Here is a 112203-nt window from a genome sequence, read left to right as displayed (position 1 = left end):
TAGCGGGCGTTGTGTTGGGCGGTGGCATTCAGTAAATAGGAATCCCCCGAATGCTCGCCACGGAGGTCCCAGCCGCTACCTTCACCGAGCGGGATGGTGTTGCGGGCCTCGATAACCTGACTGCTTCTTCCGTTTTCGTGCTGCACCGAGCTTGTGAAGGAATAGCCCTTATCGAAATACCAGGAAAGGTTAAGGGCCGCTTCGTAGGAAGTACGGGGATCGCGGACCTGACGCATGGAGGCGAGGACATAAACATTGCGCCACAACAACCGCGACCAGGAAAAGTTAGTCACCTGTTGGTCAGTGCCGTTGAAAACCGTTGCACGGGAAAAATCGACGCCGAAGGAGCCGAATTGTTGCGTCGAATAGACGATGCCCGCCCGCAGATTCAACTCGCGCCGGGATCCGCTTTCGGTGTCATCGAGCGTCCTGTAGCCCCCGGAAAACTTTTGCAGGGACAAATGGATTCGAACCCGCGGGCTTTGGTACTCGTAGCTGATCAGTCCTGCGCTGCCCGAATTCCCCTCACCCGTGCTTCCGGCGACTTCAAAATGCAAAAGCCCAAACCCACCCACAGTCAGGGCCGATTCGCCCCCCAGGTTCAACAGGCCGTTCTTTGCTTCGCCACGCAGCCCCAGACTGAGACGGTCCGTCACGCCGTAGCGGTGAAAACCGCTGAAAACCAAATCCGCGTAGTGGTTGCTCACCTGCCCGAATTCCTGACGCATGAAGCCCAGGTTGTAGCTGTATTCATTCAGGCCACGACGCAGCAGTTGGCTGGTGAAATAGAAAGGAGCGGCGATTCGCTGCTCGCGTCCCAACGCGTCGCGGATCACCACCTCCACATTCTGTGCTCCGCCGATCCCTTGAAAATTGCGCAGTTCGAATGCCCCGGGCGCGAAGTTCTCGGAGTGGACCCGGATGCCATTCACGTAGAGGTCGACGGTCGAGGGGAGTGACACCAGGCCGCTGAAATCGAACAGCGGATAGAGGATGAAGTATGGATCGATACTGTATTGCTTGGAGATGCTCAGGCCACCCAGCTGCACCCTGCTGCCGAGGTTCCCGGAGGTTGCGTAGAAGTCGCCGCCCACCATCCGCCGCAACGTGGCGTGGTCGTCCCAGGTCAGGTTGGTATTGAGTCGGACGAAGTTGGAATTGTCGGGGGTTTCGGAGTACTGGGAGTCGTTGATCAGCAGCAGGTCGTTGTAACGCACGCCAAGTTCGTTGCTAACGGACATCCCGCTGAAGGCCAGGTTGTTGCCGCCAGCCGAATAATCGAGGCCATAGTTGAGAAAGATACTGTTGTCGTGGGGATAAAGAATGTCAGTGCGCCGGGCGGGGCTGAGGTCGATTGCCGTCCTGGGTAAAAGTTCTGGTGGGGCAGTGACTCCGAGCGTAAGGGTGGCTTGATCGAAATGATATGTCACTTCCGCCAGGGATTTCAGGGAAACGTAGGTGTCCCCATCCACCAACAGTTTTACCCCCGGGAGACTGCGGAATCCGGCGTCGTGAAGATCGGCAGCCCTGACAAGGAAGTCCCCGTCATCCCGAAAAATGACGAAAATATCACCCTTGATCTGTTGATTCAGGGTCAGCGAAACAATGATGGTCTGGTCGGCGAGCGAGGAGGAGGGAAAAAACAGACCGAGCGTGAGGCTGGCCAGCAGGGTCAGGGCGATGCAGGGGAGCCAGTGGCGCCCATTATTCTTAATTCGCGGTACACATGGCTGAATCGACATCGATCCTGTCGGTGAGTTGGAACTTGTCGGTTGTCAAGAGGATGTCGAGATTCCGGAGCCGTTCACAGTCCTGCTTGGGAATTGGGGCCGCGTAGCTGTGGGAGGTTCCGGGCAAAAGATACCAGCCGGGAAGATCCTTGGAAAATAATTCGTCACCAGAAACGTCTTTGCCGGAGAGCGCTACATCCGTGACACGAAAATGAACGTTCCCGGTATTTTTCAGTAAGATCGTGGCCAGGCCATTAACGATCCCTTTGTCGACGATCTTCCCTTCGGCAATGGTTTTCGCCGGTGCAGAGAAGATGGGCACCGCGAATTGAATTGCGATAGCGACGGTTGACCCTTTGGCATCTTGGGGTGCCGCCTGCTCGCGGATGAAGAGACGATATGTCTTCTCCTGGAGGATGGCGGGCGCTTTGATGCCGACCCGGATGACCCGCTCTTCATGGGCGCCGATGGTGAGGAGCTTGGGGAAGAAAATCACCTCATCGGTAGCCGCGTACTGGTCCTTACCTTCGGCGTCCTGAGTCCAGGCCAGGGCACTGATATCGAAGCTGATTTTCTGCTCGCCGTCGTTCGTGACGGTGATTACGCCGCTGCGGGTTCTCTGGTCGAAATCGAGGCGGATGGGAATGACCCGCCACTCCCCACAGAAGGCCTGCGAGGCAAACAACAGGACCATCCCCAGGATGATGCAGAGTTGGGGCTTGCCGGAGCGGACATGGTCGAGGAAGCTTGGTTTCATGCTGGCGAATCTACCCCATCCGGCCTGCTTTTGCAATTGTTTCGTGGGTTTTTAATTGCTGAGTTTCACCACATCGCTACGGGGTGATGGTCAGGGTTACCTGGTCCGAATAGCTCCCGGCAATAGCGGTCTGGTAGTCTGTTCCCAAAATGGTGCCGGTGACGGTCAGTGTCTGGGTAGTGTTTTTGGCGACACTGCCGGTTGCCGGGCTCAGGGACAGGCTATAGGGCAAAAAGGCAGTCAGGGCGGTGGCGTGCCGCATCCGGTTGCCGTTAGGCCCGAGTTCGTAGAGACCGTCGTCGTCGCTGATAAGAAAAGTCGCCACGGGCGCACTGCCGCGGCAGGTGTAAGTGACGGGAGGGATGGCGTTGACCGTTTTGTTCACCGGGTTGGTGGGGTCAAGGGTGCCGAAGTTCAGGGCGGCGTTGGTCGTTTGGAACTGGCAGTTGCTTTTGGAGAGGATGGTAGCGGAGATGGCGACGGTGACGGGGGCAGCCCAGGCAAGGCTGCCGGGAGCAAACAGCAGCGCTGTCGCGAGGCCAAAGAGCAGCAGTTTTTTGAGTCGCAGCGTCACCATTTGTGAAAATCTCATATCAATTTGCAGTTGCCTGTCCTTCGATCCGCCTTTCGTCGAAGACGGGAGGTTTTCCTAAGCCCGGCGACTGTTGCGACAGCCGCCGGGCCTGGAAGAGCCATGATCAATAGGTAATGGTAAGGGTAACGGTGTCGGTGTAGGCGCCGGCCGGCGCCGAAGCGTAATCGGTAGCGGCAACCGAACCCGTGATGGCAAGGGCCTGGGCAGTACCGGTGCCGGTGCCGCTAGCCGGGAAGGTCATGCTGTAGGAGAAGCTGTTGGTGCCGTCGGTGAGCAGGTAGGTGTCGCTGTTGTCGCCCACGGTGAAGGAGGCGCCACTGGTGCAGGTGATCGAAGGGCTGGTGGCCGTGGCGCTCTTGGTGCCAGTGTCGTTGACCGGATCGAGGGTGCCGAAATCCAGAGCGCCGCCGCTGTTGACCTTGCAGGTTGCCAAAACCGTCGCGCTAACGTCAACGGTAGCGTTCTGGCTTGCCGCCATTGCATTCCCCGCCGCGAAAATCCCGGTGAGGGCCAGAGCCAATGCTGCCAGTTTCATCGTTTTCATGTGTTCCTCCATTCTGTGGTTTGTGGGATGATCCCTGTTTGAGCCTGTCGATTCAGGCGTATATGGGCTAAACAAAAAGCGCCCGTCTTCAGCTGTTGCCGAAGACGGGCGCGCAGAAGTAACGGGAACTTGCGTCACCCGTCTCTTCGGCAACCCGGCGATCCGTGCCATCTTTCGATGACCGAGGACCCGTGGCTTTGCGTCACCGGATTTCTCCGGCTTTGCCAGTATCGGAGACTAAATTGGTTATAATTAGCGGAGCATCGCATAGTGTCAGGAGAAAGTCAATACCCAAAAATTCAATCCGCCAAGCTAAAGGCCTGTTTTTGCGATTTAATTTTTTACGGCCTTTAGTTGCCTGTGCATTGGTATATAGCATACAGCGTGCCAGCATTGCTATGACCTGATTCCAGGTGGTTGGAGGGTTCAGGGGGGGGGAGTAAAAAGTGTATAGGTATCCATTTTGGATACTCAAAATAGATACCTGGGGGGCTCGTTCACTTCCGGCTGACTTTTCAGCCCATTTTCAGGGCACCCTGAAGGAGGTCGAGCAGGAAGGTGATTGTGTTAAACGCGTTCGCTATCCTCTGGCATTCGCTGCACGCAATGACTTGTCGTCAAGTCTCCACGATTGAAATCCCGCACCCCCCAACGGATTCAGGTTTACCGCAACCCTTTTTTGTTCATCTTGGCCAGCAGGGTCGTCCGGTTCAACCGGAGCAACCGCGCCGCCTCTTTCTTGTTGCCATTGCTGAGCTGGAGGGCGTGCAGGATAAGGCGGTCCTCGAAGTCCTGGACCAAGGCGTCAAAATCGACTCCCTCGGGACCGAAGGGGTGGGCCAGAACCGCTGTCGTTGTCTGCGTATTGGGCGGGGAGTCTGATTGCCGGGACGGGGAGTACTTGTCGGGAAGCTCGGCAACGCCGATAGATCGCCCTCCATGCAGCACGACCAGGCGCTGAACCAGATTTTCCAACTCGCGGACATTTCCCGGCCAGGGATATTCGACCAGCGCCGCGAGGGCCGCAGGTTTGATTTCTTGCAAGCGGTTCGGACGATTCCGATTAAATATCTGGACGAATTTTTCCACCAGCAGGGGAATGTCCTCCCGGCGTTCGCGCAAGGGCGGGAGCGAAAGGGGGACGACGCTCAGTCGGTAGAAGAGATCCTCGCGAAAGTCTCCATCCGCGACCATTGCTTCCAGGTCGCGATGGGTGGCTGCGATGATGCGTACATCGACCGGCACCTGTTCCAGACCGCCGATTGGGACGAACGATTTCTCCTGCACCACCCGCAGCAACTTGGCCTGCAGGGAGGGGGACATGTCGCCAATTTCGTCGAGAAAGAGAGTGCCTCCTTCTGCATACTGGATTCGCCCGATTTTCGATTGAATCGCGCCGGTAAAGGCTCCTTTGTGGTGGCCGAAGAGCTCGCTCTCCAAAAGATCCTCGGGGATGGCGGCGCAATTGACAGGGACAAAATTTTTCAATCGGCGCCGGCTATGAGCGTGGATCGCTCGTGCCACCAACTCCTTGCCGGTGCCGCTTTCCCCCTGGATCAGGACAGTGCTGAGCCCGTCCTCGGCAACCTTTTCGATCAGTTGGTAGACAACGTGCATTTTTGGCGAGTCTCCGATCATACCGTAGAAGCCGTCGGTTTTACGGATTTTTGGGCCGCGCTTTTCCTGGTGAATCAGCAGATCGTAGAAGTAGAGGGCCCTGGCGACGGCAATGACCCCCTCGGTGAAGTGGTAAGGATGATTTAGGTAGGTAAAGCAGCCAACCTTGAGCGCCGCGACGATGGCCTCCTGGTTTCCCAGGGGAACCACCGGAATGACAAGCACTTGGGAATACTGCCTGAGCACGGTTTTCAGGAGGTTCGTCTCATCCTGGTCCGGGGGGAGAATGCCGATGACAAGGACGCAGACGGTTTCATTGGCGAGAATGTTAAGCGCCTCGGCCGAATTGTCCGCTTCGTAGACGACGCAGTCGATCTCCTTGCGGATCATGCCGGCAAGTTCTTCGCGGTCCTGCTGGTTACTTTCGGCCAGCAGCACACTGCGTAGCGCTTCGAGCATGCGGAACTCACGGTAAGGGAAGGGGGAAGGTGGTGGAAAGTATGGCACCCCAGGTAGGGGGTGTCAATGAAAGGTGAGAGAGCCCGTGCCGGCTGTTGCGTGTACTTTCGTCCAAGTCGCCAAAATTACATGAAATTCACCCATGCATTGTGCTGGTGTCGCGCAGAAATCGTTTGGAATTATCAGGACAGCATTAGATGCGGCGAGAGCTGGAAATAGCAGGCCCCCTTCTGCGGTATCGCCCGGGAAAGCCGTTCCAGGGAACAATCAATTTCCTCTTTTTGCAAAAGGCTGAACGAAAACTCTATAGGGTTAGTTTCTGGCCCTGGGGTCCATGGATACCCGAACAGATCAACTTTCAGCTTCCTCATCAATGCCGTAACGTGCCAGGCGACGCCGGAAGGTGTAGTAATTCATGTCCAGAAGTTGCGCGGCCACCATCTTTTTCCCATTGGCCGCCGCCAGGGCCCGCTTCAGCGCCCACTTTTCCACTTCCGCCATCTTAAGTGGGAGTCCTTCGGGGAAGGCGTCGAGGCCTTTCTCCTGCACCGCAGCCGGCTTGACGCCCGGATCGGGCTTGGTCGAAATCCCCTGCAAGATGGCGCAGGAGATCAGGTCGTCCGCCATGACAGCAGCATTCTTGATGACGTTGCGCAGCTCCCGGATATTCCCCGGCCAGGGATGTTCGCGCAAGGCGGTCATGGCATCGTCGGAAAACTCCGGCGGGGTTCTGCCGATTTCGTGACATGCCTCAATCAGGAACTTTGATGCCAGCACGGGGATATCCTCAGGAATGGCGCGCAAGGGGGGCATCTCGATCATGAAGGTCGCAAGGCGGTAATAAAGATCCTGGCGGAAAGTCCCGGCCGCGGCTGCGGCTGCCAGGTCCTTGTTGCTGGCAACAATGATGCGGATGTCGGCGTGGGCTTTGTGGGCGCTGCCGAGGGGGTGATAGCTTTTTTCCTCAACCAGCTGAAGCAGCATGGCTTGTATCGCCGGCGGGGCCGCATCGATATCATCGAGAAAGAGCGTCCCCCCTTGGGCGGCGTTGATGCGGCCCTCGCGTTTTTTCTCAGCGCCGGTGAAGGCACCCTTTTCATGGCCGAAAAGTTCAGCAGCGACCAGGGACTCGGGAATGGCCCCCAATTGTACGGTAACGAAGGGTTTGTCGGAACGCGAGCTGAGATTGTGAATCATCGAGGCCAGTAGCGATTTCCCGGTTCCGGTTTCCCCCTGGATGAGGACGGCGTAATGGCTGCGGGCGATGCGGCGGACCTGCGCGGCGATGGCTTTCAGCTTTGACCCTTTGCCGAGCATCTGTTCTAGCGACAGCTGCAAATCTTCTTTGAGTTCGGACAGCTGCCGTTTCTGCAGTATTGGCAGGGCTGCTTTTTGAAGGGTGGTCAGCAGCTTTTCGTCATCGCAGGGTTTGGGTACAAAGCCTGCCACGCCCAGTTCGATCCCGCGCAGCAGATTAGGAACATCGGAGAAGGCGCTGTAGAAAATGACGGGGGTTTCAGGACTGAGTTGGCTGAGTTCTTCGGTCAGCGTGATGCCATCCATTTCCGGCATGATGATGTCGGTCAGCACCAGGTCCGGGTTTTCCCGCTGAAAAATCTCCAGGGCCTCGCGGCCGTTAGCCGCCAGAAGCAGCTTGCCGAAATGGGGCGCCAGAAGGTCTGCCAGGGCATGGCGCAGCAAATTCTGGTCTTCAACAAACAGCAATGTCAAATGCTTTAAGGCGTTCATTCTCATCTAATGTAGGTGGCGGGTGGATGGCGGTCGTGAAGCTGTTTCGGATGCAGGGTCGCGGCGGGTGAGTGATCGTGGAAGCAAGAACAGAATTGGGGTGCCCTAGCAAAAAAAACACTGCTCCGGCCGTTTGAATGTGCGCCCCACCTCCATGGGCCTGCCCGCGTCCTTCCTGGCTGGGGCATCTCCTCTCTTGTGCAGTCCCCTCCGGTTGGGTCGTTGTGGGGTGCCTGACCTCCGGGTTCCCTTGGGTTGGCTCTGCTCAGCGTGAACAACACCACGCCGTTACAAGTGGCTATTTAAGGACGAAAGCGGATTGGAGTCAAGGAGAAACCCGGTCCGCTCTGATTTGAAATCCAGACAAAATACCCCCCGGTTTCCCGGGGGGTATTTTGTCTGGATGATGAAGTGGTGCAGTCGAACTATTCGCAGAGATCGACTTTGACGTCCCAGTTTTTCAGCTTCATGGTGCCGTTGCGCTCGAGATTGAGGTGCATCTTGAAGGCGCGGTCCCACAGCTGCGGCTCGTGGCCGACGCCACGGGAGAGGCAATCCTTGCTGGCAATCGCCAGGTACTCGTTGAGCTGGTCCTTGTAGTCCGGGTGCGCGCACTTCTCGATGATCAGCTTGGCGCGATCCTTCGGTGCCAGACCGCGGCAATCGGCGAGACCCTGCTCTGTGACGACGCAGTCGAGGTCATGCTCGGTATGGTCGATGTGCGAGCAGTGCGGCACGACGCAGGAGATGCCGGTCGGGTCGGTTTTGCTCGGACGGCTCGACGGGGTGTGCATGATCTTCAGGAAGCCGTTGCGCAAAAAGTCGCCCGAACCGCCGAGGCCGTTGATCATGCGGGTGCCGCCGACCAGGGTCGAGTTGGCGTGGGCGTACATGTCGATCTCGACCGGGGTGTTCATGGCGATACACCCGAGACGGCGGATCGGCTCCGGCGCGTTGGAGATCGACAGGGGGCGCAGGGTGATCTTGCTGAAGTACTTGTCCCAGTTCTCGAAGAAGCGCGGAAAGCCCGGGTTCTCGGAGAGGGAGAGGGAGCAGGAGGAAGCGCTGTCGAGACGACCGGAGTCGAAGAGGTCGAGCATGGTGTCCTGCAGCACCTCGGTGTAGACGCTGAGGTTGTAGAAGGGACCCTTGGCGAGGCCGCCGACGACGGCGTTGGCGATGGAGCCGACGCCCGACTGCAGCGGCAGCAGGTTTTTCGGCAGGCGCCCGGCCTTCACTTCGTTGGAGAAGAAGTCGATGATGTTGGCGGCGATCGCTTCCGAGGTCGCATCCATGTCGGTGAAGGCGCGCCCCTTGTCGCGCAGCTTCGATTCGACGACGGCGATGATCTTGCTCGGGTCGCAGGGGATCGAGGTGGAGCCGATGCGCTCGCCGGCCTTGGTGATGCCGAGGATCTGGCGATTCGGCGGGTTGTTGCAGGAAACCAGGTCATGGATCCCTTCGAAGGAGGGCTGTCCGGTGTTGACCTCGACGATGACCTTGTCGCAGACCATCAGGATTTCCGGAATGACGCCGCAGGAGCTGGTCGGCACCAGGCCGCCGTCTTCGGTGATCGCCGAGACTTCGATGATGGCGAGGTCGAGCTTTCCGGTAGGGGAGTCCTTGGTGTAGAAGCCGTAGCCGAGATCCTGGGCAAAGAGGGAGAGGTGCTTGTCACCCATGCGGATGCGCCCCTCGTTGATCCCCTTGGCGATGTTCTTGCCGGTCTGGTAGGGCCAGCGGCGGTCGATCATGTCGAGGGTTGCCCAGCGGTCTTCGGTCTCGGCGCCAACCGAGGCGCCGATGAAGAGATTGAACTTCATCTTCCCCTGCAGGTTGTTCTTCTCGACGTGGTCGGCCAGGGCGATGGGCACCACCTTGGGGTACCCGGCGGGGGTGAAGCCGGACCAGCCGAGGTTCATGCCGGACTTGAAGAAGGGGACCGTCTCCTCGGGGGTCATCACCTTGTTGAGCAGGGACTTGCAGCGAACGCGATCTTTCAGGGTACCGTAATCGGCCATCTCTCTCCTCCTACTGTAATATGTCGGTGGCGCACGAAATGGGTGCGTCCCGAAACGGGGGGTAAAAAAGTAAAACAAGGTCAAGCACTTTTCAGCTGAACCTTGTTTTGCTGTAAGTCACTTTAATTCAATGGAAAGTTTTGCCCTCTGTGGATTGTGGCAAACGAGAACGGGTGGGGAAAGGGAAGTCCTCGTCTGGTTGAATAGAATTCCGTTATAACAGTGACGACTTTTATATAATGCCGTAAACATCAAGTCAAGCAAAAAAGGGTGCCGGGCAGGGTGGCCCACAAGAGTAGCAAATATTTGAAAACAAAAGAAAAATTTCGGAAATTTGGGTTCCATTCAGGGGCCGCCGCAAGCTCCTGGTTGGAAGTTTCTCAGAATTTCTTTTCCACGTATTTCTGCGCCTGAAGGATATATTCGCTCTCCGGAAAATCGCGGTAAAGGGTATTGAATGCGATGACCGCCTGGTCCCGCTTGCCAGTCTCCAGGTAGGCCTTGCCGAGAAAAAACCAGGCCGAGTCGCGGCCGATGAAGTTGGGGTAATCCTTGAGCAGGGCTTGCAGTCTGCCGATGGTCGCCTCCGGATGACCGGTGCGCAGGTAAAACCGCCCGACGTAGAGCTCGTGTTCGGCGAGGCGGTCACGGCAGCGGCTGGCAAAGACGGCGACCTCCTCGCTGCGGTTCGATTTGGGGAAGCGCTTGAGGAAGGTTTCGAAGGTCACCAGGGCATTACGGGTTGCCGTCTGATCGCGATCGGCGGAGAGAATCTGGTGATAGTAGGACATGCCGAGCCGGTAGATGGCTTCCTCGGTCCGTTCATGGTCCGGGTGCTGCTTGAGAAAATCCTCGTAGGCGGTCGCCGCCTCGACGTAGCGTTCGCCGAGGTAGTAGGCCTCGGCGATTTTCATCTCGGCCAGCACATTGAGTTCCGGGGAATAGTAGCTGTCACGGACTTTTTCCCAGGCCGTAACCGCTTCGTCATAGAGTCCCTTGTCGAAGTAGTTCTCCCCCTCCTGGAAATAGGTGGCGGCAGACTTGGGTGGCGGAACGATGGTCGAACTGCAGGCGGCGAGAAAGAGGAGCAACAGCAGGAGCGAAAGGCGTGGCAACGACATCAGCGCATGACCTCTTGGGTGGGAATTTCACGGTTTCGAACCTGTTGAAGGTAAGGGAACCCCCGGCGTTTGTCAATGTCATTTGCGAGCGCCCGGCGCAGAAGGGAGCGCAACCTAAGGCGCCGTGCCTTGTCGCCGCACGGGGTTGGTGCAAAGCGCTCCTCGTCCTCGGCCCTGCGCCAGGCTTCCCACAGCGCGACCGTTGCCGGAGCCGCGCCGCGGGCGGCCAGCTCCTGCCGGATCCTTGCGCTGGTCAGTCCTTGCGGTGAGCGACCGAGGAGCTGGCGCAACAGGGTCGCGAGGCTGCGGCGGCGGCGCAGCTGGTGACGGGCCAGGCCGAAGAGGATCAGGAGGCTGAGGGCGACAGGAATAACGGGGAAGCTCCTTCCGCTATTTTGGCGGCCGGCGTGCAGTTGCCGGTATTGGCTGTGGCCGGGGTCGAAAATGGTCAGGTCGACCGAGGGCAGGGCCCGGGGATCGGCGCCCGGATCGTAAAGGTAGCGGAAGGTGCGGCTCCGCGGTCCCCCCGGGACCCCGGCCATTTCCTCGCCGAGGGGGATCAACCGTCCGCCCCGGGGCGGAGTGGCGGTCGGCACCGCGAACCCCTGCAGCCAGGCGTTCCCCCGCAGCGAGATGCTGATTTCGCGCAGCCCGGCGCCGGCCGCTTCGAGGGTAAGGTCGATCGCACCGGGGGGGCTTCGGAAGCCGGGTGGGCGACCGGCGCCGGGGAGGGGGCGGACCCGCAAGGGGAGGTCCGGGGCGGCCAGCAGGCGGCCATCCGCCAGACGTACCCCGCCCCCTTGCAGCAGCACCGGTCCCGCAGCCAGGGGACGCAGCAGCAGGCGCTGGCTTTCGATGATTTCGGCGGCTTCTCCCGCCACCGCGACCCGTCGCGGCCGGCTAGGCGGGAGCTCTTCGATGGCAAAGCGGTCGAGGAGTGGCCAGACCAGCGTGAGGTTTCCCGGGGGGCGCTGCTGGTACGCAAACTCCAGGGTCAGGATCAGCTCCTCACCGAGATAGGGGAGCGGATTGGAGGCGAGCAAGCGGACCCGGGGGGATTCGGTGCTCGCACTCCCGGGAACCGGAGCCGCACCAAGGACCAGGAGCAACAGGCAAAAGAGCAGGCGCGCCATCACCAGTCCTTTTCCGGGCGGCGTTCGAAGACCCTGCCGGTGGCGGTCGGCGGCGCCCCGGGGGCGGGGCGGACCGCTTCCAGCAGTTGCAGGGCCTGCTCGGCAGAAAAACCGTCAGCGCCATGGTCGGGGCGGGATGGCATTTCCTCGCCGACCCCGGCGCCGGCCTGGTCGCCGGCCTCCCGCAGCGCCAGGGCGAAGTTGCGACGGACCTCGGCGTCGCCGGGGAGGAGGAGCAGCGCCTCCTCCAGGAGCGGGAGCGCCGCCGGCGCCTGACCGCCCTGCAGCAGTGCACTGCCGCTGTTATAGAGAGCGATTCCCCGCTCCTCTCCCTCCAGGCTCGCTGCAGCGGCGGCAAAGGCTGCAGCCGCCCCCGGATAGTCCCTGGCGGCGGCCGCGCTCACGCCGCGGGAAAAATCGTCGCGACCCGGTGGTTCTTCCTGGGCCGGGGAGCAGGCGGCGAAAACCAGCAGGGCGAGGAGGCCGGCGGCAGCTTGCGGTCGCCAGCCCGGGAGACCGGGAAGCTGGCGGGCCAGCAGCAACGCCAGGGCGAGAACCAGCCAGGGGACCGGGGGGGCGGAGCCCGGGGATGACCCCAATGGTCGCAGGCGGGCGGCCAGACCCTCCGCGGCCAGGCCGGTCCCGGGCAACTCGACAATGCTGGCGGCGCAATCCCGGGCAAATTCGACCAGACCCGGTCGATCGAGGCGACTGGTGGCCGGTTTTCCGCGCAAGCTGTGCCCGGGAACGGTGGCGCCGGTCGTCGTCGCGAGGGGGACCAGGTAGACAGGGAGGTCCCGGGGCAGGGGAGGGGGCGGCTCGGGGTGAGTGCGCTCGAAGTCGCTGAAGAGAACGATCGCCCGAACGCCGCCGGCATCGGCCAGGGCCTGGCGGGCTGCTAGCAGAGCTTCCTGGGGCGCCGATCCGGGAGCGCTGACGGTGCTGCTGTCCAGCCCCGAAAGGAAGAAGCCGAGGGCGCGGGTATCGCTGGTCAGTGGCACCTGCAGGACCGCTTCGCCGGCAAAGGGGAGCAGGGCGAAGCGTGCGCCGGGAAGGGCCGTCAGCAGGGCCGCGATCTCGGCCCGGGCCCGGTCGAGGCGCGAGGGGAGGAGATCGGTGGCGGTCATGCTGGCCGAGACATCGACCGCGATGGCGATCGCCAGATCGGCAGTTCTTGTTTCCCCCTGCGGAACCTTGCTGCTGCTGAACAGGAGCAGACCGAGAGCGACCAGGGCGCAGGCATCCCCGGCCAGCCGTGGCAGGGTACGGGGTTGCAACCGGCAATAGCGCAGCAGCCGGCGACTGCGTCGTTCCGCCAACAGCAGCAGGGCCGCAATCAGAAGGAGCAGCAGCCCTGTCATGGCACCCTCCGCAGCCAGCAGCGCCAGAGGAGGAGTTCGAGCCCCAGCAGCAGGGCGGCGGCAAGGGCCAGCGCCGGCGCCAGGGGGGTGGCGCGCCGTTCTACCCTGGTCTCCAGCGGGCTGGTCTCGAGGGCGTCGATCTGGCGGTAGACTTCCCGCAGCGTCGACGCGTCGCTCGCCGGGAAATAACGGCCGCCGGTAAGGCGGGCAATCTCGCGCAGCGGTTCGGGATGAAGGCTCTCCCGCAACAGCGGGGCCGGACTGGCGAGGGGGACGGGGGCGCCGCTGCTGGTTCCGTAGCCGATGCTGTAGATGCGGATGCCGAGGGCCGCCGCGGCCCGGGCCGCCGCCACGGGGGTCAGGTGGCCGCGGTTGTTGCTGCCGTCGGTCAGCAGGATCACGGCGCGGCTGGCCGCATCCGAGCCGGCCAGCCGTGCCGCCGCAGCGGCGAGGGCGTCGCCAACGGCGGTGCCGCTCCCCTGGCGATCGGGCTCGATGGCGGCGAGACGAGCCAACAGCGGCGCCCGCTCCAGGGTCGGCGGTGCCAGCAGGTAGGGGATGCCGGCGAAGAGGACGACGCCGACCCGGTCGTTGCTTCTGCCGGCGATGAATTCGGCGGCGGCAGCGCGGGCGACGCTGAGCCGGTCCGGCGGGATGTCGGCGGCCCCCATGCTCGCCGAAATGTCGAGGACGAGCATCAGGTCGATGCCGCGGCGGATCACCCGCTGGTTCTCCGTGAACGCAACCGGCCCGGCAAGGGCGAGGATGAGCAGCAGCAGAGTTGCCAGCGCCACCACCGGTTCCAGCGCCGCCAGCCGGGTCCGCCAGCTGCGGCCGGCGGCGGCCAGGTGATCCAGCGTGGAGATCGGCACGGTCCGCACCCGGCGCGGCAGGAGCGGCAGCAGGGCGAGGGGGAGGGCCCAGAGCAAGGCCGGTTGTTCGAAAGCGAAATTCATGGCGCTGCCCCCCCGGTCTGCAGCGCTATTTTTTCGGCGAGGTGCGCGACCGCTTGCGGCGGACGGGGACCTGGGGCAAAACGCAACCGTAGCAGTTCCTCGTGCAATTGCCGCCAGGCCGGGTCCTCCTCGCCGGGCGCAGCCTCGAGTTGCCGCTGCAGCCGGGTGAGAAGCAGCTCCTCGGCATCGCCGGGGGGCCCGGTTTGCGGGCGCCGCAACCGCCGGCGCAGGAGCGGCAGCGCCAGGCTACCGGCGAGGAGGAGCAGGAAGCACAGGGGCCACCAGCGACTTGCCGGGGCTGGCGGCGGGGAGGGCAAGGATTTGAAAGGCGCGATCGCGCTGTCGCTGGCCAGGCCGCTGGCGACCTGGAGTTCGACGGCTGCTGTCTCGACCCGGGTGCCGGTTTGACTTTCGAGCAGCAGCGTGGGAATTCGCACCGGGCCGGGTCGCATCGCCACCAGGTAGAGGCGCAGTTCGCCATCCTTGGTGTGGGGCGGGGCGAGGAGTTCGAGGGGGGGGAGCGCCGGTAGCCCCGTCAGCCTCAGACCCGGTTCCGGGAGAGGGTAGCTGGCGACGAAGGGCTCACCGAGCCGGGGCCGGGGTGGATTGAGTTGCGGAGTAGGTCCTGCCGCGGTGAGGAGGAGCCAGCCAAGACCGAGGAGGCAGAACCGCTTCATGTTCGCCTCCGGCGCTGGAAGAGCTCGCGCAGGGCCGCCAATGGGGGGGTGCCGCTCTGCAGAAAAACATGGTCGATGGCACGCTGGCTGAATCGGGCCGCCAGGGTGCGGTCGCATTCCTGCCAGGCAGTGACGATGCCCCGGCGCTGGCGACTGTGCAGGTCGAGCAGCCCGTGCCGGCCCGCTTCGGCGTCACCGACCCGGAGTATGCCACCCGCCGGCCAGTCGCGCTCGCGGGGGTCGCGCAGGACCAGGGCCAAAAGGTCGTGACGGAGGTGGCAACGGTCGATGGCCGTGGCTGGCCAGGGGGCGTGGAAGTCGGAGAGAACGAAACAGAGGCTGCTACGCCGTTGCAGCCGGGCGGCGGTGGCAAAGGGGAGGGCGAGGTCGGTGCCGCTCCCGGCTGGTCGGCAGGCGAGCAGCTCAGCGAGCAGCCGGCGCAGGTGCGGCCAGCCGCCGCTAGCTGGAACCAGCAGTTCGATGCGGTCGGAGAAGGCGATCAAACCGACCCGGTCCCGGTGGTTGACGGCGACCGCTCCGAGCAGGGCCACGGTTTCGGTCAACAGCTCCCGTTTGGCGGGAGTACAGGATTGGGAGAGGTCGGCCAGCAGCACAATTTCCCGTGCCCGCTCTTCCTGCTGCAGGCGGACGTGCAAACGACCGCTGCGGGCCGAGGCGAAGGGGTCGATGGCGCGCGGGTCGTCGCCGGCCTCGTAGGGGCGCAGAGCGGCGAATTCCATCCCGCGGCCGCGCATCCGGCTGCGATAATCACCGGCCAGCGGCGTGTCGAGCAGGCGGCGGGAGTGCAGCTCCAGGCGCCGGACCAGGGCGCGCAGATCGGCGGGAGTGGTCATCGAACCTCAGGGCGGCGGGATGTGGCAGGCGACCCGTTCCAGCAGCTGGTCGGCATCGACCCCTTCGGCGACGGCCTGGAAGGAGAGCACCAGGCGATGGCGGAAGACCAGCGGCAGGACCTTCAGGATATCGTCGGGAACGACATAGGAACGGTGCGCGAGAAAAGCGTGAGCGCGGGCCGCGCGGGCGAGGAAAATGGCGCCGCGGGGAGAGACGCCATGCTCGAGGAACGGCGCCAGTTCGGCGAGGCCGCTGGTGGCCGGGTTCCGGGTCGCGGCGACCAGGTCGAGAATGTAACCTCGCAGCGAAGGCGCCAGGAAGATCTCACGTACTGCCGCACGGGCCGCCGCCAGCTCGGCCGCGGCGAGGACCGGCAGCACCGGGCGGCAGGACGCCTCCTCGATGGTGGCGAGGATCTCTTCCTCTTCGCGGCGGCTCGGGTAGCCGACCAGGGCCTTGAGCATGAAGCGGTCGAGCTGCGCCTCGGGGAGGGGGTAGGTTCCTTCGTGGTCGAGAGGGTTCTGGGTCGCGAGAACCAGGAACGGCTCGGGGAGGGGGAGCGATTCGTCGCCGATAGTCACCTGCTGCTCTTCCATCGCCTCCAGCAGCGCCGACTGGACCTTGGCCGGGGCACGGTTGATTTCGTCGGCGAGGAGGAGGTGGGTGAAAATCGGACCGCGGCGCACGCTGAAAGCGCCACTGCCGGGATGGTAAACGGGCGCCCCGAGCAGGTCCGACGGGAGGAGATCGGGAGTGAACTGGATGCGCCCGGAATCGAGGGCGAGGGCGCTGGCCAGGGTCTTTACGGTGCGGGTCTTGGCGAGGCCGGGAAGACCCTCGATGAGAACATGGCCGGAGCTGAGCAGGCCGATCAGCAAGGCCTCGACCAGCTCGCGCTGGCCGACGATCTGCTTGCCCATTTCATGGAAGAGCGGTTCGACAAAGGCGCTCAGGCGCGTGATGTCGCGCTCCTTGTCGGTCACTTGCTGGCTCGGGGTGGGGATCGGCACGGTTCCTCCCGGGATGAAAGCGCGGCCGGCGGCCGGTTATCCGAGTATAGACAGCTGCTCTCGGCAGTTCAAGAAGGAAGAAGTCGCACCGGAACTTGCCGGTGGTGCCGGATTCGATTGACAACTACCCCCGCCCGCCACTACTGTTGCCGGGTAAAAATATCACCTCAGAGCCCAAGGTGCCGCCATGTCAGGATCGACGGACCCGCTGCCGGAAAAGATGGATGTCGCCGTAATCGGCGCCGGTGTCGGTGGATTGACGGCCGCGGCCCTGCTCGCCCGCAGCGGTCTGCGGGTGGTCGTTTTCGAAGCAGAGTCCCAGGTCGGCGGCTACCTCGCCGGCTTTGACCGCCGCGGCTTCCGTTTCAGCAGTTCCATCGAATGGCTCAACCAGTGCGGTCCCAACGGCTTTGTCCGCACCATCTTCGGTCATCTCGGCGCATCCCCCCCCGAGTGTCCCCCTCTGCACCGTATCCAGCGCTTCAAGAGCGACCACTTCGACTATCTTCTGACCAGCGATCCGCGCCAGCTCTGCGGCGAGCTGGTGCGCGATTTTCCCGGCGCGGAGCGTGGTATCCGTGCCCTGTTCCGGGATGGCGAACGCCTCGGCCGCCGTCTGGAACGGCTCGACACCCGCACCGTCGGCGGCGCCACCCTGAGCGGCGTCGACCGGGCGCTGCGGGGGCTGCAGATGCTCGGCTGGTCTCTCCCCATCCTGCGCTACCTGCGCACCCCGGTCGAAAAGGGGCTGCAGCGTTACTTCGGAGCCAGCGGCGGCGCCGACCTGTTCGCCGGCCATGATTCGCTCATGGCGGTGATGGTTTCGATTGGCTGGGCTTTTTCCGGCAACTTCCAGGGCTGTCCGCCGGGAGGGAGCCAGGCGATTGCCACCTGGCTGTGCGAGCGGATCGAGGGGGCGGGATCGGAAGTGCTGCTCAATCGCAGGGTGGAGAAGGTTCTGCTCGATGACCAGGGTGCAGCGGCGGGGGTGCGTCTTGCCGATGGCATGGCAGTGAAAGCCCGTTACGTCATCGCCGCCTGCGACAGCCTCCATCTTTACCAGCGGATGCTGCCGGAAGGGACGATTCCCCAACGGTTGCAGCAGGCGTTGCAGCAGGCCGACCTCTACCCCTCCAGCTTCAGCATTTTTCTTGGCCTCGATTGCCCTCCGGCGGCACTCGGTTTCGGCGAAGAGGCCCTGCATCTGATGCGCAGCGATGCGACGCGGGCCGAGCATAACAGCGGCGACCCGCAGCGCTGCAGCCTCGTCGTCCTTGCCCCCTCCCATCGCGACCCCTCCCTGGCGCCGCCGGGGAAAGGGACCCTGACCATTCACTGCAGTGCCGATTTTGGTTACGAGAATTTCTGGCGAACGGAACCAGGGCTGGTCCGTGGCCCGGCCTACCGGGCACTCAAGCAGGAATTTGCCGCCACCTTGCTTGAACGGGTCGAAGCCGCCTTCGCCCCGGGTTTGCGGCAACATATCGAGGTGATGGAGCTGGCCACGCCGATCACCTACTGGCGCTACACCGGCAACGCCCGCGGCAGTTTTTCCGGTGTCAAACCGACCGGCCGCAACATCCGCGCCGGGGTCGCCCATCACCAGACGCCGGTTAAGCGCCTGCTGCTCGGCGGCCACTGCGGCGAATACGGCGGCGGCGTGCCGATGGCGGTCAAAGCGGCGGCCAACGCCAGCCTGATTGTCCTGCACGAGATGAACCGGCCCGGTTATGAGGCCCTGAAGAGCTTCCTCGATGATCCCCCGCTCACCCCTCCGCCAACACTTCCCTGAGCTTGCCCGGGATGGGGGCGGGGAAACACGCAAGCTTCCGTGGGCAGTTGGGTCAAAGCCTTGAAGGTGAACTTCCTGATGATCTTCAAATCTTCAAGGTACGACCCAATTGACCTCCGCATCCAGGACAAGCCGTTCCTGCGATCAAAGGTAGGGCAGTCGGGTCTTTGAATATTAGAAAAATACGAGGACTTTCCAACTTTCCAAGCCAGAAAAATTTTTATCCTATTGACCGGCGCCTTTAAATGGGGCACCCGATAGCCACTGGTCTATTCCATGATCAGGGCGTTGTCGTCGTCGTAGCCCGAGGGGATTTTCTCCAGGGCCCAGGCGACGTTGGCCAGGTCGGGGGCGAGGTGGCCGGTCAGCACCATGCCAAGCAGAATCGGCATGGCCCGGTAGCAGAGGTAGAGGTTGCAGGCGGGACAGTAGGGTTGGGAGCGGTTCTTTAACCGCTCGCCGCAGTATCGGCAGTGCAGGTGGAGGATTTGCGCCATGGGGTGTGACCTTTCTCCCTCCGCGGCGAAATCGTGCATCTGAGTATGAAAAAAGCCCCGGCACCGGCGACGAGTGCCAGGGCATGATTCAACTATAACCAAAATTGTCGGAAATTTAAGCAGATAATTCCAAAGAATGGGGAAATAGGGTCAGGGGGGCAGTAGGGCCTGGAAGGTTTTAAACTCAGCAGAATTTTCCAACTTTCCAAGCCCTACAGACATGTCCTTATACCATCTCGCAAACCCCTGTGACACATCAGGAACGTCCCGCTGGGGGTTCTTTACGCGGCATACAGAACCTCCCCTTTGCCGGCGAAATCGACGATCATGGAATCACCCGCCTGCCACTCCTTCGGCGTCATGGCGACCGCTTCGATCGGTGCATAGACCGCATAGATGGCATCGGTCAGGATTTCGATTCGCTCCCAGTAACTCTTCCCGGCAAAGCTCTCCGATACGACCACCACATCGATATCGCTGGCCTCGGTTGCCGTGCCGGCAGCTTGGGAGCCGTAGAGAATCACCTGCTGCGGCTGGATGCCGCGTGCCTGCAGTTCACGGGTGAACTGCTCAACTATGGTGACAACTGCTTTTTTATCCATACGACTACCTCCCTGCTGCGATCCAGGAGCTCTCGAACCACGTCGGCTGAATAATCCCGCTGCACTTTGGCAAGATCATCAGGATACCGGGTTGGTATGCTTGCTTCGCTGAGCTTGACGATCACTTTGCCCAGATATTCGGGAGGCCGTTCCTCCAGCTTCGTCATCAGCAGCACCAAGCTGTGGCTCTTCGGCGGAATCTCGCGGAGTCGATCGTAGAGGAGGCCCTTGAGGGCTTTTTCGATGGCCAGATGGCACATGAAGACGGCATAGATCTGCCGCCCGCTTTGGTACATGATTTCGGCGGTCTCAAGATCATAATCCGACTGGCGGAGCCATTCCTCGGTGCGCGTCTCCATGGAAATTGACTATATCAGCCAACCACCTGAAATGCCAGCGGGAAACTTCATTCCTGGGGAGGGTGATCTTTCTGTCTTTCGCGCGGGCGAGCAGATGAGTAGATTCTCCGGCTTTGACGAAGTGGTGGTGACGAGGTTGGTGTATTCAACGCGGAGGGACCAGAGGTCGCTGTCATCACAGCCGGTCATTTACCCGTGAGCGCAGCCGTCGAAATTAAGTGAGGCTTCCCCCGAACTCAGAAGGGGTTTGTGCGGGACGGCGCTATGGAAGCGGTCGATTTTAAGGCGGAAGAGCTTGGGAAGGAGGTTCGGCATGAGACCTTGATTCTGTGTGACAAAATATGGTTGCAACTATCTGTTACGGAAGAGGAGTTCCGGGCCTGTCCCCGCGAAATTCCGATCAATGCGCACCTCAATTAGAAAAATAAAAAGGGACGTCCCCTCTGCCCCCCCCGGCTTTGACGAAGTGGTGGTGACGAGGTTGGTGTATTCAACGCGGAGGGACCAGAGGCCGCTGTCATCACAGCCGGTCATTTACCAGGGAGCGCAACCGTCGTAATTAAGTGAGGTATCCCCCGGACTCAGAAGGGGTTTGTGCGGGACGGCGCTATGGAAGCGGTCGATTTTAAGGCGGAAGAGCTTGGGAAGGAGGTTCGGCATGAGACCTTGATTCTGTGTGACAAAATATGGTTGCAACTATCTGTTACGGAAGAGGAGTTCCGGGCCTGTCCCCGCGAAATTCCGATCAATGCGCACCTCAATTAGAAAAATAAAAAGGGACGTCCCCTCTGCCCCCCCCCATACAAGCGTCGGGGGCCCCTGGATAGAAATGGATTGTTCAAACATATTCGACATAGAACGACTTCTCATCAGCAGTGTCCGGTTAAGAAGTTGCACAAGCGCTTAATCCCCAATCAATGAAGCCGGGAGACGTTAAGCCGTCAGCCACCGCATCTTCGGCGGCTTCGTTTCGGATTTTGTTGCGGAACTCGCGCACCCGCCGGATGCTGACCCTCTCACCATGCTCCTCATGGCAATACATGGCCAGCAGCAGATAGGTAATCAATCCAGAGAGAATCTGCATCAGCAAGCCGTAGGGGCTGCGCGCGATGAGGTGGTAAACCTTGAGGTGGCGCTTCCACCACCCGAAAAAGGACTCGATCGTCCAGCGCAGCTTGTAAATCAGGGCGATCTGCTCGGCGCTCAAGTCAAAGCGGTCAGTGGCCACCCAGTAGGTTTTGCCGTCGGCCCTGTAACCGACCACGCGGACTTCCCGCGCGGTCTGGTTGATGTCCTTGGTGCCGAGCAACACCACGGCATCGTAAAAGACGTGACTGTCGGGACCGACAGGATTCTCTCGCAGCACTGTCTTGCGGGAAGAGGCCTTGATGCGACAGACGAAATGGCGCTTTTGCTCCTGCCAGTCGTCAAAGTTCTTGTAGCACTGATAGCCGCGATCGTAGACCCCCGTCTGGCCAGGAGCAACAAGACGCTCAGCCTGTTGCCGTTCATCGGCTTTGCCATCGGTCAGGACCATTTTGTGCGGAATGCTCTGGCCAATATTGAAGCCCAGGTGCACCTTGGCTTTTTTGACTTCGTCTCGGTAGTCGGCCCAGATCATGGAGAGTGTGGCATCAATCAGGGAACCGTCGACCGCGATCAGCTCCCCCAGGCCGTCGATCTCCTTGGCTATAGGGAGTTTGGCCGTGGCCTGTCTTTGAAGGTGCTCATAGACATGGGCCGCCTGTTCCAAACCCCGCGAGTTGATGGCCTCGAAGAAGGCGCTTTTCTGGATGCCGTGGGGTGGCGCGATGTGTGTTGCGGCGAAATCCTGCTGGGCAAGAACCTGCAGCAGATGCCGCCCCGAAGTGTGTTCTTCGAGGTGATAGTAGATCAGGATTTTTATCTGATCCTCGAACGTCATCTGCAAGGGTCTGTTTCCTCGGGCCTCAAGAGCGGGAGCATCGTCGACAGAGGCCGTAAGCGGCGTCAACATTCTGGTCAGGGACCGGGCATTGAGCCGGGCACGGTGAACGCGGGCAAGCAATGGCATTTTCGTAAATCCTTTAAAAGCAGGTATTTACGAAAAATCCGCGCGACCTCCCAACGGTTTGTCAACTGAAAAATCGCATAACTACTCGATTTTTCAGTTATTTCTACCCAATCAGTCGGATTGCATAAACCTAACCGGACACTGCTGTGTTTTGGGCATTAAAATCGCCCTCCTCTGATAGTCCCCGACGCCTGCACTATGCGCCACAGGAAGGCTGAATAGAAGGGAATCGTTGCATTCCAGGTCCCGGCAGGGCAGGATTTCTCAGTACCAGATCAAGTCCCCCGAGGAGACCAGCCATGAATACCATCCCTGCCCAGGAACTCAAGCGTCGTGGGCTTGCCGCGGGTGACGAGGTTATTGCCAAGGGGGATGTCCACGTCATCCGCAACAACCAGCCGCACTACGTGGTCCTCTCGGAGGAGCGCTACCAGCAACTGGTAGCGGAGGCGCAGGAAGCCTACCTGGCCCGGGTGCAAAAGTTCGTTACCGCCGACGACCTGCTGAAAGCGCTCGGGGACGACGAGCCTGCCTGATGTTCACCGAGAGGGAGATTGTTCTCCTCGACATCGGCAGTCACGACGACGTGTATCGGAGACCGGGCTCCCGGGGGAGGCCAAGGGTTGGGCCTGACATTTAAGCATTCGTCGAGGCATAAGAAAATCTTCGCCAGGCTGGCCTCGTCCCCTGTCGCATCCCCGCCTCGCGCCACCTTGCCCCCCTCCTTTCCTGACTTGATTTGGCAGCCGTCGAATTGTACAACTGAGGATAGCTCTGCCCGGTTGCCTGAGGCTGCCCCGGTCAGCCATTGCGGGATCACCCCTTGGCTGGCTCACTTTGTCGAATCACCTCACCCAAGAGGCAATAATCCCATGGAAAAGGTCGGCCGAAACGATCCCTGCCCCTGCGGCAGCGGGCAAAAATTCAAGAAATGCTGCCTTGGCAAAGAGGAATCCTTCCCCTCCCGCGCAGCGGCAGGGGGCTTTGCCGACGAACTGAAGGAGATGGTGGACGGCCGCTCCTTCCGCTCGCTGAAAGAGGCGGAAGCCTATATCGGCTGGCAGATGGCCCGGAAGAACCGACAGGGGCGGGCCGAATTCGAGGGCCTTTCCTCGGAGCAGATGGGCAAGATCCTCTATGCGCCCTTCGATTCCCCGCAGCTGGCCATCTTCCCCCGCGAGCTGGCGCTGGAGCCTGAGGCTCCTGTCATGCAGCTTCTCGACCTGCTACTGGACGCCATCGGCGACGAGGGGCTCAAGCCGACTGCCACGGGGAATTTGCCGCGCAATCTCTGCCGGGACATCGCGCTGTCCTTTCATGGCGAGGAGGGCTATCGGGAGGTCACCCAATATTCGGGAATCAATACCGAACCGGATTTCCCCGAACTTCACGTGACGCGCCTGGTGGCGGAAATGGCAGGGCTCGTCCGAAAATACCGCGGCCGGTTCATCTTGGGGAAGACCTGTCGCACCCTCAGGGCCACCATGGGGAACCGGGCGCTCTACCCGGTGCTATTCGAGGCCTTTGTCCGGCGCTATGAATGGGGGTACCAGGATCGCTGCCCGGATTTTCCCTTCCTGCAGTCCTCGTTTCTCTTTTCGCTCCTTCTGCTGTCCCGCCATGGGGATCAGCAACGTGCCGACTCCTTCTACTGCGAGCGCTTTCTGGCCGCTTTCCCGATGCTGCTGGAGGGAATCCCCGCCAACGAATACTTCACGCCGCAAAAGCTGGTCGGCGGCTGTTACTCACTTCGGGTGCTGGAGCGCTTTGCCGAATTTTTCGGTTTGGTGGAGATTGAACGGGTCGGCAACCGGATCCTGCCCGATCTGATCCGGATCAGAAAGCGCCCGCTCCTCGACGAAGTCGTAAAGTTTCGCTGTTGATCGGCGGGGAGCGGAGTGCAGCGCCCGCGGGGTAGATTTTTGGTCGGTTCGATTCTTCCTGAGACGATGATATCAACCAATCAACTTCGCCGGTTCCGGCCGGCCGCCGGGTGGCTTTCTTTGCCGGCCCAAAGAAAGTCACCAAAGAAAGGGCCGCCACTCGGCGTGGGGCCATGCGGTGATTGACCTGGGTACGGGTCAATGTAGCGCAGTACGGTTCCAGCTGTTTACCGACCCGCACCCCAAGGCGCCGGGACCCATCCGTCTGGGGTCCCGGGTGCGTGGCGAAGGGTGATCCGATTGACAAAGAGAGTCTGCTGCTCGCTCTGGAGTTAATGGCCAAAAGCAGGTGCCTTTGACCTTAAACAACACGAGCAGTTTACAGCCACAGTACGGAAGAGACAGCTTTCCGCGACTCTGTTGGTTCGAAGACGCGGTCCCACGAAGCGTGGCGAGTCACTATCTGCACCGCCGGCGTTTGGAACCGGGACCGGCCGTGGCGGCATGCCCCCCGCGAGGGGAAGGCCATTTTTTGCTTACTTTTTGTCAGTAGTGTCCGGTTAGCAAATTGCATTCACCCAAAGTTGCAGATAATTGTAAATATTTTCACAAGTTAGCGTATTTTTTGCTTGACAAATCGTCGTGAAGTCGGCGCGGCGATTTTCGTAAATACCTATTTTATATGAGGATTTACGAAAATGTCATTACTTGTTCGCTGCCACCGTACCCGGCTTAGCAGGCGCTCCATTGTCCGACTTTTTACCCCGTTCAAGGGCGCTCTCGAACATGCCCCGGTTCTTGAGGCCCGAGGCAACAGGCCACTTCAGATGACGTTTGAAGATCAGTTGAAAATCCTGACCTACTATCACCTCGAAGAGCATTCTTCGGGGCGTCATCTGCTTCAGGTTCTGACGCAGGAAGATTTTGCCGCGACTCATATTGCACCGCCCGGCGGTATCCGGAAAAGCGCCTTCTTTGAGGCGATCAATACCCGAGGGCTGGAGCAGATGATTCATGTTTACGAAGACCTGCAGAAACAGGTCTCACAAAAGATTCCTGTCGCCAAAGACATCTCCGATCTCGGCGATCTGATCGCCGTCGATGGTTCGCTGATTGACGCTACGCTGTCCATGCTCTGGGCGGACTATCGAGACGGAGCCAAAAAGGCCAAGGTTCACCTGGGGTTCGATATCGGTCGTGGTGTCCCCCAGAAAGTCACATTAACCGACGGCAAGGGCGACGAGCGTCCTCAGGCGGAACGGCTCGTGGCTCCCGGTCAGACAGGTGTCTATGACCGCTATTACCAGTGTTACAAAAACTTTGACGACTGGCAGGATCAGGGACGCCACTTTGTCTGCCGCATCAAAGCCAGTTCTCGTAAGACGGAGTTGAGCGCCAATCCTGTTGTCCCCGGCAGTCATGTTTTCTATGACGCCAGGGTGTTGCTCGGCACCAAAGATGTCAACCAGACCGAACGAGAAGTGCGTGTGGTCGGCTACAAGGTTGACCAAAAATCCTATTGGGTCGCCACCGACCGCTTCGATCTGACCGCCGAGCAGATTGCCTTGATCTACAAGCTACGCTGGACGATCGAGTCCTTCTTCGCCTGGTGGAAGCGCCACCTCAAGGTGTATCACCTGATTGCCCGCAGTCCCTACGGCCTGCTGGTGCAGATCCTCGCAGGGTTGATTACTTATTTGCTGCTGGCCATCTACTGCCACGAAGAGCATGGCGAACGTGTCAGCATCAACAGGGTGCGTGAGCTTCGCAACAATATTCGCAACGAGGCCGCCGAGGATGCGGCCGCAGGCTTAGGGCCTCCCGATATCATTGACTTGGACTTCGGAGCCTATGCAACTTCTTAACCGGACACTACTGACTTTTTGTTGGCCTGGACAAAAAGAAAGGCGCCTGGCGGGGCGCGTCCCGCCGGTTTTGTTCTTTTCGGTATTGTTCAATATCAGGATCAAGGTCGCCGGTCCCGGCCGGCAGCCGGGAGACTTTCTTTGCTGGCCCAAAGAAAGTCACCAAAGAAAGGGCCGCCACTCGGCGTGGGGCCATGCGGTGGCTGACCGGTGTGCTGGTCAAGATGGCACGGTGGTGTTCCTGCTGTATACCGATCCGCACCCCAAGGCGCCGGGACCCATCCGTCTGGGGTCCCGGGTGCGTGGCGAAGGGTGATCCGATTGACAAAGAGAGTCTGCTGCTCGCTCTGGTGTTAATGGCCAAAAGCAGGTGCCTTTGACCTTAAACAACACGAGCAGTTTACGGCCACAGTGTGGAAGAGGCAGCTTTCCGCGACTCTGTTGGTTCGAAGACGCGGTCCCATGAAGCGCCGCTGGTCACTATCTGCACCGCCGGCGTTTGGAACCGGGACCGGCCGTGGCGGCATGCCCCCCGCGAGGGGAAGGCCATTTTTTGCTTACTTTTTGTTGGCCTGGACAAAAAGTAAGGCGCCTGGCGGGGCGCGTCCCGCCGGTTTTGTTCTTTTCGGTACTGTTCCAAATTAGGACCAAGGTTTCCGGTTCCGCCCGGCAGCCGGGTGGCTTTCTTTGCCGGCCCAAAGAAAGTCACCAAAGAAAGGGCCGCCACTCGGCGTGGGGCCATGCGTTGATGGACCATGCTGTTGATCAATAAAGGCTGTGCGGCTCAACCTGCGCAGCGGTCCTGCACCCCAAGACGCCGGTGCCCATCCGCCTGGGGCACCGGTTGGGCGCGGGGCGCATTCCATCGCCGGCGCCGTTGTGGTTGACCGCAGTTTCCGAGGGGCGCGGCGGGGCAGCTTTCACACCGGAGATGGGGATGATGGTGGCCCGCTAGAAAGTGATGTCCAGCGTCCGGTTTGACGTTTTGGCAATCCGGGAATGCCGGCGATCTGAATGATTGAACGCCGATTCAAATCTCCCCCCTGCAGTCTTCTCTCTCCTGGATCCCCCCATGACCCCGGCCGCTGGAAAGAATCCTGCGCGCCTCCGTTTTCTGCTATCCTGATCACGAGCCAAGCCGGATGGACGTTCCAGGAATCCCCCACCAACCCGGATTCCATCTCCATGAAGTCCCCCAAGACCCTGATCCTCAACCTGATCGCCCTCTTCGAGCGCCACGCCGGGCTGATGGCGGTGCTCGCCTTCGCCTCCGGCGTCGCCAGTTTCCTGCTGGTCGAGCGGCGCGAAACCTACGCCCAGGCGATCGCGCTGCTGATGCTGGCGAGCTGGGGCTGGCTGCTGCTGGAGAACTGGCTGCGGGTCGGGCTGCTGCGGCGCTTCGGGATCGAGCTGCCGCCGTTTGTGATGCGCTTCGCCACCCAGATGGTGCAGCAGGAGAGTTTCTTCTTCGTCCTCCCTTTTTTCGTCGTCGCCACCACCTGGAGCACCGGCCAGGCCGCCTTTACCCTGCTGCTGATCCTCTGCGCGCTCCTCTCGCTGATCGACCCCCTCTACTACAAGCAGCTGGCGCCGCGCCGCGCCCTCTTCATCGTCTTCCATGCCTTCTCCCTCTTTGCCCTGCTGCTGGTGGTGCTGCCGCTGCTCCTCCACCTGACGACCGGGGAGAGCCTCGTCCTGGCGCTGGTGCTGGCGTTCCTCTTCAGCCTGCCGAGCCTCGGTCGCCTCCTCCCCTTCGACCGCTGGTGGCGGCTGCCGCTCCTCGCCCTGCTTCTGGTCGTCCTCGCGGCCGGGCTCTGGCAGGCGCGGGTCTGGATCCCGCCGGCAACCCTGCGCCTGGTGGCGATCGAGCTGACCCGGCAGGTCGACCCGCAGCAGCGCTCCCCCGGCAGCAATCTGCGCGCCATCGACGAGGCGACCCTGCAGCGGGAAGGGCTCTATGCCTGGACCGCGGTGCGCGCGCCGCGCGGCTTGCAGGAGCAGATCCGCCATCTCTGGCTGCACAACGGCGCCCTCGTCGACCGCATCACCCTCGACATTCGCGGCGGCCGCGCCGAGGGGTACCGCGCCTGGACCCACAAGCGCAACTTTCCGGCCGCTGCCGTCGGCCGCTGGCAGCTGCGGGTGGTGACCGACTCGGGCCAGCTGATCGGCCTTGCCGACTTTACCGTTACTGTGGCAGAAGATTCGGGGGCGGTGAATTGACAGCATCGGGTCCAGGGCTTGCGTCTGCCCAGGGGCGTTTGCAGTTGGCGGTCTCCCCGGAGCATGCTATAAAGAAAGCCGGTATATACCTTCCCGGAGCGAACTGGCATGACCGAATTCGAAGAAATCAATCTTGCCCTGCGAACCCACCTGGAGGAACTGCGGCGTGATTACGCCGTTGCCGAAATCGGTATTTTCGGTTCCTTCGCCCGTGGGGAACAGGGTGAAGGGAGTGATATCGACCTGCTGGTCGATTTCACGCGACCGGTCGGGTTTGTTGCCTTTCTGCAACTTGAGGATCGCCTGCGCAAAATCCTTGGCCGGGAGGTCGACCTGGTGACGCGGAAGGCGCTTAAGCCGCATATCGGCCGGCATATCCTTGACGAAGTCCGCTATGTCCATTAAGCGGGAAGTGCGGGACTACCTCGAAGACATCCTGCAGTCGGTCCAGGATATCCGCGAATTTGTTGCGGGTATGGATTTCCCGCAATTCCACTCCGATCGCAAAACGTTCCACGCCGTGGTTCGCAGTCTCGAAATCATCGGCGAGGCGGCCAAGAAAATCCCGGACGAAATGCGCGACCGCCATCCCGGGCTCCCCTGGCGGGAGATGGGGGCTATGCGCAACAAACTGATTCATGAGTATTTTGGAGTGGATCCGGAAATCGTCTGGGAGACAATTCAACAGGACCTGAACCTTTTGGAAGGTGCGGTCAGGGATCTTCTCGATCAAATTTCGGTTTGAATCAAGGCCTGGTCCTTCATCTCTTGAACCCGATCGGGGTGCAGGAGTGCTGGGGTCTGATCGGAATTAAACCGTCTCCCCCAGTTCGATCGCCAGAAACTCCTCCTTCGCCATCAGCTCCCACCTCATCCCCTCATCCAGCACCTCCGACGAGATAAAGCAGGAATCACCGGCTGCAGCCTTGTAGAGGGAGTAGTAGTCCGGCTCCCTGGCGTAATCGCGATAGGCAAAAAGCTTCGCCCCGTCGCTGAAGAGGCAGTTCAGCGCCGAAAAACGGTGCTGCTGCCGGATCGTCGCCACCGAAGCGAGGAACTGCGCGCCGAGGTCCTCCCCCGGGCGGCTCAGCACGTGGTGGAAGAAGACCTCGGTATCGCGGGCATCGTCCGGCGGGCCGGGAGGGGCGATCTGCGCCCGCAGTTGCTGGTAGTCGTAGACGACGCCGTTGTGAAAGAAGACGGTGTTGCCGAGGAAGAAGGGGTGGGCGTGGCGGGTGCTGGAGGTGCCGCTCCAGGCCGACTTGCGCAGGTGGAGGATCAGCGCCGGGGAGGTCGGCGCCCCGTCGAGGAGGGCGAAGAGGCGCTCACGCTCGTCGAGGATGCTGGCACCGCTCTTGTGCACGACCAGCCGTCCCTCCCGGTAAAAGGCGAGCCCCCAGCCGTCAAGGTGCCCGGGCGGGTCTTCGGCCATGACGACGCCGGTGCGGGCGAGCTGACAGAAACGTTCGATGATGGTCCGGTGTCTGGACCAGTCGAAATGGGTTATTCCAATGACTCGGCACATCTGAAAACCTCGTAAACTACCCTGAAAACTCGGAGTCTGAAAAACGTTTCGCGCGGATAACTTTGGATCTAATGGTTTTTCGAAACGGTTAGAGCAGAATCAAGTTCGCCGGTTCCGGCCGGCAGCCGGGTGGCTTTCTTTGCTGGCCCAAAGAAAGTCACCAAAGAAAGGGCCGCCACTCGGCGTGGGGCCATGCGGTGGTTGACCTGGGTACGGGTCAATGTAGCGCAGTACGGTTCCAGCTGTTTACCGACCCGCACCCCAAGGCGCCGGGACCCATCCGTCTGGGGTCCCGGGTGCGTTGCGAAGGGTGATCCGATTGACGAGGACAATCTGCTGCTCGCTCTGGCGTTAATGGCCAAAAGCAGGTGCCTTTGACCTTAAACAACACGAGCTGTTTACAGCCACAGCACGGAGTTGGCAGCTTTCCGCGATGCACCCTCAATCGAAGACGCGGTCCCACGAAGCGCCGCTGGTCACTATCTGCACCGCCGGCGATTGGAACCGGGACCGTCCGTGGCGGCATGCCCCCCGCGAGGGGAGGGCCATTTTTTGCTTACTTTTTGTTGGCCGGGACAAAAAGTAAGCCGCCTGGCGGGGCGCGTCCCGCCGACCTTGTTCTTTTCGGTACTGTTCAAAATCAGGATCAGGACCGCCGGTTCCGGCCGGCAGCCGGGTGGCTTTCTTTGCTGGCCCAAAGAAAGTCACCAAAGAAAGGGCCGCCACTCGGCGTGGGGCCATGCGGTTGTTGACCTGGTTACGGGTCAATGTAGCGCGGTGCGGCCTCTCCTGTATACCGATCCGCATCCAAAGGCGCCGGGACCCATCCGTCTGGGGTCCCGGGTGCGGTGCGAAGGGTAGTACTCCTGGCGGTGCGTAGTTGCTGATCGTCCTTTTGGTATTTGCCTTTAACACCACAAGCAGTTTACAGCCACAGCACGGAGTTGGCAGCTTTCCGCGACTATGTTGGTTCGAAGACGCGGTCCCACGAAGCGTGGCGGGTCACTATCTGCACCGCCGGCGTTTGGAACCGGGACCGGCCGTGGCGGCATGCCCCCCGCGAGGGGAAGGCCACTTTTTGCTTACTTTTTGTTGGCCAGGACAAAAAGTAAGGCGCCTGGCGGGGCGCGTCCCGCCGACTTTGGTTATCTGTGATTAAGTTCTAGATTCAACCTTAAGTCGTGGGCCTGATCCGCGTGAAACCCGTCGTTCGTCTTTCGTCCTCAGAAAAACCACCGCGTCACCACCACCGCCACGCCAATGCCGATGGCGTCCGCCACCAGGCAGACCGGCACCAGGAAGCGGGTCTTCTTGATGCCGACGGCGCCGAGGTAGACGGCGAGGACGTAGAAGGTCGTCTCGGCGCTCCCCATGATCACCGCCGACAGCTGGGTGGCGCGGGACTCGGGGCCGGTACTCTGGACGATGTCGGCAAACAGGGCGGTGGCGGCGCTCCCCGACAGGGGCTTGATCAGCGCCATCGAGACCGCCTCGAGCGGGATGCCGAGAAAGGCGAAGAGGTGGTAGAAGCCGTCGCGGAGCAGGTCGAAGGCGCCCGAGGCCTGGAATCCCTTGATGGCGACAAAGATCGTCAGCAGGTAGGGGAAGATCCTGAGGATGATCGCCGGCCCCTCCTTGGCGCCGGTGACGAAGGAGTCGTAGACCCGCACCTTCTTGAGGGCGCCGTAGAGGACCGCGAAGAGGATGAAGAGCGGGATGATCAGCAGCGAGACGTATTCGATCGACTCGATCATCGGCAGAGCCTCCGGAACAGGCCCAGCACCAGCAGCGCCGTCATCGTCGAGATCAGGGTGGCGAGGAGCACCGGGAAGACGAAGACGGCCGGATTGGGGTGGCCGTAACTGGCGAGGATGCCGATCACCGAGAAGGGGATCAGCTGGAGGCTGGCGGTGTTGAGGACGATGAAGGTCATCATCTCGGGGGTGATGGCTCCCGGCTCCGGGTTGAGGGTCTCAAGCTCCTGCATCGCCTGGATCCCGAGGGGAGTGGCGGCGTTGCCGAGGCCGAAGAGGTTGGCGAGGACATTGAGGGTGATGGCGGTGATCGAGGGATGATCGCCGGGAATCGTTTTGAAGAGGCGGCAGATCAGCGGTCGGAAGAGGTGGGCGATGCGCTGGATCAGCCCGGCATCTTCGAGGATCCTGGTGATGCCGAGCCAGAGTGAGACGATGCCGAGGAGGTAGAGGGAGACCTCCACCGCCGCCTTGGCGCCGTCGAAGAGCGCCTTGGTGAAGGCATCGAGGTGACCGGTGACGATGGCGAAGACGATACTGATGCAGATCATCAGCAGCCAGAGGAGATTCATCGCTTCCCCCCGGGGACGGGGAAGTTCAGCGCCCGGATCAGCAGCTGTTTGCGCCCGGTATCGAATTCGACCGTGGCGCCGACCGGCAGGGTAATCTTGTTGGCGACATGGCCGATGTACGGGCAGTGCAGCACCGGGAAGTCGAGCTCGAGCTGGGAGGCGAGGATCTCGTAGACCTGGCGGCTTTTGATGCCGCGGAAGTCGCCGAGGATCAGCCCGCGGACCCCGCGGAACTTGCCGGCGAGAATCCACTGGGTCAGGTAGCGGTCGACCTGGTGCAGCTGCTCGTCGACATCCTCGAGGAAGAGAATCGCCCCCAGGGTGTCGATCTCCCAGTCGGTCCTGAGCAGCGCCGTCAGGGTAATCAGGTTCCCCCCCTTGAGCACGCCGCTGGCGGAACCGGGACGATAGACCTTGACCGGCGCGCCGCGCAGCAGGTTCGTTTGCGGGTAGCCGGCGAGGGCGTTGCGCAGCGAGCGCAGGGTGAAATCGGTCGGCGCGTCGAGGTTGATCACCATCGGCGCGTGCAGGGTGACCAGTCCGGTGCGCTCGAAGATCGGGTTGAGCAGGGCGGAGAGGTCGCTGAAGCCGGCAAGAAGCTTGGGGTGGCGCTCGATCAGCTCGAAGTCGAGGAAGGGGAGGCTCTTCATCGCGCTGTAGCCGCCGCGCAGGGCGAGGATCAGGTCGACCTGGGGGTCGGCAAAGGCGCGGTGGAGCTGCTCCGCCTTCTCGCGCGGGCTCGGCAGGACCCTCGGAAACTCGGGGTTGAGGACCTGCAGGCCGAGGGCGGCGAGCTGCCGGAGGCCGGCGGTGAAGTCGCGCTGCTGCTTGATCAGGTAGCTGGGGGTGACGAGAAAGACGTTCTTCACGGCGACCTCTGCCCATGGGCGAAAGTGGAGTTCGCGCCAATTTAGCGCCAATCGGGTCCGAATACAACCCGATTGGAGCGCATCTCCCTTGCCAGGCGCGGCGCCGCACCGTATAAAGGCAGCATGCAGCGGATTGCCTTCAGCCTTGTCATTCTCCTCCTGTTTGGCCTCGGCGCCTGCGCCCGGCAGCAGATCGCCGCGCCGCGGATCGATTACGGGCGCTGGAGCGAGCCTGAGCTGGCGCAGCTGATCGCCGCAGTACGCCCGCTGCCGCCCGGCGCCCGTATCGTCGCCCTCTCCGCGGCGTTGCTCGGCACCCCCTATGCCAGCGGCACTCTGGTCGGCGGCCCGGAGCGGCCGGAGCAACTCATCATCGACCTCGCCGGGGTCGACTGCTTTACCTTCCTCGACCAGGTCGAGGCGCTGCGCCGTGCCGCCAGCCTCGACGACTTTCCCCAGCAGCTGCGCCAGGTCCGCTACCGCGGCGGCGTGGTGAGCTATGTTACCCGCCGCCACTTTTTCAGCGACTGGGTGGCGGACGGCGCTGGCCGGATCGAGGACGTCACCGCTGCCGTCGGGCAGGGGCGGGCCGAGGTGGTCGTCAAGGAGCTCAACCGCCGGGAGGACGGCAGCCCCTGGCTGCCGGGACTGGCGGTGACGCGGCGGGCGGTGAGCTACATTCCCACTCCCCGCATCGACCGAGAGGTGCTGGCGGCGTTGCAGGAGGGGGACTATGTCGGCATCTACGCGCCCCACGCCGGCGAGGAGGTGAGCCATACCGGTCTGGTCGTCCGCACGGGCGACCAGCTGTTGCTGCGCCATGCCTCCTCCGCCAGCGGCCTGCGCCGGGTGGTCGACGTCGATCTGCTGCAGTACCTGCAGGGAAAGCCGGGGCTGGTCGTCTACCGCGCCCGCTAGCCGGCAACAGGACCCGCCCCCTCGCCCCGCTATCCCGTATACTGACAGCAGCTACTCTTCCACCCCGGCGAGGTGCCCCGTGTCCGTCAAGGTCGGCCTGATCAGTGATCCCCATGCCTGCGTCGCCCCGCTGCGGGAGGCCCTGGAGATCTTCCGGCGCAAAGGGGTGGCGACGATCCTCTGCGCCGGGGATATCGCCGGCTACGGAGTGGAACTGGTGGCGACGGTGGAGCTGCTGCGCGCCAGCGGTTGTCGGGCGGTGCGCGGCAATCACGACCTCTGGCACCTCGAGCGCCTGGCTCCAGAGGAGGGGGGCGCGGCGGAAGCCTACCTGCGCACCCTGCCGCTGCGGCTGGAACTGACCCTGGCCGGCGCCGCGCTGATCCTGGTCCACGCCAGCCCTCCCGCCTCCCTCCTCGATGGCATCCGCCTGCGCGACGAGACCGGGGCCCTGATTCCGGAAGCGGTCGGCGCCTGGCGCGAGCGCCTGGCCGGCCTGGGCGACGCGGTGCTGGTGGTCGGCCACACCCACCAGGTCTTTGCCGAGCCTCTCGGCAGGGTGCTGGCCGTCAACCCCGGCAGCACCCGTTTCAACCACAGCTGCGCGATCCTGCACCTCCCCGAGCGCCGGGTCCAATTTTTCGGTCTCGGGGGGGAGACGCCGCTGCTGGCCTGGAACTGGGGGCTGGAAAGAAAGGGGCAGGATGGTGCCCCTGGTTGAGGTCTTTGCGGAGATGCCCGGCTGAAAGCAAGATAGGCTGGTGGTCCTTGCGGCGTGCCCGGCTCAGACCAGGCGTCGCCACCAGTTGCGGCGCCGGGCGGCGGCGATGGCGCGGTGCAGTTCCGGCAGGCGCCGCTCGAGTTCTTCCTCGCCGCGGGCCGCCGCTTTCTCGGCGGTGGAGAAGTCGGCCCAGTGGCTGACGCCATTGCTCGGGGCGAGGATGAAATCGGCGGATTGGAGCTGGCTCTTGGCGAGCGCGTAACGCACCAGGGCATCGGCACGGCTGATGACGTCAAGGGCGTTGCGCGGCGGGGCCGGCCCGGCGGAGGGATCGCCCGCCTCGACGGCGATGACGAAGTCGGCACCAAGCTGGCGCGCGGCGAGGACCGGGACCGCCTCGGCCCAGCCGCCGTCGACCAGCAAACGGCCGTCGAGTTCCACCGGGTTGAGGACCCCGGGCATGGCGCAGGAGGCGGCTATGATATCGCGCAGCCGGCCGCGGTCGAGCACCACCCGTTCGCCGCTGCGCAGGTCGAGGGCGACGCTGGCAAAGGGGATGCGGGTCCGGGCGACATCGAGGTCGTCGACCAGGTAGGCATAGTTGCGCTGGGCGACCTCGTCACTGACCAGGGCCGAACGGGTCACGACCAGGGTGTTGAAGACGCCGCGGCGCACCATGCGGCGCATGCGAAAGAGGACCCCTTCCCCCTGGGCATCGAGTTCGCGGAAGAAGTCGAAACCGGAGTTGGCGAACTCCTCGCTGCCCAGGTAGCCGGCGAGGCGCTTCCGGAGTGCCGCGATATCGGGCTCGGTGGCATACATGGCACCGAGAATCGCTCCCATGCTGGTGCCGGTGACGAGGTCGATCTTGATGTTGTGGTGTTCCAGGCCGGCAAGGACGCCGACGTGGGAGAAGGCGCGGGCGGCGCCGCCGCCGAGGGCGAGGCCGATTTTCAGGGGGCGTGCCATCATACGCTTTCCTGTCGCGGCTGCGGTCAGCGGCCTGAAGGGAAGAAGGGAATCCTGCCTCGGCATTTTGCCCGCGGGGCGGGTGGATTGCAAGGGGATTGCTGCCACCACCGGTGAGGAGGATAGGAATCATGGCCAAGCAGCGGCAGAGACCAGTCAGGCAGGAGAGCGTCTTCCGGGAGGCGTGGCAGACCATGAACCGCGACCTCAACCGGGTGCTCCCCGAAAAAATGCGATCGCGCCCGGGCAAGCAACGGTTTGTCCTCTGGGCCTTCCTCCTTGAGCTGCTGGCGCTCGGTCTGCTCGGCGGCGGGCTCTGGCACTGGTGGAGCGGGTAGGGGGTGATAAAGACGGTGACTCCCCCCCCTGAATGTGGTATCCAAAGAGAGACCTTTGCCGCCCCTGCCGTTTTGGCAGCAGCATCCAACCCCCAAGCGAACGGCAACTTGCATGGAATTTCTCATCATCCCCGTCGTCTTCGGCTTTGCCGCCGCCTCTGTCGCCAGGGGGAAGAACCGCAATCCCTACCTCTGGTTCGCGCTCGGCCTGGTGACCGGCCCCTTCGCCCTGGTCGCACTGGTTGTCATGAAGGCCGGCCCCGGGGAAGACCAGGGTTATGAATGAGGTGGCGGTCCGGCGCCAGCAGCGGCAGAACCCCTCTCCAGCCCCGGCCTGAATCCGGGCGCCTCGTCGAAAGCACCTCCCATGGCCCTGTTTGACATCTTCTCCAAGCGTCGCACCTTCCTGCCGCTTTACGAGCAGGCCTGGGCAGCGATCCGGCCGCACATCATGCCCGAACCGGCGGGGGAGGACGAGGCGGCGGCACGGCTTGCCCTCTTCTATCTCGCCAGTATCCTCTACAGCACCGTTTACCAGGCCTGCGTGGCGGCCGGCATGACGACCAGCTCGGCCTACTCGATGGCCCGCGGTCACCTGGCCAAGTCTCCCTTCGCCGAGGAGTTGCGGCTGGCGGTCGATGCGATCTTTCTTGCCGAGGAGGGGAGCCGTGAGCGGCGCTATGCCGACGTCCTGCAAGCAACTATCGCCCGGATCGTCAGCGCGCTCGCCGCCGGCCATCCCCTCGCGGTCGCTGCAATCGAGGCGGAACTGGCGGAGCTGCGTCGGGTTTTTGCCGCCAGTGATTGCGGTCGCGACGGCCTCTCCCCGCACCCCCCGGCCTAGGCCCTCCCGGCAGGAAAGGGGCCCGAGGAATGAGGTATGAGCCAGCAGCGGAAGAACTACATGACCCCGGCCTGTGCCGAACGGCTGCGTATTGAGCTGAAGGAGCTCCTCTACCAGGCGCGGCCGGCGATGGTCGAGACGGTCGCCTGGGCGGCGTCCAACGGCGACCGGTCGGAAAACGCCGATTACCATTACGGCAAGAAGCGCCTGCGGGAGATCGATCGCCGTATCCGTTTTCTCAGCGGCCAACTCGACGCCGCGATCATCGTCGATCCTGTGGCACAGGGGCCGCTGGCCGGCGACCGGATTCTCTTCGGGGCGACGGTGACGGTGGTGAACAGTGCCGGCGAGGAGCGGGTGCTGAGCATCGTCGGCGCCGACGAGATCGACACCGCCCGCGGCCGCATCAGCTGGCACTCGCCGGTCGGCCGGGCGCTGCTCGGCGCCCGGGAAGGGGACGAGGTTGTCGTGACGACCCCGGGGGGGCGGGAGGAACTGGAGATCATCAAGGTGGAGTACCGGGCGCTCGATTGAGGGGCGGTGGTTTTGGGTTTTGAATTTTGAGTTGACGGGAGGGGGAGATGGTGCGACGGATCTGTGCGGTCCTGCTCTTCTGGGGCGGCCTGCTGGCGCCGCTTGCTGCCGATGCTTTCGAGCCGCTGCTGCCGCAGGTCTACGACGAGAGCCGCGAGGTTTCGGGCTGGCTGATGAGCGAGAAGCTCGACGGGGTGCGTGGTTACTGGGACGGTGCCCGGCTCTGGTCGAAGCAGGGGCACCTGCTGCAGCCGCCGGCACTATTTACATCCGGCTGGCCGACCTTCCCCCTCGAAGGGGAACTCTGGGGCGGGCGCGGCACCTTTGCCGCGACGGCGGCGACGCTGCAGCGGGCGCCGGGGGACAGCGGCTGGCTGCAGCTGCAGTTCGCAATCTTCGATGCCCCGGTCGTTCCCGGTTCTTTCCGCAGTCGCCTTGCCGCCATTGAGGCGTGGTTCGCCGCTCATCCGGCGCCCCACGCCTTTGTCATTCCGCAACGGCCGGTCGCCGGTCGCGCCGAACTCCTCGCCGAGCTCAAGCGTATCGAGGCCGATGGTGGCGAGGGGCTGATCGTGCGCGACCCGGCCGCTTCTTACGCCGGCGGTCGCCGCCCGGAGATCCTCAAGGTGAAATCGGCCCTCGATGGGGAGGCGCTGGTGGTTGGCCACCTGCCCGGCAGCGGGAGACTGGCCGGGATGCTCGGGGCGCTGCTGGTCGAACTCGCCGACGGCACCCGTTTCAAGATCGGCACCGGGTTCTCTGACGCCGAGCGCCGACACCCGCCACCGCCCGGCGCGACCATCACCTTTCGTTACTACGGCCATTATCCGTCGGGGATTCCCAAGTTCCCGGTCTTTGTGCGGATCCGGGCCGACCAGGGACTGTGAGGGGCGGGTGGTTCGCTGCTCTCTTTTCCCGCGGGTCCAGCCGGGTCCCCCTGAATGCTCTCTCGTCTGGACCGCAGTGGCAACTTTCCGCTATACTTGTCAGCCACTTGCTCTCAAATAAACGGCCACCCCCCACCCGAAGAGGATGCCCATGCCCCGTTTCGTCCCCTTGCTGCTTGTTCTCCTGCTGATTGCTGCCGGTTGCGCCTGGCGTGCCGGTGAGACCGCCGAGGTCCGCCGCGGTCGCGAACTGATCCTCAAGGCCGGCTGCAACGACTGCCACACGGAGGGTTACCTCGCCGCCGGCGGCGTCGTGCCGGAAGATCAGTGGCTGGCCGGGTCCCGCCTCGGTTTCCGCGGTCCCTGGGGGGTTCAGTACCCGAGCAACCTGCGCCTGCTGCTGAGCCGCCTCGAGGAGGGAGAGTGGCTGGCGGTGGCGGCGAAGATGCGGACCAATTCGCCGATGGCCTGGTCGCTGCTGCCGACCCTGGAGCGGGACGACCTGCGCGACATGTACGCTTTTATCCGCTGGCTCGGCCCGGTCGGAGAGCCGGCCCCGGCCGCCCTGGCCCCGGGAGTAACGCCGACCACCGAGGTGATCGACTTTCCCCGCGCGCACTGAGGGCAGGGGCTCAGATCTCCTCGAAGCAATTGGCGGCGACGTTCTTGCGGACCTTGCCGGCCGGGAAGATGCGCCCGTTCATGGCGATCCAGACACCGGGCGGGAGGAGCTGGACGGCGGTGAGGGCGCTGGCGAGGTTGTAGAGGGCATCGGTGGCGCGGAAGCGTGCCGGTTGCATGGAGCCGGTGAAGACAATGGTCTTGCCGGGGATGTCGGCGAGGGCGGTGGCTGTCGTCGTCATGGTGTCGGTGCCGTGGGTGACGACGACGCGGGGTGTGCTGCTTTGAGCGACGGCTGTGCGAATCTGTTCGCGGTCGGCGGCGGTCAGTTCGAGGCTGTCCTTGCGCAGCAGGGGAGTGACGTGGAGGTCGAGGCTGAGATTGGCCTCGCGCAACAGTTCGCCAACCTGGGGCTCGCCGACTTCGAAGCGGCTCTTGGCATCGAAATAGACCTTGTCGATGGTGCCGCCGGTGGTGAAAATCTCGATCTGCATGGGGACTCCGCTGCGAGGGTTCCCTCTCCCTTTACTAGAGCGACAGGCTGCTGTCAATGTCAAGGTCTGCCTTGCGCGGGTGCGCCTGGCAATTAGACTTGTATCCGGCAACCGGCACTGATGCCGGATCCTTAGCGGAGGAGCCCTGCATGGACCAGCGCTTTATCATGACCGCCTTTGGCCAGGACCGGCCCGGCATCGTTGCCGATGTTACCCGCCTCCTCTTCGAGAATGGCTGCAACCTCGAAGAGACGACCATGACCCTGCTCGCCGACGAGTTCACCCTGATCCTCCTCTTTACCAGCCGTGATCCCCAGGTTGAGGAACTCCTCGCCCGGGAATGCCGGCGCCTGGAACGGGACGGCGGAATATCGGCTTTTGTGCGGCCGTTGCAAGCCCGGCGAACGGCTCCGGGCGCTCCGCCAAGCGGATGGGTGCTGCATGTGGAGGGGGAGGACCAGGCGGGGATTGTCTACCAGGTGAGCCGCTACCTCGCCGAGCAGGGGGTGAACATCATCGATCTGAAGTCTGTGGTGCGTCCCGCCCCGGGGAGTGGCAGCCCATTCTATGTGATGGATATCCATATCCAGGTGCCGGCAACGGTTACCGGCGCGGTTCTGGAGAGCGGGCTGGCGGAAGTGGCTGACGCGCTGAATGTCGATGTCAGTATCCGGCGCTGAGCGGATCGACCCTGTTTTTTTCTTTCCTTGAAAGGGTAGGGGCAGATATCAGGATCTAGGTCGCCGGTTCCGGCCGGCAGCCGGGTGCTGGTCAAGATAGGGTGGTGCGGCTCCTGCTGTTTTCTGGTCTTCACCCCAAGGCGCCGGGACCCATCCGTCTGGGGTCCCGGGTGCGGTGCGAGGTGTAGCCCAGTTGGCGGGACCACTCTGGTGATCGGCTCTTTGGTTTTGCCTTTAAACAACACGAGCCGTTGACTCCCGCAGCACGGAAGAGGCAGCATTCCGCGACCCTGTTGGTTCGAAGACGCGGTCCCACGAAGCCTGGCGAGTCACTATCTGCTGGGTCGGAGTTTGAAACCGGGACCGCCCGTGGCGGCATGCCCCCCGCGAGGGGAAGGCCATTTTTTGCTTACTTTTTGTTGGCCGGGACAAAAAGTAAGGCGCCTGGCGGGGCGCGTCCCGCCGGTTTTGTTCTTTTCGGTATTGTTCAATATCAGGATCAAGGTCGCCGGTCCCGGCCGGCAGCCGGGTGACTTTCTTTGCTGGCCCAAAGAAAGTCACCAAAGAAAGGGCCGCCACTCGGCGTGGGGCCATGCGGTGGCGCGGTGGAGTGCTGGTCAAGGTAGCGCGGTGGTGTTCCTGCAGTTTTCTGGTTCGCACCCCAAGACGCCGGGACCCATCCGTCTGGGGTCCCGGGTGCGGTGCGAGGTGTAGCTCAGTTGGCGGGACCACTCTGGTGATCGGCTCTTTGGTTTTGCCTTTAACCAACACGAGCTGTTTACGGCCACAGTGTGGAAGAGGCAGTTTTCCGCGACTCTGTTGGTTCGAAGACGCGGTGCCACGAAGTGCTGTCGGTCACTATCTGCTGGGCCGGAGTTTGAAACCGGGACCGCCCATGGCGGCATGCCCCCCGCGAGGGGAAGGCCATTTTTTGCTTACTTTTTGTTGGCCGGGACAAAAAGTAAGGCGCCTGGCGGGGCGCGTCCCGCCGGTTTTGTTCATTTCGATTCTGTTCCAAATCGGTATTAGGAGCAAGGTCGCCGGTTCCGGCCGACATTGCTCGTTCTGGTTGGTATACTTATGACACTATGAATCGTCGGTCCCTGCTTCCGGGGGACGCTCCGATTACCGTTTAATCCGCGATTGCAAGAGGGAGGACCGCTCATGAGCGAAAATCAGGAACAGAAAGAACAACCGAACGTTGACCAGGAACAACCCGAGGTCGGATTTTACGAAAAACTCGCCGGCCGTACCGCCGAACTGCTGGAGAGTGGCCGCAGGAGCCTCGACGAGGCGCTGAAAAAGGCCGGTGACGAGTTGACCGCTGCCGGCGAATTTTCCCGTGAGCAGGCTGAAAAGATCGGTGGCTATGTCCGTCGCGACCTTGCCAGTCTTGCCGGCCAGGCCGAAAAGGCGCGCGACGCCGTCAAGAAGGCGGCTGACCCGGGGCGGGTCGCGGCCGGTGCCCAGAGCGTCCTGGCGCGCATCCTGAAAGGGGCCGCCGAAACCCTGGGCGAGCTTGCAGCCAAAACCGAAAAGCAGCTTGAACACCGCACCGGGGAGGTGACCAGCCCCGGCACCCTCACCTGCACTTCCTGCGGCGCGGAAATGCGCTTTACCGCCACCGTCCGCATCCCCCCCTGTCCCAAGTGCCACCAGACCCTGTTTCGCAAATCCTACTGAGTTCCACAGCAAAGAGCGAGGCACCGTGTTGTGCCTCGCTCTTTGCTGCCAGTCTGAACGCGGCCGTCGTTCAGTGACCTGGGTCCGGAAGGTCTATTCGCTCTGTATTCGCGCCGGGGTGCAGCGCAGGCCGGCGAAGAGAATAGCGTGTGTGGTTCTTTTTTATGGTCTCCTCTTTGTTGGGTAGCGGGGGGGGGATCCCTCGCTTTCTGGTCCTTAGCAGGGGCTCCGGGGTCGGCGGATTGCCGGAAAGTGAAATTAATCCAACAATCGCGCAGCGCCGGTCGGGTCTGGTACAATAAATCCGGATGAGCCCCATTTCTTTCAGGGAGGCCGACCATGCTCCGATTCTCTCTGTTTCTTCTGGTTCTGCTGTCAGGGGGCGCTCCCGCCCTTGCCGCCGGCAGTGCTGACCTCGCCCCGGCCGAGCGCCAGGCGATGAACGATACCCTGCAGCATGCCCTGGAGAACAACCCTTCCGATCAGGCTGCCGACTGGATCAATCCTGACACCGGCCGCGCCGGCGCTGTAGTGCCGACCCGGACCTTTAGCGGCGCCGCCGGGCAGCCGTGCCGGGAGTTTGTCACCACCATCACCATCGGGGGCGAGGAACAGCAGGGGTATGGCACCGCCTGCCGACAGCCCGATGGCAGCTGGCAGCTGGTCGACGACCGGCCGACCGGCAGCCTTCCGCCACCGGCGGCGCTGAGTACGCCACCCGAGCGCTATTACGCCTACCCCGAGACGCTCTACGCACCATATAACATCTACTTCAGCTTCGGTACCCTCTATCGCTACGGTCATTTTTACCGCGGACGGACTTATCTCGACGGTCCGCTGGTCTGGACCCGTTACCCGCTCCTCTTTGGCCATCGCCATTCCCCGCGTCCCTGGTATGACGACCGCTACCATCGAAGCGTCCACCGTGAACGGGACCGCGCCCATGGCCGCGACCGGAGCCGGGAATGGGACCGCGACCGGGAACGGGACCGGCGCCATGAGCGGGATCGCCACCACGAAGGTCGGGACCGTTAATCCCGGACCGGCAGGTTTTGCTTGAGGCACTGTTGTTTTTTTTTTTTCCTATGCTCCCAAAAGGCATTTCAGCCCCGCCTCTTGCCCAGATTTGGCGACCTTGGCAGTCTGGTCCTTCACAGCGCAGGAGATGACCCATGACCGCAGCAGAAGGTGAACTGTTCAAACTTGTCTTTCGTGGCGAACTTGTCGCGAGCATGACCCGGGAGGAGGTGGCGAAAAACCTCATGGAACGCCTCCGTTTCAGTGAGGCAGCCTGTCAGCGGTTCTTCGCCGGAACGCCAGTGGTTCTGAAAAGCGGCATCGATCGCGCGACCGCCGAACGCTACTCCAAGGCGCTCTGGCAGGCGGGGGCCCGCTGCGCCCTTGAATCGCTCACGGCACCGCCACCGATCGAGGCGGTAAAACGGCCAGCCCGGCCGGAATCAGCGGTTGCCGGCATGGAGTGTCCCAAGTGCGGCCAGAGCCAGCCGGTGGCCGAGGTCTGTGCTGCCTGCGGTGTGGTCATCGCCAAGGTTTTGCAGCGCCAGCAGGAAGCGGCCGAGGCCGAAATCCTTTCCTCCTCCTCAGGGCCACGGCGCCGTCCTGGTTGACACCCCCGGCAGGTTGCCGGGCGGGATGGTTCTCCATGGGAAATGTGACCCCTGTGCCGTCGCGGCGCGCCGGATTTCTTGACCCTCCACCTCCTTCCGTGCTAGGGTTGCCCACCTAAAATCCGGTCAATTCCGCTGGTTGCCGTCCCCGAGAGTCTCCATGTATTGTCCCAGCCTCGACGAATTCCGTGCCCATGCTGCTACGGGGAACCTGGTCCCGCTTTACCGGGAAATCCTCGCCGACATGGAAACCCCGGTTTCGGCCTTTCGCAAGATCGATGATGGACGCACCGCTTTTCTCCTCGAGAGTATCGAGGGGGGGGAAAAGTGGGGTCGCTACTCTTTCCTCGGCAGCGGCCCGGTCAAGCTCTTTCGTAGCAAGGGGCGCTATTTCGAGATCCTGGACGGGGAAGAGCTGCTGCAGAGCGGCGAGTGTGACGACCCGCTGGTCGAACTGCAGGCTTTTCTCGCCCCCTACCGCCCGGTCCAGCTCCCCGGTCTGCCCCGTTTTTTCGGCGGGGCGGTCGGTTATCTCGGATACGACATGGTGCGTTACGTCGAGGAGCTCCCCGACGCCAACCCGCGCCAGATCGATACCTGGGACGCCTGCTTTCTCCTTACCGGGCAGCTGCTGATCTTCGACAGCATGGCGCAGAAGATCAAGGTGGTCTGCAATGTCCACCTCCAGGAAGGCGAGGACCCTGAGCTCGCCTACCGCCGCGGCCAGGTCGCCATCGACGCCCTCCTCGCCCGCCTGCGCCGGCCGCTCCCGGCTGACCCGCCAATCGCCGGCAAAGGGCAGGGCCGGCCCTTGCAGCCCAACTTCAGCCGCGCGGGCTTCATGGACGCCGTCGAGCGCTGCAAGGAGTACGTCCGCGCCGGCGACATCATCCAGGTCGTCCTCTCCCAGCGCTTCTCCGGCCAGCTCGCCGCCGAGCCCTTCGATGTCTACCGGGCGCTGCGCACCATCAACCCTTCGCCCTACATGTTCTTCCTCCGCTTCGGTGCCACCCTGGTGGTCGGCGCCTCTCCCGAGGTGCTGGTGCGCAAGGAGGGGGAGCGGGTCGAGGTGCGTCCCATTGCGGGCACCCGGCCCCGTGGTGCCACCCCGGAGGAGGACCGGAGCCTGGAGCGGGAGCTGCTCGCCGATCCCAAGGAGTGTGCCGAGCACATCATGCTGGTCGACCTCGGGCGCAACGACCTCGGCCGGGTCTGCCGCACCGGCAGCGTCCAGGTCAGCGAACTGAAGGTGATCGAGCGCTACTCCCACGTCATGCACATCGTCTCCAACGTGCGCGGTACGCTGGAAGAGGGGCGGGATGCCTTCGACCTCTTCCGCGCCACCTTCCCGGCCGGGACTCTCTCCGGGGCGCCGAAAATCCGCGCCATGGAGATCATCGACGAGCTTGAGCCGTGCCGGCGGGAGATCTACGGCGGCGCCGTCGGCTACATCTCCTACACCGGCAACATGGACCTGGCCATTGCCATTCGCACCCTGGTAGTGCAGGGGGAGACGGTTCACGTCCAGGCCGGGGCCGGCATCGTCGCCGATTCCGACCCTGCTGCCGAGTACCAGGAGACCCTCAACAAGGCGCGCGGCGTGATCAGCGCCATCGAACTGGCGCGCAACGGGTTGGAGTAACGGCCGGGACGCGGGACGCGAAGTGCGGCGCGCGAAGGGGCCAGGGCAGAATCGATATTCATAACGGGTGCCGGGTTGGTGAACAGTTCGTTCCCGTCCCCCGGCTCCCGTCCCGAGGCCTCTTATGCTCTTGATGATCGACAACTACGACTCCTTTACCTACAACATCGTCCAGTACTTCCGGGAACTGGGCGCCGAGGTGGAGGTGCACCGCAACGACAAGATCACCGTCGAGGAGATCGCCCGCAGAAAGCCGCGGCGGCTGGTCGTCTCCCCCGGCCCCTGCTCCCCCTCGGAAGCGGGGATCTCGGTGGCGGCGATCCAGGCCTTCGCCGGCAAGTTGCCGATCCTCGGCGTCTGTCTCGGCCACCAGTCGATCGGCCAGGCCTTCGGCGGGCGGATCATCCGTGCCAGAAGCCTGATGCACGGCAAGACCAGCGCCATCTACCATGAACAGGAGGGGATCTTCCGGGGACTCTCCAACCCCTTCGAGGCGACCCGCTACCACTCCCTGGTGGTCGAACGGGAGAGCCTGCCGGCCTGCCTCAAGGTAACCGCCTGGACCAGGTATACCGAGATCATGGGCCTGGAACACCGCGAACTGCCGCTCTGGGGGGTGCAATTCCATCCCGAGTCGATCCTCACGGTGGAGGGGAAGCGGCTGCTGAAGAATTTTCTCGATTTGAGCTAGCACGGACCGGGACGGGAGTGCGTGGGACGTGGGAGTTGAGGGGCGCCAACGGGCCTTTCCCATCCCCTTCTCCTCCATTTATCAGCCTGGCTGAGGGAGTGCGTCATGATCAAGGCGGCGATTGCCAAGGTGGTTGAACGACAGGATTTGAGCGAAGCCGAGATGATCGGGGTCATGGACCAGGTCATGGGCGGCGCGGCGACGCCGGCGCAGATCGGCGCCTTCATCACTGCCCTGCGCATGAAGGGGGAGACAGTGGCCGAGATCACCGGCGCCGCCCGGGTGATGCGCGACCGGGCGACGCCGATCCGGGTCGGCCGCAATGTCCTCGACCTCGACCGTGACGAAATCAACATCGACCAGGAGACGATCCTCGATGTCGTCGGCACCGGCGGCGACGGCACCAACACCTTCAACATCTCGACCAGCGTCTCCTTCGTCGTCTCTGCCTGCGGGGTCAAGGTCGCCAAGCACGGCAACCGCTCGGTCTCGTCGAGTTGCGGTAGCGCCGATGTCCTTGAAGCGCTGGGGGTCAACCTCGACGTCTCCCCGGCGGTGGTCGAGGCCTGTATCGACAAGATCGGTCTCGGTTTCCTCTTCGCCCCGGCCCTGCACGGGGCGATGAAGTACGCCATCGGCCCGCGCAAGGAGATCGGTATCCGCACCATCTTCAACATTCTCGGCCCGCTGACCAACCCGGCCAAGGCCGACTGCCAGGTGATGGGGGTCTACCGCGAAGAGCTGGTGCAGCCGCTGGCGCAGGTGCTGCACAATCTCGGCTGCCGGCGCGGCTTCGTCGTCCACGGTCTCGATGGCATGGACGAGATCACCCTGACCGCCCCGACGGCGATCGCCACCGTTACCGCCGAGGGGGTCAGCCTCGGCAGGATCGAGCCGGAGACCTTCGGTTTCAAGCGCTGTTCGATGAACGACCTGCGCGGTGGTGACGCAAAAGGGAACGCCCTGATCGTGCGCGGCGTTCTCGCCGGCGAAGGGGGGCCGAAGCGCGACGTGGTGCTGCTCAACGCCGCCTTTGCCCTGGTCGCCGCCGGCAAGGTCGCGACGCCGGCGGAAGGCCTGAAACTGGCGGCCGAGGCGATCGATTCCGGTCGGGCGCTGGCGCAGGTCGAAAAATTGGCAGCACTGACCAATGAGGTCTGAACGGCATTTCTCACGGGACGGCGCAGCGTCGCCTGAGGCTGGTTTTGACCCTCTCTTCCCACGGATAATTGATGACCGCCAGTACCCCTGACATCCTGCAGCAGATCGTCGCCCACAAGCGCGAAGAGGTCGCCGCCGCCAAGGCGAAGTTTCCCATCGAGCGGTTGCGCCAGCGGCTCGAACTGGTCGAGGATACCCCCCGCGGTTTCGCCCGGGCGCTGCGGACGATGGCCGAATCGGGGGGGACGGCGCTGATCGCCGAAGTCAAGAAGGGCTCCCCCTCGAAGGGGGTGATCCGTGCCGACTTCGATCCGCTGGAAATCGCCGAGACCTACCAGGCCCACGGCGCCACCTGCCTCTCGGTCCTCACCGACGAGAAGTTCTTCCTCGGCCATCTGAACTATCTCGGGCTGATCCGCGAGGCGGTCGGCCTGCCGCTGCTGCGCAAGGACTTCATCTGCGACCCCTACCAGATCGTTGAGGCGCGCGCCTACGGCGCCGACGCGGTGCTGCTGATCGCAGCGCTGCTCGATCTGCAGCAGCTGCGTGATTTCGCCGCCCTGGCCGCCGAGCTGAAGCTCGATGTGCTGCTCGAGGTTCACGACGAGGCGGAGTTGGAGCGGGCGCTGCAGACCGACTGCGAGCTGATCGGCATCAACAACCGCTCGCTGCGCAGCTTCGTCACCGACCTCGCCACCACCGAGCGTCTGGCGCAACGGGTGCCGCCGGAGCGGCTGATCGTCGCCGAGAGCGGCATCCACAGTCGTGCCGATGTCGAGCGCCTGCTGGCGGCCGGCGCCGGCGCCTTCCTGGTCGGCGAAAGCCTGATGCGGGAAGCGGATATCGGCAGCAAATTGGACGAACTGCTGGGAGGATAGACCTCAATTTTGAATTTTGAATTTTGAATTTTGAATGAAAAAACATCAGAAAAATTCAAAATTTATAATTCGCAATTCAAAATTCCTGACGGAAAGGAAGAGATTATGCGCACCAAGATCCTGCTCCCCGAAGACCGCATTCCGAAGCAGTGGTACAACATCATCCCCGACATGCCGGGTCCGCTGGCGCCAGTCATCCACCCCGGGACGATGCAACCGGTCTCACCCGATGACCTGCTGCCGCTCTTCCCGATGGGGCTGATCGAGCAGGAGGTCTCCCAGCAGCGCTGGATCGAGATCCCCGAGGAGGTGCGGGAGATCTATCGCCTCTGGCGGCCGTCCCCCCTCTTTCGCGCCCATCGCCTGGAGAAGGCCCTCGGCACCCCGGCGAAAATCTACTACAAGTACGAAGGGGTCTCTCCGGCTGGCAGTCACAAGCCGAACACGGCGATTCCGCAGGCCTACTACAATAAAATCGGCGGCACCAAGCGGATTGCCAGCGAGACCGGCGCCGGCCAGTGGGGGTCGTCGATTGCCCTCGCCTGCCAGATGTTCGGCCTCGAGTGTACCGTCTACATGGTCAAGGTCTCCTACAACCAGAAGCCGTACCGCAAGAGCATGATGCAGCTCTGGGGCGCCAACGTCATCCCTTCGCCGTCGAACCAGACGGGCGCCGGCCGCTCGATCCTGGCCGAGCATCCCGACAGCAACGGCTCCCTCGGGATTGCCATCAGCGAGGCGGTGGAGGATGCCGCCACCCGTGACGACACCCGCTACGCGCTGGGGAGCGTCCTCAACCATGTCTGCCTGCACCAGACGGTGATCGGCATTGAGGCGAAGGAGCAGCTCGCCCTGGTCGGCGATTACCCGGACGTCGTCATCGGCTGCCATGGCGGCGGTTCCAACTTCGCCGGTATCGGCTTCCCCTTCGTCGCCGACAAGGCGAACGGCAAGCAGGTGCGCGTCGTCGCTCTCGAGCCGGCGAGCTGCCCGACCCTGTCGCGCGGCGTCTACGCCTTCGACTTCGGCGACACGGCGAAGATGGCGCCGGTGGCGAAGATGTACACCCTTGGCCACGACTTCATGCCGCCGGGGATCCACGCCGGCGGCCTGCGCTACCACGGCGCTTCGCCCCTCGTCTCGCAGCTGGTGCACGCCGGCGTCGTCGAGGCGAAGGCGGTGCATCAGCTCGCCTGTTTCGAGGCGGCAGTCCTCTTCTCGCGCAGCGAGGGGATCATCCCCGCTCCCGAATCGAGCCACGCCATCCGCGGTGCCGTCGACGAGGCACTGCAGGCCAAGGAAGAGGGGAAGGAGCGGACCATCCTTTTCAACCTCTCCGGGCACGGCCACGTCGATATGGCCGCCTATGATGACTTTTTTGCCGGCAAGCTCACCGATTACGAGTACCCGGAAGAAGCGATCAAGGAATCGTTGGCCCACCTGCCCAAGGTGGAAGCTTAGGGGGATGGGGAACGCGGGACGCGGGACGGGGAAGACCTTGGCCTTGCCCGTTCGCGTCCCCCGCTCCACGTCCCAGGTTTTTTATGATTAAAGTCAAAATCTGCGGCATCACCAGCCTGGAAGACGCCCTGCATGCCTGTGCCTGCGGGGTTGATGCGCTCGGTTTCGTCTTTTACGAGGAGAGCCCGCGCTGCATCGACCCGGGAAGCGCCGCGAAAATCATCCGGCAGCTGCCGCCCTTTGTCACCACGGTCGGCCTCTTCGTCAATGCCGACCCGGAACAGGTCGAAGAGGTTGCCGATTTTTGCGGTCTCGATGTGATCCAGCTGCATGGCGACGAGGGGCCGGACGATTGTGATTTTACCCCCCGTCGAACGATCAAGGCGCTGCGGGTCAAGGATGCGGCGAGCCTCGCCCGACATGACGACTACGCGGTTGCGGCGCTGATGCTCGATTCCTGGGTCAAGGGAAGCTACGGCGGGACCGGTCACCTCTTCAACTGGGAGCTGGCGGCCGCGGTCGCCCGCCAGCGGCCGGTGATCCTCGCCGGCGGACTCACCCCGGAGAACGTCGCCGATGCGATCCGCGCCGTGCGCCCCTATGCGGTCGATGTCTCGAGCGGCGTCGAGGCGGCGCCGGGGCGCAAGGACCCGGCGAAGGTCGCGGCCTTTATCGATGCGGCACGTAGGTTGGGTTGAATACTATGAAACCCAACATGCCGGTGGTATAAAGGAAATTTTGTTGGGTTTCGCTTTGCTCTACCCAACCTGCACTCTACCCCTTCGAGGTTGTCTAGGATGTACAACTTTCCCGATGATAAAGGCCATTTCGGCGAGTTCGGTGGCCGCTACGTCGCCGAGACGCTGATGCCGGCGCTGCTCGAACTCGAAGCGGCCTACCGCGAGGCGCAGGCCGATCCGGCCTTCCACGAGGAACTGGCCTACTGGCTGAAGGATTTCGTCGGCCGGCCGAGCCCCCTCTATTTCGCCCGGCGCCTCACCGAGCACTGCGGCGGGGCGAAGATCTACCTCAAGCGCGAGGACCTCAACCATACCGGCGCCCACAAGGTCAACAACACCGTCGGCCAGATTCTGCTGGCGCGGCGCATGGGGAAGAAGAAGGTGATCGCCGAGACCGGCGCCGGCCAGCATGGCGTGGCGACCGCGACCGTGGCGGCGCTCTTCGGCATGGAGTGCCAGGTTTTCATGGGGACCGAGGATATCCGGCGCCAGTCCCTCAACGTCTTTCGCATGAAGCTGCTCGGGGCGAAGGTCCACGGCGTCACCAGTGGCACGGCGACCCTCAAGGACGCCATGAACGACGCCCTGCGCCACTGGGTGACCCATGTCCGCGATACCTTCTACGTCATCGGCACCGTCGCCGGTCCGCATCCCTACCCGGAGCTGGTGCGTGACTTCCAGGCGGTGATCGGCAAGGAGACCAGGGAACAGATTCTGGAGCAGGAAGGACGCCTCCCCGACGCGGCGGTGGCCTGCATCGGCGGCGGCAGCAACGCCATGGGGCTCTTCTATCCCTTTGTCGGCGACAGCTCGGTGCGCCTGATCGGCGTCGAGGCCGCCGGCCTCGGCATCGATTCGGGCAAACATGCCGCCTCGATCGGCGCCGGCTCGGTGGGGGTGCTGCACGGCAACAAGACCTTCCTGCTGCAGAATGACGACGGCCAGATCGAGCACGCCCATTCGATCTCCGCCGGGCTCGATTACCCCGGGGTCGGTCCCGAGCACGCCCATCTCAAGAGCCTGGGGCGGGCCGAATATGTTTCGATCACCGATCAGGAGGCCCTCAATGGGTTCCAGCTGCTGACGCGGCTGGAGGGGATTATCCCCGCCCTGGAGAGTGCCCATGCCATTGCCCATCTCCTCAAGCTCGCACCGACCATGAGCCGGGAGCAGTCGATCGTCGTCTGTCTCTCCGGGCGCGGCGACAAGGATATTCATACCGTGGCCGAAGCCATGGGCGTCGAATTGTAAATTCCGGGACGAGGAACGCCGGACGAGGAACGCGGACAACCCGCCTGTTCCCGTCCCGCATCCCCGCGTCCCGCATTCCTGGAGTATTCATGAAATTCACCGAACTGAATCTGCCCGCCGAGGTCCTGAAGGGAGTCGCGGCGGTCGGCTTCACCGAGCTTACCCCGGTCCAGGAGGAGTCGATCCCCCTCGCTCTCGCCGGCAAGGATGTCGCCGCCCAGGCGCAGACGGGGACCGGCAAGACCGCGGCCTTTTTGATCTCCCTCTTTACCCGCCTGCTGCGCAGTGACCGGGGTAGCGGCCGCGACCCCCGGGCGCTGGTGCTCGCCCCGACCCGGGAACTGGTGATGCAGATCTGCGAGGACGCCAAGGGGCTCGGGGTCGGCTGCCCCTTCCGCGTCGAGGCGATCTTTGGCGGGGTCGATTACGACAAGCAGCGCCAGGCGCTCAAGGACGGCGTCGACATCATCGTCGCGACCCCGGGCCGGCTGATCGACTACGCCAAGCAGCGGGTCTTCTCCTTCAACAGCATCGAGGCGGTGGTCATCGACGAGGCCGACCGCATGTTCGACATGGGGTTCATCAAGGACCTGCGTTATATCCTGCGCAAGCTCCCCCCTTTTGAAGAGCGGCAGACGATGCTCTTTTCGGCGACCCTCTCGCCGCGGGTGATGGAGCTCGCCTACGAGTTCATGGACCTGGCCGAGAAGGTGCGGATCGAGCCGGAGAAGATCACCGCCGACCGGGTCGAACAGGTTCTCTACCACGTTGGCCGGCGCGAGAAGTTCCCGCTCCTGCTCGGCCTGCTCCGCAAAGAGCCGCAACCGCAGCGAATCCTCCTCTTCGTCAACACCAAGCGCGAGGGGGAGCATCTCGCCGAGCGCCTCAAGGCGAACGATTTCAAGGCCGCGGTGATTTCCGGCGACATCCCGCAGCGCAAGCGGATGCGCATCCTCGAGGATTTCAAGGAGAGCCGGCTCAACTTCCTCGTTGCCACCGATGTCGCTTCCCGGGGGATTCATGTCGATGACGTGACCCATGTCGTCAATTATGACCTGCCCCAGGATGCCGACGACTACGTCCACCGTATCGGCCGTACCGCCCGGGCCGGTGCCGCTGGCAAGGCGATCAGCTTTGCCGACGAGGATCTCGTCTTCCACCTCCCCGACATCGAGGAGTATATCGGCCGCAAGATCCCGAGCACCTTTCCGGAGGAGGAGGACTTCGTCCGGGATTACAAGCGGAGCGCGCCGACCCATCGCAAGGCGCCGGTGCCGGAAAAGCAGGCCGGTCATGGTCACGGCGACAAGCGCCCGCGCCGGCGCGGACCGAAACGCCGTGGCGGCAAGGGCCCGAATTGAGGTTGACCGGAGGAGTTATCCGATGTTGAAAAAACTGACAGTCGTCCTGGTTTTGCTCGCCCTCGCCGGCGGCGGGTTCCTGGTCTTTTCCCGGGACAGCCGTCTCGATGTGACGAGCAGTCGCGAGGTTGCCTTCCCGCCCGCCAAGGTCTGGCGGGAAGTGGCCGAGGTCTGGGCCTGGCCGCGCTGGTGGCCGGGCCTGGAAACGGCCGAAGTGAACGCCCAGCTACTCCCCGGCACCGAAATTCGACTGGGCCTGAAGGGGGATCCGGAGCGCTCCCTGGCACAGGTTGTCACCGTCCTCCCGGCGCGGGAACTCGCCTGGAGCCGGCCCGGGGTTCTCGGCAGCCGCACCGTGACGCGCTTCGAACTGCGGCCGACTGCTGCGGGGACCACCGTGGTTGTGACCAGTTCCATCCTCGGGCCGCAGGCGATCCTGGCCCGGGCGACCGGTCGGGAGGCCTTCAGCAGCTACCAGCAGCGCCTCCTCGACGCCCTGGCCGCCCAGCTGGAAAGTCGCGCCAATGCGGCTGGCGCGGCCGCGCCGCGGAGCTGATGCTCGGCGCCGACCTGCCGGGGCTGGCCACCTGTACCCGCTGCCCGCGGCTGGTCCAGTGCATGGCTCAACTCCCCCCGCGCAAGGGCCTCGACCGCGACGCCTACTGGAATCGCCCGGTCCCCGGCTTCGGCGATCCCGAGGCCCGCTTCTGCCTGGTCGGCCTTGCCCCGGGGGCCCACGGCGCTAATCGCACCGGCCGACCCTTCACCGGTGATGGCGCCGGTCTCTTCATGTACCCGCTCCTGCACCAGGCCGGTCTGGCGAGCCAGGGGGAGGCGATCGATCGTGACGACGGGCTTGCCCTGCACGATCTCTACCTCACCAACGCGGTAAAGTGTCTGCCGCCCGGTAATCTGCCGCGACCGGAAGAGTTCGCCAGCTGCCGCCCCTTTCTCGCCGAAGAGCTGGCCAGCCTGCCGCAGCTGCAGGTGATCATCGCCCTCGGCCAAGGCGCCTGGATGACGCTGCTGCGCCATTTCCAGGCGGCCGGGACGGTCGGTCGACTGGCGGACCACCCCTTCGCGCACGGTGCCCGGTGCCGGCTCTCTGGCGGCTTGTGGCTGCTGGCGAGTTACCATACCAGCCGCTACAATGTCCAGACCGGGCGGATGCACGCCGCGATGTTCCTGGAATTGCTGGACCTCGCCCGCCGGCTGGCGGATGGAGAAAACGGTTGAAAAGGGGAGGGGCTTCGACTAGACTGACCCAATTTGAATTTGGAGCAGAGGTCTGACCATGGGGCGTATTGAAGCGACTTTCGCCCGCCTGCGGGCGGCCGGCGAGACCGCGCTGATTCCATTTATCACCGCCGGCGATCCGAGCCTGGCGATCAGTGAAACTCTGATCCATGCTATGGTCGAGGCGGGAGCGGATATCATCGAGCTGGGCGTTCCCTTCTCCGACCCGATGGCAGACGGACCGACGATCCAGGCGGCTTCGGAGCGTGCCCTGGCCGCCGGGACGACCCTCTCCGGCGTACTGCAGATGGTTTCCCGGGTGCGCCAGCATACCAACGTGCCGATCGTGCTGATGGGGTATTTCAACCCGGTCTTTCGCTACGGCGCCGAGCGGTTTGCCCGTGATGCCGCGACTGCCGGGGTGGACGGCGTGCTGCTGGTCGATCTGCCGCCGGAGGAGTCGGCGGAAATCCATGACGCCTTGGCGGCGGCCGATCTGCGGCTGATCACCCTGCTCGCGCCGACCACGCCGCCGCAGCGCCTGGCCCGCCTCGCCGCGACCGGTGAAGGGTACCTCTATTACGTGTCGATGACCGGGGTCACCGGCAGCCAGGCGGTCGATGCCGCGGCGATCGCTGACGCCGTGGCTGCCCTGCGGGCCCAGAGCCCGGTGCCGGTGGCGGTTGGCTTCGGCATCACCACGGCCGCGGACGCCGCTGCCATCGGACGCTTTGCCGATGGTGTCGTGGTTGGGAGCGCGCTGGTGCGAATCATTGAGTCCTGCGGCGCCTCGGCGGAACTGTTGCCCGAGGTCCGGCGCTTCGTCTCCGGCCTCAAGGCCGGACTGGGGAACCCCCCGGCATGACCCTGCCTGGATCGACAGGCGACAGGATGCGGTCTTCTGCTGGATACGACCGGTGAGGTGGCATTGATGCATATTCGTGTTCTCGGCAGTTTCGGTTCCCGAATCCCGGGTATTCATACCAGCAGCCTGCTCCTCAACAAGACCCTGCTGGTCGACGCCGGCACCATCACCTCGGTCCTTGGCCAGGACGAGCAGATGGCGATCGAAGATGTCCTGCTGACCCACGCCCATCTCGACCATACCGTCGACCTCGCTTTTCTGGTCGACAACATCATGCCGATCCGGAAGAAGCCGCTGCGGGTCTGGGGACCGCAGCCGGTCCTGGCCGACCTGCATGAGCACCTCTTCAACAACGCGACCTGGCCGGACTTCACCCGTCTGCCGAGCCGGGAGGCGCCGATTCTCGAGCTATACCCCCTGCCGGAGACGGGGAGCTGTGAAATTGCCGGGCTGACGGTGCGCTGGGCCCGGACCGCCCATCCGGTTCACACCGTCGGCTACTGTCTGCAGGACGCCAACGCCGGCTTCCTCTATTCGGGGGATACCTCGGTAACCGAGGAGCTCTGGACTCTGGCCCGGGAGTGCCCGCAGCTGAAGCTGGCGTTCATCGAAACCTCCTTCCCCGACCGGCTTGCCGATCTGGCGCGGATCAGCGGGCACCTCACCCCGTCGATGCTGGCCGGCGAACTGGTCAAGCTTGGTCGACCGGAAGTTCCGGTCGGGATTTTCCATATGAAGCCCCAGTTTCTCGACGAACTGCGCACGGAACTGGCGGCACTGAATGACCCGCGCCTGCAAATCCTGTACGGCGACGAGGAATTCCAGCTCTGCTGAACACCAAGAGGTAAAAATATGGCCTGGTTCAAAAAATCGAAGGCGCCTTTGACGCCGGTGGAATTCAAGAAGGTGCAGATGCCCGAAGGGCTCTGGACCAAGTGCAAGAACTGTAATGAAATCATCTACAGCAAGGAGATCGAGCGCAATCTCAACGTCTGCCCGAAGTGCGACTACCATTTCCGGATCAGCGCCCGGGAGCGCATCGCCCTGATCCTGGATGACGACACCTTCGCCGAAATGGATGGCGCGATGGAGTCGGTCGATTTTCTCAACTTCAAGGATTCAAAGAAATACAAGGACCGGATCCGCGCCGCCGTCAAGAAGAGCGGCCCGGGAGATGCGATCCTCTGCGGTGAAGGGCTTCTCGAAGGGCTGCCGGTCGTCATCGGGGTCTTCGACTTCGGGTTCATGGGCGGCAGTATGGGCTCGGTGGTCGGTGAGAAGATCACCCGTGCCATCGAGCGCGGCCTGGAGAAGCAGGCCCCGGTGATCATCTTCTCCTCCTCCGGCGGGGCGCGCATGCAGGAGAGTATCCTCTCGCTGATGCAGATGGCCAAGACCAGCGCCGCGCTGGCCAAACTGAAGAAGGCCGGGATCCCCTTTGTCTCAGTTCTGACCGACCCGACCACCGGCGGGGTCACCGCCAGCTTCGCCATGCTCGGTGATATCAATATGGCCGAGCCGCGTGCGCTGATCGGTTTTGCCGGCCCGCGAGTCATTGAGCAGACGATCCGCCAGAAGCTCCCGGACGGTTTCCAGCGCTCCGAATATCTGCTCGAGCATGGCATGGTCGACATGATCGTGCGGCGCGCCGAGATGAAAGAGCGGCTGGCCCAGCTGCTGAAGATATTCACCCGGCAGTGATTCCTTCCGGCCGACCCCTGTCGACCGCCTCACCTGGCCCGCCGCGAGGATTTTCCGATTCCGCGGCGGGCGGAGTTTTCAGCCGCCCATGCCAAGCCCGCCTGCCGCGCCCGATTATGCCGCCAGTCTCGCCTACCTCTATGGCCTGCAGCGCTTCGGCATCAAGCTTGGCCTCGAGAATATCCGGGCGCTCCTCGATTGCCTCGGCCAGCCGCAGCAGAACTTTGCTTCTGTTCATGTCGCCGGCAGTAACGGCAAGGGCTCGGTCTGTGCGGCACTGGCGGAGATTTTCGACCGCGCCGGTATTGCCGCAGGGCTCTATACGTCGCCCCATCTCCAATCGTTTACCGAGCGGATTCGCGTTGCCGGCGTCCCGATTGCCGAGACGGAGGTCGCCAGCCTGACGGCCGAGATCCGCGACCGATCCGGTCCCGTCCCGGCGACATTCTTCGAATTCACCACCGCCGTGGCGCTCCTCTACTTTGCCCGGCGCCAGGTGGCCTGGGCAATCCTCGAGACCGGCATGGGGGGGCGCCTCGATGCCACCAACGTGGTGACGCCGCAGCTCTGCGTGATCACCTCCCTCTGTCGTGACCACGGCAGCCACCTCGGTAGCGATCTCGCCGCCATCGCCGCTGAGAAGGCCGGCATCATCAAGCCCGGGGTGCCGGTGGTCTGTGCGCCCCAGCCACCAGAGGCGCTGGCGGTGATCGAGGAGCGGGCTGCCGCCCTGGCAGCGCCCTGCTACCTGAGCGGTCGCGATTTTGACGTTCAGGGTCCGCTCCGTGCCAGCTCCTTCCGCGGGCTCGGCCTCGATCTGGAGGGGCTTGAATTCGGTCTTCCCGGCCGGCATCAGCAGCTCAACCTCGGTCTCGCCCTCGCCGCGGCGGCCCTGTTGCGCCACCAGGGGGTCCCCCTGCCGACGGCGGCTCTGCGTGCCGGCGTGGCAAAGGTGCGCTGGCCCGGGCGCCTGGAATGGTGGCAGGACCGGCGCGAGATTCTGCTGGACGGGGCCCACAACGAAGGTGGTGCCCGCGTCCTTGCCGATTATCTGGCCGACGAGAAACTCTCCGGGGTGCGCTGGGTGGTCGGTATCAAGGCCGACAAGGCGATGACCGAACTCCTCGCTCCCCTGCTGCCCTTTACCGCAGCTTTTTACTGTACCCGGCCGCCGGTCGATGCCGCGCACGATCCGCAGGCGATTGCCGCCGCGGTGCGCTCATCCGGCTCTGCGGTCGCGGTTTTCGAAGAGCCGGCCGCGGCCCTCGCTGCAGCCCTCGCCGACCGCCGTCCCGGAGAGACAGTGCTGGTCGCCGGTTCCCTCTTTCTGGTCGCCGCCGCCCGGGATTATCTGTTGACTCTCCAAAAGGATCCCGCGTGATTCGTTCTGCACTCACCCTCCTGCTCCTGCTCGGCCTGACGCTGGTCGCAGTGGTTGCCGACGCCCAGGAGGAACTCCTCCCCGTTGCGGGTGAGGAGGCGGTCTCCCTCGACGCCGGGTCATTGAGCTATGACAAGCCGACGGATACCTATCATGCCGGCGGTGGCGTGAGCCTGAAGCGCGGCACCCTGGAACTGCGTGCCGAGAGCATGGACTGGAACCGCAGCAGCGGCGAGGCCGAGGCGACGGGCGGAGTCTACTTCAAGGCTCCCGAAGGGGTCATGGAAGGAGACGCGCTGCGCTACAATCTGGAGACCGGGCGCGGTCTGCTCAGCAATGGTCGCGCCTTTGCCGCCGGCCAGAGTTTTCACATTGCCGGCCGCGAAATAGAGAAACTCGGGGTCCAGGAATACCGCGTCAGTGACGGTACCTTCACGACCTGTGAAGGAGAACGCCCCTCCTGGAAGTTCGGCGCCAAAGAGTTCCGCGTCACCCTGGGCGGCTATGCCCGCGCCAGCCACGTCCTCTTCTACATCAAGGACATCCCCGTCCTCTATATCCCCTATATCGTCTACCCGGCCAAAACCGACCGCGAGTCGGGCCTGCTGATGCCGCGCTACGGCTTTTCCAGCCGTCGCGGCACCCAGTTCTCTCTGGCCTGGTACCAGGTCCTGGCGCGCCACCTCGATGCCACCTTCGAAATCGACTACATGTCCAAGTTCGGCATCGGCAAGGGACTCGAATACCGCTATATCCTGGGCGAGGACAACCAGGGGACCTTCCACGGTTATCATGTCACCGAGGCGGGGCGCACCGACCGTTATTCCCTGACCGGCCAGCACCAGGGGAGCCTCCCCGCCGGGGTGCGTCTCGCGGCCGATGTCGATTTTGTCAGCAGTCGTGACTACTATGCCGATTTCGGCGAGTCCTACGAGATTTACACCCGGGACAAGGCCCAGACTGTGTTCTACCTCGCACGGAACTGGGAGAAGCTCAACCTTTCCGGCCAGTTTCGTTATACCAAGGATCTCGAACAGGAGAGCGAGGCGACCCTGCAGCGGCTGCCGGAACTGCGCCTGGCCGGGATTACCGAGCGCGTGGACGATTCACCGTTCTTCCTCCGCTTCGATCTTGAGGGGGACCACTTCTGGCGCCGCAAGGGGGAAAAGGGGGGGCGGGTCATGCTGCGCCCGGCACTTTCCACCGACCTCCTCTCCAACCCGCTCTTCGCCCTGGTGCCGGAAATCGGTTACCGCGAGCGACTCTACAGCACCAGTGCCGACGACTTCCAGCGTCAGGGACTCTTCGATTTCGGCGCCCGGGCTTCGAGCCAGCTCTCCCGCATCTACAGCATCGATGGTTCGAGCGTGAAACGATTGCGGCACAGCATCGAGCCGGAGATCGGCTATTCCTTTATCCCCAGTGTCGACCAGTCCAGCCTGCCGGAGTTCGACCTTCTCGACCGCATCGGCCCGGAGAGTCGCCTCAGTTATGGCCTCACCAACCGCTTTACGGCGCGGCTGGAGAGTGAGAGTGGCGAGCGCATCTACCATGAATTCCTCTACCTGCGCATCTCGCAAAGCTTCGATTTTCGCGAGTCGCGCCGCGAACTCGAATTCAGCGGCGACACCCGGCGCCCCTTTTCGCCCCTCCTCTTCGAAGCGGTAATCCGGCCGAGTCGCTGGAGCTACCTCGATCTCGATGCCAGCTACGACACCAATTCGGGTGAGAACCGGCTGGTGGACTACAACCTGCGCGGGTCATTGGCGGACAGCGCCGGCAACAGCCTTTACCTCGATTACCGCAACCGGCGCGGTGAACTCGAGTACCTCGCCGCCGTCCTGGAAACCGCCCTGCTCAACCCGGTCTACCTGCGCCTTGAGGATCGCTACGACTTTCTCACCGGCAAGGCCCTGGAGAGCCTGGTCGGACTCGAATACCGGGCCCGCTGCTGGAGCTTCTTCATCACCTACCGCGAGCGCCCAGATGACCAGGAGGTGCTGGTCTCCTTCTCCCTCGGCGGCATCGGGCGCGTTGCCGATCTTGGCGCCACCCGGTCGGCCGCGGCGAATGATTCGCAAAAATAGTCCGGGAAGGTCAGGGAACGGTTGACCCGCGCCTTCTCTTTGGTAAAATGGCTCCGATTTTGCTCGCATGTTTCGTATCCCCGGTCCCGGCAATCGATTGGCCAGGGAAAGGAGGGTTGGAGGGGGGTCGCCGGTCCGGGTGAGTGTGTCAACACCTAACCGCGAAAATGAGGGGGAAACATGTATCGACTTGTTGTTATTCTGTGGACCGTCCTGGTTCTGGCCGCTGCCATTCCGGCACTGGCTGCTGAAAATCACGGCACCACCGCCGCCCAGACCGTCGTCAACGTGAATACGGCGACGGCCGAACAGCTCCAGACCCTCCCCGGTATCGGCGGAGTGACGGCCGAGCGGATCGTTGCTTACCGCACCGAGAACGGTCCTTTTGCGACCGTCGAGGACCTGGTCAAGGTCAAGGGGGTCGGCAGCAAGGTGCTGGAAAAGGTCCGTGCTCAGATCGTATTGCGCTGAGCCTTCAACTCCAGCTGCTAAGTGCGCCCGCCGGCTTCCGGCGGGCGCATCTTTTTGGTGCGCCAGGCATGGCGCGTAGCGCCTTGACTGGCGCTGTCTGATTCACTGTGGTGGTGAATCAGTGACTTGGGGGTGCAAGTCCCCTGCGGACCCTGATGGCGGGAACCGCTAGCCGGACGGCAAGGGTGTCCATCGCGAGGTGGAATCTGAAGGAAGCCGCAGGCAAAATCCCGGTCCGACGAACAGAAACCGCATGAGGCAGTCTCATCCGGGCGAGAAGGCCAATATCTTCAAAGCCCGATAGCCATCCGGGAGGGTGGGGCTGTAGATGCGGCGGGTAGATGGGAGGAAGGTCACGCGCATTACCCTGGGAGATCTGTCGGTCTGCCTCGTGCTACCGTCACCGTAAGGTGTCGGGACGGGCCGGCAGAAGTCAGCAGAGGCCGTAGTAGCCGGAGTAACCACCCGGCAAAGGGCCGAACACGAGGCGTCGTTTCAGGAGACTCGCGTTTCGATGACGACAAGAGCAGCAGAAGTCCCGGTCGAGATACCGGGAGCCGTCCCGGAGGGCAGCGGCCGGAAGCCGCCAGAGCATGGGAGCGGTGCGTCAAACGTCACGGCAACGAGAGACCCTTCCTGGACGAAAGCGGAAAGGGGGCTGATGGAAGACGTCGTCAGCCGCCCGAACATGATGGCGGCCTTAGAGCGGGTGGAAGCCAACAAGGGCGCCCCCGGCATCGACGAGATGACGACGGGCGAGCTTCGCGGTTTTCTCAAGGAGAAGTGGCCGACCATCAGGGAAGAGTTGCTGAATGGGACGTATCGCCCCCAGCCGGTGCGGAAGGTGGAAATCGAGAAGCCCGACGGGGGAGTGCGCACCCTGGGAATCCCCACGGTGTGCGATCGGCTCATTCAGCAGGCGCTGCATCAGGTGCTGACGCCGCTATTCGATCCGGACTTCTCCGAGAGCTCCTACGGGTATCGTCCCGGACGGAGTGCCTGGCAGGCGGTTAGAGCCGCCCGTCGGCATGTGGCCGACGGCAAGCGCTGGGTGGTCGATATCGACCTGGAGAAGTTCTTCGACCGGGTGAACCACGACATCCTCATGTCGCGGGTCGCCCGTAAGGTCGAAGACAAGCGGGTATTGCTGCTCATCCGGCGGTACCTGCAAGCCGGAGTGCTCGAAGGCGGGCTTGTGTCGCAGAGGGTGGAAGGGACGCCGCAGGGTGGTCCCCTCTCACCTCTTCTGTCGAACATCCTGCTCGACGCGTTCGACAAGGAACTGGAGAGGCGCGGTCACGCCTTCTGCCGCTACGCCGACGACTGCAACATTTACGTGCAGACCAGGCGCAGCGGCCAAAGGGTCATGGCCAGTCTCACCCGGTTCCTGGAGGAGCGGCTGGCACTCAAGGTCAACGTCGCCAAAAGCGCCGTCGACCGTCCTTGGAAAAGGGTCTTTCTGGGTTACAGCATGACCTTTCACAAGAAACCCCGCCTCAAAGTGGCGGAGTCGAGAGTGAAGCGGTTCAAGGCCGGACTCAGGAAGGTCTGCCGACGGGGCAGGGGACGCAGTCTCGCTCAGGTCATCAAAGAAATCACCCCGAAGCTACGGGGGTGGGCCTCTTACTTCCGCCTGGCGGAGGTCAAAGGCATCTTCGAAGAACTGGACAAATGGCTGCGGCGGAAGCTGCGCTGCATTCTATGGCGACAGTGGAAGCGCCCCTATACCCGGGCCAAGAGGTTGATGCAGCGGGGATTGCCGGAAGCCCGGGCGTGGAAATCGGCCACGAACGGGCGAGGCCCCTGGTGGAACTCAGGGGCCTCGCACATGAATGAAGCGTATCCGACATCCTTCTTTCGCTACTTGGGGCTGATCCGCTTGACCGATCAGCACCGCCGCTTTCAGAGCGCCTTGTGAACCGCCGTGTACGGAACCGTACGCACGGTGGTGTGGGAGGACGGCGGGGGCGACCCCGCCTCCTACCCGATGCAGCCGGGAAGAGAAAAGTGCTGGCTTCACCCTCCCCGGCTGTGGCATGCTTGGCAGCACGACCGCAGCTCCGGTCGCAACTCGCGCCCCGATTTACCGATGGCTTCCACCGACAATTCCAGCAAGCAATCTTCCCGCCACGCGCCCTGGTGGGCGGTGCTGATCATCACCGCCCTGATCGCCCTCGCGCTCTTCGGCGACAAGGGGGTGTTGCGTGCCCTCCAGGCCAATCGGCAGAAAGCCGGGTTGGAGGCGGAGGTCAAGGCGCTGGAAGCGGCCAATGCGCAGCTGCGTCGTGAGATCGAGGCGTTGCGCAGCGACCGGCGGACGATCGAGAACCTGGCCCGCAAGGAGCTCGGCATGGTCAAGGATGACGAGCTGGTCTACCAGTTTCGCAACCGCCCGAAAACCTCCGGAACCGACTCGGGACCGACCCGGGAAGAGCCCTCCGACCAGTGAAATGGAGGCCCCGGGCCTGCTTGACAGACGCTGGCGGGGGGCGTAACATACGCCTTTCGCTTCGCCTGGGGGATCCATTTACCCGTCCTGGAGGAGCTGGCTGATTCCGCCGGTGGTGGGGATGGCCGCTCCTGCCGACCCTGCCGGTGGCAGCCTGCCCCGAATTCTCCGCGAAGGGCCCCCGGCAAGATTCTTCCTGAAAGATTGAGACTATGAAGGAACGTTTGCGCCTTGCCGTCAGCGCGGCGCTGCAGGCCTGCTACCAGGCCGGAACACTCAAGTCGGGGCAGTACCCCGACTTTGTCGTCGAGGTGCCGGGACAGTCCGGCCACGGAGATTTCGCCTGCAATGTAGCGATGCTGCTGGCGCGGGAGGAGAAGCTGGCGCCGCGCAAGGTGGCCGAGGCCCTGGTCGCCATTCTCGGCAACGAGGCGGGAACCTGGGAGAAGGTCGAGATTGCCGGCCCCGGATTTATCAACTTCTTTCTCGCTGCCGACTGCTGGCACCAGGTCCTTGACGAGATTCTCGCCCAGGGACCGGGCTATGGGCGCAGCACCCTCGGCGCCGGGCGTCCGGTACAGGTCGAATTCGTCAGTGCCAATCCGACCGGGCCGCTGCACATTGGCCATGGTCGTGGTGCGGCGGTCGGCGATACCCTCTGCCGGCTCCTCACGGCCACCGGCTGGGAGGTGACCCGGGAGTTCTATTACAACGATGCCGGGGCGCAGATTGCCAACCTCGCCCTCTCGGTTCAGGCGCGCTGCCTCGGGATCGAGGCCGATGACCCGCGCTGGCCGGCTGACGGCTACCAGGGGGACTATATCCGGGACGTCGCCCGCAGCTACCTTGCCGGCGAAAGCGTCGTCGCCGGCGATCAGCAGGTGAGCGCCGCCGCGGATCCCCACGACCTCGAGGCCATTCGCCGTTTTGCCGTCGCCTGCCTGCGTCGGGAACAGGACCAGGATCTCGCCGCCTTCGATGTCCGTTTCGATGTCTACTTTCTCGAATCGAGTCTCTACGCCGAGGGGCGGGTCGAGGCCGTGGTCGCCCAGCTCGGCGCCAACGGCTTTACCTACGAGGCCGATGGCGCGCTCTGGCTGCGGACCACCGCCTTCGGTGACGACAAGGACCGGGTGATGCGCAAGGCGGACGGCAGCTATACCTACTTCGTCCCCGATGTCGCCTACCACCTGGAAAAGTGGCGCCGCGGCTTCGGCCGGGTGATCAACGAGCAGGGGGCCGACCACCACAGCACCATCACCCGCGTTCGCGCCGGCCTGCAGGCGCTGCAGGCGGGCATCCCAGAGGGGTGGCCCGAGTACCTGCTGCACCAGATGGTGACGGTGATGCGCGGGGGCCAGGAGGTTAAGATCTCCAAGCGCGCCGGCAGCTATGTCACCCTGCGGGATCTGATCGACGAGGTCGGCCGGGATGCCACCCGTTTCTTTTTCCTGATGCGCAAGGCCGATGCCCAGCTGGTTTTTGATATCGACCTCGCCAAGCAGCAGAGCAATGACAACCCGGTCTATTACGTCCAGTACGCCCACGCCCGGGTCTGCAGCATCAACCGCAATGCCGTCGAGCAGGGTCTGTCCCTGCCGCAGGCCGGGACGATCCCCCTGGCCCCCTTGACCCTGGACGAGGAACTGGAGCTGATGCGTCTGCTGGCGCGTTACCCGGAGACGGTGGCCGGGGCGGCGCAACAGCTCGAACCGCAGCGTCTGACCACCTACCTGCAGGATCTGGCGGCGCTCTTTCACAGCTATTACAACCGCAACCGGGTGATTGGCGAAGATGCCGTCGTCAGCCTGGCCCGCCTATACCTGGCCAACGCGGTCCGCGTCGTCCTTGCCAACGGTCTGCAACTGCTCGGGGTTTCGGCCCCGGAAAAAATGTAACGGAGGAACGCCCGTGAACCGCCAGGTCCATTCTCGCAGTGAACGCCGCATGGAACGCAAACAGGTCCTCGTCCTGCTCCTGCTGGTCATCGGGGTCGGTCTTGGCTGCTTCGCCCTTGGAGTGATGGTCGGGCGCAGCGCAGCGCCAGCGGCACCGGCGCTGGAGGCGGTGGCAACACCACCGGCCCGGATTCCGGTTGCGGTGGCGCCCCCTGCCGCCGACTCCCAGGGAAAGGATGCACCCCCCGCGGAGGGGACGACCGCGCCGGCCAGCCTGACCTTCTACGACAACCTGCCGCGCGGCGACCAGCCTCCCCTGGGGAGCGGCATCAACCTGCCGCCGGCCGCGGCTGAGCCTCCGCCCGCCCCGGCGGCGACCGTGGCTGCGCCCCCTCGCACCGCCCCTGCTCCCCCGGCGCCGGTCTCCCGCCCGGCGGCAAAAGAGGAGAGCTATCTGGTGCAGGTTGCTTCCTTCGCCCGTCCTGACGATGCCGGCGTCCTGCAGGCGCGGCTGGCAAAAAAGGGATTCGAGGCCTTCGTACAGCAGGCCGATCTCGGCAGCAAGGGGGTCTGGTACCGGGTTTTTGTCGGGCCACTCGCAGGTGCGGACGCCGCCGAAGGGGTCGCTGCCAGGCTCAAGGCCGAAGAGAAGCTCTCCCCCCTGGTTCGCAAACGCTGAGGTTGCCATGTCCCGTGCCGAAACCGTTCTGGTCACCGGCGGCGCTGGGTTTATCGGTTCTCACCTGGTCGAGGCGCTGCTGGAGCAGGGACGCCAGGTGGTGGTCTTCGACAACTTCAACAGCTTTTACGACCCGGCGCTGAAGGGCGCCAACGTCGCCGCCCTGCGCCAGACTGCCCGCCGCACCAAAAGCCATTTGCGGGTCATGAAGGGGGACCTGCGCAGCCCGGCCGATGTCGGGCGGGCCGTCGCCCGGCTCGGAACCGGTGTCGAGGCCGCCGTCGTCCACCTTGCCGCGATGGCGGGAGTCCGCCCCTCCATCGAAGAGCCCCGCCTTTACCAGGCGGTCAACATCGACGGCACCCTCAACCTGCTCGAGGCCTGCCGCCGGGCCGGCATCCACCGGCTCCTCTTCGCCTCGTCCTCTTCGGTTTACGGCAACAACGCCAAGGTCCCCTTCGCCGAGTGCGACCCCGTCGATGCTCCGATCTCCCCCTACGCCATGACCAAGAAGGCGGGGGAGCTCCTCTGCCACAACTATCATCACCTTTACGGGATGTCGATCGCCTGCCTGCGCTTCTTCACCGTTTACGGACCGCGCCAGCGACCCGACCTCGCGATTCACAAGTTTGCCCGGCTCCTCGCCGCGGGCCGGCCGATCCCCTTTTTTGGCGACGGCTCCACCCGCCGCGACTACACCTACGTCACCGATACCCTGCAGGGGATTCTCGGCGCCCTCGACTGGGTCGAGGCGGCGGCGGAGCCCCGTTACGATATTTTCAACCTCGGTGAATCGCAGACCGTCACCCTGACCCGCCTGGTCGAACTCCTCGGCGCGAGCATGGGACTGACCCCGCAACTCGACCGGCAACCGTTGCAACCCGGTGATGTGCTTTGCACCTTTGCCGAGATCGAGCGGGCGCGGCGGATCCTTGGTTATCAGCCACAGGTCGGGATCGAAGAGGGGATCCGCCGCTTTGTCGCCTGGTTCCGGGAGAGCAATTAAGGTCTTGACAGCTGCGGTGGGTTGGCCTATATTCCCAAGTTCATGACGCGGGGTGGAGCAGTCTGGTAGCTCGTCGGGCTCATAACCCGAAGGTCGGAGGTTCAAATCCTTCCCCCGCAACCAAAATTATCAATCGAGGGAATTGCCGGCGGCAATTCCCTCGATTTTTTTGGTGCGCCAGGCATGGCGCGTAGCGCCTTGACTGGCGCTGTCTGATTCACTGTGGTGGTGAATCAGTGACTTGGGGGTGAAAGTCCCCTGCGGACCCTGATGGCGGGAACCGCTAGCCGGACGGCAAGGGTGTCCATCGCGAGGTGGAATCTGAAGGAAGCCGCAGGCAAAATCCCGGTCCGACGAACAGAAACCGCATGAGGCAGTCTCATCCGGGCGAGAAGGCCAATATCTTCAAAGCCCGATAGCCATCCGGGAGGGTGGGGCTGTAGATGCGGCGGGCAGATGGGAGGAAGGTCACGCGCATTACCCTGGGAGATCTGTCGGTCTGCCTCGTGCTACCGTCACCGTAAGGTGTCGGGACCGGCCGGCAGAAGTCAGCAGAGGCCGTAGTAGCCGGAGTAACCACCCGGCAAAGGGCCGAACATGAGGCGTCGTTTCAGGAGACTCGCGTTTCGATGACGACAAGAGCAGCAGAAGTCCTGGTCGAGATACCGGGAGCCGTCCCGGAGGGCAGCGGCCGGAAGCCGCCAGAGCATGGGAGCGGTGCGTCAAACGTCACGGCAACGAGAGACCCTTCCTGGACGAAAGCGGAACGGGGGCTGATGGAAGACGTCGTCAGCCGCCCGAACATGATGGCGGCCCTTGAACGAGTGGAAGCCAACAAGGGCGCCCCCGGCATCGACGAGATGACGACGGGCGAGCTACGCGGCTTTCTCAAGGAGAAGTGGCCGACCATCAGGGAAGAGTTGCTGAATGGGACGTATCGCCCCCAGCCGGTGCGGAAGGTGGAAATCGAGAAGCCCGACGGGGGAGTGCGCACCCTGGGAATCCCCACGGTGTGCGATCGGCTCATTCAGCAGGCGCTGCATCAGGTGCTGACGCCGCTATTCGATCCGGACTTCTCCGACAGCTCCTACGGGTATCGTCCCGGACGGAGTGCCTGGCAGGCGGTTAGAGCCGCCCGTCGGCATGTGGCCGACGGCAAGCGCTGGGTGGTCGATATCGACCTGGAGAAGTTCTTCGACCGGGTGAACCACGACATCCTCATGTCGCGGGTCGCCCGTAAGGTCGAAGACAAGCGGGTATTGCTGCTCATCCGGCGGTACCTGCAAGCCGGAGTGCTCGAAGGCGGGCTTGTGTCGCAGAGGGTGGAAGGGACGCCGCAGGGTGGTCCCCTCTCACCTCTTCTGTCGAACATCCTGCTCGACGCGTTCGACAAGGAACTGGAGAGGCGCGGTCACGCCTTCTGCCGCTACGCCGACGACTGCAACATTTACGTGCAGACCAGGCGCAGCGGCCAAAGGGTCATGGCCAGTCTCACCCGGTTCCTGGAGGAGCGGCTGGCACTCAAGGTCAACGTCGCCAAAAGCGCCGTCGACCGTCCTTGGAAAAGGGTCTTTCTGGGTTACAGCATGACCTTTCACAAGAAACCCCGCCTCAAAGTGGCGGAGTCGAGAGTGAAGCGGTTCAAGGCCGGACTCAGGAAGGTCTGCCGACGGGGCAGGGGACGCAGTCTCGCTCAGGTCATCAAAGAAATCACCCCGAAGCTACGGGGGTGGGCCTCTTACTTCCGCCTGGCGGAGGTCAAAGGCATCTTCGAAGAACTGGACAAATGGCTGCGGCGGAAGCTGCGCTGCATTCTATGGCGACAGTGGAAGCGCCCCTATACCCGGGCCAAGAGGTTGATGCAGCGGGGATTGCCGGAAGCCCGGGCGTGGAAATCGGCCACGAACGGGCGAGGCCCCTGGTGGAACTCAGGGGCCTCGCACATGAATGAAGCGTATCCGACATCCTTCTTTCGCTACTTGGGGTTGATCCGCTTGACCGATCAGCACCGCCGCTTTCAGAGCGCCTTGTGAACCGCCGTGTACGGAACCGTACGCACGGTGGTGTGGGAGGACGGCGGGGGCGACCCCGCCTCCTACCCGATGACGGCGCGGAAATTTGAGTGCCTCCTGATTCCCCTGATTCCCCTTGACAAGCTTTGGGGCATGGGTTATAAAGTACGCCTGCTGCCCCCGGGGTGCCTGAGAACTTTAGGACAACCTGTTGAAATTCAAGGGAAAGCAGGGCGCGACCCAGGTCGCGAAGCCGGCCCGATTCTTTCGGCGGTGTAGCTCAGTTGGTTAGAGCATGCGGCTCATATCCGCAGTGTCCGGAGTTCGAATCTCTGCACCGCCACCATTTACAAAACCCTCCCCGGTGCCCGGGGAGGGTTTTGGTTTTTCCGGCCTTTTTCATCGGTGCTGCCATGCTCGCCAAGGTCTCCCGCTATATCCGTCGCCATGCCCTGGTCACTCCGGGCGACCGCGTCCTGGTGGCCGTATCGGGCGGTAGCGATTCTCTCGCCCTGCTCGACCTGTTGCACCAGCTGGCCACACAATGGTCTCTGGAGCTGGTGGTGGCCCACCTTGACCATGGCATGCGCGCCGGCAGCGCCGAAGATGCCGAATTTGTCGCTGATTTTACCAGGCGCCTGGGCCTTCCGCTGGTAACGGCCCGCGTCGATGTGCCGGCCCTTGCTCAAAAGGAGCGGGGCGGGCTTGAAGCAGCGGCCCGTTCGGCCCGGCGCCGCTTTCTTCGGGAGGTTGCTGCGGAGCGGGGTTGCCGGGTCATTGCTCTCGGTCAGCAGCGGGATGATCAAGCAGAGACCGTTCTCGAGCGCCTGATGCGCGGCAGTACGGCGACCGGACTGGCCGCCATGCGCCCCCGCAGCGGGCCCTTTATCCGCCCCTTGCTCGAATGCTCCCGGCAGCAACTGCAGGACTACCTGCGGGCCCGCGGCAGCTCCTGGGCCGAGGACCCGAGCAATCTCGATCCCGCCTTTACCCGCAACCGGATTCGCCACCAACTCCTGCCCCACCTGGCCGGTTTCAATCCGCGGATCACTGAGCGCCTTGCCGCCTTCGCCGACCGTTGCGGCATCGAGGAGGATTACTGGGAGGGATTGCTTGCCGACCAGGAAGCCCGCCTGGCGACAAGCCTTGACGGTACGGGGCTGCAAGTCTCGATCGCCCAATTGGCTGCGCTCCATCCTGCCCTGCGCGATCGTTTGCTGCACCGGCTGCTGGGTCGGGTTCGCGGCGGGCGAACGGGATTACTCGCAGTCCACATTGCCGCGGTTGCCGGCCTGCTTGAAGACGGGCTGCCGCAGCGGCAGGTCCACCTGCCGGGGGTCGTGGTGTTGCGGCGCTACGATCGGCTCCAACTGCGCTGCCAGCCGCCGGCAGCGGCTGGAGACCTCCAATTGCAGATCTCTGCTGCCGGGGAATATCTTCTGCCCGGGGGAATGACCCTCGGCGTCGAGTTGCGGCCCGCGCCGCTCGGGGGCGGTCCCTGGGCGGTGGAGTTCGCCGCTGCGGCGACCCCCTGGCCCCTGACGGTGCGGCATTTCCAGCCCGGGGACCGTATCCGCCTTGCCGGCGGCGGGCATCACCGGGTCAAGGAGCTGTTGCGAGCTGCCCGCCTCCCCGGGGAGGTGCGGGCCATGCTGCCACTGGTGGCGGCCGACGAACTGCTCTGGGTTCCCGGCCTGCGGCGCTGTCCGGGGCGGGTTCCGGAGCACGGGGAGAAAGTCCTGCGCCTCACCCTTTTCGGCGCCACCTGGGCGACTAATAACTTGTGATTCCGCATGGGTTATGATAGATTTCCGGATGCCTTTCCGGCCCGGGCGGAGATTCCGTCCGATGATCGAATTTTTCTCCTTTAGGGGGTCCGGTGAACCAGTTCTATAAAAATCTCGCTCTGTGGCTCGTAATTTCCCTGGTCATGATTCTCCTCTTCAACATGATGACCCAGAAGGAGCGCGAGCAGAAGCCGATCAGTTATACCAACTTCATGACCTCCGTCGACGACGGCAAGGTCGCCGAAGTGACGGTCCAGGGATCCAATATCGAAGGGAAATACAAGGACGATTCCCTCTTCAAGACCTATGCGCCCAATGACCCTGACCTGATCAAGACCCTACGCGAAAAGGGGGTCGTCATCCAGGTTCGGCCCGACGAGGACCGCTCATTCTGGTTCACTCTGCTCGTCTCCTGGGGGCCGATCCTCTTGCTGATCGCGGTCTGGATCTTCTTTATGCGGCAGATGCAATCGGGGGGCGGCAAAGCGATGAGCTTCGGCAAGAGCAAGGCCAAGCTCCTCAATGAATCGTCGCAGCGGGTCACCTTCAACGACGTCGCCGGCATCGACGAGGCCAAAGACGAACTCGAAGAAATTGTCGCCTTTCTCAAGGACCCGAAGAAGTTCTCCCGCCTTGGTGGCCGCATTCCCAAGGGGGTGCTACTGGTCGGTTCGCCGGGTACCGGCAAGACGCTCCTCGCCCGAGCCATCGCCGGGGAAGCGGGGGTCCCTTTCTTCTCGATCTCCGGCTCCGACTTCGTTGAGATGTTCGTTGGCGTCGGTGCCAGCCGCGTACGCGACCTCTTCGTCCAGGGGAAGAAGAACGCCCCCTGTATCATCTTCATCGACGAGATCGATGCGGTCGGCCGTCATCGCGGGGCCGGTCTCGGCGGTGGTCACGACGAGCGGGAGCAGACCCTCAACCAGCTGCTGGTGGAGATGGACGGTTTCGAGTCGAATGAGGGGGTCATCCTGATTGCCGCGACCAACCGTCCCGATGTCCTTGACCCGGCGCTGCTGCGCCCGGGCCGCTTCGACCGCCAGGTGGTGGTCCCGCGCCCCGATGTCAAAGGGCGGCTGAAGATTCTCAGTGTCCATGCCCGCAAGATCCCCCAGGGCAAGGATGTTGACATGGAAGTGCTGGCCAAGGGAACCCCCGGTTTCTCCGGCGCCGATCTCGCCAACCTGATCAACGAGGCCGCGCTTCTCGCTGCCCGGGCCAACAAGGACGAGGTCAACATGGAGGACCTCGAGGCCGCCAAGGACAAGGTGATGATGGGCGCCGAGCGGCGTTCGATGGTCATCACCGAGGAGGAGAAGAAGGTCACGGCCTACCATGAAGCCGGGCACGCCCTGGTGGCGATGTTCATCCCCGGCGCCGATCCGGTGCACAAGGTTTCGATCATCCCCCGTGGCCGCGCCATGGGTGTGACGATGTACCTGCCGACCGAGGATAAATACAACGAAACCCGCGAGGGGCTGCATATCCGCATCTGTACCCTGCTGGGGGGGCGGGTGGCCGAAGAGCTCACCTTTGCAAGCATTACCACCGGGGCCTCCAACGACCTGGAGCGGGCCACGGCCATCGCCCGCAAGATGGTCTGCGAATGGGGGATGAGCGACAAGCTCGGACCGCTCGCCTATGGCGAGAAGGAAGGGGAGATTTTCCTCGGTCGCGACATGGGCCACATGAAGAACTACAGTGAGAACACAGCCCAGCAGATCGATGAAGAGATCCGCAGTATCGTGCAGACCAATTACACCCGCACCCGGGAGATTCTCCAGGGGCAGCAGGAGGCGTTGGTGAAGGTGGCGGAGGCCCTGCTGGAGCGGGAAAACCTCGACGGTAAAGAGATCCGCGAAATGGTCTTCGGTCCCGACGCGGAGCCACCGGCGACCGAGGGCGGCACCGTCGCTCCGACGGACGGTCCCTGCCTTGAGGACGGTCCGACTGCCGGAGCCTGAAGCGATGGCGCCGCGGCTGCTGACCGTCAGCGATGAGTCCGGCGCCCGCCGTGAACTGGAGTTGATCGGGTGCGACCCGGGCGGTATCGAGCGGATGGCTCCGAAGATGCTGGGGCGGCTGGTCAAGATCACCGCCGTCCCCTGCCGGGCCGCCAATGTCATCAAGCAGGAGATGCTGGCCCTGGGGGGGGACGCGGCCGTTGCCCGCGGCACGGTGGCCTGTGCTCATCCCGCCACCGATCTCATCCTGATTGGTACCCAGCGGCAACTGCTCAAGCTCAGCCGGAAACTCGCAACCCAGCCTTTCGGTCTTGCCGAAATCAGCCACCAGCTGCGTGGGTTATTGACAGCCCTGAACGCCCCGGCCAACACCCTGTGCGGCCGCAGCTGTCACCTCGACTGCACCCGGCCGCTGATCATGGGGATTCTCAACCTTACCCCCGACTCCTTTTCCGATGGCGGGCGATACCTCGGTCGCGAAGCCGCCTTGCAGCAGGCCCGACAGATGGTGGCGGAAGGGGCCGACCTGATCGATATCGGTGGTGAAAGTACCCGTCCGGGAGCACCGGCAGTAACTGCCGAGGAGGAAATCGAGCGGGTTCTGCCGGTCTTGGAAGCGCTGGCGCGGGACTGCCCGCTCCCTCTCTCGGTCGATACCAGCAAGAGCCAGGTCGCACGGGCCGCCCTCGCTGCCGGGGCCGAGTTTATTAACGATATCAGCGGGTTTAACTTTGACCCGGAGATGGCGGCAACCGTCGCTGCCGCCGGGGCCGGTGCTTTTTTGATGCACACCCGCGGGCGACCGCAGACGATGCAGCAGGATACCGTCTATGGCGATCTCGCCGGAGAGGTGCTGGCGGGGTTGGCCGCTTCCCTGCAGCAGGCCCGGGCTGCCGGCATCGACGAAGAGCGGCTGGCGGTCGATCCGGGGATCGGCTTTGCCAAGGATGTCGCCGGCAATCTCGAGGTACTGCGCCGGTTGCCGGAGTTTCTCTCCCTCGGCCGGCCGCTGCTGCTCGGTACCTCGCGCAAGGCGTTTATCGGGCGCATTCTCGACCAGCCCGACCCCGGTCGCCGGCTCTACGGCACCCTGGCCACGGTGGCCCTCGGTGTTGCCGGCGGCGCGCGGATTTTTCGGGTCCACGACGTCGGCCCGGCCCGGGAGGCCGCCCTAACTGCCTGGGCCGTGGTGGCCGGAGCGGTTGCATGACCAGCGAAGGCTGCTCTCCCTGACCCAGCCACGGTTGGCTGCTGAAATCTGATGTCTGCATTTCAATAACGGAAGATGGGGCGAGGGCGGCATGCTCGACCAACTTAAAAACCTCCGCTGGCTGCTCGACCTGCTCGATATCTTCCTGGTCGCCTTCATCATTTACCGGATCATCCTGCTCATCAAGGGGACCCGGGCGGTGCAGATGCTCCTCGGCCTGGCGGTGGTGCTGATCGTCTACGTCGCCTCCCAGCTCGGCGGGCTCTATACTCTGCACTGGCTCCTCGACAACTTCCTCTCCTCGATAATCCTCGTCATCGTTGTCATCTTCCAGAACGATATCCGCCGCGCCCTGATCCATGTCGGCAAAAACCCGTTCTTTGCCGATCTCTCCTTCAAGGAGGAGGACGAGGTCATCGACGAGCTGGTCAAGGCTGCGCTCAACATGGCCAACCGGAAAATCGGGGCTCTGATTGTCATCGAGCGGGAGACCGGGATCAATGACTTCCTCGAAATCGGGGTCGAGATCGATGCCAAGGTCTCCAGCGATCTCATCGTTTCGATCTTTCTCCCCTATTCGCCGATTCACGACGGCGCCCTGATCCTGCAGCAGGGACGCCTTAAGCGGGCCGGTTGCTTCCTGCCCCTGTCGCAGAACCCCGATATCAGCAAATCCCTCGGCACCCGTCATCGCGCCGCCATCGGGCTGACCGAACTGGTCGATGCGGTGGCGATCGTCGTCTCCGAGGAGACCGGCCGGATTTCGATTGTGGTTGGTGGTCGGATCACCCGGGACCTCGATTCGACGGCCCTCAAGCGCGTGGTCAAACGCCTCCTCGAGCCGCGAACCGCGCCACGAAGGAAACGGTGAGTCATGGTTGACGGATTGACCCAGAACTGGGTTCTCAAGCTCCTCTCCCTGGTCTTTGCGCTGATCCTCTGGTTCTTCGTCATGGGTGAACAGAAGCTGGAGGTCGGCTATGCCGTCCCCCTCGAACTGAAAAACGTGCCGGCCGGGATGATGGTCGCCAATGACGTGCCGAGCCTGGTCGACCTCCGCATCAGCGGACCGCGAACGATCCTGATGAACGTCAAGCCGAGCGATCTCAGTCTGGCCATCGACCTGCGCGACCTCCAGCCCGGGGTGACCTCTTTCAAACGCCTCGAGGAACGGCTCAACCTTCCCAGCGCCATCAAGGTGACCCGTCTTTCGCCGGCGGTGGTCGATGTTCGCCTCGAACGCCGCAAGGAGAAGGCGGTGCCGGTGCGGGTGGTCTTCTCCGGAGCGCTGGCAGAAGGGTACAAGGTTACCTCCCTGAAGACCGACCCGGAGAGGATCATGGTCGAAGGGGCCGAAAGTGAACTTAAGGATGTCAACGAGGTGACAACCGAACCAATCGATGTCAGCGAAGTGCGGGAGAATTTTACCCTGATGGCTCCCCTCGATTACCGGGGGAAATTCACCGCCCTGAAAAGTGACCGCGCGGTGGAGGTTGAAGTCCAGGTCGCCCCGCTGGTTCCCTCCAAGCCTGCCTCCAATAAGGACAAGACCGGAAAATGAAAAAGAAGCTTTTTGGTACCGACGGCGTTCGCGGCGTGGCCAATATCCACCCGATGACCACCGAGATGGCGATGCAGCTCGGCCGTGCCGCCGCCTATATCTTCAAAGATGGCCAGCGCCGGCACCGCATCGTGATCGGCAAGGACACCCGCCTTTCCGGCTACATGATCGAGAATGCCCTCGCGGCCGGGATCTGCTCGATGGGGGTCGATGTCGTCCTGGTCGGGCCGCTGCCGACCCCGGGCATCGCTTTCATCACCGCTTCGATGCGCGCCGACGCCGGGGTGGTGATCAGTGCCTCCCACAACGCCTACCAGGACAACGGCATCAAGTTCTTCTCCCGGGACGGCTTCAAGCTTCCCGACGAGCTGGAGCTGAAGATCGAGGATCTGATCTTCAGCAAGAAGATCGATTCGCTGCGGCCGATTGCCGCCGAGGTCGGCAAGGCCTTCCGCCTCGATGATGCGCGCGGCCGCTACATCGTCTTTTTGAAGAATTCCTTCCCCCGCGACCTCGACCTCTCCGGGCTGAAGATCGTCCTCGACTGCGCCCACGGTGCCGCCTACAAGGTCGCCCCGGCCGTTCTCGGGGAACTCGGCGCCGAGGTCGTGCCCCTCGGCGTCTCCCCCAACGGCACCAATATCAATGCCGGCTGCGGATCGCTGCACCCCCAGGTGTTGGCGGCCGCGGTGCGGGAGCATCGGGCCCATCTCGGCATTGCCCTCGATGGCGACGCCGACCGGGTGATCTTTGTCGACGAGTTCGGCAACGAGGTCGACGGCGATCACATCATGGCGATCTGTGCCTGTGACCTGCTGCAGCGGGGCCAGCTGGCGAAAAAGACCCTGGTGGCGACGGTGATGAGCAATATGGGGCTCGACATCGCCCTGCGCGAGGCGGGCGGCAAGGTGGTGAAGACCGCTGTCGGTGACCGCTACGTCGTCGAGGAGATGTTGCGCGGTGGTTACAACCTCGGTGGCGAGCAGTCGGGGCACATGATCTTCCTCGATCACAACACCACCGGCGACGGCATGATCAGCGCCCTGCAGGTGCTGGCCATCATTCAGCGCAGCGGCCGCAGCCTCGCCGAACTCGCCCGGGTGATGGTCTCGCTCCCCCAGGTGCTGGTCAACGTGCGGGTCGCCGAGCGGCGTGAGCTGACCGAAGTCCCGCAGGTACAGCAGGCGATCACCGCTGCCGAGCAGACCCTGGGCGAAAGTGGCCGGGTATTGATCCGCTATTCGGGGACCGAGCCGTTGCTGCGAATCATGCTGGAGGGGCAGGACAAGCTGCAGATCACCGAACTCGCCCATGAGATCGCCGCTGCCATCGAGAAGCACCTCGGCGGCAGCAAAGAGGAGAAGTGAAGATGGCGAAACTGGGAGTCAACGTCGATCATGTCGCGACCGTGCGCCAGGCGCGGGGCGGCAAGGAGCCCGACCCGGTAACTGCCGCGGCTCTGGCCGAGCTCGCTGGGGCCGACAGCATCACCGTGCACCTGCGCGAAGACCGCCGGCACATCCAGGACCGCGATGTCGAGCTGTTGCGCAAGACCGTCAAGACCCGCCTCAATCTGGAGATGGCGGCCACCGACGAGATGGTCGCCATTGCCCTGAAGCTGCTCCCCGATACCGTGACCCTGGTGCCGGAGAAGCGTGAAGAACTGACCACCGAGGGGGGGCTCGATGTCTCCCTCCATCGCAACCTGATCAAGAAACAGGTCGACCTGCTGCGCCAGGGTGGTATCGCCGTCAGCCTCTTTATCGATCCCGACCTCGAACAGATCAAGATGGCCCACCGGGTCGGTGCCGAGTTGATCGAGATTCATACCGGCAGCTATTGCGAGGCCTATTCCGGCGACCTGCGGCGGGGAGAACTGGCCAAGATCGAAACCGCCATCCGCGCCGGTCGCAAGCTCGGCCTGGGGGTCAATGCCGGCCATGGCCTCAACTACCAGAACATTGTCGATGTGGTATCCTTGGGGGGCATTGAAGAGTTCAACATCGGTCACAGCATCATCTCGCGGGCGGTCCTGGTCGGTCTGGAACGGGCCGTGCGGGAGATGGCAGCCCTGGTTCACGGACGCTGACCGGTGGCGGTGGTCGGGCTCGGGACCGATCTGGCGCGCAGCAGCCGCTTCCGGCGCCTGCTGGATGCGGGCAAGAACGGGGTGATCGAACGCCTGTTCAGCCTCGATGAGCGGGCCTATTGCCTGCGCCAGAAGGACCCCTCGCCGCACCTGGCCGCCCGTTTCGCCGCCAAGGAAGCCTTTCTCAAGGCGCTGGGGCTTGGCTTGCGGGACGGGCTTTCCTGGCAGGACATGGAGGTGGTGCGCGGCCCCCTCGGCCAGCCGCAACTGAAATTCAGGGGGCGCGCGGCGGAGCTGATTGCCGAGCGCCAGATCTCTGCAGTCCACCTCTCCTACAGCCACGACGGCGACTATGCTGTCGCCAATGTTATTCTGGAGACCTCATGAAGCTGCTTACCGCCCGCCAGATGCGCGACCTCGATCGCCGGGCGATCGAGGAATTCGCCCTTCCCGGGGTGGTGCTGATGGAGAACGCCGGGCGGGCGGCTGCGGAGCATGCCGACCGCCGTTTTGCCGCGGCATTTCCGGGGCCGGTGCTGGTATTGTGCGGGAAGGGGAACAATGGCGGCGATGGCTATGTGATTGCCCGCCATCTCGCCAATCGCGGCTGGCAGGTCGAGACCCTGGTCCTTGCCCCTCGGGACGCCATTGGTGGCGATGCTGCCATCAATCTCGAAATTCTGCTGCGCAGTGATGCGGTCGTCCGTTTCGTGCCGGAGGCCGCTGATCTGACCGAGGCCCTCGGCCGCAGCGCCCCGCAGCTGGTCATTGACGCCCTGCTCGGAACCGGTCTCGGCAGTGATGTCGATGGTATTTTCCGGCAGGCGATCGACTGGGTCAATGGCAGTGGCCTGCCGGTTCTGGCCGTCGATATCCCTTCCGGCCTCGACGCCGACAGTGGCCGGGTTCATGGCGTCGCGGTCCATGCCACGCTGACGGTCACTTTCGCCTGCGCCAAGCTTGGCCAAATGCTCCACCCCGGGACCGCCCTGGTCGGGGACCTGGAAGTGGCCGATATCGGCATGCCGCGGGGACTCCTTGCCCAGGTTCCCGATGCCCTGGTCCTGGTCGACCGCCGGGAAGCGGCGCGGCTGTTGCCGGCGCGGCCGGTGGCCGGGCACAAGGGGACCTTCGGCCACCTGCTGGTCGTGGCCGGCTCCACCGGCAAATCGGGTGCCGCGGCCCTGACTGCGGCAGCGGGGATGCGCGGCGGCGCCGGTCTGGTGACCCTTGCGACCGCGGCCAGTGAACGGGCGACCATGGCGGGCATGCTGACCGAGGTGATGACGGCCGCCCTGCCGGAGAGCGGCGGCGGGATCGGCCTGCAGGCGCAGGCGCTGCTGCGCGACCTTGCCGCCGGCAAGGAGGCGCTGGCGCTTGGGCCCGGCCTCGGTCAGGCTCCGGAAACGGCTGCCCTGGTCCGCGCCCTGGTGGCCGAATGCCCGTTGCCCCTCGTCCTCGATGCCGACGGACTCAATGCTCTGGCCGGTCATCTCGAACCCCTCGCCCGGCGCGAGGCCGCCACCATCCTCACCCCCCATCCGGGGGAAATGGCCCGGCTGATCGGTGGGACGGTGCGGGATGTCGAGAGCGATCGCGTCAACGTCGCCCGCAACTTTGCCCAGCAGCACCGCGTGGTGCTGGTCCTGAAAGGGGCCCGGACCATCGTCGCCTGCCCGGATGGACAGCTGCGCATCAATGCCAGCGGCAATCCGGGAATGGCGAGTGGCGGCATGGGGGACCTCCTCACCGGCCTTCTCGGGGCCCTGCTGGCCCAGGGGATGCAGGCATCTGACGCGGCAGTGCTCGGAGTCTTCCTGCACGGTCTTGCCGGTGATCGACTGGCTGCCCGCCAGGGGATGGCCGGACTGCTCGCCTCCGACCTGTTGCGGGAACTTCCCGCTGCCCGCTTTGCCCTCACCCAACAGGAGACATGAATGCTTACAGCCCAGGACATCATGACCACCGCCGTTCACTCGGTCACCCCGGAGACCGGAATTGAGGATTTGGCGCGCCAGTTTGTCGCCACCAACGTCAATGCCATGCCGGTGATCGATAAGGGCGGGGAGTTGGTCGGCATCGTCAGCCAGAGTGACCTGGTCGAACTGGACCGGCCGCTGCATATTCCGACGGTGATTGCCCTTTTCGACTGGGTTCTCTATCTGGAGAGCGAAAAGAAGTTCCGCAGCGAAGTGGAACGCATCACCGCGCGCAAGGTCGCCGATATCTGTCGCCGTGAGGTGGTGACCTGCACGCCGGAGACGACGGTGGCGGAGATTGCCGAGTTGATGAGCGAACAGAAGGCCCACCTCGTCCCCGTCCTTGCCGGCGGGAAAGTCGTCGGGGTCGTCAGCCGCCTCGATATCGTCCGCAGCATGGGCCGCTGAACCTTGCAGCGCTGGCAGTTCACCAGTGACAGCCCGGCAGCGACCCGGGCGCTCGGGGTCCGCCTCGGCGCCTTGCTGCGGGAGGATCTGGCGATCTTTCTCGACGGTGAACTGGGGAGCGGCAAGACCTGCCTGACCCAGGGACTGGCGGCAGGGCTCGGCATTGCCGCCGACGAAGCGGTGACCAGCCCGACCTACACCCTGATGAACCATTATCGCGGGCGCCTCGACCTGTACCATTTCGATCTCTACCGCCTGGCCGGTGCCGACGACCTCGATGCGATCGGTTTCGAGGAGTACGCCGCGGCGCCGGGGGTCATCGTGGTCGAGTGGGCGGCCTTGGCACTCCCCCCCGATCGGCCGGGATTGCATGTTGCCCTTTCGCACGCCTCCGGCGAGCGGCGTATTTTGACCTTTACCGCCCACAGCCCGGCAGCCAGCGCGCTGCTGGACGACCTTGCGGCGGGCTGTGACCAGAGAGGAGTGGCGCCATGACCGAGTTCGATATTGCCATCATCGGCGGCGGCCCCGGCGGCTATGTCGCCGCGATTCGCGCCGCCCAGCAGGGGGCCTGCGTCTGCCTGGTCGAGCAGGAACGGGTAGGCGGCACCTGCCTCAATCACGGCTGCATCCCGACCAAGGCCCTCTTCGCAACGGCGTTGCTGCGGCAGCGGCTGGCCGGCGCCGCCCTCCACGGGATCTCCTGTGGCGAGGTGAGCTTCGACTACGGGACCGCCGCCGCGCGCAAGGAAAGCGTGGTCGAAAAACTGGTCGGGGGGGTGGAGCAGCTCCTCAAGGCGAACAAGGTCGATCTCTTCCATGGCAGTGCCTCCATCGAGGGGCCCGGGCGCTTGCGAATCCGCAGCAAGGGGGTCGTCGGGCATATCCGGGCAAAGCAGATTATCGTCGCCAGCGGCTCCCTTCCGGCACGACCGAAGGCCCTGGCGATCGACGGGAAAAATATTTTGACCAGCCGGGAAATTCTTGCTATTAAGGAGCTTCCCGGCCGCTTGCTGATTATTGGTGGCGGCTACATCGGCTGCGAATTTGCCTCGATTTTTGCCGCCCTCGGCAGCCAGGTGACGGTAGTCGAACAGCTCCCGGAACTTCTCGCCCGCAGCGACCGCCAGGTGGTGCGCGAGGTCGAGAAGTCGTTCAAGGAACTCGGCATCGAGGTGCGCACCAAGACGGCGGTGGAGAGTCTTGAGGTGCGCGGCGAGACGGTGGTCGCGGGGCTCTCCGGTGGAGAAACCCTCACCGTCGACAAGGTCCTGGTGGCGGTCGGCCGGGTGCCGAACAGCTCCGGCCTCGGGCTCGAGGAGGCCGGCGTCGAACTCGAGCGGGGGGCGGTGAAGGTCGATGAGCGGATGCGGACTTCGGTTGACGGGATCTACGCCATCGGTGACGTCACCAATATCATCCAGCTTGCCCATGTCGCCTCCTATCAGGGGGAAATCGCTGTCACCAACGCCCTGGGGGGCGATGCGCGGGCCGATTACCGGGTCGTGCCGAGCGCTATTTTCACCCTCCCGGAAGTCGGCCAGGTCGGTCTGACCGAAGCCGAATGCAAGGAGCAGGGGGTGGCGGTGGAGGTCGGGCGTTTCGCCTACCAGGCCTCGAGCAAGGCTCTTTGCGATGGTGAACCGCGCGGCCTGTTCAAGGTGGTTGCCGCCGCGGACGGCGGCGAGATCCTGGGCGCCGCCGCTGTCGGGGAGGAGGCGTCGACGCTGATCGCCGAGGTCGCCCTGGCGATGCAGCAACGCCTCACCCCGCTGCAGCTGGCGGCCGTTATCCATGCCCATCCGACCCTCCCCGAACTGGTGCGGGAGGCAGCGGAGGACTGCGAGGGGCTGGCGGTGCACAAGGTTGGCCGGCGGCGCAGCGAACGGAAAGAGTGATCGACACCCCGCGGCTTCGGCCGCTTTTCAGCAGCGAAGGAGGATAGGGTAATTATGGCCCTGGTTGTCCAAAAGTATGGTGGGACATCGGTCGGTACCATCGACCGGATCCGGAACGTGGCCCGGCGCGTGGCCAAGACCTACGATGACGGCAACGACGTCGTGGTCATTGTCTCGGCGATGTCCGGGGAGACCAACAAGCTGGTCGCCCTGGTCAACGAGGTCTGTGAGTTCCCCAGCGAGCGCGAGTATGACGTCGTCGTCTCGACCGGGGAGCAGGTGACGATCGGGCTGCTGGCGATGGCGTTGCAGGCGATGGGCTACAAGGCCAAGAGCTACTGCGGCTGGCAGATTCCGATGCACACCGACAGCGCCTTCTCCAAGGCGCGCATCGAGAAGATCGAAGACAAGAAGATCCGCGAAGATCTGAAGAACGGCAATATCGTCGTCGTCGCCGGTTTCCAGGGGATCGACCATGAAGGGAGCATCACGACCCTCGGTCGCGGCGGCTCCGATACTTCGGCGGTAGCGGTGGCGGCCGCCCTCAAGGCCGACGTCTGCGAGATCTTCACCGATGTTGACGGCATCTACACCACCGATCCGCGGATCGTCACCGAGGCGTCCAAGCTGGAGAAGATCAGCTACGACGAGATGCTCGAACTCGCCTCCCTCGGCTCCAAAGTGTTGCAGATCCGCAGTGTCGAATTTGCCAAGAAATACGGCGTGGTTGTCCATGTCCGTTCGAGTTTCAACGATAATCCAGGGACCCTGGTGACGAAGGAGGATGCCGATATGGAAACCGTTCTGGTTTCGGGGATCAGCTACAACAAGGATGAAGCGAAGATTTCGGTGCTGCGCGTGCCCGACAAGCCGGGGATCGCCTCCCAGCTCTTCACGCCGCTCTCCCACGCCAACATCACCGTCGATATGATTATCCAGAACGTCTCCCACGAGGGGTTCACCGACCTGACTTTTACCGTCCCCAAAACCGATTTCAAGAAGGCGCTGAAGATCGTCGAAGAGACGGCCAGGGAGGTCGGTGCCGGTTCGGTCCGTACCGACGAGGCGATCTCCAAGGTTTCCATCGTCGGTGTCGGCATGCGCTCGCATTCGGGCATTGCCAGCAAGATGTTCCAGACCCTCTCCCAGGAGGGGATCAATATCCAGATGATCTCTACCAGCGAGATCAAGGTCAGCTGCGTCATCGACGCCAAGTATACCGAGCTGGCGGTGCGCGTGCTGCATGAAGCTTTTGGGCTGGCCAAGAAGGATGTCAAGGCGGAGTAGTCCCGGCGCCGGGCACTCCCGGTGACGAATGGCGCGGAAGGCATAGGGGCGATCCTCGTGGTCGCCCTTATCCCTATGAGGAGGAAGACGCGATGAGCCTGATCAAGCTGTACGATACGACGTTGCGGGACGGAACCCAGGCCGAAGATATTTCGTTTCTGGTCCAGGACAAGGTGCGGATCGCCCAGAAGCTCGATGAGCTCGGCATTCACTACATCGAGGGCGGCTGGCCCGGGTCCAACCCCAAGGACATCGCTTTCTTCAAGGATATCCGCAAGGTGAAGCTGAACCAGGCCAAGATCGCCGCCTTCGGTTCAACCCGGCGCGCCAAGACGACCCCGGCCAAGGATAACAATATCCGGACCCTGATCGCGGCCGAGCCCGATGCCGTCACCATTTTCGGCAAGACCTGGGACTTCCATGTCCACGAGGCCCTGCGTATCAGCCTCGAAGAGAATCTCGAGCTGATCAACGACTCCCTTGCCTACCTCAAGCAGCATGTGCCGGAGGTGATCTACGACGCTGAGCATTTTTTCGACGGCTACAAGGCAAACCCCGAGTACGCCCTGCAGACCCTCGAAGCAGCCCAGTCCGCCGGGGTCGACTGCATCACCCTCTGCGACACCAACGGCGGAACCATGCCCTACGAGGTGGCGGCGATCATCGAGGCGGTCAAGGCGCGGATCGGCACCCCCCTCGGCATCCACACCCATAACGACGGTGAGTGCGCGGTGGCCAACACCCTGGTCGCGGTGCATCACGGTATCGTGCATGTGCAGGGGACGATCAACGGTTTCGGCGAACGCTGCGGCAATGCCAACCTCTGTTCGATCATCCCCGCCCTCAAGCTCAAGCTTGGCCGCGACTGCATCAGCGACGGCCAACTGCAGCGGTTGCGCGAGGTCTCCCGCTACATCTTTGAACTGGCCAACCTGGTCCCCGACAAACACCAGGCCTACGTCGGCAATTCGGCCTTCGCGCACAAGGGGGGCGTTCACGTCTCGGCGATCCAGCGCCACCCCGAAACCTACGAACACATCCGCCCGGAGAAGGTCGGCAACGTTACCCGGGTTCTGATCTCCGATCTCTCGGGGCGCTCCAATATCCTCGCCAAGGCTGAGCAGTTCAATCTCAATCTCGACTCCAAGGATCCGGTGACCCTGGAGATTCTCGAAGAGATCAAGGAGATGGAGAACAAGGGGTATCAGTTCGAAGGGGCCGAGGCCTCCTTCGAGCTGCTGATGCGCCGCGCCCTCGGCACCCTGCGCCATTACTTCGCGGTGATCGGCTTTCGTGTCATCGACACCAAGCGCCACGAAGATGACAAGCCGACCTCTGAAGCAACGATCCAGGTCAAGGTCGGTGGCAAGATCGAGCACACCGCCGCCGAAGGAAACGGCCCGGTCAACGCCCTCGATCACGCTCTGCGCAAGGCCCTGGAGAATTTTTATCCCCAGCTCCGGGAAATGAAGCTGGTCGATTACAAGGTGCGGGTGCTGCCGGCGGGGAAGGGGACCGCCTCGGTGACCCGCGTATTGATCGAGTCGGGAGATAAAAACTCCCGCTGGGGCACGGTCGGGGTGTCGGACAATATCATCGATGCCTCCTACCATGCCCTGATCGATGCCCTCCTCTACAAACTGGTCAAGGACCAGGAAGCCGAGACTGAATGAGGTGAGGTACCGGGCAGGGACGACGCTGCTGGTCGTGGTTCTCCTCGCCGGACTGGGCGTGGAGTGGAGCCGGTCGTTGCTGGGCACAAGCCCGGCGCCGCCGGCTCCTTGCGTTGTTGCCGCCACCATTTTAATGTTCGGCCCCTCCTTCCCTGTGCCCGGCATTCATCAATTTTCTGACGCTATGACCCTGAAAGACGCCATTATTATGACGGATATGGCGGCAGACCGCCTGCTGTTGAAGGATCCCTGTCTGGAACAACCCCTCGTCACCGGTTCCGCCCTCGACCTGGTGGTGGAAAATGGGCAGATTCGCGATATTCTGGTCTCATGGATACCGGCAGGGCAACGTCTGGCGCTCGGCATCCCCTTGCATCCCGACCGGATGGAACGGAGTGATTGGGAGGTTCTGCCGGGAATCGGGGCGACGCTGGCGCAACGTATCGACCTCGACCGTCAAGAAAATGGCGAATTCGGGTCGATTTTGGGGCTGTTGCGGGTTCCAGGCGTTGGAAAGGGACGCCTGGAAGCCTGGAGCGCCTTTTTCGGGAAATAATTACGGCCGGGAAAGTTATTGAAAAATAGAAGGAATTTCCATGAATTCCAGGTATTAAGGAGTCTATTGGTCCTTTTTTGTCATGAGCTGGCACGTCTTGTGTAAATGGTAATAACTGCCTTAAGCAATTCGTAATTCATCACATGACAAGGGGGTACCACCATGAAATGTCCCAAGTGCAGAGGCCGCATGTACGCCGAAAAGTATTACGATTTCGTTCGCTCTTTCGACGCCTGGAAATGTTGTGCCTGCGGGGAAGTTCTCGACCCCACAATCCTCGCCAATCGTGCGCGTCACCACAACCTCTTCCTCGGCTAGTCCACCAAGGGTCCCTAACCTTAAAAACCTACCAAGGCCGGAACGATGACGTTCCGGCCTTTTTTCGTCTTGGTGCGCCAGGCATGGCGCGTAGCGCCTTGACTGGCGCTGTCTGATTCACTGTGGTGGTGAATCAGTGACTTGGGGGTGCAAGTCCCCTGCGGACCCTGATGGCGGGAACCGCTAGCCGGACGGCAAGGGTGTCCATCGCGAGGTGGAATCTGAAGGAAGCCGCAGGCAAAATCCCGGTCCGACGAACAGAAACCGCATGAGGCAGTCTCATCCGGGCGAGAAGGCCAATATCTTCAAAGCCCGATAGCCATCCGGGAGGGTGGGGCTGTAGATGCGGCGGGTAGATGGGAGGAAGGTCACGCGCATTACCCTGGGAGATCTGTCGGTCTGCCTCGTGCTACCGTCACCGTAAGGTGTCGGGACGGGCCGGCAGAAGTCAGCAGAGGCCGTAGTAGCCGGAGTAACCACCCGGCAAAGGGCCGAACACGAGGCGTCGTTTCAGGAGACTCGCGTTTCGATGACGACAAGAGCAGCAGAAGTCCCGGTCGAGATACCGGGAGCCGTCCCGGAGGGCAGCGGCCGGAAGCCGCCAGAGCATGGGAGCGGTGCGTCAAACGTCACGGCAACGAGAGACCCTTCCTGGACGAAAGCGGAAAGGGGGCTGATGGAAGACGTCGTCAGCCGCCCGAACATGATGGCGGCCTTAGAGCGGGTGGAAGCCAACAAGGGCGCCCCCGGCATCGACGAGATGACGACGGGCGAGCTTCGCGGTTTTCTCAAGGAGAAGTGGCCGACCATCAGGGAAGAGTTGCTGAATGGGACGTATCGCCCCCAGCCGGTGCGGAAGGTGGAAATCGAGAAGCCCGACGGGGGAGTGCGCACCCTGGGAATCCCCACGGTGTGCGATCGGCTCATTCAGCAGGCGCTGCATCAGGTGCTGACGCCGCTATTCGATCCGGACTTCTCCGAGAGCTCCTACGGGTATCGTCCCGGACGGAGTGCCTGGCAGGCGGTTAGAGCCGCCCGTCGGCATGTGGCCGACGGCAAGCGCTGGGTGGTCGATATCGACCTGGAGAAGTTCTTCGACCGGGTGAACCACGACATCCTCATGTCGCGGGTCGCCCGTAAGGTCGAAGACAAGCGGGTATTGCTGCTCATCCGGCGGTACCTGCAAGCCGGAGTGCTCGAAGGCGGGCTTGTGTCGCAGAGGGTGGAAGGGACGCCGCAGGGTGGTCCCCTCTCACCTCTTCTGTCGAACATCCTGCTCGACGCGTTCGACAAGGAACTGGAGAGGCGCGGTCACGCCTTCTGCCGCTACGCCGACGACTGCAACATTTACGTGCAGACCAGGCGCAGCGGCCAAAGGGTCATGGCCAGTCTCACCCGGTTCCTGGAGGAGCGGCTGGCACTCAAGGTCAACGTCGCCAAAAGCGCCGTCGACCGTCCTTGGAAAAGGGTCTTTCTGGGTTACAGCATGACCTTTCACAAGAAACCCCGCCTCAAAGTGGCGGAGTCGAGAGTGAAGCGGTTCAAGGCCGGACTCAGGAAGGTCTGCCGACGGGGCAGGGGACGCAGTCTCGCTCAGGTCATCAAAGAAATCACCCCGAAGCTACGGGGGTGGGCCTCTTACTTCCGCCTGGCGGAGGTCAAAGGCATCTTCGAAGAACTGGACAAATGGCTGCGGCGGAAGCTGCGCTGCATTCTATGGCGACAGTGGAAGCGCCCCTATACCCGGGCCAAGAGGTTGATGCAGCGGGGATTGCCGGAAGCCCGGGCGTGGAAATCGGCCACGAACGGGCGAGGCCCCTGGTGGAACTCAGGGGCCTCGCACATGAATGAAGCGTATCCGACATCCTTCTTTCGCTACTTGGGGCTGATCCGCTTGACCGATCAGCACCGCCGCTTTCAGAGCGCCTTGTGAACCGCCGTGTACGGAACCGTACGCACGGTGGTGTGGGAGGACGGCGGGGGCGACCCCGCCTCCTACCCGATCTGGCGGCTGGCGCAGGGGGGCGGGCGTGATTTCTCAGCCGGTGAAAAACTGGCGGCGGATCTTCTCTTCAAGGGCGAGTGCCGCGCTCAACTCCGGTGCGATTTCAAGGGCCCTCCGGCAATCGATGAGCGCGCGGTCGGGAAAGCGCATTTCCAGGTAGAGCTGGGCCCGGCCAAGCAGGGCTTCACAGGCCGACGGATCAATGCCGACCGCCCGGTCAAAATCTTCCAGTGCCCGGGCATGGCGCTTCTCCAGGCGGTAGACCAGGCCGCGATTACAGAGGGCACGCAGGTTCCCGGGGTCATAATCGATCGCCCGGGTGAAGTCGCGCAGCGCCTCCCGCTGGCGCCCGAGGGCGAAGAGGGCCATCCCCCGGTGATTGTAGATCAGGGCGCGAATCGGCTTGGCGAGGTGCATCGACAGGATGCCTCCATAGAGTTCCACCGCCCGTTCAAATTGCTGGTGGCTGTGCGCCTCGAGCGCTTGGAGCATTGCCTTCTCCAGCGGGCTCCCGAGAGCCGGAAGAAGGGGCGGTGGCTCTTCCGCCGCCGGGGTCGCCTCGTCCTCCGGATTCGCCAGTACCGGCAGGGCCAGCGCCTGTTCCAGAGCGTTGCGGCGTTTATGGTTGAGGCGGCGGACGCTGCTCTGGTAGTCGCGGATTTCCTGGAAGGTGAGGTCGGAAAGGGTCAGCGTGGCATTGAGGGCGGCGAGCTTGCGGCGGATCGATTCATTGGGCCAGGCGAGGGAGGATTTGTAGACCAGCTCGTGTTCGACTTCGGCCCAGGCGTCCTGGAGGATGGTCCGCAACTGGATTTCGGCGACCCGGCGGGTATGGGGCGGGAGCGGGGCCGAGCCCTCTTCATCGCAGCGGACCAGCAGGTGAACCGAATCATAGCCGAACTCGCGAAAGGAATGTCCCGCCGCCTTGCGCTCGGTTTCGACGACCACGAACTCCTTGCGCAGCAAAGTCTCGATCATGGTGACATCTTCGAGGAAGGGGCAGATGATGCGCAGCCCGAAGAAGTCGGTGATGGCCGGGGGCCCCTGACGCTTGCGGGCGCTGCGCTGAAGTTTTTCATGGTAGGCGTCAAATCCTTTCACCCTCTGCTTGATGGTCGGTGTCAGGCCGTTCTTTTCAAGCAGGTGGCGCACCCGAATTGCAAGGAGCTGCAGGGCCTCCTCCCAGGCGGGAAGCGCCGCGGAATAGAGCTCGCGGGTTTTTGACCGGTCGGGTGGGGTGAAGGGTTTTTGGGCACGACGGGGCATGGCGTCCTGGCCTGGGAAAACAGGGGAAAACGTCCGGTACGACTGGAATGAATGCGGTCGAGCATGGGAGGAGCATTGGCCCGATGCAAGCTTAACAGAGTCCTGGCGGGTTGTCAGTTGCGGCCGAAGCCGCTCGCAGGATCAGCTTTTGCGGGGAAGGGGCCGGTAGCCGGGACAGCCGGTGGCGCTGGCATGGCCGCGATCTTCCGGAAAGTCCCGGCAATGATCGGGCTTGATGCGGTTGATGCCGCACAGAACCTCGTCGGAACCGGGCGCCGTCAGCAGCCAGGGGCAGGCTTCCACCTCGTCACCGGTGGCGGGGTCGAACCAGGCGAGGTGGAGCTGGTTGCCGGGGCCGAGGTCGAGGGTCTGGACGCGCATGAGGAGATCGTCACGCTGCTGCTGGCGCCAGCGTTCCAGGTCGGCATCACTGACACAGCCGCGGTAGGCATCGACGAGGCTGCGGCAGCAGTGGCCGCAGCGGTGGCAGTTAAAGCCCGTTCTCGGCATCCGCTTCCAGCTCCACCGGCAGCTCCTCTTCGCCGGGACGCTCAAGGCTGATCGGCCCCAGGGTGCCGGCCCGCAGCTCCCGCAGCAGCAGCTCGGCGGCGCGCTGCAGGTCGACTTCGCCGCCACCGACGAGGCAGCCGCGGCGCCGGCCGATTTCGGTCAGCAGCTCAATGGGGGAGGGGGGGAGCGTCTCCAGCCTGTAGCGTGCGAGCAGGCGTTCGGGATACCGCTCGGCGAGGAAGGCGGCGGCAAACAGGCCGACATCCCTCGAATCGTAGGCGTTGGCGCCGATGGCGCCGCTGGTGGCGAGGCGGTAGGCGGCGAGCTGGTTGCGCATGTCGGGCCAGAGCAGGCCCGGGGTGTCGAAGAGGAGGATGCCGTTGCGCAGGTCGATCTGCTGCTGGCAGGTGGTGATGGCCGGGCGGTCGCCGACCCGGGCGATCGAACGCCCGGCGAGGGTGTTGATCAGCGTCGATTTGCCGACGTTGGGGATGCCGACAATAAGGGCGCGCAACGATTTGCCCGGCTTGCCGCGATGGGGGACGAGCCGGCGGCAGAGCTTGGTGATCTGCCCGGCGCTGAGGCGCGACTTCGCTTCCAGCGGCAGCCCCCGCACTCCGGCAGACGCTTCGAGGTAGCGCACCCATTCGCGGGTGATTTCGGGGTCGGCCAGGTCCTGCTTGTTGAGCACCTTGATGCAGGGCTTGGTGCCGCGCAGCTGGCTCAGCAGCGGGTTGGCGCTCGCCGCCGGGAGGCGGGCATCTACGATCTCGATAATCAGATCGCAGGACTTGACGGCCTCGGCAATCTCGCGCCGCGCCTTTGCCATATGTCCGGGGTACCATTCGATCGCCATGGTTGCTCGTCGTCCCTTCGGGGCTATCTGCCGCAGCGCACTGCCCGCCCTTTGTAGCACATCCCCCCGCCGGGGTGGAAATTTCTTTGCTGGATCGGCTCAATTGCTCCGTGGCTGGAAGGCGCAATATCCCGGTCGCGGCCCGATACGGGGGTGGTTGCGGCAGGTCGCCGGGCGCTGCGCATAGATGGTGCAAAGCCGGCTGTGCGGGTCGAGAAAGATGCAGTCGGCGTTGGCGCGGCGGGCGAGGGTGAAAATCTCGCTGCGGGCATTGAAATGGTCGATGAGGCCGGCCTTTTCGAGGCGGCGGGCGATCTGCCGCGCCGGCTCCGCGGCTTCAAAGGGATCGACCAGCCCCATCGTCACCAAATCGTCGATGCGTACCTCCACCGGCAGGCTGCAGCAGGTGCCGCGGCAATCCTGGCAGAGGGTGCGCTGGTAGCGGATCCAGGTGGTGGGATGATCGATATGGCAGGATGGAACGGCGCGCTTCATGACCGGTCTGGCTTTGCGGGTTGGGTTTTACCGCCGGGGGGACTGCCGCCGGGCGTCGGAGCGCGAGCATAAACCAGATCGGGGCCGAAAGCAACCGCGAAAGCCGGGCGCGATAAACCCCTCAGCGCCCCGCCCCTTCGAGATATTCGGACATCCCCTTCAGCGTATTGCCGAGAAAAATCCGTTCCCGGGCCTGGATGTCGCCGGGAAGCTCATCGATACGGCGATAGACCGGGTCGTGCTCGAGAAGCCAGGCGAAGAAGGCCTCTTCCCGGTAGCCCCCCGGGAAGGCCGCGGTCGCAGCCACCCCCTGCAGCCAGAGAACGAGCTGTTCGCGGGCGATTTTCAGGTGCTGCATCGCCTTGTCGACCAGGCCGTAGTGGGCGAAGACCATGCGCTTCGGTCGCAGTTCCAGCATGCGGGCGAGGGAGTCGTCGGCGACCTCGGGGAGGAAACGCGGCGGAGTCGCCGGGCGCATGTAGATGGCGCCGGGAATCTCGGCGCGCACCCCGGCGACTTCGCCGGCAAAGAGGAGGTCGTCGAGCAGGTAGCAGCAGTGGTGGGCGGCGTGGCCGGGGGTGAGGTGAGCGCTCAGGCCCGGGGCGGGGACGGCGTCAAAGCCGATCCGGTCGGCCGGGACCGGGACGATCGGCCCGTAGACCTCGGCGAGGGTGCCGAGCACCTGGCGCGATCCCTGCCAGAGCTTTTCCGGGTCCACCAGGTGCCGCACCCCGTCCGGGTGGCAGAGGACCCGGGCCTCGGGATAGACCTTCAGCAGTTCGCCGGTGCCGCCGGCGTGGTCGATGTGGATGTGGGTCAGCAGGATATGGTCCAGGCGGCTGACGCCAAGGCGGCGCAGCTCTAACAGCAGATGCGGGATGGTCGAGAGCGGCCCGGGATCGACCAGCAGGGTCGTCTCCTCCCCCTGGTAGAGCCAGGCGCTGATAAAATGCCGGAACCCCTCCAGGGTCGGCTGGTCGAGGTCGATGCAGTGCAGGCGGTCGAGCTTCATGGCGGCTCCTTGCTAATTTTTGGGTCATGATAATCAATTTCCCCGCCCGGTGCCACGGCTAAGCAACCGGACCTGGTTCCGTCGCCCGCAGGTCGCTGCTCCGCGCGAGCAGGAACTCGACGAAGGCGCGGTTGGCCCGCGACAGGTAGGCCCCCTTTTTCCAGGCAATCACCAGGTCGAGATAGAGCGGCGGGTCGAAGGGGATGGCGACCAGTTCCTCGTCATCGGCGACAACCATGCGTAGGAAGGTCGTGGCGCCCATCCCGCCCTTGACGAGAGACTTGACCAGGGTGAAGAGGTTGGTCTCAAAGACGATCTGCGGCCGCAGCCCGCTCTGTTTGAGTTTGTCGAAGATCAGCTCGCGCAGGAAGTACCCCTCCTTGTAGAAGACCAGCGGCTGGCGGGTGAACTCGGCGAAGGTGAGGGCGGTGCGGGCGGCCAGTGGGTGGCCGGAGGGGACACAGACCACCACCTCTTCGCGCAGGAAATGACGGGCTTCGAAGTTTTCCGGAAGCTGTCCCCCGGCGATCACCCCCATATCGATCTCCCCCTGGCTGATCAGCTTCTGGATGCGCCACGCCCCCTCGCCGAGGACCGCGAGCTGCAGCTGCGGGTAGCGCCGGGCAAAGTCGGCGATGATCGCCGGAAAGAAGTAGGAGCTCATCATCGGTGGGATGCCGACCCGCACCTCCCCCTTCTCCAGTCCGCGCAGGTCGGCCATCTCATCCTCGGCCGCCTGTAGGTCGGCGAGGATGCGGCGGGCGTGACCGAGCAGCACCTCTCCCTCGGCGGTGAGGGTAACCTTGCGATCCTGGCGCGAGAAGAGGGTCAGCTCCAATTCGTCTTCCAGCTTGCGGATCGCCATGCTCACCGCCGGCTGGGCGACGTTGAGATTCTCGGCGGCGCGGGTGAAATTGCTGAGCCGGGCGATGGTGGCAAAGGCCCTCAACTGTCGAATATCCATCTCTGTAACCTCCCATCCGCAAGCTTTCCCTGGGGGCCCTGTACCCGGGGCGCGCCCTTCAGCCTATAACAAAATATTACCGCAATGATAAGTTTAATATATTTTTCTTATCGTAGATCTGGTGCTAGGGTGATCGCAAGGAGAAAGTTTTTCTTTTGACCGGAGGCCGCCGTGACCACAGAACCGAGCTTCAAGGATCACTTCTCGAGCCAGGCGGCCGCCTACCGCAGCTACCGCCCCGACTACCCGCCGCTGCTTTTCGCCTGGCTCGCCGCTCAGTGCCCCCGGCACCAGGCCGCCTGGGATTGTGGTTGCGGCAACGGTCAGGCCGCTCTCGGTTTGACCCCCCACTTCGCAACCGTCTATGCGAGCGACCCGAGCACCGCCCAGGTTGCCGAAGCGATTCCCCACCCTGCCGTCCATTACTCGGTGGCCAGTGCCGAGGATTCACACCTTCCGGCAGCCGCCATCGACCTGGTGGTTGTCGCCCAGGCGCTGCACTGGTTTGACTTCGAGCGCTTCTACGCCGAGGTGCGCCGGGTGACCCGGCCCGGCGGGGTGCTGGCCGCGTTCAGTTACGGGGAAGTGCAGCTCGGGCCCGCGTTCGATCCGATCATCGATCATTTCTATCATGACGTCGTCGGTCCCTATTGGCCTCCCGAGCGGCGCCATGTCGACGCCGGATACCGCAGTATCCCCTTTCCCTTTGCCGAGATCACCGCTCCGTTTTTGGAACTGCAGGCCGATTGGGATCTCGACCATCTTCTCGGCTACCTGGGTACCTGGTCGGCGCTGCGCGGCTTTCGCCGCGCCACCGGCGACGACCCCCTGCCAAACCTGCGTCAGTCCCTGGTCCAGCAGTGGGGGGACCCGGCGCAGTGTCGGCCGGTGCGCTGGCCCCTGGCGCTTCGCGTCGGTCGCGTCGGAGGGGAGCCATGACCCCGGGCGCCGAAATCGCAGCGGGCCTGATCTGCAGCGGCACCCGCAGCTACCGCCGCATCAACCTCGCCTTCTTCGGCGCCGGCTTTGTCACTTTCATCACCCTCTACGATGTCCAGCCGCTGCTCCCTCTCTTTGCCGCTGAATACGGCGTGGCGCCGGCTCTGGCGAGCCTGCCCCTCTCCGTCGCCACTGCCGCCCTCGCCGTGACCATGCTCTTCGCCGGCACCCTCTCGGAGAGTTTCGGCCGCAAGCCGGTGATGGCCCTGGCGCTGATCGCCAGTTCCTGCCTCGCCCTGTTCACCGCGGTCAGCCAGGGGTTGCTGGCGCTGCTGGCGCTGCGGTTGTTGCAGGGCGCGGTTCTGGCCGGCTTGCCGGCGGTGGCGATGGCCTACCTCAGCGAGGAACTCGAGCCGGGCTCGGTCGCACCGGCGATGGGGCTCTATATCAGCGGCAATGCCATCGGCGGCATGAGTGGCCGGATCTTCACCGCGGCCCTCGCCGAGGCGACCTCCTGGCGCCTCGCCCTCGCCGCGGTCGGCATGCTCTGCCTGCTTCTCAGCCTCTGGTTCGTCGCCAGCCTCCCGCCTGGCCGCCAGGCCGTGCGCCGCCCCTTTCGCGGCCGTTACCTCGTCACCTCGCTGCTCGCCCATCTGCGGGACCCGGGCCTGCTCGGGCTCTTCGGCATCGCCTTTCTCGGTATGGGGAGTTTCGTCACCCTCTACAACTACCTCACCTTCCGGCTCCTGGCGCCCCCCTATACCCTCAGCCAGACCACGGTGAGCCTGATTTTCCTCGCCTATCTTGCCGGTTCCCTCAGCTCCTCCCTGGCCGGTCGCCTGAGCGGACGCTGGGGGCTGGCCAGCGTATTGCGCGGCGGATTGCTGCTGATGGTCGCCGGCATCCTGCTGACCCTGCTCCATCCCCTGTTTCTGGTGATCGCCGGGGTGGTTTGCTGTACTGTTGGCTTCTTCGCCGTCCACAGCGTCGCCTCGAGCTGGGTCGGACGGCGGGCCCGTTCGGCCCGGGCGCAGGCCTCCTCCCTCTACCTTTTCAGTTACTACCTCGGGTCGAGCGTGTGCGGAACGCTGGGCGGGTACTTCTGGAGTGGCGCCGGTTGGGGCGGGGTGGTTGGGATGGTCGGACTTTTATTGGCAATGGCGCTTGCTCTGGCCGGCTGGCTAGGGCGGTTCGATGCGGTTCACTCTCCCTTGAGCGTGGCACAGGCGACGCAGACCGGTTGCAGCAGGTAGAGGCCGCTCTCCGGGTGGCGGCTTGGCAGGTGGCGCAGGTGGGCGGCGCAGGTCACCTGGAAACAGCGGCTGCAGGCGATGCTCTCCATCCCCCGGAACTTCCCTTCGCAGATGTGGCAGATCCAGGGTGATCCTTCCCCGTCCTCGATCATTCACCTTCTCCTTTGTAGAATTCCCGGGGGCCCCTAGCCGAAAAGAGCCGACAGCGCCAGGCGCCCGCCGAGGAAGATCAGCATCAGGCCGAGCAGCGCCTGAATCAGCGGCTGTGCCCGCAGGAAGAGCGGCTGCACCCGTCGCTCCGAGATCAGCAGCGCCACCAGAGCGTACCAGCCAAAAGATATCAGGAACATGGCCAGATTGAGAAAGACTTTTGCCCAGAGTGGCGCGCCGGGGGCGAGCACCAGGGTGAAGAGGCTGAAGTAGAAGGCCCAGGCCTTGGGGTTGGTCAGGTTGGTGATCAGCCCGGCGCGATAGGCCTGCAGCGGCGAGCGGCCGCCCGCGGCCACGGTGGCGGCGGTGAGCGGGAGGCGGGGCCGAAAAAGGCGTCCGACCATGGTCGCCCCGAGCCAGGCGAGGTAGCCGCCGCCAAGCACGGCGACGGCGGTGGCGAAGTGGGGGAGGGTGTTGATGACCAGGATCAGCCCGAGCAGGCCGGCGAGGGCGAAGAGGCCGCTCCCGGTCGCCACCCCCAGCGCGGTGAAGAGGCCGGCGCGGCGCGAATCGCCGAGGGTGGTGGAGACCACCATCAGGAAGTTCGGCCCGGGGCTGATAATCGCCAGGGTGAAGATGGCGAGGACGGCGGAGATATTGAGCCAGAGGTTTTCCATAGGGAGCAATTTAAGACCAGTTGCCCGGCGCAGGCAAGGCTTAGTATTGCCGAAAAGAAAGTTTTAGCGGTTTCTTCACGAATCGCCTCGTCCTGACGAAAAGCAGCCGCTGAGCCATTGCGACGGTTGCTGCTGGCGGCTAACCTTGTCGGAAGGTTCTGCACGGCTGCAAAAGCCTGATCGCGTTTTGGAGTTTGTTCACTGGCCGCGGCCGGATCGGCCGGAGAGAGGAACCGATAGCAAATGGATGAAATCAGAAAGATCGCCATTCTCGGTGCCGGGGCCCTCGGGGCCTATTATGCCTCACGGTTTCATGCGGCAGGGTTCGAGACCCTTTTCGTCGCTGCGGGGGAGCGGGGCGAGAGCCTGCGCCGGGAGGGCTGCAACGTCAACGGGGAAAACTTCCGGCTGCCGGTGATGGCCGGCGACACGTCGCCGGCTCCGGTCGATCTGGTCATTGTCGCCCTCAAGCATCACCAATTGGCGGAGGCGCTTCCTGGCTTGCGCCCGGTGGTGGGGCCGCAAACGACCATCCTCTCGGTCCTTAATGGCCTCGACAGCGAGGCGGTGATCGGCTCGGTTTTTGGCGCGGAGAAGCTCCTCTTCTGCGTGGCGGTCGGGATTGACGCGGTGCGGGAAGGGAAGATGATAACGGTCGCCAACCAGGGGCGGCTTTTGTTCGGCGAAGCGCACAACGAGCCGCCGTCGCTGCGCGTGCAGCGGCTGCAGGCGGCCTGTGACCGGGCCGGCCTGGCCTGGGAGACCCCGGTCGACATGCTGCGCGCCCTGTGGTGGAAGTTCATGGTCAATGTCGGCGTCAACCAGGCCTCGGCGGTGCTGCGGGCTCCTTACGGAATCTTCCAGCGCTCGGATTCGGCGCGGGAAGTGCTGCGGGCATTGATGCTGGAGGTGATCGCCCTGGCCGGCGCTGCCGGGGTCGACCTGACGACAGCCGACCTCGGGGAGTGGGAGCGGGTGCTGGCGCGGCTGGCCCCGGAGGCCAAGACCTCGATGCTGCAGGATGTCGAGGCCGGTCGCAAGACCGAGGTCGAGATCTTCGCCGGCAAGGTGGTGGAACTCGGCCTCCGCTACGGCATTCCGACTCCGGCCAACCGGATGATGCTGTATCTGCTGCGGGTCATCGAGACCTCCCCTGAACTCCTCCTTCCTCCCCGGGCGGTTTGACCCGCCCCCGTTGATATGTTAGGCTTCCCGGGTTTTTGGCGGCGTTCTCCCTGAACGTTCCGTCCATAGACCCGCTCTGGAGGTGGACCGTGCTGGCCTGGCCGGCACGGGACGAACCCTCGTTCCCAGGGGCAGCACCGGCTTGAGATGTTCCGTCTCAAGCCGGGTGCGGGTGGCCCCATCCTGATCGAAATCATCCCCTGAACGTCTGGCGCGTGCCGCGCCCCTCCCCGGTCACTGTTGCATGCGGGAAGGGGCTTGGCCGGCCCACTCCCCGCTTCGGGTTGAAGCGGCCTCTCGGCCGTCTCTTCCCGTCATTCTCGCTGCGCCTTTCGGCGGCACCTCCGGTTACGCCAGACGCCAACCATTCCCCGGTCCCGGGTTGCCCCGCAAGTCATGGGCCGCGTGGAGAAGGAAAGGAGCTTATGGACACCACCGTACGACATCATCGAAAACCGACTCCTGCCAGCTGGCAGGAGCAACTCCAGAACTTCGTCAATACCGTCGAACGTCTGGAAAGCTACGTCAACCTCACCGCTGACGAACGTGAAATTCTGGCCGCCACTTCCACGACCTGGGGCGCGACTCCCCATTTCGCGGCGCTGATGGACCCGGATGATCCCGCCTGCCCGGTGCGGCGGCAGATCATCCCCTCGCGTCAGGAGCGGGAGAACCGCTTCGGTATGGACAACTACCTGGTCTGGAAAGAAAACCGTGCCACCACCGAGGAACGCCCGGACTGCATTGCCCGCCAGTACCGGGACCGGGTCGCTTTCACCGTCACGTCGACCTGTGGCGTCTACTGCCGCCACTGCTTCCGCAAGGAACTGGTGGTCGACGGTAGTCTCTCCCTCAACTTCGACTTCGATGAGGGGCTGCGCTGGATCGCCGACCATACCGAGGTGCGAGACGTGCTGGTCACCGGCGGCGATCCCTTCCTGCTAACCGACGAGCAGCTCGACTATCTGGTGCGCAAGCTGCGTGAGCTGCCCCAGATCGAGATGATCCGCTTCGGCACCCGCACCCCCATCGTATTGCCGCAGCGCATCACCCCCGACCTGATGAAGGTTCTCGGCGGCTTCCACAAGGTGCCGATCTGGGTCAACACCCAGTGTAATCACCCCCGGGAATTGACCGGGGAGACCGCCCGCGCCGTCTACGACCTGCTCTCCTGCGGCGTCAACGTCGGCAACCAGGCGGTGCTGCTCAAGGGGATCAACGATGACGTAGCCACCTTCCGCCGTCTGCACCAGCAGCTGCTGGCGACCCGGATCAAGCCTTACTACGTCTTTTACTGCGAGCCGGCCCCGGGAATCGACCACTTCCGCACCCCGGTGGAGAAGGGGGCGGAGCTGATCCGCGATGCCCTGCGCGGTCACACCACCGGCCTGGCCCAGCCGCTCCACGTGATCGCTACCAACATCGGCAAGATCCCGCTGATGCCGGACTATTACATCCAGGGGAGTGACGCCAAGGAATACACCCTCTGCAATCACCGTGGGGAGATCACCACCATCCCCAACGTCCCCGAATAAATCGAAGCAGAGCCAGGAAAGGAGGCAGATTTGGAAGTCAAGGTAATCGACGGCAACCTCACCAAGGCGATGAAGGTCATGAAGCGCAAGCTGCAGCAGGAGGGACTCTTCCGCGAGATGAAGAACCGGCGCTGCTACGAGAAGCCGAGCGACAAGCGGAAACGCAAACTGAAGGAGTCACAGCGGCGCGAGCGCAAACGGCTCGCCAAGCTGCGGCGCTATTCCTGAGTCTCTCTCTGTTCGGCCGCCACCAGCCCCTGCCGAAAACGGCGCCCGTTCTCGATGTAGCGCAGCGCGCTCTCCAGCAGCTTCTGCCGGGCCGGTTCGTCCAGGGTGCGCACCACCTTCCCCGGTGAGCCGAGGACCATGGCGCCGTCCGGAACTTCCATCCCTTCCGTCACCAGGGCGTTGGCGCCGATCAGGCAGCCGCTGCCGATGCGGGCGCCGTTGAGCACCACCGCGTTGATGCCGATCAGGCTCCCCTCGCCGATACTGCAGCCGTGCAGCATCACCTTGTGGCCGACGGTGACATGGCGGCCGACGGTGAGGGGGAAGCCGGGATCGACGTGGAGGATCGAGCCGTCCTGGATGTTGCTGCCGGCGCCGATGGTGATCAGGTCGTTGTCGCCGCGGACGACGACGTTGAACCAGATGCTCGCCTGCGCCTCGACCACCACCGAGCCGATCAATGTGGCGCTGGGGGCGATGAAGACATCTTCGTGCAGTTGCACCTTGCGCTCGCCGAGGTCATAGATCATGGAGGACTCCTCCCTGTTAACAGCAAAGTTCTGGTCTCACGCAACGACGCAACGCCAGGCGGAGCGAGGGTCCAAGGGCGCCTGCCGGGGCGTTTCGCGCGGATCACTTCGGATAGAATCTGATTAAAATCGGATTTGACTTGAAACACAAGCCTGGTCCGGTTTTTATTCGACCGGGTCCGATGTGATCCGCGGGCAACCGTTCTTTCTTCTCTCCCTCTCCTGCCCGGACTTCCCCGCTCCAGTAGCGTTATGGTAACCTCCTGGAACAGCCCGTCTGCTGCAAGCAGCTGATTGCATCCTGCCGACCGACCTGTTGTTGGTCAAGTGGATATTCATTATGATAACCTTCGCCGCGCCACCGGCGGCCACAGGAGCCTGCCATGAGTGAGGATGCGCCGCTGATCCGCTGTCCCTGGCCGGGGAGCGATCCCCTCTATCGGGATTACCACGACCGGGAGTGGGGGACGCCCCTCCACGACGATCGCCAGCTCTTCGAGTTTCTGACCCTCGAAGGGGCCCAGGCCGGGCTCGCCTGGATCACCATCCTGCGTAAGCGCGAGGGCTACCGCAAGGCGTTTGCGGACTTCGACCCCAAGCGGGTGGCGCGCTTCGATGCCGGGCGGGTGGCGCAGCTGCTGACCGATCCAGCCATCGTCCGCAACCGGCTCAAGGTCGAATCGACCGTCAGCAACGCCCGCGCCTTTTTGCAGGTGCAGGAGGAGTTCGGCTCCTTCGCCGCCTACATGTGGCGCTTCGTCGATGGCCGGCCGCGGCAGAACGCCTGGCGCCGCCTCGCCGAGGTGCCGGCCAGCACCCCGCAGTCGGACGCCTTCAGCCGCGACCTCAAGCAGCGCGGCTTTCGCTTCGTCGGCACTACCATCTGCTACGCCCACATGCAGGCGGTCGGCATGGTCAACGACCACCTCGTCGACTGTTTTCGCTGGCGGGAGCTGGGTGGAGGGGCAGCATGACAGGTTCGGGTCTGAGCAAGTCGCTCCTTCTCAAGGGGCTGCAATGTCCCAAGGCGCTCTGGCTGACCAAGCATCCACCGGCCTTCGAGCTGCCGCCGCAGCCCGACCGCGAGGCGCTCTATGCCGCCGGCACCGAGGTCGGCCTGCTCGCCCAGCAGCTCTTCCCCGGCGGCGTCGAGGTCCCCTACGCCGGTCTCAGTGTCGCTGCGCAGCTCGCCCGCACCCGAGAACTGATCGACGCCGGCGTCCCGGTGATCTACGAGGCCTCTTTCGCCTTTGATGGTATCTTCGTCAAGGTCGATATCCTGGTGCGCGACCCCACTGCGGGGGAGGGGTGGCAGATCCACGAGGTCAAGATGGGGACCGCGGTCAAGCCGGTCAACCTCGAGGATGTCGCCATCCAGTATTACGTCCTCACCGGCTGCGGAATAGAGGTCACGGCGGCCTGGCTGGTGCACATCAACAACCAGTACCTCCGCCAGGGAGCGATCGAGGTGCAACAGCTCTTCAGCAGCGCGAACGTGCTAACCGAAGTGCTGGCACGCCAGGACGGCCTGCCACAGACCATCGCCGGATTGCGGGCGGTCCTGCCGGGGGACGAGCCCGCCATCGACATCGGCCCGCACTGCCGCGACCCCTACGAGTGTGACTTCATTCCCTACTGCTGGCGGCATATCCCCGAAAACTCGGTCTTCGACCTGCGCGGCAACGGCGTCAAAAAGTTCGATCTCTACCGGCGCGGTCTCGTCCGTTTCGAAGAGCTCCCCCTGGCCGAGCTCAACCCGGCCCAGCGCCAGCAGGTCGAGGCGACCCTGCAGCAGCGCGACAGCATCGATCGTCCGGCGCTTCGGGCCTTTCTCGACACCCTCTGGTACCCCCTCTGCCACCTCGATTTCGAGACCTTCAACAGCGCCATCCCCCTCTTTGACGGGACCCGCCCCTACCAGCAGGTGCCGTTTCAGTTCTCCGTTCATTGCCAGGGAGCGGCGGGGGCCGCTCCCGAGCACTTTGCCTTTCTCGCCCGGCCCGGAGTCGATCCGCGCCGCGAGCTGGTCGAGCGGCTGCTGGCGGTGATCCCGGAGCGGGCCTGCATCCTGACCTACAACCAGGCCTTCGAAAAGGGGGTGCTGCGCGAGCTCGCGGCGCTCTTCCCCGACCGTGCCGCGGCGATCGAACAACGCCTCGACAATGTCCGCGACCTGATGCTCCCCTTTCGCCGCCGCGACCTCTACTGCTGGCAGATGCGCGGTTCCTATTCGATCAAGGAGGTGTTGCCGGCGCTGGTCCCCGAGCTCTCCTACCAGGGGCTGGAGGTGGCCGACGGCCAGGCGGCGATGCAGGCTTATCACCAAATGACGATGCTGGGGGAAGGGGAGGAGCTGGAGCGATTGCGGGGGGCGCTGCTCGAATACTGTCGGCTCGATAGGTTGGCGATGGTGAAGATTGTCGAGGCGCTGGCGCGGATCGCGGCGACCCCGGAAACGGAAGGAGCCTGAACATGGATGTGATGGAACAGAAGCTGGCGGTGCGCTGGGCCGATCTCGACCCGAACGGCCATGTCCGCCACTCGATCTATTACGATTACGGGGCGCAGGTCCGCATCAACTGCCTGCAGCAGGCCGGTTTCGGCATCGACTGGATGACGCGTCACGGCGTCGGACCGGTGCTCTTTCGCGAAGAGGCGCGGTTTTTTCATGAACTTCACCTCGGCGACGAACTGCTCATCGATATGTGCCTCTCCGGGCTGTCGGCAGATCACCGCAAGTGGAGCATGCGCCACCACATCCGCCGCGGCGGCAAGACCTGCGCCACCCTCGACCTCGACGGCGCCTGGCTCGACCTGAAACAGCGCCGCATCGTGCCGCCGCCGGCCGGGTTGCTGGAGCGCTTCGCCGCCTTTCCGCGCAGCGAGGACTTTCGGGTTATCTAGTGTCTAGTTGCAAAAGTTAGCGATAGTGTTTCTCAGTTGCGACCCCTTGACCTCTCGCTTACGCCATACAAAAGGCTTGGCGTTGGGCTGATAGGCTTCTATAAAGGCCTCGATGGCCGCACGCAACTGGTCAATGCTTTGAAAACTGGCGTTCTTCAGTGCCTTACGTGAAAGAATGCCGAACCATATCTCGACTTGATTGAGCCAACTTGCAGAAGTCGGTGTAAAGTGAAACATGACGTTTGGGTGCTGCGCAAGCCATTCGTCGTTGCGTTTATGAATGCAATAATTGTCCAGGATCACGTGAATTTCTCGCTGGTCGCTGTCCGGAAGTTCTGAGAGGACCTGATCCATGAAGGCTAGGAAATCAACCCTTCTCTTGAACTCGGTTGTCTGCGTATGCACGGCGCCTGTCGCTACGTTGAGCGCCGCAAAAAGGTTCAGGGTTCCATGCCGTTTGTAGGTGCTCTTTAGGCCCTGGACGACTTTGCCGCTACTGGTACAGACATACCCTTTGGCGCGCTCAAGCGCCTGGATGCTCGGTTTCTCATCGACTGAGATCACCAAGGCTTTTTCGGGGGGCGCCAGGTAGAGCCCGATAATGTCAGCCGCCTTTGGTGCGAACTCTGGATCAGTGCTTACGCACCAACTTCGTTGTCGGGCAAGGCTGATATTGTGCTTGCGCAGCACTCGCCAAATGGCATCATCCGAAGCGCCAAACTGCTTGGCAAGCGCCGGGCCGTCCCAACATGCCTGGCCGGGCGGTGGCGGAAGTTCCAACGCTTTCAGAACTCGCGTTTGAAACGCCTGGTCATATTTCGGCGGTTTGCCAGAGCGCGGGCGATCATATAGCCCGGCAATACCCGCAGCGGAGAAACGGTTCCGCCATTCAATAACCGTGTTCGGGCGCACGTTAAGATCCATGGCGACCTTGCTGACGGATTCTCCGTCAAGGAGTTTGCAGATAATCCGGGCACGTTCAACAAGGCGCGCCTCCATGCTTCGACTGCTTGCCCATTCCCTGAGTGTCTGGCGGTCCTTTTCGCTGCACAGGGGTATTGGAGATTTTCTCGGCATAAGCGACTCCTTTCACGATGGTGGGGGTGAAAGAAGTCTATATTATAACGCTTAGTTTTGCAATTAAACACTAGGTCGGTCGACCCCCCTTGGGCGTCTGGTCGGGCATTCTCCTATCCTTCTACGGGAATAATTTGTGAAACATCCGCCCCTCCCCAGCGACAGCAACCCGCCGCAGCGCCAGCTCCTCGATGTGTTTCGCTACAGTCGGCGCGCTCTCGAGCTGGTCTGGTCGACCAGTTGGCGGCTGGCCCTAGTCTTCGCCCTGCTGACCCTGGTCGCCGGGGTGCTGCCGGCGGCGGTGGCCTGGATCGGCAAGCTGATCGTCGACGGCGTGGTGGCGGCGATGGGGCAGCACCAGCAGAGCGGCAGCGCCGACACCAGCTACGTCCTCTTCTTCGTCGCCGCCGAGGCTGGCGTGGTGGCGCTGATCGCCGGCAGCCAGCGCGGCATCGCCACCTGCCAGGCGCTGCTGCGGGCGCTGATGGGGCAGCGCATCAACCTGATGATCCTCGAGAAGGCGCTGACCCTGCAGCTCGCCCATTTCGAGGACTCGGAATTCTACGACAAGCTGACCCGCGCCCGCCGCGAGGCCTCGACCCGCCCCCTCTCGCTGGTGACCCGCACCTTCGGCCTGGTGCAGAATGGCATCTCGCTGGTCAGCTACGGGGTGCTGCTGGTGCAGTTCTCCCCCTGGACGGTGCTGATCCTGCTGGCCGGCGGCATCCCGGAATTCCTCGCCGAGGCGAAGTTCTCCGGCGACAAGTTTCGCCTCTTTCGCTGGCGCTCGCCGGAGACGCGCATGCAGATGTACCTCGAGACGGTCCTGGCGCGGGAGGATTACGTCAAGGAGGTCAAACTCTTCCGCCTCGGGCCGAAGCTGATCGAGCGCTACAAGGAAATATTCGCCAAACTCTTCGCCGAGGATCGCCGCCTCACCCTGCGCCGCGACACCTGGGGCTTCGCCCTCGGCCTGCTCGGCACCGCCGCCTTCTACGGCGCCTACGCCTGGATCGCGCTCGCGGCGATCCGCGGCAGCATCAGCCTCGGCCAGATGACGATGTACCTGATGCTCTTCAAACAGGGACAGTCGGCGGTCTCGGCGAGCCTCTCGGCAATCAGCGGCATGTACGAGGACAACCTCTACCTTTCCAACCTCTACGAATACCTTGAACAGCCGGTGCCGGCCGTGCGCGGCGAGCTGCGGCAGGGGCCGCGCCCCGGCGACGGAGTGCGTTTCGAGGCGGTGAGTTTCAGCTACCCCGGCAGCGAGGCGCCGGCGCTGCAGGAGATCAGCCTGCACCTGCTCCCCGGCGACAGCCTGGCGCTGGTCGGCGAGAACGGCTCGGGCAAGACGACCCTGATCAAGCTGCTGACCCGCCTCTACACCCCCGACAGCGGCCGCATCCTCCTCGACGGCCTCGATCTGCAGGAGTGGGACGGCGCGGCGCTGCGCGAGCGGATCGGCGTCATTTTTCAGGATTTCGGCCGCTACCAGTTCCTGGTCGGGGAGAATATCGGCGCCGGCGACATGCGTCACTTCGAAGACCGGCAGCGCTGGCAGGAGGCGGCGCAGAAGGGGATGGCGAGCGAGTTCATCGAGCGGCTGCCGCAGCGGTACGACACCCAGCTCGGCAAGTGGTTCAAGGGGGGGCGCGAGCTTTCCGGCGGCCAGTGGCAGAAGATCGCCCTGGCCCGGGCCTTCATGCGCGCGGGCGCCGATATCCTGGTCCTCGACGAGCCGACCGCGACCATGGACGCCGCCGCCGAGGCGACGATCTTCGAACACTTCCGCGAGCTGAGCCGCGGCAAGATGACGATCCTGATCTCGCACCGCTTCTCCACCGTGCGCATGGCCGACCGCATCGTCGTCATCGACAAGGGGCGGGTTGTCGAGGCGGGGAGCCATGCCGAGCTGATGGCGCTCGGCGGCCAGTACGCCTATCTCTTCTCGCTGCAGGCGGAAGGGTATCGCTGAGGCATCCGCGGATCATCGGCCTTGAATGGCGTCGGCAACTCCTCTATTCTGGCCTTCATTGAACCTTTCCTTTCTTCAGGAGCAGCGCACCATGGAAATCGACCTCGATGTACTGAGCCACCTGCTCAAAAAACGCACCGACGAAATCGACGCGATCGTCGCCGGCACCGGTTATCTCACCCGCACTGTCATCGGCGTCGGCACCTTCCTCCTCGACCACGACGGCAACATCGACCTGCTGACCGCCAAGCAGCAGGTCACCTTCGAGCGCTTTTTGCTGCCGCTGCTGGAAAAACCCTGGCATCATCCCGGCAGCAGCGGCGCGGGGTGAACCGGCTGGCGGCCGTCACCAGGTTGCCTGACTCACAACGTTAAAACCGCCTGTCGGGTAAACCCGGCAGGCGGTTTTTTCTGGAAGTGAGGCAAGGTGATGGTCGAGGAAGGCCCAGTCCGGCGCTAAGGTGCCGCGGTCAAGCCTGGAATCCCCCGCTCGCTGCCGGCCAGGTCTCAGTCACGGCCGCGGTCGTTATGACCTCGATCATCGTCCCTGCGGTTGTCATGCCCTTTGTCTTTATGGCCTCGGTTGTCCTGGTCCCGGCCCTGGTCATGCTGCCCGCCTTTATTTTTGTACCTGACTTCCTTGGGGTAGTGGTCGCGCGGCAAGGATTCCCAGGGGCCCCTTCTGGACTTGGCGTAGTACCAGCGGCTGTCGTTGTAGTGATAATGGTAGCCGTCCTGGTAATAGTAGGGTTCTGAATCAAACTCCACGACGGGCGGCAGAATCGGCACCGTCACCACGACACCGACGCTTGGGCCCCGCGATCCCATTGACATTGCCATGCCGGGTAACAACAGGGCCAGCAGGACGACCGTTGTAATCAAAATCCTTTTCATGGTGCCTCCGGTTGGAAGGGCATTCTTGCGCGCAATGGGCAGATCCCGTGGGCTGAACTGGAAAGAATCCTTCTGTCCGTCCGATGAGGTCATTTTGCGGATTTCCGTAAAGATTCAGGCCGATTCCGCGTTGCGCTGTTATTACAGAGAAAGAGCAAGAGGTGTGCCGGGTGGGCGGGATGGCCATGACGTGGGAGGAGGCGCTTTCCGCAAGGGCCGGATGGGAGTGGACAGAAAGAATCACAGGTTGGTGGGAGCTGTTCCGCCTTCAGATGCGGCGGTTCTTTCAGATGTGGCGGAAAACAGGGGTGGCAAGGGACCCGATAGGTTCCAGAACCCCTGTTGAATCTTGAACATCCCGGTTGGGCGGTCAGTCCGGGGATAAGGCGCCAAACTGGTGGCGTTCATCTTAAAAGTCAGCAGAGACCAACGGGCACCAAGGGGGAGAGAACCAAGGGAGTTCTACCTTTCAGGCTTTTTTGGCTTCGCCCTTGACCACGAAAACCGGCACCGTCGCCCGGGTCAGGACCTTCGTGGTGGTCGAGCCAAGACGCGCTTCCCCCAACCCCGGTTGCCGATGCGCGCCCATCACGATCACGTCAGCGCGGTACTGGGCGGCGGCATCGAGGATCGCCTGCTTGGCCGGCTTGCGTTCGATGTCGATACTGGCGATCAACGATTCACTCGCTTTCAGCTTTACCAGCCGTTCATGGATGACATTCTGCAACTGCCCGCGGATATGACTCTCCTCTTCCCGCAGCGATTTCTCGATTGAATCCTCCAGCTCACTCTGAGACATGTACAGCTCCCCGGTACTCTGGGCGCTGAATTTCATGATGTCAAAGCCGTGGATGACATGGACTTTGGCCTTGTATTTCTGGGCCAGGCTCAGGGCGTGGTCGAGGACGTAGCCGGTCCTGGGGCCAAGTCCGGACGCGAACAGAATCGACTTGATGTTCAGTTCCATGAGTTTCTCCCGCTGATGGTATCGGGGGCGTCGAGTGGACGCGAAGACAGATCGGAGGCAACAATCTAATTATGCCCCACCGCGGCGGGAATTAAAGGCCGGGAGAGCAGTATTCGACAAAATTCCGGCTCGCCCCTCGTCTCTTCCGCGGTTGACCAGCCTGGTCACTTTGGTGGTAGATTTAACGCAGATTCCATAAAACCGCTCAGGAAAAGGAGGCCCCATGCGCTACAACCGACTTGGCAACACCGGACTGTTCGTCTCGGAACTCTGCTTCGGCACCATGACCTTCGGCGGCGGGGCAGGGATCTGGGGGAAGATCGGCTCCTTGCAGCAGCAGGAGGCCGAACGGCTGATCGCCCTGGCCCTTAAGGCGGGCATCAACTTCATCGACACCGCCGATGTCTACGCCGGCGGCGTCGCCGAACAGATCACCGGCCAGGCGCTGAAAAATCTTCAGGTCAAACGGGAGGAGGTGGTGATCGCCACCAAGGTCTTCGGCGAAACCGGGGCCGGGCCCAACGGCCGCGGCGCCTCCCGGGCCCATATCCTCGACGGGATCAAGGCGAGCCTTGAGCGGCTGCAGCTCGACTATGTCGATCTCTACCAGATTCACGGTTTCGATCCTGCGACGCCTCTGGAAGAGACGCTGCGCGCGCTGGAGACCCTGGTGGAGGAGGGGCTGGTGCGCTATGTCGGGGTCTCCAACTGGATGGCCTGGCAGATCATGAAGGGTCTGGGGATCGCCGATCGCCTCGGCTTCTCCCGCCTGGCCTCCCTGCAGGCCTACTACACCATCGCTGGCCGCGACCTGGAGCGCGAGATCATCCCGCTGCTGCAGAGCGAAGGGCTCGGTCTGCTGGTCTGGAGCCCGCTGGCCGGTGGCCTGCTCAGCGGCAAGTACGGCCGCAACCGCAGTGGTGAAAAAGAGAGCCGGCGGGTCAACTTCGATTTCCCGCCGGTCGAGTTGGAGCGGGCCTGGCAGGTGATCGACAGCATGCGGCCGCTGGCCGAAACACGGGGCTGCTCGGTGGCGCGCGTCGCCCTCGCCTGGCTGCTGCACCAGCCCCGGGTGACCAGTGTCATCATCGGCGCCAAACGCCCGGAGCAGCTGGAGGATAACCTGGCTGCGGTGGCGATCGAGTTTTCGGACCAGGAGCTGGCGGCCCTTGACGAAGTCAGCCGCCTGCCCCTGGAATATCCGGGCTGGATGCTGGAGCGGCAGGGTGAAGTCCGCGCCCGGCAGCTGGCGCAAGCCAGGCGTTGAGCTGGTTGCTGCCGCACGTACCCCGAAATTTTGCAACCGTGACAGGCGCTTTGTGCTTTCTCTGGCCGCGCCGGGCTGGTATTTTCATGGGACCCCTATCCCCATGCCATCGAGATCCCCATGCGCATCCTCCATACTTCCGACTGGCACCTCGGCCGCCAGTTCCACAACGTCTCCCTCCTCGACGACCAGCGTTACGCCCTGGAACAGGTGCTGGAGATTATCCGCGCGCGCCAGGTCGACGTGGTGCTGGTCGCCGGCGACATCTACGATCGCTCGGTGCCGCCGGCGGCGGCGGTGGAGCTCCTCGACTGGGCCGTCCATGCCATCTGCCACGAGCTCAAGGTGCCGCTGATCCTGATCGCCGGCAATCACGATGGCCCGCAGCGCCTCGCTTTTGGTTCGCGCCAGCTCGCCGCCGCCGGGCTGCATGTGGCCGGGCCGCTGCGGCACGAGCTGGAACCGGTCGTTTTGGCCAGGGTAGGGGTTGAAATCGCCTTCTATCCGCTCCCCTATGCCGAGCCGGCCACGGTGCGCCAGGTCTTCGAGGTCGAGGTCTCCAGTCACGACCAGGCCATGGCATTCCTCCTTGAGAAGGTGCGCCGGCACAACGGAAGCGGGCGCCCCTGCGTGGTGATCGGCCACTGCTTTCTCGCCGGTGGCGTGGTCAGCGAGTCGGAACGCCCCCTCGCCCTCGGCGGCGCTGACCAGGTCGCGCCGGAACATTTCCGCCCCTTCGCCTACGCCGCTCTCGGCCACCTCCATGGTCCACAGCAGCGCGGCGCCGCACATGTGCGCTACTCCGGTTCGCTGCTCAAGTACTCCTTCTCCGAAGAGCGCCAGCGCAAGGGGGTTACCCTGGTCGAGCTTGACGCCGCGGGCAAAGCGACCATCGAGCAGATTCCTCTCACCCCGCGCCGTGACATGCGCATCCTGGAAGGCTCCCTGGCCGAACTGCTCGCCGCAGGTGCGAGCGACCCCGGGCGCGACGATTACCTGCTGGTGCGCCTGACCGACAGTCACGCCATCCTCGACGTCATGAGCAAGTTGCGCGAGGTCTATCCCAACGTGCTGCACCTGGAACGCCCCGGTCTGATGGGGCGGGGCGAGGCGGCGCAGGTCGGGCGCGAGCGGCTCAAGCAGGGAGAACTGGCGATGTTCGAGGATTTCTTCGACCAGGTTGCCGGCGAGCCGCTGAGCGATGCCCAGCGGGCGATCGTCAGCGCGACCATTGAAGCCCTGCACCGGGAGGTGGAGTGATGCGGCCGCTGCGCCTGACCATGACCGCATTCGGCCCCTTCCCCGGCGCGGTGCAGATCGACTTCACCCGCCTGGGGGAGAACCCGCTCTTCCTCATCAATGGCCCCACCGGCTCGGGCAAGACCACCATCCTCGATGCGTTCTGCTTCGCGCTCTATGGCCGGACCACCGGCGACGAGCGTGAAGGGGCGCAAATGCGCTGCGACCTGGCGGCGAGCGACACCCTGACCGAGGTCGTGTTCGAATTCGAACTGGCCGGGCGGCGCTTCAGCGTCCGCCGCAGCCCGGAGCAGCAGCGCCCCAAGGCGCGCGGTGAAGGCTTCACCACCCAGGCGCCGGAGGCAGAACTGAAGGAACTGCTGGAAGGGGGCGGGGTTAAGCTGATCGTCGCCAGCAAGGTGAGCGAGGCGACCCGGGAGATCGAAGAACTGACCGGGCTCTCCGTCGACCAGTTCCGCCAGGTGATGGTGCTGCCGCAGGGGCAGTTCCGCCAGTTGTTGATGGCCGATTCGGGGGCGCGCGAGAAGATCTTCGGCCAGCTCTTTCAGACCCGCATCTATCGCCGCCTGGAGGAGAGCCTCAAGGCCCGCGCCGCCGAGATCCGCCGCGAGCGCGAGCGCCAGCTGCAGCTGCAGCAGGGGATGCTGGAGGGGGCGAGCCTGGCGAGCCCGGAGGCGCTGGAGGCGGAGCTGGCCGAGCTGGAGCCCGTCTGCGTGTTGGCGAAGGTCGAAAAGGAGACCAAGGAGCGGGCTTTTTCCGAGGCGGAAAAGAGACTGTTGCAGGCGAGGAATACCGAACAGCAGTTCCATCAACTGGAGAAGGCCGCCCGCGACCTGAAAGAGTTGGAAGCGGACCGCCCGCGGATCGATGCCGAACGCTCCAGAATCGACCGAGCCGAGCAGGCCCGCAAGCTGCAACCTCTCTTCAGCGATCGCTCCCGCTGTGAGCGCGAGCTGGAGCTGGCCCGGCGGAAGGCCGCAGAAGCCGAGGGGACGTTCCGCACCGGAAAAACCGCGCTGGAGCAAGCGACCCGGAAGAAAGAGATTTCCCCCCGGTTGCAGGCCGAACTCAAACAGGCCGCTGAAACGCTGACTAGGCTGCAGGGATACGGCGAGCGCGTCGGGAAGCTGGCGACGGCCCGCGCGGCCGCTGAAGGAGCCAGCCGCGACGCCGCGGCTGCCGACCTGCTGGTGCGGTTCAAGCTCCTCGCCGATAGCTTCCTGACCCTCCACCAGCAGGAGCAGCAGGCTCGCCAGGTCGAAGAATACCAGCAGCGTCTTCAGGCCGCCCGGGAGAAAGAAGCGGCCTTGCGCCGCGCCTACGAGGAGTGCAACCAGCGCACCAGGGTCCTTGAACTGGAGTGGCACCAGGGGCAGGCAGCGATCCTCGCCAGGGAACTGCAGGCCGGCACTCCCTGTCCCGTCTGCGGCAGCCTTGAGCACCCGTCCCCGGCCCGCACCGACCGCGAACTTCCCGATCAGCAGCAGCTCGAAACGGCGCGGCGCACCGTGCAGGAGGCCTTCGATCGCCTCGATACCGCAAAGCTCCAGACCGCCAGGGAACAGGAATCGCTTCGGGATCTGCAGCGCCAGGCGGAAAACCTGGGGACTACTGTCAAGCCCGGCACCACGCTCGCCGGGCTGAAGGAGGAGATCGCTGCGGTTCAGCGGGAGGCAAAGGTATCCGCTTTTGACCTGCCGGACCGCGAACAGGTTCAGCGACTCGCTGCGGAACAGCTTCGTGCGGAGCGGGAAACGAGGCGGGCCGCATCTGCCGCCGCCCGGGCCCAGGTCGAGACCGCCGGGCAGGAGCTTCCCGAGGCCTACCGCGAAGAGGGGGCGCTTGCCGCCGCGGTTGCGGAAACCACCCGCACCATCGGCCAGATCGAGGGAGAGATCCGGGGCCTGGAGGAGACCTGCCAGCAGGCGCAAAACCACCTGACTGCTGCGAAAGTTGCGCTTGAGGCGGCCGAGGAGCAGCAGGAAAGAGCCCGGGCCGCCCTCACCGAGACACAGAATCTGTGCGCCAGTGCTCTCGCGGCGAGCCCTTTCGCCGATGAAGCTGAATACCGTGCCGCTCTTCTCGACGAGGCAGTGCTGCAACAGCTGAAGCAGCAGGTCTCCGTTTATGACAGCAGCTGCCAGCGTCTCGCCGGTGCCCAGGAACAGCTGACATTACAGCTGGAAGGAATTGCCCGACCCGATCTGGAACGGCTCGAAACCGCGAGCAGCTCGGCCAGGGCCGAACGGGATGATACCGGCGAGCGCTGGCGCACTCTCGATAACCGGTTGCTCCAACTGAAAACGACGAAAAACAAGCTCGCCAAGGCCGCCGCCGACCGGGAAGAACTCGACCGGCAGTACGCCGTGGTCGGCACCCTGAGCGATGTCGCCAACGGCCAGACCGGCAACAAAATCAGCCTGCAGCGTTTTGTCCTCAGCGTGCTGCTTGACGATGTGCTGGTCGAGGCGAGCCGGCGCCTCACCCTGATGAGCAAAGGGCGTTACCAGCTGTTGCGCAAGGAGGAGCGCGCCAAGGGGAACAAGGCTTCCGGGCTCGAATTGGAGGTGGAGGACGCCTACACCGGCAAGCAGCGCCCGGTGGCGACCCTCTCAGGCGGCGAGAGCTTCATGGCGGCGCTCGCCCTGGCGCTGGGACTCTCCGACGTCGTGCAGGCCTACGCCGGTGGCATCCGCCTCGATACCCTCTTCATCGACGAGGGGTTCGGCAGTCTCGACGCCGAGTCACTGGAGCTGGCGATCCGCACCCTGGTCGACCTGCAGGCGACCGGACGCATGGTCGGCATCATCTCCCATGTCGCCGAGCTGAAGGAGCAGCTCCCCTTGCGCATCGATGTTCTGGCGAGCCGTGCCGGCAGTTCCGTTGCGGTGGTAACCCCCTAGGAGCCTGTCGGACTATGCGGGACGAAGCGAAAATTCGGATGTTGGAGACCAGATTTTGGCTCGTTTGCGGGCTCATAGCCAGAGCTATGGGCCAAAAAGGAGCCAAAATATGGGCCGAACAGCCGGATTTGCAGCCGGCGCATGGATAGTCCGACAGTCTCCAAGCCGCCCTGGGGCGCCGAAACGGAAACAGCCGAAGGCAATGCGCCTTCGGCTGTTTGTGGTTTTGCGGGAGAGGATTTCGTTCACTCCTGCTGATTTGAGCGCCGGCCGCTGTTGCCGACCGTGGCCATCAGGCCGTCGATCAGCTGCTGCTTCTGTTCCGCCGTCAAGCGGGCTTCGGTGTGGAGCAGCAGGTACTGCAGGGGCGGCATCTCCCCCTCACTGATCACCTCGCGCAATTCTTTTATGTTTTCCCCTTCGCGCTGTCCCTGGCGCCAGTCGGAGAAGTTGAGGTGTTTGCGGCCGCCATAAACGTCCACGGCGACCAGCCAGGAGGCCGGGGCGACATTGGCGTACCAGGGCCAGACCGTTTCGTTACTGTGGCAGTCGTAGCAGGCGAGCTTGGCGAGGTTGCGGGTCTGCTCGCTGTCCCAGGCCGGCTCCCTGACGATGGGCGGATTCTCGTGGTCATGGCCGTAGGGAATGAACTGGATGGCAGGAAAGAGAATCGACAGAATGAAGAGTGCCCACAACCGGTTCTGGTAGGAAAAAAAAGACGACATAGACTCCCATCCTTCCTGGAAATAACC

Annotated in this window: 106 protein-coding genes, 2 tRNA genes, 2 pseudogenes and 1 riboswitch (1 of these 111 only partly in view); of the genes and pseudogenes, 73 read left to right on the top strand and 37 right to left on the bottom strand. The window is 63.6% G+C overall.

What is annotated here, in order from left to right; translation table 11 throughout:
- From ACYQ8E_RS02125 to ACYQ8E_RS02060, 14 genes are all read right to left on the bottom strand, one after another.
- On the bottom strand, nt 1–1742 hold the 5' portion of the coding sequence (locus ACYQ8E_RS02125; RefSeq protein WP_459859996.1) for a fimbria/pilus outer membrane usher protein. It extends 1213 nt beyond the left edge of the window; only the first 1742 of its 2955 coding nucleotides appear in the window; it begins with the start codon at nt 1740–1742; its stop codon lies beyond the left edge, outside the window.
- Nucleotides 1711–2487: a fimbrial biogenesis chaperone gene (locus ACYQ8E_RS02120; RefSeq protein ID WP_459859994.1), complete on the bottom strand. Its 777-nt coding sequence runs from the start codon at nt 2485–2487 to the stop codon at nt 1711–1713. The genes ACYQ8E_RS02125 and ACYQ8E_RS02120 overlap by 32 nt, the downstream gene beginning before the upstream one ends.
- A 76-nt stretch (nt 2488–2563) precedes the next feature.
- Nucleotides 2564–3079 carry a spore coat protein U domain-containing protein gene (locus ACYQ8E_RS02115; RefSeq protein ID WP_082820336.1) on the bottom strand — a complete coding sequence of 172 codons (516 nt, stop codon included), beginning with the start codon at nt 3077–3079 and terminating at the stop codon, nt 2564–2566.
- Between the two features lie 106 nt (nt 3080–3185).
- Nucleotides 3186–3626, bottom strand: coding sequence for a spore coat protein U domain-containing protein (locus ACYQ8E_RS02110; RefSeq protein ID WP_459859992.1), 441 nt, complete (start codon nt 3624–3626; stop codon nt 3186–3188).
- 145 nt (nt 3627–3771) lie between these two features.
- A riboswitch (cyclic di-GMP riboswitch) is annotated at nt 3772–3862 on the bottom strand.
- A 427-nt stretch (nt 3863–4289) separates the two neighbouring features.
- Nucleotides 4290–5702, bottom strand: a complete 1413-nt coding sequence (locus ACYQ8E_RS02105) for a sigma-54 dependent transcriptional regulator (protein WP_066727791.1) — start codon at nt 5700–5702, stop codon at nt 4290–4292.
- Nucleotides 5703–6053: 351 nt separating this feature from the next.
- The gene (locus ACYQ8E_RS02100) at nt 6054–7427 is read right to left on the bottom strand and encodes a sigma-54-dependent transcriptional regulator (protein ID WP_066727790.1); all 1374 of its coding nucleotides are present in this window, start codon (nt 7425–7427) and stop codon (nt 6054–6056) included.
- A gap of 449 nt (nt 7428–7876) precedes the next feature.
- Nucleotides 7877–9472 carry a succinyl-CoA:acetate CoA-transferase ScpC gene (scpC, locus tag ACYQ8E_RS02095; protein ID WP_066727789.1) on the bottom strand — a complete coding sequence of 532 codons (1596 nt, stop codon included), beginning with the start codon at nt 9470–9472 and terminating at the stop codon, nt 7877–7879.
- A gap of 380 nt (nt 9473–9852) precedes the next feature.
- On the bottom strand, nt 9853–10593 hold the full coding sequence (locus ACYQ8E_RS02090) for an outer membrane protein assembly factor BamD (RefSeq protein ID WP_066727788.1): 741 nt from the start codon (nt 10591–10593) through the stop codon (nt 9853–9855).
- Nucleotides 10593–11729, bottom strand: coding sequence for a hypothetical protein (locus ACYQ8E_RS02085; RefSeq protein WP_157471885.1), 1137 nt, complete (start codon nt 11727–11729; stop codon nt 10593–10595). Before ACYQ8E_RS02085 ends, ACYQ8E_RS02090 begins: the two co-directional genes overlap by 1 nt.
- Nucleotides 11726–13087: a vWA domain-containing protein gene (locus ACYQ8E_RS02080; RefSeq protein WP_066727786.1), complete on the bottom strand. Its 1362-nt coding sequence runs from the start codon at nt 13085–13087 to the stop codon at nt 11726–11728. The genes ACYQ8E_RS02085 and ACYQ8E_RS02080 overlap by 4 nt, the downstream gene beginning before the upstream one ends.
- Entirely contained in the window at nt 13084–14043 is a 960-nt protein-coding gene (locus ACYQ8E_RS02075) for a VWA domain-containing protein (protein WP_066727785.1), read from the bottom strand. The genes ACYQ8E_RS02080 and ACYQ8E_RS02075 overlap by 4 nt, the downstream gene beginning before the upstream one ends.
- A complete protein-coding gene (locus ACYQ8E_RS02070) occupies nt 14040–14720 on the bottom strand; it encodes a hypothetical protein (RefSeq protein WP_066727784.1) in 681 nt (226 codons plus the stop codon). The genes ACYQ8E_RS02075 and ACYQ8E_RS02070 overlap by 4 nt, the downstream gene beginning before the upstream one ends.
- Nucleotides 14717–15574 (bottom strand): DUF58 domain-containing protein, encoded by an 858-nt coding sequence (locus ACYQ8E_RS02065; RefSeq protein ID WP_066727783.1) that lies wholly within the window; start codon nt 15572–15574, stop codon nt 14717–14719. Before ACYQ8E_RS02065 ends, ACYQ8E_RS02070 begins: the two co-directional genes overlap by 4 nt.
- 6 nt (nt 15575–15580) lie before the next feature.
- Nucleotides 15581–16585, bottom strand: coding sequence for an AAA family ATPase (locus ACYQ8E_RS02060; RefSeq protein ID WP_231875332.1), 1005 nt, complete (start codon nt 16583–16585; stop codon nt 15581–15583).
- Nucleotides 16586–16772: 187 nt separating this feature from the next.
- Between ACYQ8E_RS02060 and ACYQ8E_RS02055 the strand changes: the two genes are divergently transcribed.
- Nucleotides 16773–18377, top strand: coding sequence for a phytoene desaturase family protein (locus ACYQ8E_RS02055; protein ID WP_066727782.1), 1605 nt, complete (start codon nt 16773–16775; stop codon nt 18375–18377).
- A 269-nt stretch (nt 18378–18646) separates the two neighbouring features.
- On the opposite strand, the gene ACYQ8E_RS02050 is transcribed toward ACYQ8E_RS02055, so the two are convergent.
- From ACYQ8E_RS02050 to ACYQ8E_RS02035, 4 genes and pseudogenes are all read right to left on the bottom strand, one after another.
- Nucleotides 18647–18874, bottom strand: a complete 228-nt coding sequence (locus ACYQ8E_RS02050) for a hypothetical protein (protein ID WP_066727781.1) — start codon at nt 18872–18874, stop codon at nt 18647–18649.
- A 281-nt stretch (nt 18875–19155) separates the two neighbouring features.
- Nucleotides 19156–19476 carry a nucleotidyltransferase domain-containing protein gene (locus ACYQ8E_RS02045; protein ID WP_066727780.1) on the bottom strand — a complete coding sequence of 107 codons (321 nt, stop codon included), beginning with the start codon at nt 19474–19476 and terminating at the stop codon, nt 19156–19158.
- Nucleotides 19449–19835 (bottom strand): HEPN domain-containing protein, encoded by a 387-nt coding sequence (locus tag ACYQ8E_RS02040; protein WP_066727779.1) that lies wholly within the window; start codon nt 19833–19835, stop codon nt 19449–19451. The genes ACYQ8E_RS02045 and ACYQ8E_RS02040 overlap by 28 nt, the downstream gene beginning before the upstream one ends.
- Before the next feature lie 952 nt (nt 19836–20787).
- Nucleotides 20788–21888 (bottom strand): annotated as a pseudogene (locus ACYQ8E_RS02035) (IS4 family transposase); the annotation flags it as partial.
- A 299-nt stretch (nt 21889–22187) separates the two neighbouring features.
- On the opposite strand from ACYQ8E_RS02035, the gene ACYQ8E_RS02030 reads away from it, so the two are divergent.
- The 6 genes and pseudogenes from ACYQ8E_RS02030 (at nt 22188) to ACYQ8E_RS02005 (ending at nt 28604) form a co-directional block, all read left to right on the top strand.
- Complete coding sequence (locus ACYQ8E_RS02030) at nt 22188–22424, top strand: prevent-host-death protein (protein ID WP_459859988.1); 237 nt, start codon at nt 22188–22190, stop codon at nt 22422–22424.
- Between the two features lie 336 nt (nt 22425–22760).
- Nucleotides 22761–23771: an SEC-C metal-binding domain-containing protein gene (locus tag ACYQ8E_RS02025; RefSeq protein ID WP_459859986.1), complete on the top strand. Its 1011-nt coding sequence runs from the start codon at nt 22761–22763 to the stop codon at nt 23769–23771.
- 698 nt (nt 23772–24469) lie between these two features.
- Nucleotides 24470–25570 (top strand): annotated as a pseudogene (locus ACYQ8E_RS02020) (IS4 family transposase); the annotation flags it as partial.
- A 1251-nt stretch (nt 25571–26821) separates the two neighbouring features.
- On the top strand, nt 26822–27859 hold the full coding sequence (locus tag ACYQ8E_RS02015; protein WP_459859984.1) for a DUF5924 family protein: 1038 nt from the start codon (nt 26822–26824) through the stop codon (nt 27857–27859).
- A gap of 108 nt (nt 27860–27967) precedes the next feature.
- Entirely contained in the window at nt 27968–28264 is a 297-nt protein-coding gene (locus ACYQ8E_RS02010; RefSeq protein WP_066725555.1) for a nucleotidyltransferase family protein, read from the top strand.
- Nucleotides 28265–28271: 7 nt separating this feature from the next.
- Complete coding sequence (locus ACYQ8E_RS02005; protein ID WP_459859982.1) at nt 28272–28604, top strand: HepT-like ribonuclease domain-containing protein; 333 nt, start codon at nt 28272–28274, stop codon at nt 28602–28604.
- A 66-nt stretch (nt 28605–28670) separates the two neighbouring features.
- On the opposite strand, the gene ACYQ8E_RS02000 is transcribed toward ACYQ8E_RS02005, so the two are convergent.
- The 4 genes from ACYQ8E_RS02000 to ACYQ8E_RS01985 all read right to left on the bottom strand — a co-directional run bounded on the left by ACYQ8E_RS02000 (nt 28671) and on the right by ACYQ8E_RS01985 (nt 32579).
- Entirely contained in the window at nt 28671–29384 is a 714-nt protein-coding gene (locus ACYQ8E_RS02000; RefSeq protein ID WP_459859980.1) for a class II glutamine amidotransferase, read from the bottom strand.
- Between the two features lie 1223 nt (nt 29385–30607).
- Nucleotides 30608–31138 carry a spore maturation protein gene (locus ACYQ8E_RS01995; protein ID WP_066725564.1) on the bottom strand — a complete coding sequence of 177 codons (531 nt, stop codon included), beginning with the start codon at nt 31136–31138 and terminating at the stop codon, nt 30608–30610.
- Nucleotides 31135–31710: a nucleoside recognition domain-containing protein gene (locus tag ACYQ8E_RS01990; protein WP_459859978.1), complete on the bottom strand. Its 576-nt coding sequence runs from the start codon at nt 31708–31710 to the stop codon at nt 31135–31137. Before ACYQ8E_RS01990 ends, ACYQ8E_RS01995 begins: the two co-directional genes overlap by 4 nt.
- Complete coding sequence (locus ACYQ8E_RS01985; RefSeq protein ID WP_459859976.1) at nt 31707–32579, bottom strand: S66 peptidase family protein; 873 nt, start codon at nt 32577–32579, stop codon at nt 31707–31709. Before ACYQ8E_RS01985 ends, ACYQ8E_RS01990 begins: the two co-directional genes overlap by 4 nt.
- 123 nt (nt 32580–32702) lie before the next feature.
- On the opposite strand from ACYQ8E_RS01985, the gene ACYQ8E_RS01980 reads away from it, so the two are divergent.
- Nucleotides 32703–33497 carry an N-acetylmuramoyl-L-alanine amidase-like domain-containing protein gene (locus ACYQ8E_RS01980; RefSeq protein WP_459859974.1) on the top strand — a complete coding sequence of 265 codons (795 nt, stop codon included), beginning with the start codon at nt 32703–32705 and terminating at the stop codon, nt 33495–33497.
- A gap of 79 nt (nt 33498–33576) precedes the next feature.
- Complete coding sequence (locus ACYQ8E_RS01975) at nt 33577–34218, top strand: metallophosphoesterase family protein (RefSeq protein WP_066725572.1); 642 nt, start codon at nt 33577–33579, stop codon at nt 34216–34218.
- 63 nt (nt 34219–34281) lie between these two features.
- Here the strand turns inward: ACYQ8E_RS01975 and ACYQ8E_RS01970 are convergent, their stop codons facing one another.
- Nucleotides 34282–35190 (bottom strand): patatin-like phospholipase family protein, encoded by a 909-nt coding sequence (locus ACYQ8E_RS01970; protein ID WP_459859972.1) that lies wholly within the window; start codon nt 35188–35190, stop codon nt 34282–34284.
- Between the two features lie 128 nt (nt 35191–35318).
- Between ACYQ8E_RS01970 and ACYQ8E_RS01965 the strand changes: the two genes are divergently transcribed.
- The 6 genes from ACYQ8E_RS01965 (at nt 35319) to ACYQ8E_RS01940 (ending at nt 38412) form a co-directional block, all read left to right on the top strand.
- On the top strand, nt 35319–35525 hold the full coding sequence (locus ACYQ8E_RS01965) for a hypothetical protein (RefSeq protein WP_459859971.1): 207 nt from the start codon (nt 35319–35321) through the stop codon (nt 35523–35525).
- Between the two features lie 112 nt (nt 35526–35637).
- Nucleotides 35638–35811, top strand: a complete 174-nt coding sequence (locus tag ACYQ8E_RS01960) for a hypothetical protein (RefSeq protein ID WP_157471789.1) — start codon at nt 35638–35640, stop codon at nt 35809–35811.
- Nucleotides 35812–35892: 81 nt separating this feature from the next.
- Nucleotides 35893–36369, top strand: coding sequence for a hypothetical protein (locus ACYQ8E_RS01955; RefSeq protein ID WP_066725580.1), 477 nt, complete (start codon nt 35893–35895; stop codon nt 36367–36369).
- Between the two features lie 36 nt (nt 36370–36405).
- On the top strand, nt 36406–36903 hold the full coding sequence (greB, locus tag ACYQ8E_RS01950) for a transcription elongation factor GreB (RefSeq protein WP_459859969.1): 498 nt from the start codon (nt 36406–36408) through the stop codon (nt 36901–36903).
- 47 nt (nt 36904–36950) lie between these two features.
- Nucleotides 36951–37790 carry a DNA ligase gene (locus ACYQ8E_RS01945; protein ID WP_459859967.1) on the top strand — a complete coding sequence of 280 codons (840 nt, stop codon included), beginning with the start codon at nt 36951–36953 and terminating at the stop codon, nt 37788–37790.
- A 151-nt stretch (nt 37791–37941) separates the two neighbouring features.
- Nucleotides 37942–38412 (top strand): c-type cytochrome, encoded by a 471-nt coding sequence (locus tag ACYQ8E_RS01940; protein WP_459859965.1) that lies wholly within the window; start codon nt 37942–37944, stop codon nt 38410–38412.
- A gap of 10 nt (nt 38413–38422) precedes the next feature.
- Here the strand turns inward: ACYQ8E_RS01940 and ACYQ8E_RS01935 are convergent, their stop codons facing one another.
- Nucleotides 38423–38905: an asparaginase domain-containing protein gene (locus ACYQ8E_RS01935; protein WP_459859964.1), complete on the bottom strand. Its 483-nt coding sequence runs from the start codon at nt 38903–38905 to the stop codon at nt 38423–38425.
- A gap of 149 nt (nt 38906–39054) precedes the next feature.
- On the opposite strand from ACYQ8E_RS01935, the gene ACYQ8E_RS01930 reads away from it, so the two are divergent.
- From ACYQ8E_RS01930 to ltrA (ACYQ8E_RS01710), 45 genes are all read left to right on the top strand, one after another.
- Complete coding sequence (locus ACYQ8E_RS01930; RefSeq protein WP_459859962.1) at nt 39055–39585, top strand: glycine cleavage system transcriptional repressor; 531 nt, start codon at nt 39055–39057, stop codon at nt 39583–39585.
- A gap of 1164 nt (nt 39586–40749) precedes the next feature.
- Nucleotides 40750–41268, top strand: a complete 519-nt coding sequence (locus tag ACYQ8E_RS01925; protein WP_459859960.1) for a zinc ribbon-containing protein — start codon at nt 40750–40752, stop codon at nt 41266–41268.
- Between the two features lie 339 nt (nt 41269–41607).
- Nucleotides 41608–42303, top strand: a complete 696-nt coding sequence (locus ACYQ8E_RS01920) for an RT0821/Lpp0805 family surface protein (RefSeq protein ID WP_459859958.1) — start codon at nt 41608–41610, stop codon at nt 42301–42303.
- Nucleotides 42304–42440: 137 nt separating this feature from the next.
- Nucleotides 42441–42896 carry a hypothetical protein gene (locus tag ACYQ8E_RS01915; RefSeq protein ID WP_459859956.1) on the top strand — a complete coding sequence of 152 codons (456 nt, stop codon included), beginning with the start codon at nt 42441–42443 and terminating at the stop codon, nt 42894–42896.
- Nucleotides 42897–43056: 160 nt separating this feature from the next.
- A complete protein-coding gene (trpE, locus tag ACYQ8E_RS01910) occupies nt 43057–44538 on the top strand; it encodes an anthranilate synthase component I (protein ID WP_066725608.1) in 1482 nt (493 codons plus the stop codon).
- 124 nt (nt 44539–44662) lie between these two features.
- A complete protein-coding gene (locus tag ACYQ8E_RS01905; RefSeq protein ID WP_459859954.1) occupies nt 44663–45229 on the top strand; it encodes an anthranilate synthase component II in 567 nt (188 codons plus the stop codon).
- A 105-nt stretch (nt 45230–45334) separates the two neighbouring features.
- Nucleotides 45335–46390: an anthranilate phosphoribosyltransferase gene (gene trpD, locus ACYQ8E_RS01900; RefSeq protein WP_459859952.1), complete on the top strand. Its 1056-nt coding sequence runs from the start codon at nt 45335–45337 to the stop codon at nt 46388–46390.
- A 71-nt stretch (nt 46391–46461) separates the two neighbouring features.
- The gene (gene trpC, locus ACYQ8E_RS01895) at nt 46462–47268 is read left to right on the top strand and encodes an indole-3-glycerol phosphate synthase TrpC (RefSeq protein WP_066725615.1); all 807 of its coding nucleotides are present in this window, start codon (nt 46462–46464) and stop codon (nt 47266–47268) included.
- 105 nt (nt 47269–47373) lie between these two features.
- Nucleotides 47374–48729 carry a TrpB-like pyridoxal phosphate-dependent enzyme gene (locus tag ACYQ8E_RS01890; RefSeq protein ID WP_066725617.1) on the top strand — a complete coding sequence of 452 codons (1356 nt, stop codon included), beginning with the start codon at nt 47374–47376 and terminating at the stop codon, nt 48727–48729.
- Between the two features lie 83 nt (nt 48730–48812).
- Nucleotides 48813–49427, top strand: a complete 615-nt coding sequence (locus tag ACYQ8E_RS01885; RefSeq protein WP_066725621.1) for a phosphoribosylanthranilate isomerase — start codon at nt 48813–48815, stop codon at nt 49425–49427.
- 99 nt (nt 49428–49526) lie between these two features.
- The gene (gene trpB / locus ACYQ8E_RS01880) at nt 49527–50720 is read left to right on the top strand and encodes a tryptophan synthase subunit beta (RefSeq protein ID WP_066725624.1); all 1194 of its coding nucleotides are present in this window, start codon (nt 49527–49529) and stop codon (nt 50718–50720) included.
- A gap of 89 nt (nt 50721–50809) precedes the next feature.
- Nucleotides 50810–52081, top strand: a complete 1272-nt coding sequence (locus tag ACYQ8E_RS01875; protein WP_066725629.1) for a DEAD/DEAH box helicase — start codon at nt 50810–50812, stop codon at nt 52079–52081.
- 22 nt (nt 52082–52103) lie between these two features.
- Complete coding sequence (locus tag ACYQ8E_RS01870) at nt 52104–52637, top strand: SRPBCC family protein (protein ID WP_066725632.1); 534 nt, start codon at nt 52104–52106, stop codon at nt 52635–52637.
- Nucleotides 52637–53317, top strand: coding sequence for a uracil-DNA glycosylase (locus ACYQ8E_RS01865; RefSeq protein ID WP_066725635.1), 681 nt, complete (start codon nt 52637–52639; stop codon nt 53315–53317). The genes ACYQ8E_RS01870 and ACYQ8E_RS01865 overlap by 1 nt, the downstream gene beginning before the upstream one ends.
- Nucleotides 53318–53375: 58 nt before the next feature.
- A complete protein-coding gene (gene trpA, locus ACYQ8E_RS01860) occupies nt 53376–54182 on the top strand; it encodes a tryptophan synthase subunit alpha (protein ID WP_066725637.1) in 807 nt (268 codons plus the stop codon).
- 66 nt (nt 54183–54248) lie between these two features.
- Complete coding sequence (locus tag ACYQ8E_RS01855) at nt 54249–55016, top strand: 3',5'-cyclic-nucleotide phosphodiesterase (protein WP_066725639.1); 768 nt, start codon at nt 54249–54251, stop codon at nt 55014–55016.
- 18 nt (nt 55017–55034) lie between these two features.
- Nucleotides 55035–55883, top strand: a complete 849-nt coding sequence (gene accD / locus ACYQ8E_RS01850; RefSeq protein WP_066725646.1) for an acetyl-CoA carboxylase, carboxyltransferase subunit beta — start codon at nt 55035–55037, stop codon at nt 55881–55883.
- 88 nt (nt 55884–55971) lie between these two features.
- A complete protein-coding gene (locus ACYQ8E_RS01845) occupies nt 55972–57264 on the top strand; it encodes a bifunctional folylpolyglutamate synthase/dihydrofolate synthase (RefSeq protein ID WP_066725648.1) in 1293 nt (430 codons plus the stop codon).
- The gene (locus ACYQ8E_RS01840) at nt 57261–59351 is read left to right on the top strand and encodes an LPS-assembly protein LptD (RefSeq protein WP_066725651.1); all 2091 of its coding nucleotides are present in this window, start codon (nt 57261–57263) and stop codon (nt 59349–59351) included. The genes ACYQ8E_RS01845 and ACYQ8E_RS01840 overlap by 4 nt, the downstream gene beginning before the upstream one ends.
- A gap of 180 nt (nt 59352–59531) precedes the next feature.
- Nucleotides 59532–59822, top strand: coding sequence for a ComEA family DNA-binding protein (locus ACYQ8E_RS01835; protein ID WP_082820203.1), 291 nt, complete (start codon nt 59532–59534; stop codon nt 59820–59822).
- 514 nt (nt 59823–60336) lie between these two features.
- Complete coding sequence (gene ltrA / locus ACYQ8E_RS01830) at nt 60337–61740, top strand: group II intron reverse transcriptase/maturase (RefSeq protein ID WP_066724184.1); 1404 nt, start codon at nt 60337–60339, stop codon at nt 61738–61740.
- A 171-nt stretch (nt 61741–61911) separates the two neighbouring features.
- On the top strand, nt 61912–62271 hold the full coding sequence (locus ACYQ8E_RS01825; RefSeq protein WP_066725656.1) for an FtsB family cell division protein: 360 nt from the start codon (nt 61912–61914) through the stop codon (nt 62269–62271).
- Between the two features lie 212 nt (nt 62272–62483).
- Entirely contained in the window at nt 62484–64169 is a 1686-nt protein-coding gene (gene argS, locus ACYQ8E_RS01820; RefSeq protein ID WP_066725660.1) for an arginine--tRNA ligase, read from the top strand.
- A gap of 13 nt (nt 64170–64182) precedes the next feature.
- Complete coding sequence (locus tag ACYQ8E_RS01815; protein WP_066725663.1) at nt 64183–64848, top strand: SPOR domain-containing protein; 666 nt, start codon at nt 64183–64185, stop codon at nt 64846–64848.
- A gap of 7 nt (nt 64849–64855) precedes the next feature.
- Nucleotides 64856–65854 carry a GDP-mannose 4,6-dehydratase gene (locus tag ACYQ8E_RS01810; RefSeq protein WP_066725666.1) on the top strand — a complete coding sequence of 333 codons (999 nt, stop codon included), beginning with the start codon at nt 64856–64858 and terminating at the stop codon, nt 65852–65854.
- Nucleotides 65855–65900: 46 nt separating this feature from the next.
- A tRNA-Met gene (locus ACYQ8E_RS01805) sits at nt 65901–65977 on the top strand.
- 506 nt (nt 65978–66483) lie between these two features.
- On the top strand, nt 66484–67887 hold the full coding sequence (ltrA, locus tag ACYQ8E_RS01800) for a group II intron reverse transcriptase/maturase (protein WP_459859947.1): 1404 nt from the start codon (nt 66484–66486) through the stop codon (nt 67885–67887).
- Between the two features lie 248 nt (nt 67888–68135).
- Nucleotides 68136–68212, top strand: a tRNA-Met gene (locus ACYQ8E_RS01795).
- A gap of 34 nt (nt 68213–68246) precedes the next feature.
- Nucleotides 68247–69653, top strand: coding sequence for a tRNA lysidine(34) synthetase TilS (gene tilS / locus ACYQ8E_RS01790; RefSeq protein ID WP_066725675.1), 1407 nt, complete (start codon nt 68247–68249; stop codon nt 69651–69653).
- A 92-nt stretch (nt 69654–69745) separates the two neighbouring features.
- Nucleotides 69746–71617, top strand: a complete 1872-nt coding sequence (ftsH, locus tag ACYQ8E_RS01785; RefSeq protein WP_066725684.1) for an ATP-dependent zinc metalloprotease FtsH — start codon at nt 69746–69748, stop codon at nt 71615–71617.
- Between the two features lie 4 nt (nt 71618–71621).
- Nucleotides 71622–72827 (top strand): dihydropteroate synthase, encoded by a 1206-nt coding sequence (folP, locus tag ACYQ8E_RS01780; protein WP_066725686.1) that lies wholly within the window; start codon nt 71622–71624, stop codon nt 72825–72827.
- Nucleotides 72828–72918: 91 nt separating this feature from the next.
- Complete coding sequence (gene cdaA / locus ACYQ8E_RS01775; RefSeq protein ID WP_066725689.1) at nt 72919–73698, top strand: diadenylate cyclase CdaA; 780 nt, start codon at nt 72919–72921, stop codon at nt 73696–73698.
- Between the two features lie 3 nt (nt 73699–73701).
- The gene (locus tag ACYQ8E_RS01770) at nt 73702–74388 is read left to right on the top strand and encodes a CdaR family protein (protein WP_066725692.1); all 687 of its coding nucleotides are present in this window, start codon (nt 73702–73704) and stop codon (nt 74386–74388) included.
- Nucleotides 74385–75755, top strand: a complete 1371-nt coding sequence (gene glmM, locus ACYQ8E_RS01765; protein ID WP_066725695.1) for a phosphoglucosamine mutase — start codon at nt 74385–74387, stop codon at nt 75753–75755. Before ACYQ8E_RS01770 ends, glmM begins: the two co-directional genes overlap by 4 nt.
- A 2-nt stretch (nt 75756–75757) precedes the next feature.
- Nucleotides 75758–76477, top strand: coding sequence for a pyridoxine 5'-phosphate synthase (locus tag ACYQ8E_RS01760; protein ID WP_066725698.1), 720 nt, complete (start codon nt 75758–75760; stop codon nt 76475–76477).
- 3 nt (nt 76478–76480) lie between these two features.
- The gene (gene acpS, locus ACYQ8E_RS01755; RefSeq protein ID WP_066725701.1) at nt 76481–76864 is read left to right on the top strand and encodes a holo-ACP synthase; all 384 of its coding nucleotides are present in this window, start codon (nt 76481–76483) and stop codon (nt 76862–76864) included.
- Complete coding sequence (locus ACYQ8E_RS01750; RefSeq protein WP_066725704.1) at nt 76861–78414, top strand: bifunctional ADP-dependent NAD(P)H-hydrate dehydratase/NAD(P)H-hydrate epimerase; 1554 nt, start codon at nt 76861–76863, stop codon at nt 78412–78414. The genes acpS and ACYQ8E_RS01750 overlap by 4 nt, the downstream gene beginning before the upstream one ends.
- Nucleotides 78415–78864: a CBS domain-containing protein gene (locus tag ACYQ8E_RS01745; protein ID WP_066725707.1), complete on the top strand. Its 450-nt coding sequence runs from the start codon at nt 78415–78417 to the stop codon at nt 78862–78864. It begins immediately after the preceding gene.
- Nucleotides 78865–78867: 3 nt separating this feature from the next.
- The gene (gene tsaE / locus ACYQ8E_RS01740; protein WP_082820206.1) at nt 78868–79359 is read left to right on the top strand and encodes a tRNA (adenosine(37)-N6)-threonylcarbamoyltransferase complex ATPase subunit type 1 TsaE; all 492 of its coding nucleotides are present in this window, start codon (nt 78868–78870) and stop codon (nt 79357–79359) included.
- Nucleotides 79356–80762, top strand: a complete 1407-nt coding sequence (gene lpdA / locus ACYQ8E_RS01735; RefSeq protein WP_066725709.1) for a dihydrolipoyl dehydrogenase — start codon at nt 79356–79358, stop codon at nt 80760–80762. The genes tsaE and lpdA overlap by 4 nt, the downstream gene beginning before the upstream one ends.
- Nucleotides 80763–80816: 54 nt before the next feature.
- Nucleotides 80817–82049 carry an aspartate kinase gene (locus tag ACYQ8E_RS01730; protein ID WP_066725711.1) on the top strand — a complete coding sequence of 411 codons (1233 nt, stop codon included), beginning with the start codon at nt 80817–80819 and terminating at the stop codon, nt 82047–82049.
- A 92-nt stretch (nt 82050–82141) separates the two neighbouring features.
- Nucleotides 82142–83722 carry a citramalate synthase gene (cimA, locus tag ACYQ8E_RS01725; protein WP_066725712.1) on the top strand — a complete coding sequence of 527 codons (1581 nt, stop codon included), beginning with the start codon at nt 82142–82144 and terminating at the stop codon, nt 83720–83722.
- 76 nt (nt 83723–83798) lie between these two features.
- Nucleotides 83799–84278, top strand: coding sequence for a ComEA family DNA-binding protein (locus ACYQ8E_RS01720; RefSeq protein ID WP_231875392.1), 480 nt, complete (start codon nt 83799–83801; stop codon nt 84276–84278).
- Nucleotides 84279–84440: 162 nt separating this feature from the next.
- Nucleotides 84441–84596, top strand: a complete 156-nt coding sequence (locus ACYQ8E_RS01715) for a hypothetical protein (protein ID WP_157471794.1) — start codon at nt 84441–84443, stop codon at nt 84594–84596.
- Nucleotides 84597–85125: 529 nt separating this feature from the next.
- The gene (gene ltrA / locus ACYQ8E_RS01710) at nt 85126–86529 is read left to right on the top strand and encodes a group II intron reverse transcriptase/maturase (protein WP_066724184.1); all 1404 of its coding nucleotides are present in this window, start codon (nt 85126–85128) and stop codon (nt 86527–86529) included.
- A gap of 105 nt (nt 86530–86634) precedes the next feature.
- On the opposite strand, the gene ACYQ8E_RS01705 is transcribed toward ltrA (ACYQ8E_RS01710), so the two are convergent.
- The 6 genes from ACYQ8E_RS01705 to ACYQ8E_RS01680 form a co-directional block, all read right to left on the bottom strand.
- Nucleotides 86635–87867 (bottom strand): tetratricopeptide repeat protein, encoded by a 1233-nt coding sequence (locus ACYQ8E_RS01705; RefSeq protein ID WP_459859943.1) that lies wholly within the window; start codon nt 87865–87867, stop codon nt 86635–86637.
- Nucleotides 87868–88008: 141 nt separating this feature from the next.
- Nucleotides 88009–88377 carry a YkgJ family cysteine cluster protein gene (locus ACYQ8E_RS01700; RefSeq protein ID WP_459859941.1) on the bottom strand — a complete coding sequence of 123 codons (369 nt, stop codon included), beginning with the start codon at nt 88375–88377 and terminating at the stop codon, nt 88009–88011.
- The gene (gene ylqF, locus ACYQ8E_RS01695; RefSeq protein WP_459859939.1) at nt 88358–89233 is read right to left on the bottom strand and encodes a ribosome biogenesis GTPase YlqF; all 876 of its coding nucleotides are present in this window, start codon (nt 89231–89233) and stop codon (nt 88358–88360) included. The genes ACYQ8E_RS01700 and ylqF overlap by 20 nt, the downstream gene beginning before the upstream one ends.
- 99 nt (nt 89234–89332) lie before the next feature.
- A complete protein-coding gene (locus ACYQ8E_RS01690; RefSeq protein WP_459859938.1) occupies nt 89333–89728 on the bottom strand; it encodes a YkgJ family cysteine cluster protein in 396 nt (131 codons plus the stop codon).
- 121 nt (nt 89729–89849) lie between these two features.
- Complete coding sequence (locus tag ACYQ8E_RS01685; protein WP_459859936.1) at nt 89850–90740, bottom strand: MBL fold metallo-hydrolase; 891 nt, start codon at nt 90738–90740, stop codon at nt 89850–89852.
- A 58-nt stretch (nt 90741–90798) separates the two neighbouring features.
- Nucleotides 90799–91704 (bottom strand): LysR family transcriptional regulator, encoded by a 906-nt coding sequence (locus ACYQ8E_RS01680; RefSeq protein WP_066725735.1) that lies wholly within the window; start codon nt 91702–91704, stop codon nt 90799–90801.
- Nucleotides 91705–91875: 171 nt separating this feature from the next.
- Between ACYQ8E_RS01680 and ACYQ8E_RS01675 the strand changes: the two genes are divergently transcribed.
- Nucleotides 91876–92643, top strand: coding sequence for a class I SAM-dependent methyltransferase (locus tag ACYQ8E_RS01675; RefSeq protein WP_066725738.1), 768 nt, complete (start codon nt 91876–91878; stop codon nt 92641–92643).
- Nucleotides 92640–93896, top strand: a complete 1257-nt coding sequence (locus tag ACYQ8E_RS01670) for an MFS transporter (RefSeq protein WP_459859934.1) — start codon at nt 92640–92642, stop codon at nt 93894–93896. The genes ACYQ8E_RS01675 and ACYQ8E_RS01670 overlap by 4 nt, the downstream gene beginning before the upstream one ends.
- On the opposite strand, the gene ACYQ8E_RS01665 is transcribed toward ACYQ8E_RS01670, so the two are convergent.
- The gene (locus ACYQ8E_RS01665; protein WP_066725740.1) at nt 93845–94048 is read right to left on the bottom strand and encodes a hypothetical protein; all 204 of its coding nucleotides are present in this window, start codon (nt 94046–94048) and stop codon (nt 93845–93847) included. The two genes, ACYQ8E_RS01670 and ACYQ8E_RS01665, sit on opposite strands and share 52 nt — an antisense overlap.
- Before the next feature lie 33 nt (nt 94049–94081).
- Nucleotides 94082–94723, bottom strand: a complete 642-nt coding sequence (locus ACYQ8E_RS01660; protein ID WP_066725742.1) for a LysE family transporter — start codon at nt 94721–94723, stop codon at nt 94082–94084.
- 243 nt (nt 94724–94966) lie between these two features.
- Here ACYQ8E_RS01660 and ACYQ8E_RS01655 point away from each other — a divergent pair, with 243 nt between their 5' ends.
- The 3 genes from ACYQ8E_RS01655 (at nt 94967) to rpsU (ending at nt 97671) form a co-directional block, all read left to right on the top strand.
- Nucleotides 94967–95908: a ketopantoate reductase family protein gene (locus ACYQ8E_RS01655; RefSeq protein ID WP_066725745.1), complete on the top strand. Its 942-nt coding sequence runs from the start codon at nt 94967–94969 to the stop codon at nt 95906–95908.
- Between the two features lie 425 nt (nt 95909–96333).
- A complete protein-coding gene (locus ACYQ8E_RS01650) occupies nt 96334–97443 on the top strand; it encodes a KamA family radical SAM protein (RefSeq protein ID WP_066725749.1) in 1110 nt (369 codons plus the stop codon).
- A gap of 30 nt (nt 97444–97473) precedes the next feature.
- Nucleotides 97474–97671 carry a 30S ribosomal protein S21 gene (rpsU, locus tag ACYQ8E_RS01645; protein WP_066725751.1) on the top strand — a complete coding sequence of 66 codons (198 nt, stop codon included), beginning with the start codon at nt 97474–97476 and terminating at the stop codon, nt 97669–97671.
- On the opposite strand, the gene ACYQ8E_RS01640 is transcribed toward rpsU, so the two are convergent.
- Entirely contained in the window at nt 97662–98201 is a 540-nt protein-coding gene (locus ACYQ8E_RS01640) for a gamma carbonic anhydrase family protein (RefSeq protein WP_066725752.1), read from the bottom strand. The genes rpsU and ACYQ8E_RS01640 overlap by 10 nt on opposite strands.
- Before the next feature lie 383 nt (nt 98202–98584).
- Between ACYQ8E_RS01640 and ACYQ8E_RS01635 the strand changes: the two genes are divergently transcribed.
- Genes ACYQ8E_RS01635 through ACYQ8E_RS01625 form a run of 3 tightly spaced genes read left to right on the top strand, consistent with a single transcriptional unit; the run spans nt 98585 to nt 101105 of the window.
- Entirely contained in the window at nt 98585–99175 is a 591-nt protein-coding gene (locus ACYQ8E_RS01635; protein WP_066725754.1) for a DNA-3-methyladenine glycosylase I, read from the top strand.
- Nucleotides 99172–100671: a DUF2779 domain-containing protein gene (locus tag ACYQ8E_RS01630; RefSeq protein ID WP_066725757.1), complete on the top strand. Its 1500-nt coding sequence runs from the start codon at nt 99172–99174 to the stop codon at nt 100669–100671. Before ACYQ8E_RS01635 ends, ACYQ8E_RS01630 begins: the two co-directional genes overlap by 4 nt.
- 2 nt (nt 100672–100673) lie before the next feature.
- On the top strand, nt 100674–101105 hold the full coding sequence (locus ACYQ8E_RS01625; RefSeq protein WP_066725759.1) for an acyl-CoA thioesterase: 432 nt from the start codon (nt 100674–100676) through the stop codon (nt 101103–101105).
- A 3-nt stretch (nt 101106–101108) separates the two neighbouring features.
- Here the strand turns inward: ACYQ8E_RS01625 and ACYQ8E_RS01620 are convergent, their stop codons facing one another.
- Nucleotides 101109–102182, bottom strand: coding sequence for an IS630 family transposase (locus ACYQ8E_RS01620; RefSeq protein WP_082820209.1), 1074 nt, complete (start codon nt 102180–102182; stop codon nt 101109–101111).
- A 136-nt stretch (nt 102183–102318) separates the two neighbouring features.
- Here ACYQ8E_RS01620 and ACYQ8E_RS01615 point away from each other — a divergent pair, with 136 nt between their 5' ends.
- Nucleotides 102319–104160: an ABC transporter ATP-binding protein gene (locus ACYQ8E_RS01615; RefSeq protein WP_197463739.1), complete on the top strand. Its 1842-nt coding sequence runs from the start codon at nt 102319–102321 to the stop codon at nt 104158–104160.
- Nucleotides 104161–104251: 91 nt separating this feature from the next.
- Complete coding sequence (locus ACYQ8E_RS01610) at nt 104252–104491, top strand: hypothetical protein (RefSeq protein ID WP_066725762.1); 240 nt, start codon at nt 104252–104254, stop codon at nt 104489–104491.
- Nucleotides 104492–104667: 176 nt separating this feature from the next.
- Here ACYQ8E_RS01610 and ACYQ8E_RS01605 read toward each other — a convergent pair whose 3' ends face one another.
- Both ACYQ8E_RS01605 and ACYQ8E_RS01600 read right to left on the bottom strand, forming a co-directional pair.
- Nucleotides 104668–105147: a hypothetical protein gene (locus tag ACYQ8E_RS01605; protein ID WP_066725765.1), complete on the bottom strand. Its 480-nt coding sequence runs from the start codon at nt 105145–105147 to the stop codon at nt 104668–104670.
- Between the two features lie 376 nt (nt 105148–105523).
- Nucleotides 105524–106021: a universal stress protein gene (locus tag ACYQ8E_RS01600; RefSeq protein WP_066725768.1), complete on the bottom strand. Its 498-nt coding sequence runs from the start codon at nt 106019–106021 to the stop codon at nt 105524–105526.
- Nucleotides 106022–106244: 223 nt separating this feature from the next.
- On the opposite strand from ACYQ8E_RS01600, the gene ACYQ8E_RS01595 reads away from it, so the two are divergent.
- The 3 genes from ACYQ8E_RS01595 (at nt 106245) to ACYQ8E_RS01585 (ending at nt 111451) form a co-directional block, all read left to right on the top strand.
- Nucleotides 106245–107288: an aldo/keto reductase gene (locus ACYQ8E_RS01595; protein ID WP_066725771.1), complete on the top strand. Its 1044-nt coding sequence runs from the start codon at nt 106245–106247 to the stop codon at nt 107286–107288.
- Nucleotides 107289–107408: 120 nt separating this feature from the next.
- Nucleotides 107409–108548 carry an exonuclease SbcCD subunit D gene (locus tag ACYQ8E_RS01590; RefSeq protein ID WP_066725773.1) on the top strand — a complete coding sequence of 380 codons (1140 nt, stop codon included), beginning with the start codon at nt 107409–107411 and terminating at the stop codon, nt 108546–108548.
- Nucleotides 108548–111451, top strand: coding sequence for an AAA family ATPase (locus ACYQ8E_RS01585; protein ID WP_066725775.1), 2904 nt, complete (start codon nt 108548–108550; stop codon nt 111449–111451). Before ACYQ8E_RS01590 ends, ACYQ8E_RS01585 begins: the two co-directional genes overlap by 1 nt.
- Before the next feature lie 245 nt (nt 111452–111696).
- Here the strand turns inward: ACYQ8E_RS01585 and ACYQ8E_RS01580 are convergent, their stop codons facing one another.
- Nucleotides 111697–112176: a heme-binding domain-containing protein gene (locus tag ACYQ8E_RS01580; protein WP_066725777.1), complete on the bottom strand. Its 480-nt coding sequence runs from the start codon at nt 112174–112176 to the stop codon at nt 111697–111699.
- Nucleotides 112177–112203 lie beyond the last annotated feature (27 nt).

This window comes from Desulfuromonas carbonis, from assembly GCF_054658035.1.
This window is presented reverse-complemented; position numbering and strand designations above follow the sequence as displayed.

What these genes read in the sequence shown, in the direction of transcription:
- ACYQ8E_RS01715 (WP_157471794.1), top strand. Translation starts at nt 84,441, where the DNA reads ATGAAATGTCCCAAGTGCAGAGGCCGCATGTACGCCGAAAAGTATTAC.
- ACYQ8E_RS01625 (WP_066725759.1), top strand. Translation starts at nt 100,674, where the DNA reads ATGGATGTGATGGAACAGAAGCTGGCGGTGCGCTGGGCCGATCTCGAC.
- ACYQ8E_RS01990 (WP_459859978.1), bottom strand. Translation starts at nt 31,710, where the DNA reads ATGAATCTCCTCTGGCTGCTGATGATCTGCATCAGTATCGTCTTCGCC.
- ACYQ8E_RS01965 (WP_459859971.1), top strand. Translation starts at nt 35,319, where the DNA reads ATGGCCAAGCAGCGGCAGAGACCAGTCAGGCAGGAGAGCGTCTTCCGG.
- ACYQ8E_RS02040 (WP_066727779.1), bottom strand. Translation starts at nt 19,835, where the DNA reads ATGGAGACGCGCACCGAGGAATGGCTCCGCCAGTCGGATTATGATCTT.
- ACYQ8E_RS02045 (WP_066727780.1), bottom strand. Translation starts at nt 19,476, where the DNA reads ATGGATAAAAAAGCAGTTGTCACCATAGTTGAGCAGTTCACCCGTGAA.
- lpdA (WP_066725709.1), top strand. Translation starts at nt 79,356, where the DNA reads ATGACCGAGTTCGATATTGCCATCATCGGCGGCGGCCCCGGCGGCTAT.
- ACYQ8E_RS01745 (WP_066725707.1), top strand. Translation starts at nt 78,415, where the DNA reads ATGCTTACAGCCCAGGACATCATGACCACCGCCGTTCACTCGGTCACC.
- ACYQ8E_RS01595 (WP_066725771.1), top strand. Translation starts at nt 106,245, where the DNA reads ATGCGCTACAACCGACTTGGCAACACCGGACTGTTCGTCTCGGAACTC.
- ACYQ8E_RS01835 (WP_082820203.1), top strand. Translation starts at nt 59,532, where the DNA reads ATGTATCGACTTGTTGTTATTCTGTGGACCGTCCTGGTTCTGGCCGCT.
- ACYQ8E_RS01995 (WP_066725564.1), bottom strand. Translation starts at nt 31,138, where the DNA reads ATGATCGAGTCGATCGAATACGTCTCGCTGCTGATCATCCCGCTCTTC.
- ACYQ8E_RS01620 (WP_082820209.1), bottom strand. Translation starts at nt 102,182, where the DNA reads ATGCCGAGAAAATCTCCAATACCCCTGTGCAGCGAAAAGGACCGCCAG.
- ACYQ8E_RS01890 (WP_066725617.1), top strand. Translation starts at nt 47,374, where the DNA reads ATGCGCACCAAGATCCTGCTCCCCGAAGACCGCATTCCGAAGCAGTGG.
- ylqF (WP_459859939.1), bottom strand. Translation starts at nt 89,233, where the DNA reads ATGGCGATCGAATGGTACCCCGGACATATGGCAAAGGCGCGGCGCGAG.
- ACYQ8E_RS01770 (WP_066725692.1), top strand. Translation starts at nt 73,702, where the DNA reads ATGGTTGACGGATTGACCCAGAACTGGGTTCTCAAGCTCCTCTCCCTG.
- ACYQ8E_RS01875 (WP_066725629.1), top strand. Translation starts at nt 50,810, where the DNA reads ATGAAATTCACCGAACTGAATCTGCCCGCCGAGGTCCTGAAGGGAGTC.
- ACYQ8E_RS01845 (WP_066725648.1), top strand. Translation starts at nt 55,972, where the DNA reads ATGCCAAGCCCGCCTGCCGCGCCCGATTATGCCGCCAGTCTCGCCTAC.
- trpE (WP_066725608.1), top strand. Translation starts at nt 43,057, where the DNA reads ATGTATTGTCCCAGCCTCGACGAATTCCGTGCCCATGCTGCTACGGGG.
- ACYQ8E_RS01655 (WP_066725745.1), top strand. Translation starts at nt 94,967, where the DNA reads ATGGATGAAATCAGAAAGATCGCCATTCTCGGTGCCGGGGCCCTCGGG.
- ACYQ8E_RS02120 (WP_459859994.1), bottom strand. Translation starts at nt 2,487, where the DNA reads ATGAAACCAAGCTTCCTCGACCATGTCCGCTCCGGCAAGCCCCAACTC.
- ACYQ8E_RS01865 (WP_066725635.1), top strand. Translation starts at nt 52,637, where the DNA reads ATGCTCGGCGCCGACCTGCCGGGGCTGGCCACCTGTACCCGCTGCCCG.
- ACYQ8E_RS01940 (WP_459859965.1), top strand. Translation starts at nt 37,942, where the DNA reads ATGCCCCGTTTCGTCCCCTTGCTGCTTGTTCTCCTGCTGATTGCTGCC.
- ACYQ8E_RS01980 (WP_459859974.1), top strand. Translation starts at nt 32,703, where the DNA reads ATGCAGCGGATTGCCTTCAGCCTTGTCATTCTCCTCCTGTTTGGCCTC.
- scpC (WP_066727789.1), bottom strand. Translation starts at nt 9,472, where the DNA reads ATGGCCGATTACGGTACCCTGAAAGATCGCGTTCGCTGCAAGTCCCTG.
- ACYQ8E_RS01585 (WP_066725775.1), top strand. Translation starts at nt 108,548, where the DNA reads ATGCGGCCGCTGCGCCTGACCATGACCGCATTCGGCCCCTTCCCCGGC.
- ACYQ8E_RS01885 (WP_066725621.1), top strand. Translation starts at nt 48,813, where the DNA reads ATGATTAAAGTCAAAATCTGCGGCATCACCAGCCTGGAAGACGCCCTG.
- ACYQ8E_RS02030 (WP_459859988.1), top strand. Translation starts at nt 22,188, where the DNA reads ATGAATACCATCCCTGCCCAGGAACTCAAGCGTCGTGGGCTTGCCGCG.
- ltrA (WP_459859947.1), top strand. Translation starts at nt 66,484, where the DNA reads ATGACGACAAGAGCAGCAGAAGTCCTGGTCGAGATACCGGGAGCCGTC.
- trpD (WP_459859952.1), top strand. Translation starts at nt 45,335, where the DNA reads ATGATCAAGGCGGCGATTGCCAAGGTGGTTGAACGACAGGATTTGAGC.
- ACYQ8E_RS01650 (WP_066725749.1), top strand. Translation starts at nt 96,334, where the DNA reads ATGGACACCACCGTACGACATCATCGAAAACCGACTCCTGCCAGCTGG.
- ACYQ8E_RS01680 (WP_066725735.1), bottom strand. Translation starts at nt 91,704, where the DNA reads ATGGATATTCGACAGTTGAGGGCCTTTGCCACCATCGCCCGGCTCAGC.
- ACYQ8E_RS01855 (WP_066725639.1), top strand. Translation starts at nt 54,249, where the DNA reads ATGCATATTCGTGTTCTCGGCAGTTTCGGTTCCCGAATCCCGGGTATT.
- ACYQ8E_RS01605 (WP_066725765.1), bottom strand. Translation starts at nt 105,147, where the DNA reads ATGACCTCATCGGACGGACAGAAGGATTCTTTCCAGTTCAGCCCACGG.
- ACYQ8E_RS01825 (WP_066725656.1), top strand. Translation starts at nt 61,912, where the DNA reads ATGGCTTCCACCGACAATTCCAGCAAGCAATCTTCCCGCCACGCGCCC.
- ACYQ8E_RS01970 (WP_459859972.1), bottom strand. Translation starts at nt 35,190, where the DNA reads ATGATGGCACGCCCCCTGAAAATCGGCCTCGCCCTCGGCGGCGGCGCC.
- ACYQ8E_RS01915 (WP_459859956.1), top strand. Translation starts at nt 42,441, where the DNA reads ATGACCGCAGCAGAAGGTGAACTGTTCAAACTTGTCTTTCGTGGCGAA.
- ACYQ8E_RS02110 (WP_459859992.1), bottom strand. Translation starts at nt 3,626, where the DNA reads ATGAAAACGATGAAACTGGCAGCATTGGCTCTGGCCCTCACCGGGATT.
- ACYQ8E_RS02015 (WP_459859984.1), top strand. Translation starts at nt 26,822, where the DNA reads ATGAAGTCCCCCAAGACCCTGATCCTCAACCTGATCGCCCTCTTCGAG.
- ACYQ8E_RS01760 (WP_066725698.1), top strand. Translation starts at nt 75,758, where the DNA reads ATGGCGAAACTGGGAGTCAACGTCGATCATGTCGCGACCGTGCGCCAG.
- ACYQ8E_RS02065 (WP_066727783.1), bottom strand. Translation starts at nt 15,574, where the DNA reads ATGACCACTCCCGCCGATCTGCGCGCCCTGGTCCGGCGCCTGGAGCTG.
- ACYQ8E_RS01705 (WP_459859943.1), bottom strand. Translation starts at nt 87,867, where the DNA reads ATGCCCCGTCGTGCCCAAAAACCCTTCACCCCACCCGACCGGTCAAAA.
- ACYQ8E_RS01635 (WP_066725754.1), top strand. Translation starts at nt 98,585, where the DNA reads ATGAGTGAGGATGCGCCGCTGATCCGCTGTCCCTGGCCGGGGAGCGAT.
- accD (WP_066725646.1), top strand. Translation starts at nt 55,035, where the DNA reads ATGGCCTGGTTCAAAAAATCGAAGGCGCCTTTGACGCCGGTGGAATTC.
- ACYQ8E_RS02055 (WP_066727782.1), top strand. Translation starts at nt 16,773, where the DNA reads ATGTCAGGATCGACGGACCCGCTGCCGGAAAAGATGGATGTCGCCGTA.
- ACYQ8E_RS02050 (WP_066727781.1), bottom strand. Translation starts at nt 18,874, where the DNA reads ATGGCGCAAATCCTCCACCTGCACTGCCGATACTGCGGCGAGCGGTTA.
- ACYQ8E_RS01665 (WP_066725740.1), bottom strand. Translation starts at nt 94,048, where the DNA reads ATGATCGAGGACGGGGAAGGATCACCCTGGATCTGCCACATCTGCGAA.
- ltrA (WP_066724184.1), top strand. Translation starts at nt 60,337, where the DNA reads ATGACGACAAGAGCAGCAGAAGTCCCGGTCGAGATACCGGGAGCCGTC.
- greB (WP_459859969.1), top strand. Translation starts at nt 36,406, where the DNA reads ATGAGCCAGCAGCGGAAGAACTACATGACCCCGGCCTGTGCCGAACGG.
- ACYQ8E_RS01870 (WP_066725632.1), top strand. Translation starts at nt 52,104, where the DNA reads ATGTTGAAAAAACTGACAGTCGTCCTGGTTTTGCTCGCCCTCGCCGGC.
- ACYQ8E_RS01630 (WP_066725757.1), top strand. Translation starts at nt 99,172, where the DNA reads ATGACAGGTTCGGGTCTGAGCAAGTCGCTCCTTCTCAAGGGGCTGCAA.
- ACYQ8E_RS02115 (WP_082820336.1), bottom strand. Translation starts at nt 3,079, where the DNA reads ATGAGATTTTCACAAATGGTGACGCTGCGACTCAAAAAACTGCTGCTC.
- ACYQ8E_RS01730 (WP_066725711.1), top strand. Translation starts at nt 80,817, where the DNA reads ATGGCCCTGGTTGTCCAAAAGTATGGTGGGACATCGGTCGGTACCATC.
- ACYQ8E_RS01955 (WP_066725580.1), top strand. Translation starts at nt 35,893, where the DNA reads ATGGCCCTGTTTGACATCTTCTCCAAGCGTCGCACCTTCCTGCCGCTT.
- glmM (WP_066725695.1), top strand. Translation starts at nt 74,385, where the DNA reads ATGAAAAAGAAGCTTTTTGGTACCGACGGCGTTCGCGGCGTGGCCAAT.
- ACYQ8E_RS01925 (WP_459859960.1), top strand. Translation starts at nt 40,750, where the DNA reads ATGAGCGAAAATCAGGAACAGAAAGAACAACCGAACGTTGACCAGGAA.
- ACYQ8E_RS02090 (WP_066727788.1), bottom strand. Translation starts at nt 10,593, where the DNA reads ATGTCGTTGCCACGCCTTTCGCTCCTGCTGTTGCTCCTCTTTCTCGCC.
- ACYQ8E_RS01905 (WP_459859954.1), top strand. Translation starts at nt 44,663, where the DNA reads ATGCTCTTGATGATCGACAACTACGACTCCTTTACCTACAACATCGTC.
- ACYQ8E_RS01935 (WP_459859964.1), bottom strand. Translation starts at nt 38,905, where the DNA reads ATGCAGATCGAGATTTTCACCACCGGCGGCACCATCGACAAGGTCTAT.
- ACYQ8E_RS01960 (WP_157471789.1), top strand. Translation starts at nt 35,638, where the DNA reads ATGGAATTTCTCATCATCCCCGTCGTCTTCGGCTTTGCCGCCGCCTCT.
- ACYQ8E_RS01690 (WP_459859938.1), bottom strand. Translation starts at nt 89,728, where the DNA reads ATGAAGCGCGCCGTTCCATCCTGCCATATCGATCATCCCACCACCTGG.
- trpB (WP_066725624.1), top strand. Translation starts at nt 49,527, where the DNA reads ATGTACAACTTTCCCGATGATAAAGGCCATTTCGGCGAGTTCGGTGGC.
- ACYQ8E_RS01670 (WP_459859934.1), top strand. Translation starts at nt 92,640, where the DNA reads ATGACCCCGGGCGCCGAAATCGCAGCGGGCCTGATCTGCAGCGGCACC.
- ACYQ8E_RS01930 (WP_459859962.1), top strand. Translation starts at nt 39,055, where the DNA reads ATGGACCAGCGCTTTATCATGACCGCCTTTGGCCAGGACCGGCCCGGC.
- ACYQ8E_RS01590 (WP_066725773.1), top strand. Translation starts at nt 107,409, where the DNA reads ATGCGCATCCTCCATACTTCCGACTGGCACCTCGGCCGCCAGTTCCAC.
- ACYQ8E_RS01945 (WP_459859967.1), top strand. Translation starts at nt 36,951, where the DNA reads ATGGTGCGACGGATCTGTGCGGTCCTGCTCTTCTGGGGCGGCCTGCTG.
- ACYQ8E_RS01600 (WP_066725768.1), bottom strand. Translation starts at nt 106,021, where the DNA reads ATGGAACTGAACATCAAGTCGATTCTGTTCGCGTCCGGACTTGGCCCC.
- trpA (WP_066725637.1), top strand. Translation starts at nt 53,376, where the DNA reads ATGGGGCGTATTGAAGCGACTTTCGCCCGCCTGCGGGCGGCCGGCGAG.
- ACYQ8E_RS01640 (WP_066725752.1), bottom strand. Translation starts at nt 98,201, where the DNA reads ATGATCTATGACCTCGGCGAGCGCAAGGTGCAACTGCACGAAGATGTC.
- ltrA (WP_066724184.1), top strand. Translation starts at nt 85,126, where the DNA reads ATGACGACAAGAGCAGCAGAAGTCCCGGTCGAGATACCGGGAGCCGTC.
- ACYQ8E_RS01580 (WP_066725777.1), bottom strand. Translation starts at nt 112,176, where the DNA reads ATGTCGTCTTTTTTTTCCTACCAGAACCGGTTGTGGGCACTCTTCATT.
- cimA (WP_066725712.1), top strand. Translation starts at nt 82,142, where the DNA reads ATGAGCCTGATCAAGCTGTACGATACGACGTTGCGGGACGGAACCCAG.
- cdaA (WP_066725689.1), top strand. Translation starts at nt 72,919, where the DNA reads ATGCTCGACCAACTTAAAAACCTCCGCTGGCTGCTCGACCTGCTCGAT.
- ACYQ8E_RS01750 (WP_066725704.1), top strand. Translation starts at nt 76,861, where the DNA reads ATGAAGCTGCTTACCGCCCGCCAGATGCGCGACCTCGATCGCCGGGCG.
- ACYQ8E_RS02080 (WP_066727786.1), bottom strand. Translation starts at nt 13,087, where the DNA reads ATGACAGGGCTGCTGCTCCTTCTGATTGCGGCCCTGCTGCTGTTGGCG.
- ACYQ8E_RS02000 (WP_459859980.1), bottom strand. Translation starts at nt 29,384, where the DNA reads ATGTGCCGAGTCATTGGAATAACCCATTTCGACTGGTCCAGACACCGG.
- argS (WP_066725660.1), top strand. Translation starts at nt 62,484, where the DNA reads ATGAAGGAACGTTTGCGCCTTGCCGTCAGCGCGGCGCTGCAGGCCTGC.
- ACYQ8E_RS02105 (WP_066727791.1), bottom strand. Translation starts at nt 5,702, where the DNA reads ATGCTCGAAGCGCTACGCAGTGTGCTGCTGGCCGAAAGTAACCAGCAG.
- trpC (WP_066725615.1), top strand. Translation starts at nt 46,462, where the DNA reads ATGACCGCCAGTACCCCTGACATCCTGCAGCAGATCGTCGCCCACAAG.
- ACYQ8E_RS01920 (WP_459859958.1), top strand. Translation starts at nt 41,608, where the DNA reads ATGCTCCGATTCTCTCTGTTTCTTCTGGTTCTGCTGTCAGGGGGCGCT.
- ACYQ8E_RS02025 (WP_459859986.1), top strand. Translation starts at nt 22,761, where the DNA reads ATGGAAAAGGTCGGCCGAAACGATCCCTGCCCCTGCGGCAGCGGGCAA.
- ACYQ8E_RS02070 (WP_066727784.1), bottom strand. Translation starts at nt 14,720, where the DNA reads ATGAAGCGGTTCTGCCTCCTCGGTCTTGGCTGGCTCCTCCTCACCGCG.
- ACYQ8E_RS01685 (WP_459859936.1), bottom strand. Translation starts at nt 90,740, where the DNA reads ATGAAGCTCGACCGCCTGCACTGCATCGACCTCGACCAGCCGACCCTG.
- ACYQ8E_RS01810 (WP_066725666.1), top strand. Translation starts at nt 64,856, where the DNA reads ATGTCCCGTGCCGAAACCGTTCTGGTCACCGGCGGCGCTGGGTTTATC.
- ACYQ8E_RS02075 (WP_066727785.1), bottom strand. Translation starts at nt 14,043, where the DNA reads ATGAATTTCGCTTTCGAACAACCGGCCTTGCTCTGGGCCCTCCCCCTC.
- folP (WP_066725686.1), top strand. Translation starts at nt 71,622, where the DNA reads ATGGCGCCGCGGCTGCTGACCGTCAGCGATGAGTCCGGCGCCCGCCGT.
- ACYQ8E_RS02010 (WP_066725555.1), top strand. Translation starts at nt 27,968, where the DNA reads ATGACCGAATTCGAAGAAATCAATCTTGCCCTGCGAACCCACCTGGAG.
- ACYQ8E_RS01700 (WP_459859941.1), bottom strand. Translation starts at nt 88,377, where the DNA reads ATGCCGAGAACGGGCTTTAACTGCCACCGCTGCGGCCACTGCTGCCGC.
- ACYQ8E_RS01610 (WP_066725762.1), top strand. Translation starts at nt 104,252, where the DNA reads ATGGAAATCGACCTCGATGTACTGAGCCACCTGCTCAAAAAACGCACC.
- ACYQ8E_RS01660 (WP_066725742.1), bottom strand. Translation starts at nt 94,723, where the DNA reads ATGGAAAACCTCTGGCTCAATATCTCCGCCGTCCTCGCCATCTTCACC.